Here is a 115,343-nt window from a genome sequence, read left to right as displayed (position 1 = left end):
TTGTTGCTGCTGACGGCTACCCGGGAAGCTACCCTAAAGGTATGGCTATCTCCGGCTTTGCAGAAGCAGAAGCACTCGGTAATGTAAAAGTATTTCAGGGTGGAACGACCATCAAAAATGGTCAGACCGTATCTAATGGCGGACGCGTTCTTTGTGTAACAGCCCTTGGGGTTGACCTTGCTGCGGCACAAAAACGTGCTTACGAAGCCCTTGAATTTGTCAAAATGGATAACGCATACTTCCGTAAAGACATTGGTTTTAAAGGGTTTAAATAAGACATTCAGGAGACAGACATTATGCCTCAAGTTGCTATATTCATGGGCAGTGCTTCAGACGAAGACACTATGCGCCCGTGCACACAGCTATTAGATCAACTTAAGATATCGTACATCTTCACCGTGAGTTCAGCTCACAGAACACCGGAACGCACAGAAAATCTGGTGGACTCTCTCGAAGCAGACGGTTGTCAGGTATTTATTTGCGCTGCTGGCATGGCTGCACACCTTGCCGGTGCTGTAGCTGCACGTACCCTTAAACCTGTTATCGGTGTACCTGTGACTGCATCCAACCTTTCCGGTCTGGACGCAATGCTCGCAACCGTACAGATGCCTCCGGGATACCCTGTTGCAACTGTAGCACTTGATAAAGCAGGCGCTAAAAACGCTGCATGGCTTGCTGCACAGATCATCGCTCTTAAAGACGAAAGCATCGCAGCAAACCTCAAAGCCGCACGTGACGAAGGTAAAAACGCTGTTATCAAAAGCGCGGAAGAACTCGAAGCACGCTACGCCAAGTAGACATATTTCGTAGCAAGGTCTTTATTGCCCCTCACGCAGCTGCAACTACGTGAAGAGAGCAGAAGGCTTCCCCAAGCTGCGTAAAAATTAAAACGCCCGTCAGATCCAGCTGACGGGCGTTTTTTATTTCAAAGCATATAGTAAGCGATTTTTTGTCCGGAACATATATGCTCCATACCTAAAATCGCTCGTCAGCAACTGTCACCAGCGCTGACTCACAGGAAAACCATCTCAGATGTACTGAGAGTTGGCACCTGTCTTGTGTACGTTACAGAACCTCAAGCTCTTCTGTTTCCATCAATGCGATGCCGTACTCAATGGAGATTGCATACGACAAGTCGGTATCAAGAGCTTGCTCGCGTGTGTAGGAAGAAATGGAGCTGCCATCTGCCATAGGGCAGTAACGGCCACAAACAATCCCGATAATGCGATCTTCGTTAACACTGATGAGTGGTCCGCCGACATCGCCGGCATGTACTCGAGTATCAAAAAGAATATGGTTATTACCGAGCGGAGAAGTAAGCTTGGAACTTACAACAGAGCTTACCGCGGTAAGGTGATGCATGTTCTGGAAACCAAACGGGTACCCCAAGCTTACGAGCGGTGAACCAAGGCGCAGAGTCTCGGCATTGCCGAGCAGAAAATCAGGCATAGTAATATCTGCATCCACATCAATCGCCAGCAACGCGATATCGCGCTCCTTATCGACGTTGATGACTTCAACAGGAATGGAGCGAACATGTTCACGACTGATAGTCTGAAATTCTGTGCTCTCAGGAGAGTACGGTACAACACAAAGGTCTTCATGGTTATCCCCGAAGATATGGCTTGTGGTAAGCATGTAACCTTCTTCGTGTACCAAAAAGCAAGACCCTAAGAAGCTGGCGCCGCCTTCATTCTGACGCATAAGCATCATGCAGCCGCCAGTGAATTTTTCTGCAGAAGTAGTATACATAAAATCCTCCTAGCGAATTTTGTGGCGACGACGTTTAGCCGGAAATGCTCTTGGTGTGATACTCATCTTTTTAGGCTTCTTGTCAGTATCAATGTAGAACTGCTGCGGCCCTGAGTAGTCTTTAAGCCCTTTAAACAAACTGTAGACCATAAAGAGCAGGATTACCCCGAAAGGTAAGCCGGACGCAATCGTCGCAGTTTGCAGAGCCATCAACCCACCACCGTACAACAACGCGGCTGCTACAGCACCTTCCATCATTGCCCAGAACACTCGCTGCGGAGTAGGCGGATCAGGGTTACCGTTTGCGGTTATGATATCAATAACCAGCGAACCGGAGTCCGACGAGGTTACAAAGAAGCTGATTACAACAAGAATACCGAGTACGCTTGTTAAAGAAGCAAACGGGAAGTGTTCCAGAAGTACGAACAAGGAAACAGGAACGTTTTCCTGTACGGCCTTAGCAATGCCACCACCACCGAACATGTCGATGTACAATGCGCTGTTACCGAAAACGGTAATCCACACAAAGGTAACAAATGTTGGAACAAGAAGTACGCCGGCGATAAATTCGCGGATAGTACGACCTTTGGAGATTCGGGCAATAAACATACCTACGAATGGTGACCACCCGATCCACCAACCCCAGTAGAACACGGTCCAACCGTTCTGCCATGAGGAGTTTTCGTACGTTTCATTCCAAGTAGAAAGCTGCATGAAGTTTTGCAGGTAAATACCAATGTTTTCAACAAGAGCATTGAGGATAAACAAGGTAGGGCCAAGTATAAGCACAAAAAGCATCAGCGTAAAAGCAAGGCCGATGTTGATTTCACTAAGCTTACGAATACCTGCATCCAGCCCGCGCACTACTGAGTACGTTGCAATAAGCGTAATACCGCAAATGAGCAGGAGCTGAACATTAGTTGTCTGCGGCACGCCAAAGACATGGAATAAACCGGCATTAACCTGCTGAACACCGACACCAAGAGAGGTAGCAACACCAAACAGAGTAGCGACGGTTGCAGAAATATCAATGGCGTACCCGATAGGTCCGTTAACTCTGTCCCCAAGCAGTGGTACAAAAGCAGAACGGATTGTTAACGGATACCCTTTGTTGAACGAGAAAAATGCCAGAGAAAGGCCAACAAGGGCGTAGACACTCCAAGGGTGTAATCCCCAGTGCAGGAAGGTTAAATCCATTGCCCTGCGTGCGGCTTCCGGTGAGCCGGGAGTGTCGGAAAACGGTGAAGATATAAAATGGAACATTGGTTCGGCAACGCCGTAGAAGAGAAGACCAATACCCATGCCTGCACTAAAGAGCATGGCAAACCATGCGGCAGTACTGAATTCCGGAACGGCGTCATCACCGCCAAGCCGAATGTCTCCGAATCTGGAGAACATGAAAAGAAGAACACAAGCTAGAATCACGTTCATGGTGAGAACGAAAAACCACCCTGTGTACGTAGAGATGCCAGTCTGGATTATCCCAAAAAAGTCTTTTATATCCTTACCTAAGTAAATGGTAAGGCCAACAAGTAAGATAATTAATCCAGCAGAAATAAAGAAAATATACGGATGTACATCAAATTTTAATTTCGCCCCATCACTGTTGGTGAGGTTTGAAGTAGAGCTCAAGACTCCTCCTCTCGCTTATGCGTAATGCACTATTTGCAACCACAGCTTATTGTACGCACAAAAAATAATGCAGAATGTTACTTCTACATTACTAGTTACAGTGCATAAATAAATTGCGCATCGTGTCTCGCAGTTATGACTCGCTGTATTGTAAGTAATACATTAAACACACTTATTAGTCAAGTTGCGTACTTATTCGATTTTTTCTCATAACGTTCATAATAGAATGCTTTACAGTATCACTCTATCGTTTTCTTGCAACATAATGATTGCACACACCATCCAACAACGAGCAAAGAAAAGCTCATTGTTCTGTAAAAAGAACTCCTTCCCGAAAAACAAAAGATAAAAAAAAGCGCTTCCGACATAATTGCCTGAAGCGCTTTTTGCGTATTCTAGTAAGCTGCCTAGCGAGGAGGAACCCCGGAAGACTCTCGAATAATGAGATCGTGCTGAACGGGTGGAATTTTTTCTTCCGGATGTTTGCCTGTACGTAAAATATCAAGCAGCACCGCAGCAGCCTGACGTCCCATGCGGTAGCCCGGCTGCAACACTGTAGTAAGCGGCGGCCAGACGTGTTTTGCCATAGGAATGTCATCAAACCCGATAACAGATACATCTTTAGGAATTTCAAAGCCGAGACGGCGCAATGCGCTGATTGTATTAATTGCTACAAGATCGTTTGAAGCAAAAATCGCTGTCGGAGGATTTGAGGAGTTCATTAATTTTTCGACGCCTTCTGAGCAGTCCAGAGTATTAGAAGAAATTTGTACAAAACTCTGGGGATGGGTCGGAATATCATGATCCTGCAAGCAATGAAGGAAACCTTCATAACGCATACGACAACGGTCAGACGCAGTAAACGGCACACCAAGCATAGCGAAACTTCTGTGACCGAGTTTAATCAAGTACTCAGTAGCATCGTAGCTGGCTTTAACGTTATCCACAGAAACACATGGCAGGCAGCCCTGTTTGTTAAACAGGTTCACTGCAGGAATTTTTTCCTGAAACAGTTTCTGTGCAATGTCGCCCATGGAGTCAGACACGGTAAGAATAATACCGTCGACACGACGTTCAAGAAAGTTTTCTACCATCTGCTTTTCACGCTGGCGGTTGTATTCCGCACTGGCGATGAAAACCTGATAGCCATGAAGTTGTGCTTCATCCTGCACGCCGCGGGCGCACTCGCTGTAAATTTGGTTGTTAACAGCCGGAATAATGTATCCGATTGTTTTCGTACGCTGGGTAGCAAGTGCTTTAGCCGCAAAGTTACATCGGTAGTTGTGCTTATCGATGATGCGTTGAATTCGTTCCCCGGTTTCCTTACGTACCTTCTCAGGCATGTTCAGATAACGCGAAACAGTTGCAATGGAAACTTTTGCCTCACGGGCAATATCCCTAATTGTCGGCTGGAAAGATTTGTTCATAGTCATAAGTCATAAACGCGTTATGGTTTTCAAACTGGATGCTTAATCCCCAAAACGCGTGCTTGGACTGAGGGGAGGCATCGTAAGTTATGTCTTCACGACAAAAACGAACCACACTGAAATATCTCGCTTGCAGTGCAGTGTTATGAAAACAGTACAGCAAACAAATCAATCTGTTTTCATTTTTTGCTTTATATGGTGCTTTTGAAACTTTTGCAACTATGGTGTGAATATAAGGGAAAGACTAGGGTAAAACGCTACTTACCCTAAGGTTACCGCGCACTAGCCGAAAAGGCAAAAGCCCTAAAACAGCGTTTCATAAGGATGAAAACGGTTACATTGGCATTAAAAAAAGCGAAGCATCATGTCTTTTTTTATAAAATGCATAAAAAAAGACCGGAAAAGAATAGCTTTTCCGGTCTTAAATATTTCACTCAGTCCTGATCGTGAAAAATGCCCGCCTGGTAAGTAAACAAACCAAGTAAAAGGGGCAGACGAGGAGCAGCGCGCACTCCTCTTTATGTCGAGATACTAGCCGATTGGCAGTACAACTCTGTCGTAAACTTCGTTAAGAACTTCTGCCATTGCAAGGTAAATTGCAGACAGACCACAAACGATACCCTCGTACCCTGCGATAGTTCCGATGAGTGCAGAACCTGTGAAATCACGGATTGCAAGCAAGAAGAACAAAACGGTAAGGGAACCGAAGATAAATTTAATACAGAAGTTACTTTTAAGTGTTCCAAGGAACATGAAGAAAGTAAAAACACCCCACATTGCAAGGTAGCAGCCCATGTAAGCATGAGGGGTTGCTTCAGCCCAGCCAAGCTTAGGCATGACAATAAGTCCTACCAAAGTAAGCCAGAAAAATCCGTAAGAGGTAAACGCGGTTGTACCGAAAGTATTACCTTTTTTAAATTCCATAATGCCAGCGACTACCTGAGCAGCACCGCCGTAAAAAATACCCATTGCAAGGATCATTGCAGAGATTGGAAAAAATCCTGCATTGTGAATGTTCAACAACACTGTGGTCATACCAAAGCCCATAAGACCGAGTGGTGCTGGATTCGCTAAATTATCATGCATCAACCTACTCCTGATACTAAAAAGTCGTACGCCCCATAAAAAGGCTGTTTGAACGAACAGCTAAGCTATATTTCTTGGAACTTCAAGCAAAATGACGCATCTTTTTGCTGATACCCATATGTTTCCAAGAAGAGCTGCACGTTCATTTGCATCACCGTTACCACAAGAAAAGAGAGCTGCGATTCACGCAGCCCTCTTGTAGTACGTATTAACAACTAGGCAATTGTTACAATCGTGTTACAATCACGTTACAGCTTTGTTACCTAAGTGAAGTCTTCTGCCAGTAAGGCTTGAAGTTCTTCACGGATAACTTGTGCTGCGGACTTCGCCGCAGTCTGTTCAATCGCCCCTTTTATCTGGCTTTCAATGCGGGTGCCCATAGATTCAATCAGAGTTTCTGTCCGAACTTCAACAGCGCTCAGGACACGCGCCATTAATGGACCATCCATATTGAAAGCCTCGTCGATTGCTTTCACAAGTACCTTTTTCTCCACAGCCTGTGGCTCTGGAGCAACAAAAGATTCCTGCATAGCAATAACATTCTGTAATGTGCTTTCCAGATAGTAGATACGTTCTGTAAGTTCTGCGAACTCTTCCGGAGTCATAGCCGGAACAGGCGGAACATCGTACGCAGCATCACTCTGGATAGCTGAGCTAACTGCCGGCATAGTATCCAGCATTTCCATTGAAGCATCGGAGAATTCAGGCGTATCCACTGAGGATTCTCTCATGAGATCTTCTATGCTCGCATTAGGCGGCACAGGAGAGGCGTTCTCATTAATGTCATCCATGTTCAGTGCAGCATCAAAACCCTCTTCCGTCATGTCGACAGCATCGAGTAATTCTTCCGGTGCATCAAAAGATTCAGGCTGAACCTCAGTAAGAGATTCAAGCTCTGCCATTGCTTCCTGCTCAAGGTCAACCAATGGAATGTCATCTTCCATGGCATCCATTGCCTCAGAAACGGAGTTCGGTTCTTCAAGAGAATCCTGTGATTCTTCCTGCTGAACAACCTGCTCCGCAGCAAAGTCAACAACAGGCTCTGTCGCGATATCCGCGACATCCTCGAAACCCTCGACATCAGACGCTGCCATCATATCTTCAATAGCAGGCTCTACTGGAAGTTCTGGCTCAACAGCAGTCTCCTGAGCAAACATTTCTTGCTCAAGTTCTGTTGATTCCATGGCTTCTGGCGCGTCGAACATTGGTTCTTCCACTACCGGAGCTTCTTCCATAAATGTCGGTTCTTCAAACGCCGGAGCTTCAGGCTGAACTTCTTCAGCAATCAACTCTTCCGTAAGTACCTCTTCTGGCATCGCTGCCTCGAAGACTGGTTCTTCAACTGCTGGGTCTTCCAGAATTGAATCTTCCGGTATTACATCTTCCGGCGCTTGTACTTCCATTACTGGCTCTTCTGAAATCTCAGAATCAGCCAATAAGGCATCAATATCATCATGCGTGAACGCTGCCGGTTCTACGGCCTGCTCTGAAGCTTGCTGTGAAGCTTCTTCAGCAACATCTTCCATGGAAAGAGGTTCATCGCCTAAAATTCTATCAAGTGTTGAGTCTAAGTCTTCTTCTAATGAAGTCGGCTCTGTCAGCTGCCCAAGTTCCATCTCTAGATCTGGTTCAACGGTTGCTGCTTCTTCAAACACAGGTTCAGCAGCCACTGGCTCTGGTGCTAACTCTGGAGCAGGAGGCTCAACAGGAGCAGCTTCCATTACAGGTTCCGGCACCATCTCAACCATTGGTTCAGGATCAAAATCAAGCTCAGGTTCTGAGTCGAAATCAAACCCTGCATCGTCCTGAAGAACGTCTTCAACCGGTGTAGCAAGCAACTCATCAACAGGATCGACTGGTGCTGCTTCCATAGCTGGCTCAAGTGCTTCCTGCTCATCAAGAAGAGAATCGAGTTCATCAAGAATGGACTCAAATTCATCAGCAGAACCAAGCGGAGAAGCAGCTTTCTGCTCCTCAGATACCTCTTTGGTAACTGCCTGAACTTCAGGAGCAACTGGAACTTCCTGCGGAACCTCGTTAAGCAAAGCATCAATTTCTGCACCGAGATCGTCTTCTGCATCTAATGCAGCGTCCACTTCTGGAGTCGCAAATTCTGGAGCAACTTCACCATTCACCTGATCGTTATCTAGAAATGCATCTAAATCGAGATCATCTTCCGATGCGCCAAGGCTTTCCGGTTCAGCAGACAATGCTGTGTCATCAGAAATTGCATCAAACAGGCTATCATCAGGCTGTGCGAATTGTGGTGCTGCAGGCTCCATTACTGGTTCAGCAACAGACTCCACAATTGGCTCAGTAACAGGTGCCGGTGGCTCCTGCGAAATTGGTGCAGTTGGTTCAACAGATGCCATTTCCAAATCATCAAGAAGCGCATCAATTTCTGCATCAAACATAGAACCATCAACTGGAGCGGCAGGCTCTGCCACTTCAGAAACAACTGGTTCTACGGGTGCATCCGGTTCAAATGCAAACTCCGGAGCAACAGGCGCTTCCGGCTCAAACACCGGTTCCGGCTGTGGCTCTGGCGCTGATGCAGCAGCCTGCGTGCCGCCATTCTCGTCGAACTCACTCAACAAGAAGCCAATGTCGTCCATCTCAACTTCTTCAGAATCAAGAGTGGTGCCATCAGCAGGCGTTAAGTCCGTACGTGGTGCTTGTGCAGGCTCATCATCAACTCTGAGTAATTCATCGAGATCAGCAAGATCAAAATCTCCCGCAGTAGCCGAATCTGCCGAAGTCGGCTGTGGGGTTACATCATCACTGAACTCACTTAAAATATCGTCCACATCAAATGGATCATCTAACGAGGTGCTATCAACAGAAGATGGACTTGCAGCTGCAACTGGGGGCGCTACTGGCTCCGGTGTATTTGCCGGTGCACTGGCTGATACATTGTCTGATACAGATTCACCCGGCATTTCACCAAGCTCAAAGTCCAAGTCTGAAAACAAATCGTCAACATCCGAAGCATTAACATCCGCAATGTTAGATTCTGTCGCAGGTGCAGGAGCCGGTTCCGCCACAGGAGCTTGCGCCTGAGGCATTTTTGCCTGTGAACTTTGAGATTGGGGAGCTGCCGCAGGCTTTGCGTCCAATTCATCCAGATCAAACTCTAAACCCAAATCAGCAAACAGATCATCGTCTGCGCCAGCCTGTGGTTCTTCAGCCGTAAAAGAAGCAGCCTGTGATGCAGGGGCTTCTATCGGCGCAGATTCCATCGGGTCCAGTTCAAAATCAAACCCTGCAAAAAGGTCATCCTCTGCAAAAGCGTCTTGTTCTGCCGGAGCAACAGGTGGAGCCTCTACCGGTGCCGGTTTAGCCTCTGCAACTGGTGCGGCCGGAGCCTCGCCTAATTCAAAGTCCAAATCTGCAAACAAGTCGTCAACATCCGCAGCGTTCACATCTGCAATATTAGATTCTGTTGCGTGCACTGGTTCCGGAGCCACTGCCTGAGGCTGCGGAGCAGGTTCTGCGACAACAGGCTCAGGATCAGCAGAGCTCAAAGACATTGAGGATAAATCTTCTTCAAAATCCGGTTGATATGCAGGAGCCGTTGAAGAAGCCGGAGAATCTGAAAATTCACTCAACAGATCTTCAAAGTCAGCATCAAACCCGACCGAAGAATCCTTCGAATCAGCGGAATCAAGTAAAGCGTCTAAATCAGACTCAAAAGACGGAGCAGCTTCAGCAGCTACATCCTGCACAGGGGGTGAAGCCGCCACCTCCGGCGCTAAGTCTGCCAAAATATCTTCAACTGCTGGCGTAGTTGTCGGTGTGTCTGGAAAAATATCTGCATCCGCGGACGCTGCGGGCTGCGGGCTAGAATCGGTAGAGTCCGTGAACTCTGAAAAATCGGTGCTACTGAAAAGGTCTTCCAGTTCGCTTTCAAAATCAACAGTGCCTGCTGGGCTGGTAGGGATGCTTTGCGCGGGCGCCGGATCAGGCGGAGTCCCCATCTCTACGATTTCTGTTAGATCGATAATTCCATTCTTTGTATTATCGGACATGACACACCTTCATATTCGGTTAGGCAGTTTTGAACACAAATTTATCGTGCATTGATGTATGCAAATGAACATATCAAAACATACAGTATTTTAGGAAATTAACCATACATTACTGCATAAAGCAAGGTACGATGGCGCTACTGACATTATGGAAAGCAGCGAATCACCCTATTTTTACGTTTTCATGCGCTTCGTTATATGCATGATATTTTTTGCTGCATTCTTCTTACGATACTAAACAGTATCTAACACACACAAATGTCATTATCGTGCAGTAAAGTGAACACTACAGCTTTTGTATAGGTATCCCTGAGCAGATTAGTGCAACAACATACATCGTTGCATGGCATACGCACCTCATATCTCATCGGTCTGCACGTGTGTTTCATTAGGTACAGCGCGGAATATCACTGTTTCTGCCTATGCTCCACAAAAAAAGACCGCCGTTAGGCGGTCTTTACGCTCATCATCAAAAAATGTCCTCTAAGAGTGACATTTAGATTTTTTACAACCAGTGAGAGCTTTTTTCTTAGCTTTGTCTTTGCCAGCAACTTTTTTGTGACAAGAAACACAGGTTGCAATACCGGATTTACCAACTTTTTTGTTATGAACAATTTTGTAGTAAGAACCAGCTTTTCTTTTGTCTGCTTTAGCAGCAGAGTGGCAGCCTGCTGTAGCACACTTTTTGTAGTTTTCTTTACCATCTACAGGATGGTGACATTCACCACATTTGTAGTCAGTGTGGGTAGCGTGGTTAAACATAACCGGCTTCTTGGTTGCGTCCATCTTAACTGGTTCAGATGGGGCATCAACAGCATAAGCAACCATGGCAAAAGCAACACAAAGTATTGCGGCCATAGCGAGTACCATTACTCTTTTCATGACAGTACAACCTCCTTCACAAGGCATGTTATGATTTTCACATTAGGCTATATTGTACCTCTATTACACTGTCAAGCAAACGCGACCTACTCAGTAGTAATCACATGATATTCCCTGAAAACAGGGTATATGCAGCAACTTGACGGTATATAATGTGTACTGTTTGCCTGCTCAAACCAAACTGCATTATTTTACAGTATGGCACCCCTTACAAGAAGTTGGTCCTGCAGGCTTGCCCTCTTTCTTAAGGGACTTATGACAGCCGTTACAGCTGGCTTTACTATTCATATGGAATGCGTTTCGGAAATAACGAATTGATTTACGTTCTTTGGATGAAGTCGGGTTGCCAAGATCATGGCAGCCTTTAGATGAACAAGAGTAGACTTCTGGATTTTCCTTCAGCATGTGGTGACACGCTTCGCACTGTAACGCTGCATGCTTAGCATGCTGAAACGCTACCTTCGGCTTCTTGATCTTTGCTCCGGCAGGAACCCCGATTACAACTGGCTCCTGCGGCGCTTCTTGAGCCGCAGCTATACAGATAGCTGCAAAGAAAAGTGAAATAATCAATGGAACGGAAGGAATAAGGTAGCGATGTAACATAGCGTTTTCCAAATTGTTAGTTACGGTACTTTTTCAGGTAACCACGGGGAGTTACGATGTTTTCACCTATCATTCGTGTCGTAGAATTGCCTATTATTATTGTAGAAAGCATATCTACTTGGTCGGTGTCAAAGGAACGTAAAGAAAACACTATAGTTTCCTGTTCCTTACGATAGGCAGACTTCACCAAACCCACCGGAGTATCAGCACTCCGCACGGTTCCTACAATCTCAAGCGCTTTACCAATTTGCCAGTTTCTGCGTTTGGATTTCGGATTATATAAGACTATCACAAAATCTGCCTCAGCGGCAGCTTTCAAGCGTTTCTCAATAAGTTCCCATTCTGTCAGCAAGTCAGAAAGGCTGATCACAGCAAAGTCGTGCATGAGTGGTGCACCAAGCAAGGCAGAGGCCGCAGACAATGCCGGAATCCCCGCCACAACTTCGATCTCAAGCGTATCAAGATGCTCTTCCGCCAATTCGTAAATCAGGCCGGACATTGCATAAATCCCTGGATCACCGGAACAGACTACAACAGTATCCTTGCCACTCAAAGCAATTTCAATCGCTTTTTCACAGCGAGCCATTTCGCCCATCATTCCTGTTGAAACAAGCTCTTTGCCTTCTTTCAACGTATCCGGAACCAGATCAACGTACAAAGTGTATCCGACAATGACGTCAGCATCTTCAATTGCCTTCTGTGCCTGTGGCGTCAGCAAAGCACTATCGCCGGGACCAAGCCCGACTACTTTCAAAGAGGAACCCATTATATCTCCAACGCGACAGCGCAAGTTACGCCGTCACCCTTTTCTTTTTCTACAACCAACCGCGCACCATGCTTCAGCGAAGCGCAATGAAGCGCAGCGGCTTCTGCGACACTCTTAGTACCTACAGCCCGCTTGGGTGCATCGGAAGGATTTGGAACATCCACGCCATCAAGAACATCTGCTGCGAACGACACAAAAGGCACACCAAGCTCTTCAGCAGCTTCAATAATGCCCTCTTCATCCGCCTTGGCATCAACCGAAGCCAAATACGCGATACTCTCAAGCGCCAGATCCCGTTTCTGAAACGTATCCTGAATAAGTCCGAGAACAGCATCCTTGGGAACACCACGCTTAGAACCAATGCCTACGCACAGCACTTTAGGATGCAGCAGCAACGTTTTTTCTTCCGGCTCAAGCAATTCTGCACTACGCCATGAAACAACGACACTTGGAGCGTCTTCTTCCGAAAACGGCACCAGTTCTGCTGCCAAAAAATATTTTTCAAACGCGCCGTGCTTCAAGCCAAGCACATCCGCTGGATCATCAAGAACAACCTTTTCACCCGCAAGCAAAGCGCCGTTAACGTGCTTTACTGCACCAATATTATGAATGGTGCAGCCAGCCTCAACAGCAACCAGATCGAGTGATGGCAGCTTTTCCGTATCAGTAGCCGTGGTGATAACCGCAACACCACCAACAAGCTGCGCCACAACCGTAGCCAGATCATTTGCGCCGCCCAAGTGACCGGAAAGCAAACTCACAATGTGCCGCCCGTTCTGATCCATCACAACAACGGCAGGATCAACGTCCTTACTCACCAGATGTGGTGCAATAGCACGAACAGCAATGCCCGCAGCCGTGATGAAAACATGCGCAGAAAAGTCACTGAAGCCCTCGGCAACACATGTCCGCAGGCTTTCAAAGCCTATCTCTTGCGTATTCGAATCAGCATCGACCATTCGCATCGGTACAAAAACACTGCCACCAAACGCGTCAGCAATGGTGCGAGCAAGCGTCACGCCCTGTGGGGTGACTGCGTATATGGCTAGGTTGTTCATAGCGTTGTTATGCCTTTGCAGTGAATGTTTGTTCGCCTTCGGAGTGAGGAGAACTAACGCCTCTGGCAGGTCTCCGACGGGCAAGGGCTCTGCCCTGCACCCGCAAGGGGGACGCCCCCTTGACCGCGATTTTTATTGCGACCCACGTACGTTGCTTATGCTCTCACGCGGCTTCATCGTCGCTACCTTATCACAACAAAGGGTGGAGCGACGAACACTCCACCCTTCGTAATATACTCGAACGTACTAACAAAGCCCTTTTTGTTCAGACGTAACACGACGCAGCAGCGTCTGTAATTGTTAGTAACCTAATTTTTAGCTTGGAACTGTTGACCATTGTTTACGGTCAATAACTCACCTGAACGTCAACGCAGTCGAGAGGAAGTTCCTCTCGCGGGGATGCAAGGGGCTGGCCCTTTGCCCGCCGGAGGCATCAAAACTCAACAAGCGCCGCAGGCAATATTAAAGCTAAAACTTCACGTTACGAGCAGCTTCGAGAGCTTTCTCGAGCTGTTCGTCAGTATGCGCGAAGGAAACCATTGCAGCCTCAAGACCGAGGGAAGCAAGGTAAATGCCCTGAGCGCGCATCTGCTGGTAGAAAGAAGCGTACATTTTTGCATTACAAGCTTTGGAATGCTCAAAGTGTGTCACTTTTTCGTTCGTGAAGAACATGGTGAACATGGATGCAATGGTGTTGTAAGTTACGTCTACACCTTTGGAAGCGAGGATTGCGTGCAATTCTTTAGCGAACGCTGCAACGCGGGCTTCGAGTGCATCGTAATCTGCATTCTGAAGCACTTTCAGGGTAGCAATACCAGCTGCCATAACAACCGGGTTACCGGAGTTAGTGCCTGCCTGGAAAATGTTACCGGTTGGTGCTACGCGGTCCATGATCTCACGCTTGCCGCCGTATGCGCCTACTGGCATACCGCCGCCGATAATTTTACCGAGAGTGGTGAGGTCAGGAGTAACGCCAAAACGTTTCTGAGCGCCACCGTAAGAGAGACGGAAACCGGTGATTACTTCGTCGAAGATAAGCAATGCGCCATACTGGTCACATACGTCACGAAGACCTTGGAGGAAACCTTCTGCTGGAGGGATAACACCCATGTTACCAGCCGTTGGTTCAACGATGATGCAGGAAATTTCGTCGCCGTTTGCTTCAAACTGCTTACGAACTGCTTCAAGATCGTTGAAAGGAACAAGCAAGGTATCCTGAACGGTACCGGCAGGAACACCCGGTGTACCTGGAATTGCAAGATCAGCAAAACCGGAGCCTGCTGCTGCGAGGAACGGATCACCGTGACCGTGGTAGTTACCAATAAATTTAACGAACTTGTCACGACCTGTGTAACCGCGAGCAAGACGTAAGGCTGTCATGGTAGCTTCAGTACCGGAGCTAACCATACGAACCATGTCTACACCTGGCATCGCGTCAACGATCATCTGAGCAAGTTCAACCTCACCAGCGTAAGGTGCACCGAAACAACAGCCGTTTGCAGCGGATTCCTGAATTGCTTTGGTTACGTCCGGATGAGCGTGACCAAGCAGCATTGGACCCCAACCTTCAACGAAATCGATGTAGGTCTTGCCGTCTTCTGTGGTAAGAGTTGCGCCTTCACCTTTTTTAATGAAAAGCGGCTCACATTCAACGCTAAGACAAGCACGGATCGGGCTGTTTACGCCACCGGGCATAAGGTCTTTTGCGCGTGCGTATAATTCACTGGAGCGTTCCATACGGTTCTCCCTCTTGGGTGGTATAAAATAGAAGCCAAAACCACGCGAATAACGCGGGTTTTATGCTGAAAAATCTAAAAATATGTCATGGATGTTTTTTTGAGCTCTTTCAAAGACGTGAGCACGGCGAATTCGTCCAGCTCAGTCGCATTGCGAAGCTCTTCAACAACTTCCATGTACTCATCTTCGTGACGACCATGAATCATCGTAAAAAGATTGTACTTCCACTCAGGATGAGTGGTCGGACGGTGGTAGCAATGGGAAATAAGTGTATGCTTGGCAGCAATTTTACCGATTCCATCAATGATGTCTTCGTCTACTATCCATGCAACCATTGCATTATGATTAAACCCTGCTTTCTGGTGCTTTAAGCTCGCACCAAAACGGCGGATTGTGCCTTCGTCTTTCATAAGCTGCAGCAGATTAAGAACAGTTTCTTCGTCTGTGCCCACTTCTTTTGCAATATCTGCGTATGGAGTAGCGCTATCTGGAAGATTGGCTTGCACAATATGCAAAATCTTTTTTTCGATTTCCGTAAACTCGGTTTTCGCCATGGTCATCCTCACATTCCTTTTTTATTTCACCAAGTGTTGATACCTGTTAGCACCGCGCGTTGCAACTGCTAATCATTCTTTCGGACAGCACACACAACATGCAGTAAATACAACACTGTTTATTATTTTTACTATTCCCAAAGCACGTCTCATCAGCAATTTTTCCCATAAAACGCCTCGCGGGGAACATACTATATGCCTGCTGCTTTTTCTGTCGCCTCACAGACATCATGGAACCCTTCTGAAAAAGCGGCTACTCATAAAAACTAGCCTTGTGGCTTAGCAAACGATAAGATACATGATGTCTGAAACAAAATGTAACCGTATACATTTTGTCATTAAAACTTTCTCAACATTACATCTAGATTGATTTTCTGGAGTCCTACATGAACGTTACCGTAATCGGTGGTGGCAGCTGGGGAACAGCCCTCGCTCAACTGCTTGCCGACAAGGGATATACAGTACCGTTACTCGTGCGTGACGATAAGCAGGCTGAAGCCATTAACAGCACACGGGAAAACGCTAAATACTTACCGAATGTGCCGCTCCACGAGAATATTACTGCAACAACCAACGCACAGACCGCACTCACAGGTGCGCGCCACATTCTTTTCTCTGTACCGTGTCAGGTATTTCGCAGCACGTTGAAAAAGTTTGAACCGCTCATCGATGATGGCACTACAATAATATGCTCCAATAAGGGGCTGGAATTGGATACCGGCAAAACCGTGTCTGAAGTTGTGACAGAAGAACTCGGACATAAAAATCCGATTTTCGCCATGCTTTCCGGCCCTTCATTCGCAGCAGAAGTTGTGCGCGGTATGCCGACAGCAGTTGTCTTAGGTTGCTGCAATCATCAATGTGGCAAAGAGTTACGCGAAATGTTTTCCAATGAAAATTTCCGTGCATACTCATCAACAGATGTGCTCGGTGTTGAGCTTGGCGGGGCATTCAAAAACGTTATCGCCATCGCCGCAGGCATGTCCGACGGATTACGGTTCGGCGCAAACGCACGCGCTGCGCTCATCACCCGCGGTCTTGCAGAAATGTCACGCCTCGGCGTTGTCATGGGTGCGAAGGCAGAAACATTTATGGGGCTCTCTGGAATGGGAGATCTCGTATTAACCTGCACTGGCGACCTGTCTCGAAACAGACAAGTCGGGCTCAAGCTCGGCCAAGGCAAAACCATGGATCAGATCCTCGACGAAATGCATCAGGTCGCTGAAGGGGTAAAGACAACAACTGCGGTGCACAGGCTTGCCCAGCGCCTTAACGTTGAACTTCCTATCACCGCGACCATGCATGCCATTATCCACGATGGAAAAAATCCGCACGTCGCATGGCGCGAACTTATGAAGCGTGACCTGCGAGAAGAATAGCCGTTTAAATAAACAAAAAGACGATAGCATTTAGCTATCGTCTTTTCGAACTTTTTCCATATATCATATGTCTGTGAGGAGGATAAAGGTTAATCCATGACCTTTCGGCATTCCCTTTTGTAAATATTGTACACCGAGACGAGAGTTGTGTCTAAAAAAATCGTTAGGTTGTGCAAGTTTGTCTCGATGAATGTACTTAAGCCTGTCCTACACGTGCATCATGCAAGTTTGCTTCAATAACACGGTAGAGTTTATTCTCGGTTCCGATTGTTCTGGTAATTGTTGTGAGTGCTTCATCAAAATAACCGGCGGCTTCATTCGTTTTGCCTTGCAAATTCAGAATAATACCAAAATTATTTTTAAGCTTTGCTGTGTAGGTATCTACCCCGAGCTGTTCTGCTCTGCGAATAGCCTGATGCATCATAAATTCTGCATTCATGTAATTACCATCAGCCATAGCTGCCATACCTGCTTTGCTCAACGCACCAATTTCTCTTGCAGCACACATTGTAATTCCCCTTTTATCGTAAAACCTGCTTAAGCGTGGAAACACCGCAGGAATGAGCCATATGAATCGGAATATCTTTAGATTTTGCGTATTGTACAACTTCCCGGCGGGCGGCATGTGAAACTTTATTGGTAAACAGGATAACCATATCAGGGGTTCCCATTTTACCAGCTATGGAGTTCTCCTTTCCAGTAAACACCTTCAATTTCACACCCTGACTTTTTGCTGTGTTGATATAATCACGTCTAAGTCTGTCCATTCCGCCTATTAACGTTGCGCACATAACGCCTCCAAAATGTATTCCGGCCTCTTCGTTACCCCTTGTTTAATTGAAAACGATTTTCAATGTCAACTAGAAAATGCTTTTTTTCAATCCATCTCATTGGTATACGAATGAGAATATGCCTAAATATCGGCTAAGAACCCCATATATTGCCCCGTTACAGCGCAAATCCACATTTTTACAAATGGTCATGATATGAGAACTGCCTTATCCTTGCTTCTAATCCTTTGTCTTTGCAGCATGGTATTTACCCCACGCGTCGCAAAGGCACACCCGCATGTATTTATCGACAGCTCATTGAATTTGCACTTTGAAAACAGCAATCTGAAATCGATTGATGTTGTTTGGACATTCGACGATATGTCCAGCGATCTGTTTTTGATTGATCTAGACACAAACGCTGATGGTGCGTTGACTCAGGCTGAATGGAACAAACAGCGTCCAGATATTGAAAGCTATCTTGCAGAACACAGTTTTTTTGTTCACATAATGCTTAACGGTGAAAGAGTTTCGCTAAAAAAGATCACCAACTTTGTCGCGATCTTTGAAAAAGGAACACTGAAGTACAAAATGAACATTCCGTTTTCCGTTACAAAAAAAGATTCAGCGCAAAAGATGCAAATCGCAATTTTTGACCCGTCTTACTACTCAGATTTTTATACTGCCCTAGAGGCCGTTGCTGTTGATGGAAAAAAAGATCTACAGCTTACTATTGATGAAGCACCTGAACTTGCTTTTTTTCAGGGACAAATCATCCCTACAGCCGTTACGTTTGAGTTTTAGTCATGCAAAAACTTTTTCTCGCAACACTACTATTGCTCCTAATGATAACTGCGGCTCACGCCAGTCCATTTACGGGTAAGCATAGTGCAAGCAAAACAACCGTTGAGCAAACAGAACTGCAACAACACAAGGCAGGATTCTTTGCGCTGCAATATTCAAAAATGCTTCGCAACGTAAACCTTGCCCAGCGCGCCTTGCGCTCAAAAATGACAACTCTGGGTCGTGAAATTAAAAAGAACCCGAACGGGCAAGCCTTCTGGTCTTTTTTATTGTTCTCTTTCCTCTATGGAATAATTCACGCGCTAGGGCCGGGACACGGCAAATCCATTGTCTTTTCCTACTTTCTGGGCAGAAAAGGAACGTTGCTTAAAGGCGTCCTCATGGGACATCTACTCACAGCGGTGCATACACTTTCCGCTGTTGTAGTCGTCCTTGGTGCGTATTTTCTGCTAAATCTCAAGGGGAGCCGTGCGCTTTCATCCGCCAGTGAACCACTGAAGATGACAAGCTACTATCTCATAATCGGACTGGGTATTTTCATACTGCTGCACGCACTGTACGAAGCAGTTTCGCGGTATCGTAAAGATAACAGCATAAAAAAAGAAGCCGACAATAAAGGAATCATCACTGTTTCCATTATTTCCGGCCTTGTACCATGTCCTGGAGTTGCGCTTTTGCTTTCCTTTGCACTAAGCCTAAACTTGCTCACTACTGGCCTTCTTGGCGCTGTGTTCTTTACTATGGGGATGGGAATTACAACGTCACTTTTTGGCATTGCCAGTATTCATTCTCGAAAAATGCTTATGCACGTTGCAGGTAAGAGTTCCACTGCTGTTGCCGTACTCCACACATCATTTTCAATTATTGCCGGTACCGTCATAATTGCTACAGGTTGGCTGCTTATTGCAACATCGCAATTCTAACACATCAATATAGCTAAAAATCATACACGCCGCTTCGAAAGAAGCGGCGTTTTTTTATGTCCATTTTCTTGGTTCCACGACCAGAGAAGTCCACACTTTATGGGTGAAGTGTTAGTCTCAATAACTAATGTATTATTTATTTTTACCTTTAATTTTAAAATCTTATTGACCTTTTAAAAAGATAAGAACAGAAAGACATCAACGGTAATAGTTACAGTTACTATTAGCGATAATGAGATTTGTGCAATTCAGCACGTGACAATAATTTTTTACAGGCCGTTGTAAACGGCGCGTACCATGGAGGGGTTTATGTTACGCAGGTTTACCATTCAGCACAGAATTTTTTCATTACTGCTCATAAATATGTTGTGCATTGTCGGGGCATTTTTCCTTTTCTATATGACGACGCAACACATACGAGACTATTCCGTGTCGACGGCAAAAGAAGAGATGTTTGAAGGACGTCAGGAGTCCATCAAGCTTGCAGTGGACAGTTTAGCATTCTTATTAGCGAAGAAAATTGATGGAATGCCTAAAGCCGAACAGCAAACTGCTTTGCAATATGCAATTAACGACCTTCGGCACGAAGATGACAACTCAGGATATTTCTTCATTCTTCAAGATGGAAAATTTGTAGTATTTCCGCCGAATCCTCAGAGAGTTGGGGAATCCGTAATCAATTTTCAAGATTCCAACGGGGTAATGTTCAACAAGGAACTCGTAGCCAAAGCACAAGAAGGGGGGGGCTTTGTTGAGTACATTTTCGATAAGCCGGGAATGGGAAAACAGCCTAAAATCAGCTACGGCACGCACATCGGCAACACAGACTATGTTATCGCGACAGGCGTTTACATCGACAATATTGCAGTAGAAGGCGAGGAAATCAGCAACACAATCACTTCCATGGTTGATAAAGCATTCCTCGATAGAATTATCCTCTTCTGCGCCATTTTCGCTGTGATCATTCCATTATGCATTATGATTTCACGCAGTATCCTCCGCCCTCTCTCTTTGGCGACAGAGGCAGCACAGGAAGTAGCTTCCGGTAATCTGGATGTTCCTATCTCTGTTGACGGGCAAGACGAAGTGACCAGCCTTCAGCGCTCTTTAACGCAGATGGTGGATACATTTAAGCACGACAAAAAAGAGATGGAAAAGAAAGAGGCTGAAGCACAGAACCAGACCCAAATTGCCCGCCAAGCTGCTCAACAGGCTGAAGACGCTATGGCACAAGCTGAAATCGCCACTAAGGAAGGTATCCTTACGGCTGCATCCACTCTTGAAGGCTTGGTACGAAGCATGAACAGTGAAATGGGGTCACTTTTCGATCAGAACTCAAATATTCAGCAAGGCACAAGTTCCCAGATGACCCGTATCGGTGATGCTGCAACAGCAATGGAAGAAATGAACGCCACCGTTCTGGAAGTTGCCCGTAACGCAAGTGAGGCTGCTTCTGAAACCGAACGTTCCCGCGTTATGGCACAGCAGGGGGCTGATGCAGTAACAGAATCCGTTGCAGCAATCACACAGCTGCATGCACGCAGCGAAGAGCTTAAAGGTAATATGGCGACACTTGATGCCCAGTCTGAATCCATTGGTGACATCATCAATGTCATTAACGACATTGCGGATCAAACCAACCTGCTGGCGCTCAACGCCGCTATTGAAGCAGCACGAGCCGGTGATGCTGGACGAGGTTTTGCGGTTGTTGCGGACGAAGTTCGCAAACTTGCTGAAAAAACCATGAATGCAACTCATGAAGTAAGTAAGAATATCAAAACAATTCAGGATCTCGCCAAGCTCAACGCACACGGCATGGATGAGACTCTTGAAGCGTTTGAAAACGTACAAAGCTTATCCAGCAAATCCGGCGAAGTGCTCAGCGAGATTGTACTTGCTGCGGATTCTGCAGCTGAACAGGTACGCTCAATTGCAACGGCAGCAGAGCAGCAGTCAGCAGCGTCGGAAGAGATTACTCGAAGCGTGGAAGAAATTGATTCAATTGCCCGCGACAACAGCACACTTGTTGATAGTTCTGCCGCCAACACAGAACAGCTTGTTGCACAGGCTGAAAATCTCAACAGTGTAATTGAAAAATTGAAAGCAGACGCATAACACGCACGGGGGAGACCGAGGCGGTGCCTTGCTTGGTTAGTGTCAATTTTCTGAATCACCACCTATAACGAAAGGGGATGAGTAAATTTCTACTCATCCCCTTCTTTTTGTTAAGTTCACACACATCGGTGCTGTTTCAACAAATCCTAAATCCGACATTAGTCTATCTATGCTTCGATTTTGGATTTTTATTTCTACTTTTGAAGCATTCTTTGAGGTCAATCTACATGAAAAAAGATTTATAAACGATCCTGTCTTTATGTTTCTTAACTCGGCGCGTTTTTTGCTTAATATTCTGTAAGCAGAAATTTTTACCGCAGGAGAATACATATGCCACCTATCAATGGTGTCGGACAAGATGCCTTTTCATTCAAGCTTGGCAACCTGATGAGTGCAACCAACCAGAAAGTTCAGGAACAGCAGGCAACCGCAGCTGCACCTGTACAGGCAGCAGCAATGCCGACTCGTACTGAAACCGAAACGGCAAACATTGCCTACGGCAATACCATGTCAGCCCTCGAAAATGGTCAGCAGCCTTCAGGTCAGACAGGCCATGCGCTTGATCCTGCACGTGTTGCAGCTTTGCTGGACTTCTAAGTTCACATAGTTTCAGGGGGTGCTCTCGCACTCCCTGAAGATACAAAAAAAGCGCATTGCAAGTGCAATACGCTTTATAGCTACATAGCTTATGGTTACTAAGAGTAATCGCCCTGCAACTGCGCCTTTAATTTGGCAGCGCCGACTTTATCCCCAGTACCAACAACAGCATCAAGCAGAATTCGTTTTGCCTTCCTGGTATCAGGATCAACGGAAACTGCTTTTTTTAAATATCTTACAGCCATTTTAGGCTGTTTACATGCCAGACACCACTCGCCGATCATGCGAAACATGCTATGTTCATCAACATACAACGCTTTTGCTTCTTCAAACGCCTCTGTTGCATCTTGCAGCTTGCCACCGGAAAGATATCTTCTTCCCCGATTTAACGCCTTATCAAGTGTCATCTTGCGATTAAGCTGCTGTTTATAGGATTCTGATTCCTCAGCTTTCTTTAATTCAAGAAACAGCTTCACGAGACTGTCGTGAACCAATTTCTCATGCCCTTTCGCGTACATGATACCGCGAGGAAATCTTTTTTTAATTTCGGTTACTCTATTCATGTTGTGCAGCACTTCTTTAAGTGCAGAGTCCACCGTGATCCTATCAACTCCGGTAACCTTTCCTGCAAGAACGAGCCTCAGTGACGCAATGACAGAGGCAGTTGCTCGCAGGACATCATGTCGCTGGAAATAAGCTTTAGCTCGGGCAATATGTTCTTTTGCAGCTTTGGAATCATCTTTCATACAGTCACCTTACAACATTTTTTTGAATACAAAGTCACGATAGTAGAATAATACTGAAAGTCAAATATCATTGTTCGAAGACCAAAGCGTGCTATTCACAAAAGTATCCTCAACAAAAAACTCTTAACTGGAGATTGATATGGCTAAAAAGTTACGCATTGATGAAGAAGAATGTATCGGCTGTGAATCCTGTGTAGAGCTTTGTCCTGCTGCCTTTGAAATGAACGCGGATGGTGACAAAGCAATTGTACTAAACGAAGACTGTACAGACGATTGTGTTGATGAATCAATCGACACCTGTCCAGTTAACTGTATCATGTACGAAGAATAGCTCGTTTTTCAAGACACAAAAGCACTGTCTTTACAAAGACAGTGCTTTTTTATTGCGCATTGAATATAAACGACGAGATATGAAACATTATCGGCGTATTAACATCTCTTAATACCTTTTGCTTTACCGCAAACGGCTTCTCCTGTAGAACGGCCTAACGTTGTAACTATCACATTTTTCTACCTTTGGTGGATAGAGCCATCCCACAGACGTTACTGTTACGAATATAATTTTTTTATGTACTTTTTTGAAAAAGAAGAAGTTATCGACACGTAATGAGTCTTTTGTGGCGCCTTCAACTCAAAAAACTCATTTATGTACCGCGGTACTGCCATAGGAGCTGCTATGAATTCTGACGTTACTTTTGCTAAACCTTTTATTAGCGCAACAAACAACGTACTTACCACAATGGCTGGTATCACCCCTGTTCCAAGTGCACCGTTTGTAAAAAAAGACAACATTGCATGCGGCGATGTATCTGCGATTATCGGCATTACTGGAGAAAAACGCGGAAGTATTTCTGTAACCTTCACAAAAAAATGCGCTGTTGCTCTTGTTCGCGCAATGCTCGGTGATGATGTGCAGGATATTATTTCTGACACAAAAGATGCTGTTGGCGAAATTTGCAATATGATCTCAGGGCAGGCACGAGCCGGTCTTGCAGACATGGGCTATAAATTTGATGGGTCAACACCATCTGTCATTATGGGTGACAATCACACAATCAGCCATGTGACTTCCAGCCCGGTTATCGCTGTTCCATTTTCCACTGCTCATGGTGAATTCACCATTGAGTTCTGCTTTGGCTAATTGCGTAAGCATTACAAGCTACTAGCACAAATTTACATGAAAAACGCTCACATTTGTATGTGAGCGTTTTTTATTACACAGCATTAACTCAGCTATTCGCAATGGTTTCACGGCATGATACAATGTTTCACGCTGTTTTTGCACACCATTTCCACAGCCTCTTGTCTGATTTTGACACATCGTTATTACTTTTTTTTTGCAAGCAAACCTGTTGAGATGTCTCACTTCTAATCGATACAATAGCCTGATCGAAAAAAAGTCTATTGCTAAAAAACTGTCAGAATGAGTATTATTTACTTCTTGCGACTGAGTAATCTACAACGCTCACTTAGTCGAATTATTCCTGTTATTTTAATTAGTTAAAAGATATGTGGCAACGCCTTCACATATCATGACACACACATTTGAGGATTAAAGTATGGCTACTGCTTGGTCACGTGTTTTTGGTTTTGAACGGGTCAGTCTTTGCGATTGGCCTGGTATGAATGCAAGCGTTATCTTTTTAGGTGGCTGCAATATGCACTGTCCGACTTGCCACAACTTTAATCTCGCTTGGCATAGCGACACAATGGATGTCATTCCGCAAGACGCAATTGAGTCATACCTGACCAAACGCGCACGCTGGATTGACGGTGTCGTTATCACTGGGGGGGAAGCAACCATTACACCGGGACTTGCTGATCTTATTAAAGATCTTGGCAAGCTTGGCATGCCTGTCAAAATGGACAGTAACGGCATGCGTCCGGACGTATTGAAACAACTGCTTGACGAAGATCTCGTTAGGCTTTTTGCGGTAGATGTTAAAGGCCCTTACCAGAAATATCCTGTGCTTACCGGTGGTACGACATCCCCAGCAGAAGCAGAAGAAAACCTCTCTCAGGTTTTCGAATTAGCAAAACAGTATCCTGACAAGTTCCTGTTCCGCATTACTAAAGTGCCTGTGCTGACAGATGAAGACATTCAGGAAGCTGAGAGCTACCTACCGGAAGGCTTTACGCTTAAGCATCAGGAATACGTTCCCCCAAGGAGAGAGCATGCCGAAACAGATTCTGAAGCGCGACGAGTGTCTGGAGACATGGTCGCTTGAGCGAATTGCATATGCAATCCTCAAGGCACTTAAAGCTAGCGGAATTAAAGATCCGCTTCTTTCAAAGAGACTTGCCCGAAAAGTTGAGCTAAAACTCGGAGCGCAAGAAATCGCGCCACAGGAATTGGTACAGGACACCATTGAGAAAGTTTTAATGGAGTCTCGCCTGTACCACGTTGCAAAACGGTTCATTATCTACCGTGAACAACGCAGACAGTTACGCGAGCATAAAGCCGCGTATCTGGACATCAAAGAGACCATCAATACCTATCTGGATAAAGCAGACTGGCGTGTAAACGAAAACGCAAACATGACCCACTCATTCCAAGGGCTCATGCTGCACCTTTCCGGAACATTGCAAGCCAGATATGCACTGGAGAAATATCCGGAAGAAGTACGGCTTTCACATGAGCACGGTTACTTCCACATACACGATCTTTCTTTCGGCCTTGCAGGGTACTGCGCAGGCTGGAGTCTCAGAGATCTCCTGCTCGAAGGCTTCAACCTTGAAGGTCGTTCAAGCGCTGGACCTGCTCACCATTTTGACGCTGTGCTCGGTCAAATGGTTAACTTCCTCGGTACGCTTCAAAATGAATGGGCTGGTGCTCAGGCGTTTAACAACGTTGACACCTACCTCGCACCGTTCATCAGACACGATGGTCTTACGTACAAGCAAGTACGTCAGGCCATGCAGAAATTTATATTCAACCTGAACACCACGTCACGTTGGGGCGGCCAAAGTCCGTTCACCAACCTCACTCTTGACATTGTGCCTCCAAAACACATTGCGAAAGAAGCTGTAATCATCGGCGGTGTTCTTCAGGATTCAACATACGGCGACTACGTTGAAGAAATGGCTATGATCAACAAAGCATTCCTCGAAGTTATGCTTCAAGGCGATCATCACGGCCGTATCTTCTCGTTCCCGATTCCGACATACAACGTCACTACAGAGTTCCCTTGGGAAACTGAAATCGGTGACTTACTTATGCAGCTTACAGCCAAGTACGGTGTTCCGTACTTCCAGAACTTCATCAACTCTGATCTTGATCCGGAAGATGTTCGTTCTATGTGCTGCCGTCTGCAAATGGATCTGCGTGAGTTACGCAAAAAAACCGGCGGCCTCTTCGGCGCAGGCGACCTCACAGGTTCCATCGGCGTTGTAACACTCAACCTGCCTAAACTGGCATACCTTGCGAACAACGAAGAGGACTTCCTCGATCTTATTACTGAATACGCAGAGCTTGCTAAAGACTCCTTAGAGTTCAAACGCAAATTCATTCAGGAAAACCTTGATCGGGGCATGTTCCCTTGGTCTTCCCGTTACCTCAAGAATGGTTTTAAAGCACACTTCTCCACCATCGGTATCATCGGTGGTCACGAAGCATGCCTCAACCTTCTTGGTAAAGGTATCGAGACAGAGGGCGGAGTTCGCCTCATGCAGCGTGTGCTGAATCATCTTCGTGATCTGACATCAGGTTACCAGGAAGAGACAGGAACCCTTTACAACCTCGAAGCAACCCCTGCAGAGGGTACAAGCTACCGTCTCGCACGCCTCGATAAAAAACTATACGCAGACATCGCAGCATCAGGTAACGGTACTCCGTACTACACCAACTCAACTGCGCTGCCTGTAGGCGCAACAGAAGATGTATTTTCAGCACTTGAGCATCAGGATATGCTGCAACCACTTTTCACCGGCGGTACTGTATTCCACACATATCTCGGCGAAGCTGTGTCAGACCACGCAGCGTTGAAAAAATTCATCGTTAAGGCGTTTACCAAAACAAAGTTACCGTACATCTCCATCACACCGACATTCTCAGTGTGCAAAGATCACGGGTACATCGCCGGTGAACATTTCACCTGCCCTACATGTGACGCGGATACCGAAGTATACACTCGTATCGTCGGCTACTACCGTCCGATCTCACAGTGGAACAAAGGTAAGCAGATGGAATACGACGACCGCGTTTGCTACAACAGCGCGCCAGTTGATACCGGTGCTAATGTTAAACCTGCTGTAGTGGAAGAGGCTGTTTAGAACGGGTAATAGCTTCCGGCGGGTCTTCGACGAGCCTCCGGCGGCTGGGCTGAAACTTTTTGAAAAAGCGGTAGTTGTTCTCGAAGAATGAGAGACTACAAATAGCGACAGTGTAACAGGTTTCCCCCAGACCCCTTTCAAAAACTTTTATTTGCGAGGTCAGCACGTTTTTAATGCGACTTTGCGGCTTATGCCTCACTACCTTTCTGAACTAAAAAGTGGTGGAGTTTAGAACTCCACCACTTTTCTTTTTTATGAGTAAGAAAACAAACAATAGAGAGCTGCGCTTTTCAAGAGAAGAGCGCAGCTCTCTTTTTTTGCAAAAATACCTAAAAAAATCTTATGCACATTTCTAGGAACAAATTACTGACACCCTGTGCAAAACTTTTTAAGCCCGATAGCATCACTACTTTTCACAACAGTCTAATTTTAAGACTGTTTTTTACTCTACCCGAACTAATTACATGGACGACTTATTGACATAGTTAGGAACATTTTACGAACAGGCTGTGCAAAACTCAGATAATTGCCCAAAAATAAACAACTTTAGTTTACTTAAAGTTGTTTTAGTTTACTTAACTTTCTTTTTAGTCACTTTCGTCTCATTTGAGTCACTCTATAACACTTAGGTTCTCTTCTGTGCGATCTCGTTCACTCGCGCTTAACATTATATATGATCGGACTGCTACATGTTGCTACATGCCGGTGCCTGCTGGTGCCTGTTTCAGTATGTCGCAGCCTGTTGGTATCATCATGAATATTGTCACATGTAGAACCTCTGAAAGCTTAGTTGTTCAGTGACGATGGGGACTAGTCACGCCCGTAAGCAGAAGAAAAGGAGAGACAAGTGAAGAAAGGATCGGCTAAGCAAATCCCAAAAAAAATCCCCGCTGCCGAAGCAACGGGGACATAACAAGCTAAGTAAGCTTTCTACTGTTCCTGCGAGAAATCGCTGGAAGCAGGAGTATTAGCGTCGGTTTTAGCAAGATCAAGCGGGTAACCAAGAACCATGGTTTTACGAGCTTCGAAGCCAGTAGCACCCGGGTGGGTGTTAATACCAACAACCAAGTCCATGATACCGTCGTTATCGAGGTCGGCAATCTGGTAAGCCATTACGCCACCTTTAATACGACGAGTTTTCCACTGTAAGCCAAGGCCAACACCGTCCCACTGCAAAGAGTGAATTTCACCCTGAGGGAAGAAACGGTAGCGGTCGAAGAACTGAGCAGCAACAGAAATAGGCTTGTTAACCAGAACTTCGTATTTTCCGTTGTGATCAAGATCTTCTACAACGAACGGCATTGGAATGTAGTATTTGGAAGGAATAAGGAGCTTATCTTTACCAAGGCCAGGCATTGTGTCGTCATTCTCGATGCTGACAGTACTACCGGAGTACGCAACAGGAGAAGAAACAATGCGGTTGAACTTGGAGTTAAAAACAGCAACTTTTTCGCTATCAGGAAGAAGAACAAGCACTTTATCGCCGTCTTCTTCGTCAGGTACCCATGCAAAGTTGTACAGGTTTGCTTTTTTAGGAACAGCTACACGTCGGGTAGAAACAACTTCACCGTTGATGAATGCAAGCTCATGTACGCCCGGTGTAAGCACAGTGCCACCCTTACGAGTTTTCTGGCCAATGAGAGTTGGCAAGTAAGTCGGAGGAAGAGGCAGAACGTTTACAAGCATTTTAATGCTAGGCGCAAACTTTACAAGCTTGCCGTCCTTCAGAGCGTAGAAGAATGTCAGCGAAGACTGATCCTTGTCCATTGCACTTACGATAAGTTCTTTCACGCCATCACGATCTAGATCGCTAGCACGAACTGTTAACAGCTCATAACGTCGGGATGGTGTTACTTCTGCAACAGGAACAAGAGTGTTATTATCGAAGTTGAAAACGCGCACGATGCGTTTGTCAATCAACACAACTTCGTTTTTCTTGTTACCAGTCAAGTCAGCTACAACCATGCCGTGTGCAGCAAAACGCAAAGCGTTTGAGCGCAGACGGTTTTCAGAATTGCTACTACCAGCGTAACGGAACTGAGGGTTCAGATAAACTTCCTGATTTGCAGATGTCTGGTTAACAGTAATCGCAGGGTTCATCTGATTAACACGGTTCTTAGCCTGTTCAACAGCCTGTGCGCGTGCATCAGGACGGTCAAATACTTCTGTATTAATCGCACCTGCAATGTTCTGCAGGGTAGGAATCATGTCATTAAGTGAACTGGAAGCAGAGCGTGGCCAAACAGTTCCGTCTCTATCAGCAACACGAACGTCCAAAGAAGACTGGTCGCCAATAATGTTCACGCTACCATATATAAGGTAGTCAACGCCGGCATCTGCGAGAGCTTTCTGTGCTTCTGCATTGCTCGTAGGAGCAGTAATGCCATCCAAAGCAATAGCATCAACAGGGATAAAGTTATCTTTCCAGAATAAACGGGAGCTGAGCATTTGCGGAATCGCACGCTCTAAATAGGTAAAAGTCTTAGGGCCGTTCACAGAAAATGGAACAATACCAAAAGTTTTTGCCCCCTCTGCAAACGCTACAGAAATGCTTAACATCAGCATAAGCACTGCCAAAATTACAGTGCGCATAACAGATTGCATACGATCTCCTTAAAAAATGATTGCCGGATAAGCGTATTTATCCAGCTTAGTCGCAAGGTTACGCGGAAAAGCATATCTGTATTGCAACGTACAGAAGGTTTGCCAAAGCTTTTCCAAAAGGACATCGCAGCCTGTAAAAACTGCTACAATGCCTATATCTAATCTTTTTTGTATGAAATTTTGTAAATCGTTTAACAAAAAAATCTCATTTCGCCTAGTCAGCTTCCCATCCATAATATCACTTGATCGATGAAGCAACCATAAGGTAGAGCGGCAAGCAGAATTTTAAAATAAATTGGATTGAGCAGGAGACTTTGTGACAGTAACAACCTCATCCCGTTCTTTCAGGCTTGTTTGTACACCTGAAGAGCGACCACTTGTAGAAGAGCTTTTGCGCGCGCAGGGCTACGACTTTGATCCAGAACCGTTTTCTGAATGGTCCCGAAAAATTACCAAAGAACCAAAACCTCTTGGTTCAAGTCTCGCTGCATTTTTCGGACTCATTTACATTCAGGACAGATCTTCAATGCTGCCACCGGTTGTGTTGAACCCTGAAGCTGGAGATGCTGTACTCGATATGTGTGCAAGCCCGGGCAGTAAAACAGGTTTTCTGGCTCAATTAGTAGGCCCGACAGGTTTTGTTATGGGCAACGAACCCAGCAGAAACCGCCTTGCTACACTGCGCCAAAATCTTTTTACAATGAACTTGCTCCATACCGCCACCTGCTCATACCCCGGTGAAAACTTTCCACTGCCTTCCGGCGGATGGAAAAAAATTCAGCTCGATCCACCTTGCAGCGGATGGGGAACCGTAGAACGAAACCCGAATGTCCTCAAGCTCTGGCAGGGCGACAAAGTTAAGCCGCTCATTGGCATTCAGCGCAAATTACTTCAGGAAGCGTTCCGACTTCTTGCTCCCGGCGGAAAAGTTGTCTTCTCAACCTGTACAACTAACGTTCAGGAAAACGAAGAACAAGTTCGCTTTGCAATAGATGAAGTTGGTTTCAAGCTCCAGCCTATTACGCCACCGGCAGGCTTTACTTTCGAAGAACCTTACCTTGGTGGCTGCGAAGGAACACTTCGCGTTGATCCGGAAAAATCCGGCGCTCAAGGTTTCTATATTGCCGCCTTCACAAAACCAGAAGACGCTGAAGCACCACAAGAGTTCGAAGCCGGTCTTAAAGCTGACATCATGCCTCGCAAAGCACTCAGCATGCCGGGCGTTGAAGCAGGACTACTTCCGGAAGGGGAACTCGCGCATGTTCGCGAAGCCGCTCTCTTCCTGCCGCAGTATGCTCTCGATAACTTTCCAGAGGCTTTCCGATGGAGAGGCTTCCCGATTGGCAAAATGGCCCGCGGTGAAGTACGTCCGTCACCAAGGTTACGCGCCCTCATGCCTGAATATGAAGAAGGCAACGGCATCAACCTTGAAGAAACCGAACCAATCGAACGGTTGCTTACCGGTCAGTCCATGCAGGTAAAAGCAAAAGGCAAGGAAACCGGACTCTACTTTAAAGGACTCCGTCTCGGACGCCTTAAAGTTAAGGGCAACCGTGTGCTTTGGAGTGAGAAGTAAAAAGAACGCCTCTGGCGTTTTTGTTTATGTCTTCGACGACTCTCCGAGGGGGAAGGGCTCAGCCCTCCACCCGCAAGGGGCTCGCCCCTTGACCCAATTTATACGCGATCAACTCTACAATTGATTACGTTGGAAGCCGCGAACACACGGACTTTCGAATGCGGGAAGGCTCTCTATATAGAACCAAGTGCGTTCTATGGAATTATTACTGACATATTGTTCTGTTACAGAATTTTTTACAGAACAACTAGTTAAGAAACAGTAAAGGGCTGTCCCATCTTTTGGGGACAGCCCTTTTTCATTCAAATATCTTAAATAAATACGTCACCCCCGAAGGGTAATGTGTTCGCGCCTACCAACATAAGCACTCGCAAATTACCACGCGAATAATCGGGGTTAAGGGGACAAGTCCCCTTGCGGGGTGCTTGCGCCAGTAGCCGTTCACGAGGAACGAGTGCTATGGATGCCAGTCCCTTGTGGAGGGGCAGCGCCCGCCTGCCCGCCGGAGGCAAACGTCGTAAACAAAAAACCGCCTGCCTGCCAGAGGCAAAAAATTTACGATTACTCGAAATCTTTCCAGCCGATCGGCATAACGATCATCGGGTTGTGCTCAGGTGGCAACTCAAGAAGTTCCATGAGATGTTCTTCTTTAAACGCACCGACTGAGGTCACACCGAGTCCGAGCGCTTCAGCTTGCAGATAGCAGTTTTGTGCCATGTGTCCTGCTTCAAAGAAGGTGTACGCCACACCGCGTTCGCCAAATTTTTGAGAAATACGGTCGAAAGCTGCTGTGATCACGAGAATGGCAGGTGCTTTTGCAATCCAATCCTGTTCCATGCAAACTTCAGCAAGCTCTTCACGTAAATCGCCTTCTTCCACTTCTTCGAGAGAGTGGCCGAGAGCTTCATAACGGTATACACCCGGCTCCAGCCCTTCAACATCACCGGCGACAACGTAAAGCTCCATTGGATACATTGCTGCTGGAGACGGAACGGTACGGCGGTTCCATGGTCCCTCTTCGCTCACACCGTAGGTTGCCCACAATACTTGTCCGAGGGAATCCGGCGTCAGCGGTTCGTCTGCAAACTCACGTATGCTGCGACGGTTTGCCAACGCTGTTTCAACGGAAAGAGGTCCTTCCATACTTGGTTCTGGAAACTGCATATATATTCTCCTTACCCACACGCTTTGTCGTTGCGCCTGTGAGCATTTCGTATCTTTATTGTGTTTGAGTGATACAGTTGATCGAATAATCCCGCAAGAGGCACCTCATGCCAAATCATAATTCCCGTCTGCAGAATACTTTTCAAATTCGACATACCCATTTCATACACTAACAGCCACCTTGCAGACCAGTATGTAGTACAACTCATACTTTAGGATGACTCAAACCTTGCTGCAACAAACAGCCTGTCTGTTTAAAACATCATCGACGGCTTCATTGACAAAATGTCTGTATAGAGAAGCAAAAATCTACCTTTTTTAAGCAATGGATAAAGCATCAATGTAACAATATTGTACAAACCAACATGTTAGTAAGTTTTCGCTCCTGTAATAATACTTTTGCATTTTTCTTCATATACGGTAATTTTTGCATTATACATCACTATCTCTCAGTTTTTCTTTGTATTCTTTTAAAAAAAAGAAAAAAAGTATGCGTTTTTTACTGTAATTACGACGAGAGCTTTGTATTTTTCTGCAAAATTATGCAGTGGCGATTCTTTATTTACTGTACGACCTCTACAAATAACAGTGGAACTCAGAGAACATTTTACTTTCATCACAGTGTGATGGCGCAAAATGTATAGAAAAGTTGTTATTTTCCAGTATCTGTTGTACTAAAATCCGCACGGCGAATAGTTTCTCTTTCCTTACCCGCTTGGTTTTCATAACTGTTTACGTAAATGGTAATTATTGAAAACTACATGGTTAAAGTACGTCCTTGTATATACTGAGCTACTATTCCTAAGCATTCCCCAGACAGCACGGACTTTTTTTATTTTCGACGTCAGCCAAGACGATTGCACTTACCTGCTGTTTTTTAAGAAAAAACCGAAATAAGGCTCTATTGCGTGTTTGCTCAAAGAACTACGCCGCAAACCCGCGTCATTAGCCACAATCGGTTCTCCTATCGCAAAAAAGCTTGACTTAAAAAGGTCTGACAGGTTTTTATTTCGAGCTTTATATATTGTTTACGGTGTCGCTGTGTATCAAAATGCGCACTTAAACAATTTTGTGGTCTCTATATGTTTTAGGTTGTTAGAAGTATTTCTAGTTTGGAGGTTTCGGATGAAACGTTTGTTCACGGTGCTTGCTCTCGCCGCTGTTTTAGCATTTGCTGCAGCGCCAGCTTCCGCTAAGACTTTACGCTTAGCTGTTGATGCTGACCCTGTATCACTTGACCCGCATGTGCAGCTTTCCGGCGGCATGCTTCAGTACTCTCACTTAGTATTTGACCCGCTTGTACGTTGGAACCATGAAATGGGCTTTGACCCTCGCCTTGCAACTAAATGGGAACGCATTGACGACAAGACCATGCGTTTTCACCTTCGCAAAGGCGTAAAGTTCCACACCGGTAACGAATTTACTGCTAAAGACGTTGCGTGGACTCTTGATCGTCTCAAGAAATCCATTGACTACAAAGGTCTTTTCGAAGTTTTTGAACCTGCAGTTGTTGTGGATGACTACACTGTAGACCTCAAAACTAAAGTGCCTTACCCGCTCCTTATCAACATGGCTACCTACCTCTTCCCAATGGACTCCAAGTTCTACACTGGTAAAGATGAAAATGGTCAGGATAAAGGCATCATCGGCAAAACCGGTCCTGCATTTGCTAACACCCACGCTTCCGGTACTGGTCCTTTCACCGTTGCTGACCGTGAACAGGGCGTTAAAATGGTTTTCAAAGCCAACCCTAACTACTGGACTTCCCGTGGTAACGTTGACGAAATCGACATGCGTCCTATTAAGAACGAAGCTACTCGCGTTGCTTCCATTCTTTCCGGCGACGTAGATTTCATCATGCCTGTACCTCCACAGGATTACGACCGTCTTGATTCTGCTGATAACGTAGACCTGATTACCATGCCGGGTACCCGCATTATCTTGTTCCAGATGAACCAGAAGCGTAACAAAGCTCTTGCGAATCCTAAAGTTCGTGAAGCTATGGCATACGCTACCAACAATGCTGGTATCGTTAAAAAAATTCTCAAAGGTCGCGGTACTGCAGCTGCCCAGCAGAGCCCTAAAGGCTACCAGGGCTACGTAGCAGATCTTACACCTCGCTACGACCTCAAAAAAGCTAAAGCTCTCATGAAAGAAGCTGGTTACGCTGACGGTTTTGAAGCAACTATGATTGCTCCTAACAACCGTTACGTTAAAGATGAGCAGATCGCTCAGGCTTTCGTTTCTATGATGGCTCGCATCGGTATCAAAGTTAACCTCAAAACTATGCCTAAAGCACAGTACTGGGATCAGTTCGACGCACGCGCTGCTGACATTCAGATGATCGGTTGGCACTCTGACACCGAAGACTCCGCAAACTTCACCGAGTACCTTGCAGTTTGTCCTAACAAAGAGACAGGCGCAGGCCAGTACAACTCCGGTGAATACTGCAACCCTAAAGTTGATGAACTCGTAGCTCTTGCTAACTCCGAAACTGACACAGCTAAACGCCATGATCAGCTTCAGGAAATCGAGCGCATCCTCAATGCAGACGCTGCATTCATTCCACTTCACTGGCAGGATCTTTCCTGGGCCAGCGCTAAAAACCTCGAGAACGCTCGTGTGGTAGTAAACGTAATGAACTACCCATACTTCGGCGACCTCGTAATGAAATAGCATTCTTCGGGGCGGCGCAAGTCGCCCCGATTTTAATGATGGATACAAACAGGCTCCGCCTGTACTGCTCAGTTCTCCGCCACACAGCGGGAACCATATGAACCGACCTTTGTGCCGGTTCTCTTCGGTTTTAAGAGACTGGGTTTTGGATTAACTTATAACCCCCAACACCCCATATGTTTGCTTTTATTGTTCGAAGAGTGACACAGGCGTTGATCGTCATGTTTGTCATATCCATCATCGGGTTCGGTATTAAATATTCGTTCGGTGATCCAATTCGTGAGATGGTCGGCATTAACGTTTCCGCTGCAGAGCGTGAAGCGTATCGCGACCAGCTAGGCTTGAATGACCCTGTAATGGTTCAGTGGGTACGGTTTGTAAAAAAAGCAGTGCACGGCGATCTTGGCCGTTCCTTCTTTTACCGCAAGCCAGCTACTGAGGTAATCTTAAAAAAAGCTCCAGCGACCTTGGAACTTGTTATCGCAAGTGCCTTGATCGTTATTCTTCTCTCTGTGCCTATCGGCATTTATGCAGCAGTTAAACCCCGTTCATGGCTATCCAGACTCTTTATGGGTACCAGTATCGTCGGGGTATCTATTCCTGTATTCCTCACCGCACTGCTGCTCATTTATGTTTTTGCAGTTGAACTGCACTGGCTTCCGTCCTATGGACGCGGCCCTACAGCAGAACTTTTCCCTGGTTGGGAAAGTAACTTCTTAAGCTGGAAGGCGTTTAGACACATCATCCTTCCATCTGTTGCACTATCTTCAATTATGCTTCCACTCTTCATCCGTCTCATCAGAGCTGAAATGGTTGAAGTTCTTCAGACTGAATACGTTAAATTTGCCCATGCAAAAGGTCTTAACCCGACCCGCGTTCTTATGGTGCATGCATTTAAAAACACCCTTCTTCCGGTTATCACCGTGGGTGGCGTACAGCTCGGTATTATGATTGCGTACACAATCCTCACTGAAACAGTATTCCAGTGGCAGGGTATGGGCTTTATGTTCATTGAAGCTGTAGAGCGTTCTGACACAGCTTTACTTGTTGCGTACCTTGTTTTCGTTGGTGTTCTTTTTGTAATCGTAAACACCATCGTGGATGTTATTTACGGACTGGTTAACCCAATGGTCCGTGTTTCGGGGAGGAAGTAATCCATGTGGCAAAAATTTAAGGATTCATACTTTTTGTATAGCTTCCGCCGTGACCCTGTCGCGGTCTGTAGCTTCCTTGTTTTAATGATTCTTCTTGCAATGGCGATCCTTGCACCGCTGCTTGCAACACAGAACCCATACGATGGTGCAGCAATTGACCTTATGGATGCTGAAACCCCGCCAATGTGGACTCCGGACGGAATGAGTGCCTTCTGGCTCGGTACCGATGCACAGGGACGTGATATTTGGTCTACCATTTTATATGGTACACGTATCTCGCTTCTCATTGGTATTGGCGCAGTTGTCTTACAGTCTGTCCTCGGAATTACTATCGGCCTGACCGCAGGTTACAAAGGTGGTCGTATTGACTCCTTCCTCATGCGTGTTGCCGATGTTCAGCTTTCTTTCTCATCCTACATGGTTGCGATCTTCTTTGGAGCAATCTTACAGGCTGCATTAGGCGTGTCCCGCTATGCAGATGTTGCTGTTCCATTTCTGATTTTTGTTATCGGATTCTCTGAATGGCCGCAGTACGCACGTACTGTCCGAGCCTCCGTACTGGCAGAGAAGAAAAAAGAATATGTTGAAGCTGCTCGCGTTATCGGTCTTCGACCAACTCGAATTATGTTCCGTCATATTCTTCCGAATACGCTGACTCCTGTTCTCGTTATTTCTACAGTTCAGGTTGCTAACGCTGTAATGAGTGAAGCTGCGCTTTCTTTCCTCGGGCTCGGTATGCCTGTTAACCAGCCTTCACTCGGCTCTCTCATTAAATCAGGCTTTGCCTACTTCATGAGTGGCAGCTGGTGGATTACCCTGTTCCCGGGACTCGTTCTCGTGCTGCTGGTACTTTCCATCAACCTGCTTGGCGACTGGGTCAGGGACTTCCTGAATCCAAAACTGTACAAGGATTAAGGAACAATGGAACACCTTTTAGATGTAAAAAATATGGTTGTTCAGTTTCGTATGCGTGACATCGCGCTTACGGCTGTAAATAACGTTTCGTTTTCAGTAGATAAAGGCGAACGCCTTGGTCTTGTGGGTGAATCCGGCGCAGGCAAATCTGTTACCGGCTTCTCCATTATCAACCAGATCTCCAAGCCGGGCTTTATCGCCAGTGGTTCTGTAATATTCGAAGGTGAGGACATTGCCCAGATGAACAGCAAGCAATTGCGTTCCATCCGCGGCAATCGAATCTCCATGATTTTTCAGGATCCGATGATGACACTCAACCCTGTTCTGACTGTTGGTCAGCAGATGATTGAAACTGTGCTTGCACACAGTAAGTTATCAAAAAAAGAAGCTGAAAAAATCGCGCTGGAAAAACTGCGTAAAGTGTACATTCCTTCACCGGAAAAACGCTTAAAGCAGTACCCGCACGAATTTTCCGGCGGTATGCGTCAGCGTATTGTTATTGCAATTGCATTGCTGACAGAACCTGCGCTTATTGTTGCTGATGAACCTACTACTGCTCTCGATGTAACCATTCAGGCTGAGATCATGGATCTGCTTCTCGAACTTTGCGAGAAAGATAACATGGGTCTTATCCTCATCACACACGACCTTGGTGTTGTGTCTCAGGTTACAGAAAAGATTGCTGTTATGTATGCCGGACGTATTGTGGAGCTGGGCTCAACAGACACAGTCTGTTCCACCCCTACCCATCCGTACACTCAGGGGCTTATTGCAGCTTTACCGGACGGCGCTGAAGGCGACCGTCTTAACCAGATTCGCGGCTCAATGCCTAGCCTTACCAATATTCCTAAAGGCTGTGCATTCAACAACCGGTGCGACTACTGTAAAGACATCTGTTTTGAAGTGGTACCGGAGCTCGAACTTAAAAAGTCCGGCGTCCTTGCTGCCTGTCATGTAGTGGAGTAGGCGATGAGTAATACACCTCTTCTTAAAATTAAGAATCTAGTAAAACACTTCGATATTTCCGGCGGATTTCTTGATCAGCTCGGATTTGAAAATGGCAAGCTTACACGTAAGAAATCTATTGTTCATGCTGTGAACGATGTGAGTTTTGAAATTCAGAAAGGTGAAACCCTTTCTGTTGTAGGTGAGTCCGGTTGTGGTAAATCAACCCTCGCACGTACCGTTATCGGTCTGTACGAGCCAACTGGTGGTCAGGTATTTTACCGCGGCGAGCGTGTGGACAACAAGTCCGGTGCAGACCGTAAAAAATTCCGTACCGCTGCTCAGATGATCTTTCAGGATCCATACGCATCTTTGAACCCGCGTATGAAGGTTTCACAGATTCTTGAAGAACCTGTACGCTTTCATTTTCCTGAATACACCGATGAGCAAGTAAAACAGCGTGTGGCAGACGTAATGGAACAGGTTGGTATTAACCCTGTTTGGGGCGTACGCTATCCGCACGAATTCTCTGGCGGCCAGCGTCAGCGTATTTCCATTGCACGCGCACTTGTTCTCAAACCTGAGTTTATCGTAGCTGACGAGCCTATTTCTGCGCTCGACGTGTCCATTCAGGCACAGGTTCTTAACCTGATGATGGACTTACAGCGCGACCATAACCTTACGTACTTGTTCATCAGTCATGACTTGTCTGTTGTTGAACATATCTCAAACAGAGTTGCTGTAATGTACCTCGGTTCCCTGTGTGAACTGGCAGACGCAAAAGAGCTGTTTGCTAATCCGCAGCACCCGTACACCAAAGCACTGTTGTCTGCGATTCCGCGTATGGGCAAAAAAGGTTTCTCTCACATTAAGCTTACCGGTGACGTTCCGACCCCGATCAACCTGCCTACAGGCTGTGTTTTCCATGGTCGTTGTCGCCTTGCCAACCAGCGCTGTGTGAACGAAGTTCCACACGCAATGACACTTGATAACGGCACCCTCTGTGCCTGTCATGCTGTTCAGGAAGGCCGCTCAATGCATATTCCTTCATAGTTACAGGAGGAGCTTTGCTCCTCGCTATACTATAGAAATAACAAAGCCCGCTCTAATTAAATTAGAGCGGGCTTTATTCGTTACGCTTAAAAAAAACGAACGCCTTATATGTCGAACCTAACGAGGACGGAAGGTAATACGACCGCGAGTGAGGTCATAAGGTGAAAGTTCTACAGTAACTGTATCTCCTGGCAGTACGCGAATACGAAATTTACGCATTTTACCGGAGATGTGGGCGAGACATTGATGACCATTTTCGAGGCGAACGAGAAACATTGCGTTCGGCAACGCTTCCATAACTTCACCGTTTACTTGAATGGCTTCTTCTTTTGCCATGTGCGATCTCCTTATCGTGAGTTAACGCCGGGAGTACATAACAGAATGACCCCCCTGCATAGCAGGGGGGTCAAATATTGGTAGCGGGGACAGGATTTGAACCTGCGGCCTTCGGGTTATGAGCCCGACGAGCTACCGAACTGCTCCACCCCGCGTCATAGCTTGTTTACGATGCGGTCCTTGCTCTGAAAGCAATTCCCTCTCGAGGTGGACATAACTATACGTGACGCCTGCAACTGTCAACATTTTTTTTTTGAAAAAAATACCTGCACTAAGTAACATGACACATTTATAGCTATTAACATACTATATTCTTAAAACATCCACATGGTACTGGCTGCACTCTATATAAATTTTTTATACACGCGCGCATCATGCCAGGTCGTTACATCATGCAAAGTTCAGCATGAAGTGTAGAATCTTTTACTGTAATCTTTGCATATCCCCCATCAGACAACATACCCGTATTAATCACGGTAGTTTTACCAATGGAATCTACAGAACGTGCTTCATGAATGTGCCCACACAGAACAAGCTGCGGCTGTGCCTTTTCAATAAACGCACGAATTGCTTTACTGCCAACATGCACGCCATTTCCCAGATCATCACAACTTGTATCAAACGGAGCATCGTGTACCACCACCACAGTTGCATCGTACTGCACTGTTTTAGCGTATGTTTCGTCCAGCCATTCACCAAGAGTGTCGTCCGGTGTCTCGGAAACTGTATTAAACGGGGTAATACTGGAAGTTCCTACACCCATGATGGCAACTTCCGGTGTAAGCTCGGCAACAGAACGGTGAATATTACAGCCCTGCTCCTGCAAAAATTCTGTCACTTCCGGCTTATCCATATTCCCGATCTGTGCATAGATAACAGGATTGATGGCAGCTACCGCATCAATAACACGACGAGCAGCAGGAACACCTTTTGCCATGGTCAAATCACCGCTGATGATTACCCCGCGTGCCTGCGCAAGCTCGGGAATATCTTTTAGGCGTGCAATCTCATCATGAATATCACCAATACAAATCCAAAAATCGCTCATAGATAGCTCCGTAACACACAGTATTTTAATAAATTATTTTCTGCACACATAGTTGACGTAAAAGAGATCATTTGCAACCGTTGGAAGCTATTTTTCTCTTTGAGCGTGTCTTGATATATCAAAGCCGTTGAGTATCTGCGGTACAAGTGCTAGGCAGAGTTGAAGAGAATTTCATATTCCTTACCTAATTCTTAATTTTTCTTCAGGAGTGACCGGTGACAAAAGCAAAATTGCGCAAAAACCTCCTTGATCAACGAAAAAATCTTGATGAGCTTTTCGTGCAGGAAGCCTCCATCCGTGCACAGCACCATTTAATGGCTGATGATGTGTGGAAAAAAGCACAGCAAGTCATCATTTATTCTCCTATCCGCAATGAAGTTCGGACAGACTTGCTGTTAAATGACATTTGGAGCTCCGGCAGAACACTCCTTCTGCCTCGATGCGATGAAGAATTAGGCCAGATGTCCCTTGTCCATTGTGAAGGGGAGCATGATCTTGAAGAAGGAACCTATGGAATTCTCGAGCCACGCAGCCACTGCACTGTTATTGAATACAATTCCCCAAGCTTTACACCTTCCCTAGTTATCGTTCCCGGCGTAGGGTTTGATACCGCCGGAAACCGGCTTGGATTCGGAGGCGGATACTACGACAGAATGTTGCATAAACCGGCTTTTAATCATGCAACCTTTGTAGGATTGGCTTATTCTTTTCAGGTAGTCCCGGCATTAGAATCTGACCCTTGGGATCAGGCAATGCATGCTTTATGCACCGAGGAGGCTTTGCGATGGCTTTAAACGGAATTGAATTTGCGTTCCCCGGCATTTCCCATGTGCGCTGTTTCTTTCAAAGCCGCCTAGGCGGCGAAAGCACAGGCGCGTTTATGTCCAGCAATATTTCTTTGGATGTGGGCGATAATCCAAAACACGTTGTATACAATCGTATACGCCTGCAAAAAGAACTGGGAATCCATTCATGGTGCGAATTAAAGCAGGTGCATGACGACACGCTCGTCTTTGATCCACCGGAAACTCCCGCAGGAGAACCTGCAAGACTGGAAGCAGATGGCAGTGCAACAGACAAAATTTCCAAAGCGCTCGTCATCAAAACAGCAGACTGCCAACCTATTCTTCTTGCCCACAAAAGCGGCAAATACATAGCCGCTCTCCATGTCGGATGGCGTGGAAACCGCATTGCGTTCCCCGTTTCCGGAGTACGCAATTTTTGTAAGCAATACGGCATTAAGCCAGCCGATGTTTTGGCAGTCCGTGGCCCGAGCCTTGGCCCTGCCGAGGCACAGTTTGTTAATTTTGAGCATGAATGGGGCGTAGAGTGGGCGGACTGGTTCAGCAAAAAGACAAACACAATGAACTTATGGCAGCTCACCAAGCATCAACTTCACCTTGCCGGAATCCCGGAAGAGCAAATTTTCGGTCTTGACCTTTGTACCAAAACGCTTGAAGACGAATTTTATTCCTACCGTCGGGATAAAGTTACTGGCAGACAAGCTGCCGTTATCTGGATTGAGCAGGAACTGTAGCAGGAATAAATAGTGCGCATTGTATTAGTAGACAACAACGACAGCTTCACCCGAAACCTTGAGCACCTTCTGGTTACGGCAACTTCCTTCGTTCCGGACATTATTTCGTACGGCAAAGACGGAGCTGCATTATCAGCGTGCTCATTAGAACAATACGATCTAATTGTTATTTCTCCCGGGCCCGGTCATCCTGTCGAATACGATGCATACGACTGTGTATTTGAAAGCGGTAAACCCGTGCTCGGTATCTGTATGGGGATGCAGATCATCAATCACTATTACGGCGGTACGACCGATAGACTGCCAAATTGTGTGCACGGCAAAACAGACTTGCTTGAAATAGATGGTGAGTTACGAACAATAGCCCGCTATCATTCACTATATCTTTCTTCCATTGGAGAAGGATTAAGAGTAACGTCCACTTTGTCAGGAACAGAGATTCCTATGATTATTGAACATGAAAACCGCCCTATCATGGGGCTTCAGTTCCATCCTGAATCGTTTTTAACGAAACAGGGTGAGTGGTACATTCACCATGCAACGCGCTTTTTCGGTCTTTCTTGAAGCAGGCAAAGTGCAGCGACAGAAACTTGCTGCACTCTTTAATGGATTCGCAACAATTTTCGACGCGGATATGTTTTTGTCCGGCGTTACTGAAGAAGATGCACCGCTTCGCCGCTCCGCGAATACGTGCATAATCGGCATAGATCCCATCACAGAACTCATTGTTCAACCGGAAACCACCAGAGACCAGATAAAATCCTTCTGTTTTGATTCCGGCAACGAAACCCTCGGATACCTTTCCTACACCTACGGATTAAAAGAACGGGGGATAGCGTCCGAAAAAAAGAACGAACTGCCACTGGGACACTTCCGCCAATACGAAATCCTCATCACCGTCAATCTCTCCACAGGCTTCCTTGAGTGCTCAGCATTAGAAACAGCGGACAAGCGCAGGCTGCAACGCCTTAAAAACTTATGCACCACGCCACCTCTCAGCACAGAACTACTTCCTGAAAGCGCAACATTTTCTACCCCGACGCCTTCCATGAGCAAAACAGAGTACATCGATGGTGTGAAAGCCGTACTCGAACACATTCGTAACGGTGACACCTACCAACTTTGTCTTTCTTCTTCCTTTTCAATGACCGTACCAGAAAACTTCAGCACATCCGTAATCTGCACCAGTGACAACAAAAAGCAGTGTGATGCCATCGGGCTGTTCATGCATCTATGGCAGAACTATCCGGCAGCATATTACGCATGGTTTTCTTCAGAAGATGCAAAGATCATCTCCACCTCTCCTGAATGCTTCCTGCGTGTCGATGATGGCTTAATTACTTCCGAACCGATCAAAGGCACCATTGCCTTCGACGAATTTTCAGAAGAGCTGCTCACAGAATTGCGCGAGTCACCAAAAGAAAGTGCCGAACTTTCCATGATAGTCGATCTGGTTCGCAACGATATTTCCACACACTGTGAGTACGGCTCTGTAACCGTAGAGCGCCACAAAGACATTTTCACCGTAGACAATATGCTGCAAATGTATTCCGTCGTACGCGGCACGCTTAAGGCAGAATCCACATGTCTGGATCTTCTTTTCGATGCATTCCCCGGCGGCTCCATAACTGGATGTCCGAAGTTACGAACAATGACGATTATTGAAAAATTAGAACCGCACAGCCGTGACCTCTACTGCGGCAGTTTTCTCCATATTAAAAACCCAACTACAATGAATTCAAGTATTGCAATTCGTACCGGATGGTTTACACATGACCATAGTGGAATACAAACGTTCCGGTATTTTGCAGGAAGTGGGCTGGTAATTGATTCAGTGCCGGAGCTAGAATTTGAAGAAACTATCGCTAAAGCTGAAAAGTTTCGAAAGGTGCTATCTACATGACCTACTACAGAGCTGGTGAATACCATGACGACGGAGTGACGCAAGATATTGCTGCTCCGTCTTTTCGTTTTGGAGCAGGAATCTTCGAGACCATCCTGTTTAACGGAAAGAGCCTATGTTTTTTCAACCAACATCTAGACCGGATGGAAAGTTCGCTTGAAAAATTGGGATTTATTGTCCCGCAGATAGATTTTGCAGAGCTTACAATGGAAGTTATTAAGCGGAACAACCTTAGTGACCAAATTGCTCGTGTTAATATTTTTGGACTCATTGATGAAAACGATGCAGTAGACCCTGTCATCACTGCCGCGCCCTACACGCCACTTTCGGAAAAACAGTATCGCGTCTGCACCGTCACAGACGGAGTTCAGCATCCGCTGCTCGGGCATAAGACAATGAACTACATGTACAACTGGCTACAGCGCCGTTCCGCAATCAAAAAAGGATACGATGATGCTGTGCTGCTTGCACGCGACAATCTCGTAACCGAAACCACCACAGCTGCGCTTCTTTTCGGAGACGGGGAACGATTCTGCCTGCCGGGCGGTAAAATGAAGCTTCCGTCCATTGCACTTGAAGCAGCACGATCAATCCTGCCTATCTACGACTGCTCTGTGCGCTCGTATTCTTTAGGGAACTTCCGATACGCTTACGTACTCAATTCTCTCATAGGCATGCGACCAGTAACTGCCATCAACGGCACTATGTTCATGCCGGACGAGACCAGTTGCAAAGCCGTTACGGAAATTATCTGCGGTTGCTAGCGGCTTTTTTGTTTTTGTTTTTGTTGCCTCCGGCGGTGCTTCCAGCAGGTTGCCTCCGGCGGCTTAAGAACCCTTTAAAAAGGGCTTCTTAAGAATCTCCTAAATTTTTTATCTGCGAGGCCAGCACGTTTCTTATCTAGCTCGCGGCTTACGCACCACTACCTTTCATAAATAAAAAAGGCTGTTCCAATACAGTGGGGCAGCCTTTTATCTTTTAAGACGACTCGTTCCATTTTCTTACAAGTCTCATTTACTCGGTATACAAAAGGCACGCGGTCACACCTCATCTAGCTTTTGTATTGCTTCCTTTGGGGAGCATTTTCGATTCATAAAGTGCCGAAAACATTTTTTCAGGGCATCAACTTCTTTGTGCTTCTGTCCCTGTCTCTTTTTTCATAGTCCTTTTTTCATAGTCCCTTTTTTCACGGACTAGATGCATTTAAACTGAGTGTAGAATCTTTTCACATCAGTTTTCGTGCTGTTTTTCGTACCGTACGCTGCCTTGGACTCCAGATAGTTGCCCCTGCACGTACCGCTCGGAAACAGATGAGAAAAGATTCTGCACTCAGTCATCACTTCTTTACCACTCCTTCGAGCATCATTTTTTTCAAGTCTTATTATTCAAATTTTGCTATTCAAATTTTGCTATTCATTCCCCGATTTCTTTTTCTCGCTCGAACTCGATAGTTTGACTCAGCACGCTGTTTTTCTACCGCATTTTCACGTTACGTTCAGTCCAAACGAGAGCAATTACTCTCCCAAAGCCCCTGTTAAAAAAAACACAAAAGTTAACGAAACGAGCAGCTACACCCCTATCTATGGGTATTTACTCTCATTTGAGACAGAAAACTTGCTATTTCGTATATATGAAACCGTTATACCATTTGCCGCTCTACATAATTCGCGTTACAGTCAGTTATTGCGCACAACGTCTTCCGCTTGCGGTTTTACCGCTTGTTGTGAGCAACAATACATTTTGACGACATGTCACTATGTTCAGACGCTCCTGCCAGCAATGGCTGAGAGTCTCCTCACGCAAGGATGCAGAAATTCTAGCTAGATTCTGCATCCTTGCTTCGATTCCCCCTACGCCTCATCCAGCCACAACTTTTCCACAATCTTCCATTTGCTGTATTGCCTCAACGAGCGTATGTTCCAATATGACTTCTTGACTTTATACGAAGTCCTATTACACATCTAAGCAAACTAATTTGTCAGAAAATTGATGGAGAAATATATAATATGAGTAACACAGAACACCGCTGCGGTTGGGTCGCCATGATGGGACCTCCTAATGCGGGTAAATCAACTATGCTTAACGCATACTTAGGGCAAAAAGTAGCTATCGTTACCCCTAAGCCACAAACTACCCGAAATCAGGTCAGCGGTATCCTGTCCAGCCCAGATTCCCAGGTTATCTTTATGGATACACCTGGTATTCACCAGCTTCGCGGTAAAATGAACAAAATTTTATTGCAGACTGCATGGCACACCCTTAGTGGTGCGGATGTAGTTATGGTGGTTCTGGATGGTTCCCAGTACGTCGACCGTCCTGGTACATTTGATAGAGATATCGAACCGTTGAAAGAAGCAATTCTCAACGAAAAACGTGCTGTGGTAGTTGCTGTCAACAAAGTGGACAAGTTCCGCGATAAAGCCAAAATGCTTCCGCTTCTCGAAAAGTTGAGCACTCTTTGGCCTAACGCAGAAGTTTTCCCTGTTTCTGCAATGCGCAGAGATGGCCTTGATCCTATGCTCGAGTACCTCAAGAAGCACCTTCCTGTTTCTGAAAAACTCTACCCTGAAGACCAGCTCTCCACTGTACCAGTACGCTTTATGGCTGCTGAAGTTGTACGTGAAAAGCTCTTCATGGAACTGCGTCAGGAACTTCCATACAACTGCGCTGTTGAAATTGAAAAATGGGATGACACCGGCGAACGAGTATTCGTTAACGCTGTTATCTACGTTTCACGCAAGAGCCATAAATCTATGGTAATCGGCGCACAGGGTCAGAACCTTAAAAAGGTCGGCACAGAAGCACGTAAAGAGCTTCAGGAAATGCTGCACCAAAAAGTTCACCTCGAACTGTGGGTAAAAGTACGCGAAGGTTGGACTGAAGACGTAGGCTTTATGCGCCTTCTTGGTCTTTCTTCTTCCTAGCTGCTCCATATCAGCGAACATAGGCGGCTTTTGCCGCCTTTTTTATTAGGGGTGTCAAAACCCCGTACTTACTTTGACCGGCGAGGGGTAATAACCGCCGGAAAAATGGATAGAGAACTATGAATGAATGTCATGTTGACGGTGCTGCAATTATTGCCCGTTACGATACTGTCGTTGAAAAAGTGGCGGATGCTGCCCGTAAAGCGGGACGTAACCCTGAAGATGTAAAGCTCATTGCTGTGTCTAAACGCCACCCTGCCGAATCTATTAAAATTCTCAACAAACACGGCCAGTTAGATTTTGGTGAAAACTATGTTCAAGAGGTTCTTGCTAAGCAGGAAGAACTCGCTGAACTTACCATCAACTGGCACTTTATTGGCCATTTGCAGTCTAAAAAAGCCAAAGATGTTGCTGGGAAATTTGCCCTTATTCACTCCATCGATCGTTTAGCCTTGGCACAAAAACTGCAAAACCGCATGGAGATGCTTCCCGTTTCCGGTTTGGACGGTGAGAGAAAAGTTCAGGACATTTTGCTTCAGGTCAATATTGGCGACGAAGCACAAAAATCCGGCGTCGATAAAGACGGACTTTTTGAACTTGCCGAAAAGGTTGCAGCATTTCCACTCCTGCGTATCCGCGGGTTAATGGGAATGCCACCGGCATCTTGTGTTGCAGAAGAGGCTCGTCCTTTCTTCAGCAATTTGCGCGAACTGCGCGATGAGCTTTCGACCCGCATTGGCGTTCCTATGGAACACCTTTCCATGGGTATGACACAGGACTACGTGCAGGCAATTGAAGAAGGCGCCACATTTGTACGTATAGGAACAGAAATTTTCGGCCCGCGTCCTTATTAACACGCGAAAAAAGAGCATTCTATGGATTTGGCAACGGTTCTCGGGATAGTAATTTCCTTCGGTCTGGTTCTCTCTGCTATCATGATGGGTGGCAGTCTTCTTATCTTTGTTTCCGTACCGTCACTACTTATTGTTATGGGCGGAACCATTGGCGCAACGCTTGTAAACTATCCGCTTAAGCGCGTTATTTCCGTAATGAGTGTTTTCAAAAAGACACTCTTTGCTCAAGACTTGTCCCCGCAGGAAACTATTGATCAGTTCAAAGATTACGCTGACCGCGCTCGTAGAGAAGGTATCCTTTCTCTTGAACCAATCATCAGCGGCATTGAAGACCCGTACCTTAAAAAGGGTTTACAACTGACCGTCGACGGCCTTGAGCCGCAGGCGATTCAGGAAATCTTAGAATCTGAAATTGCCAATACAGAAGCCCGCCATAGCGACGGGCAGGATATTCTTAAATCATTCGGTGAATACGCACCGGCACTGGGCATGATCGGTACAGTTATCGGCCTTGTTCAGATGCTGCAAACCATGAGCGATCCAAGTTCCATTGGCCCTGCTATGGCGGTTGCGCTTATCACCACCTTCTACGGCGCATGCCTTGCTAACCTTGTGTTCATTCCTATGGCTGGCAAGCTGAAGTCCCGTAGTAACTCCGAAATTCGTATTAAAGAAATGCAGCTCGAAGGCGTGCTTGCAATTTCTCGTGGTGAAAACCCGCGTATTATTCAAGAAAAGCTTTCTTGTTTCCAGGCAATTGGCGATCGTCTTGATGCTGCATAGCAGCTCCCATACTTCATCGTAACGGGAGTACGTAATGGCTAAACGTAAAAAGAAACAAGAAGAAGGCGGCGGCGCCTCCTGGCTCATCACTTTCTCAGACATGATGACCCTCATGCTTACATTCTTTGTATTGCTTGTAAGTATGTCGGTTACGGATGAGAGACGAAAGCTGATTGTACTGACGTCTGTAACTGGCGCGTTCGGTGAAGGTAATGGCAACCTCAACCCCGCCACACAGACTAATGCTCAGCGTATTGTTGACCCGGGACCGATGGAACTGAAAACTGATGACCTCTCTCCACTTAAAGACCTTTTGTGGGAAGACGACAAAGAAGACTTGAACTTTCAGGAAAACCAGTATGTTCAAATTTTCTCCATCAGCGAAGATGTTCTATTTAACCCAGGCACCACACAATTAAGCAACAGAGGCGTTGTGCTGTTAAACCGCATAATGCCTTGGATGCTGCGGATCAAACATCCGCTGCTGCTTGCCGGGCACACATCCGCACTACGCGATGAAGCCGGTAAGAAATATGAAGTTTCCTTTACGCGTGATGCAGAGCTTTCCCCAACATGGAACCTCTCTTTCATGCGCGTAATGAGCGTCTACAGTTACCTTAAAGGACGCGGAATCCCTACAGATCAGATGATGGTGGAGGCTTTTGGCAACTATCATCCACGCTGGAGTGATAACAATCCGAAAGGTAGAAAGAAAAACAGACGCGTAGATATTGTGTTGGATAAACGCAATATGCAGTGGATCCAAAAGCTTGAAGACTTAACCCGCGAAGCGCCAAAGAAGAAAAGAGAATTTGATTTCAAAGATTTCAAATTTGATCTTAGCGTAAACGATGGCGGAGACAGGGTTTCCAGTGTATCCGGTTCAATGCAGGACGGAGTATAACGAATGGCTCGTGAAAAAAAACAAGAAGAACCGGAAGGCGTCCCTGCGTGGCTCATCACCTTCTCTGACCTTGTGACCTTGCTGCTCACATTCTTTGTACTCATTCTCAGTATGTCTTCTATGGATAAGACAATGCTTATTGAGATTAACCCGTTCGAGCGCGGCTTGGGAGTTATCAACTACCATGGTTCTGGACGAGTGCCGCAGCGCATTAAACTTATCTTGGAACTTGTAGCTGATCCAAAATCTGCTTTTGAACAGCGAGACAGAATTAAAGACTTGTTATTTCCGGAGGACGTACTGCCGCCGGATATTGACATGAGTACGTTGGATCGTAACTTACGCATCCTTCAAAAGCCGGAAGGCCTTGCAATTGCCCTTACAAATGATCTTGTATTCAAACCGGGTAGTTATGAGTTAACCCCTTCTGCAAAAAAACTACTCTCTCAAGTAGTGCTGATGCTGCAATACACATCCGCAGATACAAACATTTCCGGCCATGCAGATAATACAGGTCGCAGCAATGCAGCCAACTATCCGCTTTCCGGAAAAAGAGCGATGGCTGTACTCGAATACTTTTTGGCAACTGGGCTTCAACCGAGACGCTTTTCAGTAAGCGGATACGGCGCAGACAAGCCACTTGAGTCGAATGCAACAGAGTACGGACGTGCGCAGAATAGACGAGTAGAGATTTTAATTAAAACAACCCAGCGTCTTGGACGCTACTCATAAGAGATTGCTGCAAGAAACTGCAAAGGAGCTGTATCGTGATTGAAGAAGGAAAAGATCAAAATAAAAAAAGCGGAAAGATGAAATGGGTCATCATGCTTTTAGTCCTTCTGCTTCTGGCTGGCGGCGGGTACTTCGCGTACACAATGTACTTCCAGAATTCTACCGAAACGGCGGAACCTCAGGATGTCCAGCTTGAAGATGTTGATCCAGCTGATTCGCAAGTGGTCACCCTGCCAAGTTTCCTTGTAAACCTCTCTGACCCGCTCGGGCGACGCTACATTAAGCTCACTCTTGATGTTGAAGTTGCCAGTTCGGATGCTGCACAAGTACTGGAAACCTCAAGCGCAAAAGTGCGTGATGCAGTTATTCTGCTTCTTTCCAGCAAGTCATACGCAGACCTTGCTTCTCTCGAGAGCAAAATCCTGCTTAAAAATGAACTGGTGACCCGACTCAACCAGATCATTGGCAGCTCTAAAGTTGTACGTGTGTATTTTACAGAACTGGTTATCCAGTAATTTAATTAGCTATTACTCCCTTTCAGATAAGGAAGGTTACTATGTCTGAAGACGTGAATCAGGATTTACTGGCTGAACAGTGGGCGGCAGCTCTTGAAGAGCAGGATGATGAACCTACAGCCGGCGCAACTCAGAATATGAGTCAGAACGAAGCGCTTGCAGAAGAATGGGCAGCAGCACTTGCCTCTGAAGAACAAGAAGTTATTCAGAAGGAAAAAGAGCAGAGCGTACTCTCCAGCAAAGCTCACGAAGCTGAGTTCAAGGATTTGACAGAGGATGCAAAAGCCATCCGTCCTGAAGCTGGAAAGCACGAGCTCGACTTCATTCTGGACATTCCACTTGATGTTTCCGCAGAACTCGGTCGCACCCGTCTGCTCATCAACGAACTGCTCCAGCTTGGTCAGGGTTCTGTTGTTGAACTCAACAAACTTGCAGGTGAACCGCTTGAAATATTTGTTAATGGCAAGCTTGTCGCTCGTGGCGAAGCTGTTGTTATTAACGAAAAATTCGGTGTGCGCCTGACTGATATCATCAGCCCGATCGAAAGGGTTAAGCAGCTTGCATAACATTTTTGTGACAGCAGCCCATGCGGCTATCGATTCTTCCGGTGATATCGTCAACGGAACGTCGCCCGCTGTCCCTGAAGTGGTAGGCTGGGGAAGCTATGTTCAGTCCATCGGCATCCTGCTACTACTTTTAGGTGGGCTCTACGGACTGCTCTGGCTCGTTAGAAAAGTTGGCATGAATAAAGGCTTAAGGGGAAAAAAGGGCGGCAAACGCACCTTGGATGTGGAAGAACGATTCCACCTTGCTCCTAAAAAGCAATTAGTCGTGGTACGCTTCTTGAATAAAAGGCTATTACTGGGGGTTACAGACCACCAGATCAACCTTTTATCTGAAACGGAAGCGGAAGATGACTCTAGCCACTCCTCTGACTCGGAAGAATTTAAAAAATTTATGGGACAGCTCCGCAACGCGGATTCTGACTCTTAGTGCTTTATTACTGCTGGTTCCCGCTGTAGCGTTTGCTGCGCGGGACCTTGCAGTGCCATCCCTATCGCTGGCATTGGGCGCAGGCCAATCAGAACCGGAGAATGTGTCCGTTCTGTTGGAAATCCTGTTCCTGCTCACTATTCTGTCACTGGCACCAGCCATTATGCTGACAGTTACCAGCTTTACCCGCATCATCATCGTTTTTTCCTTTTTGCGTCAGGCATTAGGAACACAGCAGCTGCCACCGTCTCAGGTTCTGGCAAGCCTCGCTATTTTTATGACTTTCGTCATCATGCGCCCTGTGGGCATGGCAATTAACGACAATGCACTGCAACCCTACCTAAGCGAAGAAATTGGCTTTACAGTAGCTCTGGACGAGGCACAAAAGCCTCTTAGAGAGTTTATGTTTAAGCATACACGCGAAAAAGACCTATCTTTGTTTTATTCCATCAGTAAAATGGAACGACCAAAATCAAAGGTTGAAGTTCCTACCATGATGCTGGCAGCAGCCTACGTCATCAGTGAACTTAAAACAGGCTTCACCATCGGCTTCCTCATCTACGTACCGTTCCTCATAATCGATATGGTTGTTTCGAGTATCCTTCTCGCGATGGGTATGATGATGCTGCCGCCTATGATGGTTTCTATGCCGTTTAAACTGCTACTTTTCGTTCTGGTAGACGGCTGGAGCCTGCTCACCGGCTCTCTCGTTAACAGCTTCCTATTGTGAGGATATGAAACATGACACCCGAATTCGTTATCGGCTATGCCCGTAAAGCAATTGAGCTTACGCTCATGATCTCGCTGCCTATGCTGCTCGTAGGTCTAATTGTCGGTCTGATCGTATCCATCATTCAGGCAGCAACACAGGTGCAGGAACAAACCCTGACCTTTGTGCCTAAAATTATCGCGATCTTTGTATCGCTGCTCATAGCGTTTCCGTGGATTATGGAGAAAATGACCTCGTTTACTCGCGAAGTCTTTATGAATATTCCTAATTACATCCGCTAACGGCTATATACAAAAATTGCCTCCGGCGGCTTAAGAACCCTTTTAAAAAAGGGCTTCTTAAGAATCTCCTAAAACTTTTATTAGCGAGGTTAGCCTGTTTTTTACTCAACTTCACGGCTTGTACATCACTACCTTTCAGCTAATAAAAAAGGGCTGTCCTTCATATGAAGGACAGCCCTTTTTCTATTCAATTCAGTAAATTTAAGCCGCGTGAAAAAAGAATCTACGGGACTTCATCGCATAATAAAAAGTTTTGATGGGGGTCTGGGGGAAACTTTTTCAAAAGTTTCCCCCCAGCCGCCGGAGGCAGCTCAACGTAGACTGCTACCGTACAGCAAGCGCGTTGTTTTTGGTAAACCGCACGAGCACCATACCGGAGAACTTTTTACCGCGATATACTTCGACACGATACACACGTCCGCCCTTATCGAGGGAGAAACGTTTCACGAGATCTTTCTTTCGTACGAGCACATCTGATTCTGCACCTTTATTCGGTGCCACGTATCCAATAATATTGAATCGGTAGCCTTTCAGGGAACTAACGCTAAAATGGCTGCCCACGTCGATGATGGTACCCATAGAGACTTTCTGGTCTCTTCCGTCTACGGTCAACTGCAATGAAGAAAGACTGTCATCGAACTCAAAGAACTGAGGCGACAGGTTCGTCAAATTTCTGTTTCCGTAGTAGACCTTGTAGCCGTTCGGGGCATCAACCATGGTTAACAGCGGCTTGGATGCTTCAAACTTGTTCGCTAAGCTCTTGTTCATAGGAACGTAGTTAAGATATTTACGAACATTATCCAGTTCGAGCTGTAGTTTTCCGCCGTACATTGCCAGTTTAACCTGACTGAACATGGCTTGTTTGATCGAACGCGGGTTCAGATCAAAATCGCGGGAAAATTCAACACCAGCCTGCCTCAAGAAAGATTCAAGCACTGAAAGATGATAGTATGTACGAGTCGGTGTCATAAAAGACTTACTGGCTTCGATACCGAAAGCTGGCTTACCATGTTTAATTGCATAGTAGGTAAGCGACTTTTCCATTTCGTGATCACCTTCGCGGGTGCGGGTGTTCTTCAAATGAAGTTTGTCACTCTTTTTAAGCAACTCAGTGTTAGCTTTTTTGACAGCAATCCGTGCCATGCTGCTCAGGTCGCCAAATTTTGGATGCGTAATCGCTTCCTGATCAATAATGACGCACTGCCCCCAATAGCGAGGATTGTGCAACTTATCGATGTACGTTGGACTGTAAAATCCGCTACCGTCGTGCAGGTTAAGAACCATATCGACTTTGTCATTGCGGATAATTTCTTTTATCCGCTGTACGGAAGAATAGTCAGGATCTTTCTTATCAAGCATCGCAAATTTACGGTTCATGTCACCGTATGAGCCACGAGAACTCTTGATGATGCTTAAAAAGTTTAAGTTCGGAACAACCCACACGTTGCCTTTGGTGATGTTGTAATGAGAAACAAGCATACCGGCAGCACTAAATCCACCAGGCTCATCACCCTGAATGCCACCAACAACAAGAATTGTTGGTCCTTCAGCATCGCTGCCAAGCTTATGCAAAGAAAAATCTAGCGGATTCTGCGCAAAGGCAGACACCGTCATCATGAGAACAAATATAAATGATAGTAACAGTCGCATTATAAATTCACCTTAACATGCCAGGGTTCATACCGTACTCCCAGCAAATTTTCTCTGGGGTATCGCAGTGTCAGATAACCAAGCTTGCTTAATTTGCTGAACACAGGAGTTTCAGTGAAACGGGAGGTAAAATTTGATTTTCCGTATTTTCGCTGCCCGACATCAAAGTCACTGATACCGTGGAAGGAGTAGCCCGGAGGAGCTAACGAGCGTGATGCCAAAGACAAATTCCCACCGTTACTGCTCGCTTTCATGAGGAACAGGTGGAATTGTTTCACCACGCCGCGCACGCCGGATGTCAAAATTACATCAGAAGCAAGAGCACTTTTTATTTCTTTCCACACCTCGAATGGGTGTCCCCTAAAAACATAGTGCCCGCTGTTGCGAATTTTAATGACATTCTTGCGTTTTATGGTCTGGGTAAATGCAGTAATAGGTTTATCACCGTAAAAACCTAATACACTAGCATCGTAGTAAAATATTTTTTCAAGAAATGCTTTTTCTTTATCGGAAAACGCGCCAACACGTGAGTACTGTTTCCCAATAGTAAAGGCCTGATCAACACTAACAAGATTAAAATTTCCGTATCCGACTGTGCGCATCACACGAGTGATCCTTGTCGTACACTCTTTAAGCAGCTCTAACTCTTCATCTTTAAGCACAATATCGTCAGGATGTGCAGAATCAAAATGACTCATCTTCGAAATGTAGTCTTTTACATGCAAATCAAACTGGCCATGCTCTTCTTGAAGATCCGTTTCGATCAACTCAGCAGCAAAAGCATTGCATGGTATTGCAATCGCAGATGCAATACAAATATGTCGTAAAAAAGATCGCCTGTTCATACGTCACTCGTGGGAAAAATACATGCACCACAGCATTATTGCCGTTTATTTCAAAAGAGAACTACGTTATTTCACGTAAAAATTAAACCCCGATGATCATCCTTTAACAACTTCAGTTTGCACTGCGCGCGCTACTTCTAATAGTAATATCTTGTAAAAGTACACAACAGAACTTTTGCATTAAAGTAATACCTACACTTACAACAGTGCACTGCCTTGTTTTATCAACTTCTTCGCGAATGCAAAAAATAATGAGTGAAACCGTCTGTACCAAGGGTTCATCTTGCCTTTGCCCTATTTTTTTTTTAGCGTGACTAATTGTAGTTCTTTTTGCGTATTCCTTGTTTTGAATACACAATCCCGGAACACACAAATTCCAAATTTTTGAAATTTGCAGGACCATAATGAGTACAGCAGCATTAACCACAGCCTACAGACCACAGCGCTTTGCCGACGTTGCAGGACAAAAAACAGTAAAAGCTGTTCTTTCCCGCGCAGCCAAAGAAGACAAAGTAGCTCCGGCCTATCTTTTTAGCGGCACCCGCGGTGTCGGCAAAACAACCATTGCCCGTATTTTCGCAAAGGCACTTAACTGCAAAAATGCTCCTACAAACGAGCCTTGCAACGAGTGCGAACATTGCAAAAAGATTACACAGGGCATGCATGTAGATGTGGTGGAAATTGACGGCGCTTCCAACCGAGGCATCGATGACGCACGCAGACTGCGTGAATCTATCGGCTATGCAGCAATGGAAGGTCGCTACAAAGTCTTCATTATCGATGAAGCACACATGCTCACCCGTGACGCGTTTAACGCGCTGCTCAAAACTCTTGAGGAGCCGCCAAAAGGCGTTACGTTTATTCTTGCCACCACAGAGTCGCACAAGTTCCCCATCACTATCATCAGCCGTTGTCAGCACTACACGTTCAAAATGCTCACCGAGCAGGAACTTGTAGATCACCTGACAAAAATTCTTGGGTTGGAAAAAATCGAATACGATCAAGCAGCAGTGCGTCTTATCGCACGCCGTGCAGCAGGATCTGTTCGTGACTCCATGTCCCTACTTGGACAGGTTCTAGCTCTGGGGAATGATCGTCTTGAAGTGGCGGATGTTCGCTCTATTCTTGGTCTTGCAGGACAGGAACTATTCTTCAGCGTTATGGACGCCATGAAGAATCAGGACGTGATCGCCCTTTCTCAGGTGATCCGTGACATCTTGGAACAAGGCGTTGATATCGGCTTCTTCCTTCGCGAGCTTGGTAACACATGGCGCAACTTGTTTATGCTTAAACAGGCTGGCACACAGGCGTTGCCGCTTCTCAATCTACCAGAAGCTGAAGCGCAGCAATGGCTGGAACTGGCACCACAGTTCGCTTTGTCTCACGTGCACGCTTGCTGGCAGTTGACACTTGAAGGTCAGCGCCGCGTACTCACAAGCCTTGAACCGGCAATGGCACTTGAACTGCTGTTGCTGAACCTTGCGTTCCTGCCAAAACTTATTTCAACAGAATCACTTTCTCGTGGAACCGGTGCACCTCAGCAGCCAGCAGGACAACGTTCTGCTCCCCAGCAGAGTGCGCCACAGGCTGCACAACAGGGAAATCATCAGGCTAGTCATCAGATTAATCATCAGGCAACTCCTTCGGCTAATCATTCAGCCACCGATCAGGCTAGCCACCAGATGAACCAGCAAGCACCTCAACAAGCCGCTTCCCACATGCAGCAGACGCAGCAGGAACGCCCACAACAGGCGCAACAACCTCAGGTTGCACCGCAGCAGGCTCAAGCTCCTGCTCAATCAGCGCCACAGTCCCAGCCGCCACACAGGCAGCAAGGACAACAAGCGCAGCGTCAGCAGCAACCGCCTCATAGACAAGAGCCACCGCACAGACAGCAGCAACAGCAACGTCCACCGGTGCAGAGCAACATGCCATCGTCTATGCCTCCAATGGATTCTCCACCTATGGAGCTACCACCGGAGTATGGCGGGGCTAACAATAGCATGAGCGCGCCTCCGGACATTCCATCTTCCGGTGGAGGAGATGCTTCAAGCAATAATCAGCCGTCCGATCTTACCCGTTGGAGCGAATTCTTAGAGTCCTGTCAAAAGCAGGACGAGACGGGCGGCAAAAGCTTACAATACCTCGCTAAAGCCACTGGCAAACGTTTCGACGACACCCTACAGATTACCGCTGCGGGGCGTACACAGTATGACATGTTGAACAGCACAGATGTAATTGTGCTACTCACACAACGTGCTAAAGAATGGTACGGTACAACTGCCGTTACGTTGCAAGAACCTGAATCAGAAGTGCGCAGCTACCACGAATTGAAAGAAGATATTGAATCGAATCCAGCAGCACTCCTTCTTAAAGAAGAATTAGGTGCAGAGCTGCTTACGTTCAAACATAAAGACGATCCAAGCCGGAAATAGTATACTGTTTCCGGAAAACGGGGCTTGCCCCTCCGATTGTGCTAACTATGCAGACCTAGATTTCTGCTTACTTTAAATACTACATTCTCAAGGAGACTACCATGCGTGGAATGAACGATATGCTTCGTCAGGCTCAGGCGCTTCAGAAAAAAATGTCTAAACTTCAGGACGAACTCGCAGACCGCGAAGTATCCGGCACTGCTGGTGGCGGCATGATCACTGTTGTTTGCACTGGCAAACAAGAAATTCGCTCCATTGTTATCGACAAAAACGCTGTAGACCCTGAAGACGTTGAAATGCTGCAGGACCTCGTTCTTGCTGCTGCTAACGACGCACTGCGCAAATCTAAAGAAATGGCTGAGAGTGAAATGGGCGCCCTTACCGGCGGCATGAACATTCCAGGCATGTTCTAAGTCAGGTTTACCAGTGCAACAGCTCCCTGAACCGCTTAAAGTTCTAGTTGGACAACTCTCCAAGCTGCCGGGACTCGGTCCCAAATCTGCACAACGACTTGCTATGACGTTGCTCAAGTGGCCGGAAAAGCAAACTCGCGATCTTGGACAAAATATCCATGACCTGCGGGACAAGCTGTATCTCTGTGATCGATGCGGCGCATTGTCAGACACCGACCCTTGTGCCATCTGCATCAACGAAAACCGTTCGACCGATACCCTGTGTATCGTGCCGGAATGGGATGCGATGCTCGCACTTGAAGAGGGCGGCTTCTACAAAGGGCAGTACTTTATCATCGGCGGACTCATTGCGCCGCTTGAAAACGTTACTCCCGAACAGCTGGAACTGGATAAACTGAAATCACGCCTTCTCGAAGGCTCCATTACCGAGATTATCTTCGCACTCGGCACCACCATTGAAGCGGAAAACACCGTCTCCTACATCAAGGAGCTTGTAAAACGGGAGTTTCCTCACATCAATGTCAGCCGACTCGCGCAAGGTATTCCCCTCGGGTCAGACGTACAGTTTGTGGACAAAGCAACGCTGCGACAATCGCTTAACTACAGGCAAAAACTGTAGCCACTTGCGTGGGTACTTTTGGTGAGTCTGCGGGGCAATATAGGTCTCCGACGGCGCTTGTCAGCGGGACTCTAAGAACCTTTTGCAAAAGGTTCTTAAAAATCTCCAAAAACTTTTATTACGCGAAAGACGCCCGTAGATAATTTTCTCACGCGGCTTGATTTCACTGACTTGAATAGCAAAAAGGGCTGTCCTTCATATGAAGGACAGCCCTTTTTTATTTCACGAAAGGTAGTGAGGCATAAGCCGCGAGGTGACGTAAAAAACGTGCTCAACTCGCAGTTAAAAAATTTAGGAGATTCTTAAGAAGCCCTTTTTAAAGGGTTCTTAAGCCGCCAGAGGCATCCTGCTGATAAGCACCGCCGGAGGCCTAACTCACTACCCATACAATATATATACTAAAAACAACTGCGGAGCTTACTCCACAGGTCGTTCAAAAACTTCAAATGGAATAGTTTGCTGCATTCCTTTGAGGAACGCGCGCATTTCTCGCTCCTGATGCGGCGAGAAGGTAATTTTAAGCACACAGTCGTAGTTATCGACTACGGTTGCGTAGCCGAGATTATCTTGTGCTTCGAGCAGAAAGCGGAACATGCCGATGTATTTCTTTTCAATTTTTGCATACAGCATGCTTGACCAGCTTGGTGCCGGTAAAGGTGGACGTGGTTTTCTATTACGTTTTTTTGCCATGTTTGTTCCTCGGAGGTGGAAAGTGGCTCATTTCAAAACCCTTGTCAATAAAGCGTTCTAGGCGCGTTTTCTAATCATCAGTCGTACTGATAGTTTTTTGCTAACTCAGTAACACTTTGGTATTATGAAACCGTTGGACACTAACGTACTGGAGAGATGAGCATTACAACTTTTTTAGAACTTAAAAATGTTACTCGGAAATTTTCCGTAGAACAGCCTTTGTTTTCAGCGGCTCCCAGAGAACTGACGGCTGTTAACGATGTCAGTTTTACCATCGAAAAAGGCACAACTTTAGGACTGGTGGGGGAAAGCGGCTGCGGTAAATCCACGGTGGCAAAAATTGTTGCCCATTTACTTCCGCCATCTTCCGGTGATGTTCTACTGGAAGGCGAATCCATATGGCACGGAAGCCACAAGACGACCCGTTCTTTACCGCAGCGTATCCAGATGATCTTTCAAGATCCTGTATCATCACTGAACCCGCGAAAAAGCATCGGCAAAAGTATTCAGGAAGCATTGGACGTACATCGTGTCGGTAGCACTGCTGACCGCAAAAAAGTTGTTACAGAGCTACTGGAACGTGTCGGAATGCGTGCTGAACATTATGCTCGTTACCCGCATGAATTTTCCGGCGGCCAGCGACAGCGTGTAGCTATTGCCCGTTCGCTAGTTTTAAATCCAGACTTTATCGTTTGCGATGAAGCTGTTTCTGCGTTGGATGTTTCGGTACAAGCACAAGTACTGAACCTTTTGACGGAGCTACAAAACGATTTCGGGCTAACGTACATGTTCATATCACATGACTTAGCCGTTGTAGGCCATGTGAGCGACGTAATCGCCGTTATGTACCTTGGACGCCTTGTTGAGTTAACAAGCGCTCAGGCGCTGTTTGATAACGCATTACACCCGTACACTCAGATGCTGCTCGAAGCCATTCCGGCACCTATCCCCAAAAGACGCAGTGCTGGCAACGCACCGGATGGAGATATTCCAAGTCCATTAACGTTACCAAAGGGATGTCCATTTCATCCACGTTGCAAGCAGGTCATGCCGATATGTAAAGAAGTCACTCCGCAATGGCTGGAAATTGAGAAAAACCACCATGTATTGTGTCACTTATATTCATAGGTGCTGATTGTGAAAAAAGTCACTTGACGTATGGTCATTCAATGACCATAGTTGTTTGTACCCCGTCATTGGGGAGAAACAGAGAAAGGAGTGCCACATGGCGGTTACAGAATTTTCTAAGGCAGTTAAATCTATCAGCGAAGTTCTTATTTTTGAGAACTGGTTACGTTTCTACTTCATTAGCGAAGAGGAAGACGAAAAGCTCTTCATACGTATCCCTGAAAAAGCAGACATGCGTATCCGCGAGAATTGGCCACACATCCACTCTCTTGCTGATGCGCTTAACAACAAAGAAATCACTCCGGAAACCTCCCGCGAAGCAGTTATTGTGCATATCTCTGGAGAACTTGACGGTAACAGCATGAAAGCAGGCATGGCAGAGCGTGTTTTCAACAGCACTACCTTCCAGTTTGAAATGCATCTGTTCAGCATGTGGGTTGAAGGCCATGAGTCTCAGCTTGATGAAAACTTCCTCGACTTTGGAAACTGGCTTTCCATGTACGCAGAGTGGAAGCAGTCTGACAAAGTAAAAGGCTACATCGAAGAGACCCGCGAAAAGATGAATGCAACTGAAGCTGCAACAGCAACGGAAACTACTGCTAAAAAGCAATAATCGTTTCTCGTTCAGATATTTTCTCAAGCGCAAAAAAGCCGGCAATGGATTTATTCCTTTGCCGGCTTTTTTGCGTTCTGTATTGAATGCAAAAGCCTTTGAACGCTTGGCGTAACGACCTTTTCAGGTATGCAAAGCTTGTCGTTCGTTCTTCGATTTTTCAGCTACAGCCAATCTATTAAAAAGGGTGAAGCAGATGCAGAGGACATAAAAAAAAGGCGTTTCCCGAAGGAAACGCCTTATACTAATATACTAAATAATAGGTATATTACTTGATGAGTTTGAACTCTGCGCGACGGTTCTTAGCCCAAGCAGCTTCGCTTGAACCCTGAACAGCCCCACGCTCTTCACCGTAAGAAACGATTTCGAGCTGAGTTGCTGGTACACCGAGAACGATCAGGTAATCCTGAACTGCGCGTGCGCGGCGTTCACCAAGTGCAAGGTTGTATTCGGAAGTACCACGTGAATCTGTGTGGCCTTCAATAAGAACACGCATCATAGGGTACTTTTTAAGCATCATAGCATTGTGCTTGAGCACTGTGCGGTACTCAGGCTTAATGTCAAATTTATCAAAGTCAAAGAAGATTGGAGCATCAGCCATAACTGCGCATGCTGCTGCCATTTCTCCAGCGAGCTGTCCTTCTTCAACCTGAGAGGTTGTAGTCATGGAACCACTATCATTGTAGTTGTCAGCAGGTGCTTCAACAACAGCAGTGGAGCCAGAGGCGTTTTCAGGGGTAACAGCTACCTGTTTTTTAGCACAACCGAAGCTCATGGCCATAGCCATAATGAGCAGCAGTGCAATACCGAATCGTTTCATCATTGCATCCTCCTAAAGTTTGCAAAAAAGGACTCTGGCGATAGAATCGCTTTTATAACAAGCATTTTAAAACCGAATTGAATAGCGCGAATACACTTATATTATGGCAAGCCGCCACAATATCTATATTCTTATAAATTCAAAAAACTCCGTCCATTTCTTACACGGTTTCAGGCCGTTGGCAAGTCCGATGACGCTTAGAATGTAAATGTCATCGTCCTGACGCAGCCGGAACCATGCCCCATGAAGGCAGAGTTGCTTCTCCTGAGCCGGTCTTTACAATCCTTGGAGTCCCCCCGTGGCGGGTGGTAAGATATATTTTGTATTCGCCAGTGCGATTGGACGAGAAAGCTACAAAAAAGCCATCGGGACCGAAGTCAGGCATTTCGTCATCTCCCGGTCCGAAGGTAATCTGCTTTTCTTTGCCAGTGACGAGGTCAAGGGCAAATATTCTGTGTCCTTCCGATGTCCTGCGCGCGAATACTACCAGTTCTCCGTCAGGTGAAATAGACGGGCTGGTGTTGTATTTGCCATTTCGAGTAATACGGGTCTCTTTGCCTGTCGTCAGGTCTTTCAGGAAGATGTGTGGGTTTCCGCGTCTGCTGGAAACAAACACCATCTTCTTCCCTGAGGCATCGAAGCTTGGAGAAACATCGATGGCCCAGTTCTTTACAAGAGTTTTTTCGCGTTTGAAGAGGTGGTTCAAAAGGTATATGTCGGGATTACCACCGGTGGCAAGGCTTACTGCTACTTTATTATCAGGCAGAAAAGCAGGGCCAATAATGGTGTTGCCCGGGAATTGAACTTTTTGCACTCGCTGGGTCAATCGATCCCAAATGCCCATGGAGTGGTATCTTTTACCAATATGACTGAATAGAATGTACCGACCATCAGGAGACCATGTTGGTGACATGGCAAGGCCGGACATATTCGTCAGTCTGTTCAAATCACGACCGGTAGGTCGGACTGTCCAGATATCTTTCTTTTCAGGGCTCGCTTTTTTTACAAAAGCAAGTGTGGAGAGGAAAAATTCGCCACGCCCTGTTAGTTTCTTCATTAAAGCAGAACAAAATCTGTCTGCAACGTTCGGAAGGTTTTCCGGTGTGAGCTCGGAATACGCCTTACCAAGAATCAGCTTGCCCGTGAAGACTTCAAATGCACGCAGTTCAACTTTTGGTCGACCACCGTTTGGCACGTCCGGCCATACTTCGGTAACAAGTAAGTCAACATTTGCAAGCTGGTACTTTTTAAAATCAATCGCTTTTCCTGTACCACCAGCTACCGTATTGCCACCAAGAATTGTGTTACCTTTCATAAGGTTCATAAACGGCAGGTAGTACAAGTTGGTGTTAATAAGCTTAGAAAGAGTCGCAGCACTTTGTACTGTTTGATCACTTCCCTGTGCTTGTGGCGCAATAACTGGTGTGGACTGGATGAGGTTAATGCTGTTTTGTCCCGGCCCGTAGATATCAATCTCCAGAGTACGGGCATTCGCGGTTGTTGCTAAGGCAAAAGCCAAGCACACCAGTAATGTCAGTATATAAATACGCTTCATTTTATTCATCCAGACGTTATGTCAGTTATTTTTCCTGACTGTTAAAGTTCAGGGTGATTTCCGTAAGGTCAGGGCTTGGAGGGGTGGGCAAAGACTCTGTTTCAGCAATTGCCCGCAGCGTGGAAGAATCGAAATCAGGACGGCCAGACGAATTTATGAGCTTGGCGTCTAAGATTTCCCCTACGTTCGAAATCATTATTCGTACCTGTGCAACAAGAATGGTGCGCGTGGCAAGCTTTGGATAGCGCCAATTTGGTCTAATGGCGTCCATAACTGTTAACGCATATAGGTCTTCAATGCTGCCGATAACACCATCTTGTGGTGTACCTTCAATACCTTGTTCTGCATTTTTAGCATCTTCTTTCTCTACTGCCTTTTGTAAAGCCGCCAGCTCATTTTCGACATTTCGAACTTTATTCTGGTCGTTTTTTTTCACAGTAGCCTTAGTTGATGCCAACGCTTTCCGCAAAAGATCCTCGGGGGTTGGTTTCGGTGGAGTTTTCTTCTTCACCTTTTTCTTTTGCGGTTTTTTCTTTGTGTTAACTTTTTTTACAGCTTTTTTCTTTTGCGGCTTCTTCTTTTTAGTCACCGCTTTTTTGGGCTGATCTTTCTTTTTGTCGCTAACAGGTTTTGCTTTAGGCTTGGCCTTTACCGGTGCCTTCTGCTTTGTCACTTCCTGCTTAGGAGCCTCTTTTTTAGGAACTTCCTTTTTCGGGGCTTCCTTCTTTGGAACTTCTTTTTTAGGAGCTTCTTTAACAGGAGTTTCCTTTTTAGGCTTTGTTTCCTTAACTACAGGCTTTGAATGCTTAGGTAGAGAGGTCTTGGATTTTTTGGCCAGTTGCACAAGTTTAACCTTGTACACAGGCACATCCAGTCGAACCTTAATAGTAGAAACAGGCCAATAAAGGATTGTGACAATAAGCCCTAAATGAAGACATAGGGAGAACAACATACTCAAAGAGCGCATGTTACAAACACCTATTTTTTTGCGGGCGGGGTTTCTGGAGTTTCAGCGAGAACTCCTAAATTATCGATGCCTGCACCTTTAATAATGCCCATCGCATTAACAACTTTTCCATATGCTACATTTGTATCAGCACGCAAGAATAGCTGTTTATTTTGTTTTTTTACAAGACGTTCCAGATGCCCCGGAAGATCCTTTTCTGTTACAGCGTAGTCATCAAGCGTCATCTTACCGTTCTTATCGATGGTAAGTATTAAATGATCTTTATCTGATGGCAAAGCGGAAACAGTTTCTGTTTGTGGCAGTTCTACGTCCAGCCCCTGTGTCATAAGTGGTGCTGTCACCATAAAAATGATGAGCAAAACCAGCATAACGTCTACAAAAGGCGTCACGTTGATTTCAGACACAAAGCCTTTTTTATTTCCGATAGATATAGCCATGCGTGCTACCCTTCGCCGGTAGTACGTTTTGGACGCTGTGTGTGTAATTCACGCTGCACACGGTTCAAAAATACACCGGAAAAAGAATTAAGCTGCACTTCAATGTCCTGCAGTTTGCCAAGGAACATGTTGTAGCCGATGCCAGCAGGAATTGCCACAGCAAGGCCGATAGCTGTTGCTACCAGTGCTTCGGAAATACCCGGTGCTACAGCTGCCAATGCTGCTGATTTCATCTGACCGATGGTCTGGAAGGCGTGCATAATACCCCATACAGTACCAAACAGACCGATAAACGGTGCAGAGTTCGCACATGTCGCAAGAAACGGCAATGCGCCGGAAAGAGATGCAGACTGCATAGACACGCCCTGTTCCAAAGAACGCTGAACGTTGTCTGCAATGACGGTTGAAGAATTTACGTTATCGCGAAGACGTGTGTATTCATCCACGCCTTGCTGTGCTACGAAAAAGAGGGGGGAAGAAGCATCAGTGCCTACGGCCTGAACAGCTTCGCGTAGCGATTTAGCATCTTGAAAAGCATTAATGCCTTTTGAGGCACGTTTCTTAGCAGAAGCAAGTGTGAGCCACTTGTTAAACATAATTGTCCAACTAATGATGGACATAAGTGCAAGCATTCCAAGTACAATTTTTACAACAATTGTCGCTTGCCCGATGAGCATGAAGATGTTGGTATCGCCCATATATTTCTCCGGTTGATGTTACGGATAATTTTATTTTTAACCTGATGCGTTGTACCCTAAATATGTTGCGGTTTAAAGTTCTTCCATATCCATCTAATATTTTTTGAATTAAATTATAATTAATGACTTTTTTTATGCAGGTTCACATAGCATCAGGCAAAAAAGCACCCTGTTTTTCGCTTGTAACCGAAAGTGCCTTGCGGTAGTACGTGATTTTGAGTAGAAACTAGCTTTTCAAACAGTGTTTGAATCCTATAACTACTTAGGAATTATCCTGATCATTCAGTGCTTCTCCTCACACACGGAAGCATACCTGAAACACAACGTTATATTACGTATAGATCAGTGTTTTTATCCCCTTACCCTTGAAACAGCCCTTAAAAGTGTTTATTCTTCGTCGAATATTCTTTTATGGTGCTAGCTGCGAGTCTTTGAGACAAACGCAAGGAGACCCGACCATGAGATGCCCCCGTTGGCAACAGCTGCTTTTACTCATAATGCTGAGTATCATTATAGCAGCGCCTGTTTATGCAGAAGAGATGACCTCACAGGAAGACGTTCCGCAGGATGTTAAGATTGACCGCGAAGCATCCCCGGCTGAACGTTCTGCTGTGGCTGCTGAAATCAAACAGGCCTCAAACGCAATTAAGCCAGAAGACACTGCTGACATCCTGTTCTCAGGAACTTTTACTCTAAAAAAGGCTGTGCTGAAAGCCCTCGCTGATAACCCATCCATTGAAGCTGCCCGTAGAGGCGCAACTAGCGCTGAAGAAACCAGAAAATCCGCCCGCGGTGCTTTTGGACCAGCTTTGAGCACTGAATACACAGCCAACTACTCGGAGAAAAGTGTATTCAACAACCACAACGTATACCAATGGTCTCTGACAGTTTCGCAGCCAATTTTTACTGGTTTTAATATTCTTGCTACCTACAACAGTGCTGCCCTTACTGCACAAAGTCAGGAGCTTGCACTTGGACTGTCAGAATTAAACCTTATTTTTCTTGTTCAACAGAACTTTATTAACCTGCTGGCAGCACGTGAAAATGTTGAGTCTGCTAAAGACTCCGTTGAACGTCTTGCTTCTCAGCTAAAAGTTGCACAGGCATTTTACGATGTTGGCCTCAAACCGCGTATCGATGTTCTGCGTGCTGAAGCACAGCTTTCTGAAGCTGAAGACACCCTCATTTCTGCACAGAATACGGTTGTTATTCAGGAAGCCCGTCTGAACACGCTTCTTAACCTGCCTGTTAATGCACATATTCAATACGAAGGCGAACTTGCATATTTCCCGTTCGAACAGCCACTTGAAGTTAGCCTTGATACCGCTGCTCATTACCGCCCTGACATTCTTATTGCCCGTAAGGCAACTGAGATTTCTCAGGAACAAGTAACTCTCGCAGCAAGCGACTTTTACCCACAAATTTCCGCTTCTGTTGAATATGTGAAAAATGGTGACGGCTTTGATGTTAGCGGATTCGATAACAGCAACAATACGGCTCCTCTCGAAAACACTTCAGTTGGTGCAACACTTGAATGGAGCCTCTTCTCCTGGGGTACCACCTATTTTGCAACAACCAGCGCAAAGCAGAACGTACTTTCTGTTAAAGCTACTGAAGCAAACACATGGCAGGAAGCTGCGTTTGAAGTTAAATCTCGCTACTTGAACATTATCACCGCTGCAAAGCGTATTAAAGTAGCAGAAAAAACCGTTGCCGCAGCAGAAGAAGCATACCGTATGGCTGTAGCACGCTATCAGGCACAGGTTGGTACCAACACTGATGTACTTGATGCACAGTCTGACTTATCTTCTGCAGAAGCTTCTCTGATTACCGCTCGCGGTGACTACATGATCTCTGTAGCATCCTTGTACAACGCAACCGGCCGTAAAGTTCCGGGGCTTACAACAAGCGACATCATCAACGAAACAGGTCATGGCCTGCAAGCTGATATTGCTAGCGATATCAAAGAAGATGTTGCCGCAGAACGCAAAGATGACACTTCTGCTTTAGACCAGCCTCTTGATACTGACACAGATCGTCAGCTCGAGAATACACTCGAAAAAGAAGCTGATCAGTAACAGTAGCTTTGGGGCTGCTATTAGCTGACCAAAGTATCTCTGACCAAAATAAAAAGGCTGTCCTTCATATGAAGGACAGCCTTTTTTTATTCTATTTACTGCATCACGCTACAAATCTTATAACAGATTCAGATCCCAGTTGAACGGGGAAGTACGTTTTGCTTCAGGAACAACAGACGGTGGTTTTTCCATGAGTTTTACAAACATGGTGTAACCAGCCTGAAGAAGCAGCTGCTTGTTCTTTTCGATATCCATAGGCCAGCCCGGGTAAATCCAGGAGTTCTGACCGTAGCGGCGCAGCCAGAAGCATTCGCCTTTTGGAGAATAGAAAGGCTCGTTCGGTTTTACGCCTTCAAGAGGGAATCGGGAGATGCCCATAGGCCAGTAACCGTAAAGAACCACGCCAAGCGGCAGACAGCTCTGTTTAGGCAGTTCCATAATATCTTCCTGAGCAAGCTCTGGAGAAATGATAGCGCCTTTAAAGCCCATCTTTTTCAATGCTGCAATGGCAGCAGGGTTGGACGGGTTACAGAATGGACCTGCAATAAGATCGATGTTGCGTGCGCCTTCAAAGAAAGCAGCCTGCCACGGTGAGCCGAGTACAAAGTGACGAGCACCCTGACGCAGCGCCATTTTGATCATGGAGCGCCATTTGTTTTCTTCGTTTGGCCAGATCACTGGTGGCAACCACCAGGACATACGACCGAAGAGAGTACGTCCAACAGTTTTCAGCGCACGTTCACCAAGCCAGATGCCGTTCGCTGTATCTGTAAATTTACCTGCTTTACCTGCTTTTCCGTGCGGAAGATGATCACGCATGAGAATGGTCACTGCACGTGGGCGTTTGCTTGCTGCAGGATAGGTAAGAGGTGCATCGATAGCTTCACTCTTTTTGCCTTTACAACGGGACAACTTGCCATCCCATTCTTTCAAGAGATTGATCATTTCCTGTTCACGGCGATCAATCAAAAATACAGGAGTGCCGCTTTTCGGGCGTTTACCAGCTGGTGCACGCAATACAAAAGTACCGTTTTTCGGTATCGGATGCGGAACACGGTCGGTAAAGTGCCACTGCTCATCTTCATACCCGATACGCAGGTAGTCAGCTTTCAGCAGCTCGAAACGAGGCTTGAAGAAATATTTAGGGTACGTACGTTCGCCTTTTTTAGCTTTTGCAGGCGGCTCAACGGTAATCTTACCGACAAGGCGACCAGAACTTGTCTGTTCACCCGGATCAACAGGAGAACGACGTTTCTGCGGCAGGAAAGTGCTGTGAGTGGAAGGACGACCAAGCGCCTGTTCCAAAATCTGCTCTGCCTGTTTACGCGCTTTCGGATCATCTGGATTATCACGAAGCAGTTTGTACGCTGTAGTTACGTAGTACACATAGTGAGGGCCCTTTTTACGGCCTTCAATCTTCCATGACTTGAGATTTTCAATAGGAAGAAGTGTTTTTGCCAGAACGTCCAAAGACAAATCCTGACAAGAGAAGAAACGCCCTTTTCGAGCTTTCTGCTGGTACACGCGGCGACAAGGCTGAACACAGCGACCGCGAAGACCGGATTTACCGCCCATGTAGCTGGACCAGTAGCAACGTCCGGATACACAGTAGCAAAGCGCACCGTGTACGAACATTTCAAGAGACATGTCTTCAGGACATGCATCGCTGCACTGACGTACTTCATCAATATCCAGTTCACGTGGAAGAATGATGCGGTCTACGCCCATTTCCTGTGCAACTTTAAATGCAGCAGGGTGGGTAACGTTCGCCAATGTAGAAAGGTGCAATTCGCCCTTAAAACCAACCTGTTTTGCCACTTCAACCATGCCTAAATCCTGCATGATAAGTGCGTCCGGCTGTACATCACGCTGAAGTCTGCCAATGAGGCGTGCAGCGGAATCAGGATCACCCGGCTTAACAAGTGTGTTCATTGCCACGTAGACCTTACGGTCTTCTTTGTGGGCAAGCTCTACCATCTTAGAAAGCTCGGTAGAGGAGAAGTTATCCGCCGCCATACGGGCAGAAAAATGTTTCAAGCCAAGGTATACCGCGTCAGCACCCGCAGCTATTGCTGCGAGAAACGCGTTTTTATCACCGGCAGGTGCCAAAATTTCAGGTTTATTTTGCATATATATATCTCTTATGGTCCGCCGCACCTAGGTGGTTCAACCAATTGCCGTGCAATTAGTTGAAAAAATTTTGCTGGCGGAAAAAATTTTCGTCGTTGTCTGCGTTGTAGCACATAACCATTGAACTCCCCGTTGGCAACTCTAATACACTACCTGAGGAAACTCTTTTTTAACATTACACAACCCAAAAGACGTTTGGATCGGTGTCAAAGCAGCAGTGTGTGCAGGGAATTTCATTTCTACTGTGCTTGTATGCTTAATGAATGTATGAAAAAGTTACAGTAGATATTATTTCTGTGATAGGTTCATGCCGATGGGGCGTTCCGTTAAAAAAAATGGAAACTGTAAACTCGATTTTGCCCCAAAGTATTGATTGCGACTAGAGGAGAAAGAACGTACACGTAAACGGCTCGACGTTCGGGTAATACTTTACTATCAGGATTTGCACGCTTTGGGCAGGTCTAACATGCCTTAAGAAATTGCAATGAGGTTACAGGAATTATGCATCAGGAACAATGCACTACACTTACAGTTCTAGATAATGTTCCCTTTGGAACAGTATCCGGCGAAAGTCTCTTTTTCGCCCTACGCATTGAGCGCCCGGAATGGGCAGATTGGAAGCCAGGCCAATTTGTGATGCTTCGCCCGGAAGGGTGGGCGCTTGATATGATGTGGGCGCGTCCCTTTTCAATTTGTCGCGTAAGTAAACGCGATCTCGTAATTTTCTTTCAGGTTGTAGGACGCGGAACACGCCGTCTTGCAGATCTGAAAGCCGGTGACAAAGTTGTGGTATGGGGACCGTTAGGTACTCCATTCGTTGTAGAGGATAAAACCCCTACACTGCTGCTCGCAGGTGGTATCGGCATTGCGCCGCTTGTTGCCTACGCACAGAAGCATCCACAACCGTGGAACCTGCATATGGAGTTCGGGCACAGAATGCCTTTGAACTGCTACCCGTTTGAATCAATCAATGAACGCATTACAGCAGCAAGCCACCTTGAACGCGGCCCTGATGATTTAGCACATTTTCTTGATTTGGTTGAAACAAGCATCAAAGAATACGCAGAAACTGACGGCCTTGTGCTTGCTTGCGGCCCTACCCCGTTCTTACGTGCGGTGCAGGCATTTGCAGCAAAGCATAACGCACGTTGTCAGCTTTCTCTCGAAAACCGTATGGCATGCGGCGTTGGCGCATGTTTGGGTTGTGTAACTAAAACAACAGATAAAATGACTGCCAAAGGTGTTGCAGCCGGTCGCGCACAAGCATGTGAGCACGGGCCTGTATTCTGGGCAGATCAAATTATCCTCGACGAAGAGTAGGAGGCTACAATGACTATGAACGTAACGCTTCCAGGCTCTACCGGTTTACAGTTTAAGAACCCAATTCTCACCGCCTCCGGTACTTTCGGATACGGTGTAGAGTTTGCCCCGTACGGCGATCTTAAAACACTCGGTGGTATTGTGGTAAAAGGGCTTTCCCTTGAACCGCGTGCGGGTAACCCGATGCCACGTATTGCAGAAACTCCATGCGGTATGCTCAATGCCGTTGGTCTGCAAAACTCCGGTGTAGAAAATTTCATCACTGAAAAATTGCCGAAGCTTCCAACCGCTGAGCTGCCTGTTATTGCTAACATCTACGCATGTGACCCTGCCGAGTTCGGTGAACTCACCGCAGTGCTCGCAGCAGAAGAAGGCATCGCAGCAATCGAAGTGAACATTTCCTGCCCTAACGTACAGGAAGGCGGCATTCTTTTCGGACAAGATTCGAAGCTGGCAGCACGCGTAACAGAATCTGTTAAAAAAGCTGCCGGTGACAAGCCAGTTATTATCAAACTGAGCCCGAATGTTACCGACATCACCACCATCGCTAAAGCCGTAGAAGGTGCCGGTGCAGACATTATTTCCTGCATCAACACACTCTCCGGAATGGGCGTGGATATTCGCACCCGTAAGCCGCTTATCGCAAACGTAATCGGCGGTCTTTCAGGGCCTGCAATCAAACCAGTAGCGCTGCGCTGCACGCATCAGGTATGTAAAGCTGTTTCCATTCCCGTAATCGGTATGGGCGGCATTGCATCAGCAGAAGATGTCCTCGAATTCATCCTCGTAGGCGCGCATGCCGTACAAGTCGGTACCGCAAACTTCCTGCGTCCAGATTTCTCGTTCCGTCTCGTGGATCAGCTCGAACAGCTGATGGCGAAACTGAACATCACCGATCTGGAAGAATTCAGAGGCTCATTGAAGCTTTAGTTTTTGCAGCAGACCGGGATTAGGCTTAGCAGCGGGGTGCCTTCGGCGAACCTGCGGTGCTTGCCTCCGGCGGCCAAAGAACCTTGTTGAAACAAGGTTCTCTGGACTCTCCAAAAACTTTTATCTGCGAGTTCAGCACGTTTTTTACGTAACCTCGCGGCTTATGCTCCATTACCTTTCGTGAAATGAGAAAAGGCTGTCCTTCGTATGAGGGACAGCCTTTTTATTATTCAAGTCAGTACAGCTAAGCCGCGTGAGAAGTCTATTAACGGACGTACTTCGCATAATAAAAGTTTTAGGAAGGGGGTCTGGGGGAGAACCCTTTTTCAAAGCGGTAGCTGTTCTCGAAGAATGAGAGATTACAGATAGCGACAGTGTAACAGGGTTTCACCCAGCCGTCGGAGACAAAAGCCTTACCCCAAAAACGTCGTAGACCCGCCGGAGGCTAAACAAGCAACTTACGGCTTACCAACCTGTTCAACAGCCAGCCTGACCTTTTCAATATACTCATCGACATTAAATTTTCGCTTGGCACCGTTGTAGTTCATGTATCGAATTGTGCCGAACACTGGGCGTTCGCGCCATGCTCTGTCGTGCACTCCACCGATGGACCATGCGATGCCGGTGTATCCGTTGGAATCGACGCCATCGAGTGAATAGGTATCATTGAGGTAAATGGCGTGATGCATTGCTTCCTCGGGCGAAGTTGTCCATTCCAATATTTTTTTTGCCCAATACATGCGCATGTAACCGTGCATTTTTCCTTGATACACGAGTTCCTGCTGCGCAGCATTCCAAAGTGGATCGTGGGTTTCTGCCTGTTCCAACTCTTTGAGTGAATAGATGTAGTCGCGCGGATCGGAACGATGCTTTTCAAGAGTATTTTGTGCCCACTGAGGGAAAGATTTTGTGGAATCATAAAGCGGGTTGTAGAAACAAAAATTGTCTGCAAGCTCACGGCGTACGACTAACTCTTCCAGAAACACCTCTTTTGCTTCGACGGGGACTTGCGGGTGTTCCAGTGTTTCCAATACGGCACGCTGGGCTGAAAGCATTCCGTAGTGCAGGTATGGTGAAAGATTTGAAAGGGCATCTTTTGTCGGATCATTTCTGAGAAGATACTTGTGGATTTTTTTGTTCACAAAATGCTGAAGAACATCTTGAGCCGCTTTTTCACCTGACTTGAAATGGGGAACGGCAACAGAATTGTCCTGCCCTGCTTGTGGCGGCTTGAACGCTTCTGAATGCGTGTCACCTTGCCAGACGACTTTGGGAGCTGTGAGCCTTGGAAACGGCGTGAGGAACTGCTCGAGTAAGCGGTGAATTTTTGGACGAATCGTGCGAGCCGCGTATTCCTGCTTGTCTGACACATGACGAAGAGGGACTATGTTGCGCCCATCGACTTCGGCAATGGCGCATTCTGTATGATTTTGTATAGCATGAAGCCATAACTGCTGAGGCTTTAACGAGGATTGGTCTGTTACGACCATGTAGGGGGCAAAAGTCGTAATGAGCTCTGCAAATTCTTCGGGGTGCTGTGCATTTGAATTTATGAAGGGAATACCTAACTGTTCGAGAGATTTTTTGGTTTCCTGAATTCCGTCATAAAGAAACTGCTTTTGCCTGTATGAGCCATTCGGGGTGGAACCGGACAGGCAAAAAAGAACAAGCAATGGCAGATGTTGGCTCTCCGCTTCCTGTAGCGCGTAGAGTAATCCCCAATTATCTTGTGCTCTATGTTCGCAGCGCATCCAATAGATAACACTTTGTGCGGCTGGCAATTTAGAAATTTTTCGCACAAGATTCATTCGTTCTATCTGCATAGGTCTCTCCTGCCTCATAAAAGATGTATGCGCAGTTTAGCAGAAGATAGGCAGGGTGAAAATGTATGTGGTGTAATTTGCCAAAATGGTACGCATACCGAACGCCCAATACATTATATAAAGAAGAAGTGGAGGCACCCGTACCTCTTCTTTCTTGACCAAAGCGGGTTCTTTGTGGAATACGCAGTCATCAACAGTGTAAGATGAAAATTTTACACTTACAATATCAGCACATACAGCAGCGCGGTAAAACGCGCTGTTTTTTGCGAGATCGCACCGTTTTTGTTAGCAAAACGGATACAGAGGAATAACCATGAGTAAAGCTTTAGAACGCGAAGTTAATAAGCGCCGTACATTCGGCATCATCAGTCACCCGGATGCCGGTAAAACCACCCTTACAGAAAAATTATTGTTGTACGGTGGTGCAATTCAGATGGCGGGTTCAGTAAAATCCCGTAAAGCGGCACGCCACGCGACCTCTGACTGGATGGCCATGGAACAGGAACGTGGTATTTCTGTTACTTCCTCTGTTATGAAGTTTGAATACAAAGGGCATGAAATCAACCTGCTCGACACACCGGGTCACCAGGACTTCTCTGAAGATACCTACCGTGTACTCACTGCGGTTGACTCCGGCTTGCTGGTTATCGACTCCGCAAAAGGTGTAGAAACACAGACTTTGAAACTCATGGACGTTTGTCGCCTGCGTAACACTCCTATTGTTACCTTTGTTAACAAACTTGACCGTGAGGGTCTCGATCCTCTGGATGTTATGGCTGATATTGAAGAGCGCTTGAAAATCGAGTGCGTTCCACTCACATGGCCTATCGGCATGGGTTTGGACTTTAAAGGCACATGGAACATCTACAAGAACGAGTTACACTTGTTCAGTTCAGTGCATGAAGGTAAAGCTCAGGAAGGTCTCGTTTTCAACGATGTGAACGATCCTCGCCTTGAAGAATACCTTGGTGATTTTGCAGACCAGCTTCGTGACGAACTGGAACTGCTTGAAGGCGCTGGTAACCCGTTTGATAAAGAGCGCTACCTTAAAGGTGAGCAGACTCCTGTATTCTTCGGTTCCGCGATCAACAACTTTGGTGTGCAGGAAATGCTGGATGCTTTTGTTGAATTGGCTCCTGCTCCGAAAAGCCGCCCTTCCACAACACGCGAAGTATCACCGTTTGAAGAAGATTTTTCAGGTGTTGTTTTCAAAATTCAGGCAAACATGGATAAAAACCACCGTGACCGCATCGCATTTATGCGTATCTGTTCCGGTAAATTTACCCGTGGCATGAAAGTAAAACATCACCGTGTGGGCAAAGATTTTACCATTGCCAACGCGACCATCTTTATGGCGCAGGACAGAACCGGTATTGATGAAGCCTACGCAGGCGACATTATCGGTATCCACAACCACGGCACTATCAAAATTGGTGATACTTTTACCACCAAAGAAGAGCTGAAATTTGTGGGTATTCCGAACTTTTCACCGGAACATTTCCGCCGTGTACAGCTTAGAGATCCTATGAAGCGCAAGCAGTTGCAGAAAGGTCTTGAGCAGCTGGCAGAAGAAGGGGCAGTACAGCTGTTCCGCCCTATTTCCAACAGTGATTACATTCTTGGCGCCGTTGGTATTCTCCAGTTTGACGTAATCGTTCACCGTTTGAAAGAAGAGTACAGCGTAAACGCACTCTACGAACCGTGTATGATTACAACTGCCCGCTGGATTAGCAGCGATGATGAAAAAGTTCTGGCAGAATTTAAAGACTACTACCGCAGCGACCTCGCTATTGATGCTGAGGGATGCCTTGCGTATCTGGCTCCAAACCCTTGGAAGCTCGAGTCTGCTCAGGAACGTTACCCGAAGGTTGTATTCAGTACGACCCGCGAAATTCGCTAAGTTACAAACAAACACTAAAAACCCGCTTTGGAGTCAATCCAATGCGGGTTTTTTCTTGCCAGATTTATAGCACGGCCTTGTTGTAGATTTACACAACCTACATAGTGGGGCAAAAAGTTGTCTACTCGACTTTCTTCTTACGTTTTTCCCACAGGCGCATGTCTTTCATTTTTTTTCTACGCTCACGCTGCAGTGACTTACAAACAAGCGGAATGCCTTTTTTGTAGCCATATTTTTCGCGGTATTCGTGCATAGACAGTTCATGCGAGAGTAAATGTTTGCGGGTAAGAATTTTAAATGCCTTACCGCATTCAAGGCAGGTAATTGATTTTTCTTTAATGGCTTTCCCAGGCTCCATTATCGGCTCTTGCACCACTTCTTCTTGAGCGCCTTCAGCAATCTGTTTAATACCGAATGCTAATTTATGCATCATTGAGCCGAGTTCATCTTCGGTCATGGTGCGAACACTCGCCTGTGCTTTTACAATATCTAAAGCCTGCTTCAGATATTCTTCCATTACGTCCTCCTTCCGTTACGCCACATAATTCATTGCAACCTATCCCACACGTATTAAGCATCCTTAAACGAACATCGGCACTGTTCAGACATTAATACTAGCTTCTTAAATTCTTAGCTGAGGCTACGTAGTAAAATATAACATTTCCATTATATTATGTTGGAATAGTGTTCTTAAGATAAAAAAGGCACTATTCTATTACTTAAAAAAACTGTTGTAATCTTAGAGAGAGTGTTACTTGCGTTCGCAGCTGAGATAGTTTCTTTAATGCGAGTTTTGTATAGTCATTACCATTACCAGTAATTCATACGCTGCGCACTGAATCGTCATATACCGTCTGTTCCATTCCATATTACTTCGACAAGAATCGCTTGAAATGCAATGAAGGTTGATTAACGAAGAAGTAAAGTTTGTTTTAATGTAGCTACGTATAAATACAGTCTTGAACAAAGATTTCGTATTAGAATGACTTATAATAGCATTATAAATTGCACATTTTTTAATTAGATACAGTTATAATTGCATTATATTGCGTATGTTTCGCACTCAGTTGCCAAACCACCTGTTCAAACGGTAGTCTGGGCGCTCATTCATGTATGGGAGTACGCGCAATGGGAAGTAACAAACGGTACTGTATTGGTATTGATACCGGTGGAACATATACAGATGCAGTTATTGTGGCGTTGGATTCGGGGAGTGTTATTACAACAGCCAAAAGCCCCACAACGCACTATGACATCCAGAAAGGCATTCAGGCGGTTGTTGAGAAGGTGTTGGCAGCATCTCACATTAATCCGGCTGACATTATCAGAACATGCGTTTCCACCACGTTAGCAACTAACGCATTAGTGGAAAACAAAGGCGCAGACGTAGCACTTTTCGTCATTGGCTTTAACCAGCGGCTAGAAGTTCCAGCTGTTGCCGCTCGCTTTGTCCCCGGTGGTCACACCATTAAAGGGGAAGAAGTGAAGCCCCTAGGCATTCAATACATTGTCGACGGGGTAAATGAATTGAAAAACGACGTAGAAGCATGGGCAGTATGCAGTTCTATGGCGTTTATGAATCCTGTACACGAGCTTGTTGCAGCAAAAGCCGTTAAGCTGGTGAGTGATGCCCCTGTATTTTGTTCGCACGAGGCAAGCTCCCGTGCTGGCATGAAGGAGCGTGCATCCACCGCATGTCTTAATGCGCAGCTTCTACCAGTTATGCAAAAATTTCTTTCCGGCATACGTAACGCACTTTCCGCCTGCGGCATTACAGGCGAAGTACTCGTAGTGCGCGGTGACGCAACAGCGATGCATATGCAAGAAGCACTTATGCACGCTGCATCAACAATTGCCAGCGGCCCCGCAGCTACAGCATTATTCGGTGCAAAAACTACCAACACAACCGATGCCCTCATCCTCGACGTAGGCGGCACTACAACAGACATAACGCTCATTAAAGATGGTAAGCCAGTGGTAGATACCGCGGGCATGTCTATTGGCAAATGGGAAACCCACGTAGAAGCTGTGGAGATGTTTACTGTTGGAATCGGTGGTGACAGCCTCGTGCAGCTGACACAAGGTAAACCAATGCAGGTAGGCCCTGCGCGGGTAACGCCAATCTGTATGGCGCGGGAAATCCCCGCTCCGGAATCATGGATAGGCCAAGGCAAGATTTCACGTTGCATCACAATGGCACCGGATCTCACGCCAGAAATCATCAAAAAGTCTGCACTACTCACATGTCTTACAGAACATGGCTCTATGACGCCTCAAGTGCTGTTAAAACACCTAAGCATTGCCGAAATAACCTTCGAACAAGAGCTGACCAAACTGCTTCACAAACAACACATCATAGAAGTAGGCTTTACTCCGACAGACGCACTGCATGTTCTTGAAAAGCTCGACATCGGTGACTCCGCCACTGCTCTCAACGCCGCTCAAGTATTAGCAGACATTGAAGGCTGTACTGCAAAAGAATTCGCACAACGCGTAATCACACAAGCAGAACGCATCATCGAAGAAACAGTACTGCGGCACCTTTCCAAACGTGAAATAGGCGGCAATCTCGCCGGTTATCTCGCAAACAGAGAAGAAAACAAGCTGCTACAAATTTCTGTGTCACTCAACGTACCAATGATCGGAATAGGTGCAGCCGCACCATATTTGCTCACAAACGTTGCAAAACGACTGAATACAACCATAGCTTTCCCCGACCATTTCGCCGTCGGCAACGCTCTTGGTTCCGTATTCATGGCAGAGCGCAACTGCTAAGTCTTTCAACGTCATCTGATAGAAAAAGGAACATGTCATGGAACATAAAGAACAAAGTTTTGAAGCTGTAATTGAAGTTGGAAGCGAATGTGAAGATTGTACAATCGTGCACGGTTGGCTTTACGACGGCACCAAATGGGTACTGCACGCATGGGGTGAAACCAATGACGCAGTGTACGATCTCACAGAATCTCGCGATCCTCAGCATCGCGAGGAGTACTACAAAGCTCACGGCGTGACCGAAGAACGGCTCCGCCGCTATTCACGCATAGAATTCTTCACGCTCCTCGGAGACACCAAGTCTTTCGGCCCTTACGACAAAGAGCTTTTCTTTGCGACTGAATCGGATGTCGATCCGTTAGGAAAATAAGTTTCAATAAGCTGTAATAACTTTTTGGGGCCTCTGGCGGGTCTTCGACGAGCCTCCGGCGGCTTAAGAACCTCTTGCAAGAGGTTCTTAAGAATCTCCAGAAACTTTTATTATGCGATGAACGCCCGTTGATAGATTTCTCACGCGGCTTAATTCGACTGACTTGAATAGCAAAAAGGGCTGTCCTTCATATGAAGGACAGCCCTTTTTTATTTTTTGAAAGGTAGTGGAGTATAAGCCGCGAGGTTGCGTAAAAAACGTGCTCACCTCGCATAATAAAAGTTTTGGAAGGGGGTCTGGGGGAAACTTTTTCCAAAAAGTTTCAGCCCAGCCGCCGGAGGCTCGTCGAAGACCCGCCAGAGGCAAAGCCCACTACACCCAAATAACCTAACTACACTTTACCAGTACCGCGAAGCTGGCGCTTGTCACCGATACGCATGGTTAACCGCACGCGGTCAAAATATTCAAGCAACGGGATTGCGTACTTGCGTGAAAGCCCTGCGATTTCGCGCAGCTGTCCGGGCCCCATGTCGTCATGGTTGGAAAGATATTCGCATACCATTTCTTTTACTTTTTCCAGCGCTGGCGCGTGATAGTAGAGAGTGTCTTTCACTTTCACCATCTCGCCTTTTTCTTCCATAAGCTTGAGTACTGGGACGGCTTCTTTTACTTCCACACCGAGCGGCTCGAGAACCTCTTTGAGGTTCGGGGGAGTAATTCCGCCCTTTTCGTATGCTTCAAGGATGGTTTTACGTAAGCCTTCCTGATCCGCTGCCATGGATACTTTGTGCGCTGGTAAACGCAGAACATCACCGTCTACAATGATGGATTTGGCTTTAATAAGTCGTTCAACAAGAAAGTGTACAAGCTTAGGTGAAAGCTGCTTACCCCAACCGGATGCAAGCATACCGCGGGAAAGACCAGCTTTCATCGGTTCGTTTTTATGAAACGCAGCCATAAATTCAACACAGCTTTCTGAAAGTTCAGTAAGAATTTTTCCTGCTATGTACTGGCGCTCTTCTTTGTCGAAACAAAGCGCTTCTTGCTTTCCACCCAAGAGGTTAAGAATTTTTTCAAGCTTCTTGGTTTCGATATCTGTAAAAATGCAAAGACGAGTGAAGGACAAGCCTTTTTCTGCTGCCATTGCTAGGTGCAGACGGACTCTGTCGTCCGGCTCAGCCTTTGGAAGCTCTTGCAGGCTGTTCCATATAACTTCGTAATGCGGATTCTTTTTGCGAAGGCGTTCAGCTTCTGGATGCAGTAATTTGCCACCACCCACGGTACGCAACGGCGAGAAAGAACGAACAACACAACGGTCGTTTGCTACGCCCACCATTGGCTCTGGGAAACGAACTTCACAAATGGCGGTTTCACCCGGCATAAGTTTGTCCCGATCAGGAAAATAAAGACGCGCTAAAACGTCGCGAGCACCGTGGTGGAAATGTATTTCTGTACGATTTTTAAGCGGTGATGGCGACGACGAGAGGCATGTCAGCTCAATATGCCACGTGTCGGAAGGGAACAACGTATCAGGCCGTGCAAGCACATCGCCCCTATGAACGTCTGACACTTCTATCCCAGCTATATTGATTGCGGTACGCTTGCCTGCCGGAGCCTTTTCAACAGCGCTGCCATGACTTTGAAGCCCGCGAACCTTACCCATAAAATCATGTGGGTAAAAACGTACTTCGTCGCCGATATTGAGAGAGCCGGAAACCATGGTTCCCGTCACAACGGTGCCATGACCACGCATAGTAAACGATCTGTCTACTGGCATGCGGAACAAGTCAGAACGGCGCTGCGGTACTAACTCTTTCTCCATTTTGGCAATATGCGCACGGACGGTATCAAGCCCGTCGCCTGTTTGCGAGGATACTAGGAAAATTGGCGCATCTTCAAGGAATGAGCCCTGCAAAAACGCTTTAACGTCTTCCTGCACCAGCTCAAGCCATTCTTCGTCAACCATGTCTGTTTTGGTAAGCGCAACAAAGCCTGTCGGGATACCAAGGAGAGAACAAATTTCCAGATGCTCACGGGTCTGCGGCATTACGCCTTCATCCGCTGCAATAACCAGCATCACAAAATCGATGCCGGATGCACCTGCAACCATGTTCTTAACAAATTTTTCGTGCCCCGGAACGTCCACAATCCCCATCTTGCCGCCATCCGGCAAATCGAAGAAAGCAAACCCTAATTCAATGGTTATCCCGCGCTTTTTCTCTTCTTCCAGTCTGTCACAATCGATTCCGGTGAGGGTTTTTACAAGCGTGGTCTTACCATGATCAACATGTCCGGCAGTGCCCATTACAACAGGCATAGATACTCCTTGGCATAATTCCTAACTGATGCTGCTACACAGAATGTTTATCCGTTAACAGCAACGCATCGTACAGTGTAGTGCCCTCATCGACGACATCTGCCGCCAAGAGGATTGTATGTTGTATTGGAAAAAACCCAACTCCTCAACTATTCCCCGCTCATAGAAGATCTCGCACAATCGTGTTACATATCATACAACACATTCAACCGCTTACAAACATACGAGGACATCATGGAACTACTTGAAATACGCACATCCACCCGTGAAGAACTCATTGATATTACCTCAAAAGTACAAACGCTTGTCAGCGAAAACAACTGGCAGGATGGCGCGCTGCTACTTTTTTGCCCGCACACAACCGGCGCAGTAACCGTCAACGAAGGTGCAGACCCAGACGTTGCCCGTGACATAACAGTAAACATGCGACATCTGGTGCCACACAAAGGTGACTACCAGCACATGGAAGGCAACAGCGATGCTCACATAAAAGCAAGCATGTTCGGGCCCGATCAAATGCTTATAGTCGAAAATGGTCGAGTTCAACTCGGAACATGGCAAGCTATCTATTTCTGTGAATTTGACGGAGCACGCAATCGCAAGCTTTGGGCTAAATTTATTGGGTAGAAGCTAAGAAGTTTAGAAGACTGGGAGTTGCCTCCGGCGGCTGGGCTGGAAACTGTTTCACTGTCTTTATCCGTAATCCCTCGTACCTCGAGAACGGCTAAAGCTTGCAAGTTTCCCCCCAGCCCCCCCTTCAAACTTTTTATTATACGATAACCGCCCGTTGATAAATTTCTCACGCGGCTTAACTATAGTGACTTAAATAATAAAAAAAGCTGCCCTTTGAACAAAGGGCAGCTTTTTTGGCTACTTAATTTGGCGAAATGACGCTCGATATAAGTTCTCTTGTGCTATTCGGCGAGAATAAATATCGCCGAAACCTCGTGTCTCTACAGTGTCACGCGGTGAATTTTTTGAAATTTGCGATCAACCGTACGTGTGTATCTCACAGAAGACTTTCCGAACATGAGCACATATGCGGCCTGATGATCTTCAGGAATGCCGAGAAGCTCTTTGTAGTCAGGTACAAAATACATAAACGCTTGCAGTGCAAACCCGCACCAGAGGGTACCTAGACCTGCGTTTGTTGCTGCGAGATCAAAGTGCGTGAGCGCTATGGCAATATCAACCATGGGTGATGAACCAGTTGTCGGCGAAGACACAACAAGCATGTGCGGTGCTTTTCTAAAGACGATGTCGCCCCCTCCTGCATGCACTTTATCAAAGGCATTAAAGTGCGCCAGCTCTTTAGGGACTCGATGCGCTCTGACTGCTGTAGCAATATGCCCGTAGGCATGGTCTGAAATTTTCTGCATGACTTTTATATCGTCCACAACGGTGAACTGTAGCGGCATGGCATTCTTAGCTGTCGGGGCATTTGCGGCAAGATCAATGAGCCTGTCGATGAGGGCTTTTTCAACATTTTCTTGCTTAAAACGACGTACTGAACGACGTCCGCGCATAAGCGTTTCAAGCTGTTTTTCGGATGGCAGGTTGCCTTTAATCTGCACACAGTCTTCCGGCTCTACGTTTAACATAGAAATGGCTGCTGTAGGACAGATGGCAAGACAGTGCAGGCATCGTAAGCAACGATCTTCACGGGAAGGAGCGATAGCCGGGTATTCACCTTCAAAACGGATAATTGATGCCGGACAATCTGTTACACATTGATTGCACTGAATGCACTTTTCGGTATCAACCTTAAAATCTAGCATGTCTGCTCCTTACGTCACAGTGGTGAAGGGTGCTGCCTCTATAAAAAAAGTCAAGAAATCTGCATGAATTCATGCGTAGAGGTGTCATGTACAGATACGTGACGTGTAGTTGATGCACAATACTGTAAAAAAGATTGAGGATAAAGAACGATATTTTTGATCGATATTATTCTGACAAAAAGACACCGAATTTTAACGGGATATATGTTGAATTGCATACTGTGGTCACAATGCAGCAAAGCTGTAACAAAGCTGTCACATAAAATGTCTATCTAGAGCACGGCTCGAGGAGCAGGCAAGTGTGTCTGAACAGGTCGGGTCGATCACCTAGATATCCGTTATGGAGCATGTATGCCTGAGATGACTTACTCTCCGGAAACGACGCACGAAGCGTCTTCTGTGACTGACCCAGACAAAATAAACCTGAATAGCATTGGCCGCTGGCTCGCTATCGCTGCCCTTGTTTACTGTATGTTACTTGCAGTAGGCATGATTGGCGCAGGTTTTAAAACTGCTACAGCAGGACAGGCGAAATCATTATTTGCTTTCGCATCCAACCCATTCCTCGGACTCATCATCGGTACCGTTTGTACCGCTCTTATCCAGTCTTCAAGTACTGTGACCTCTATTATTGTTGGCCTTGTTGCCGGTGGCCTTCCGGTATCACTCGCAATTCCAATGATCATGGGCGCAAACATCGGTACAACCATTACCAATACTATTGTCAGCGCTGGACACATGCGATGCAGCACAGAATTTAAACGTGCTTTTTCTGCAGCAACCGTGCATGACTTTTTCAACTTGATGGCGGTAATAATATTCTTACCGTTAGAAATGTTCACCGGATTTCTACAAAAAACAAGCTTGGCGATTGCTTCTATGTTCGTGGGCGGCAGCTCAATGAGCATCAAAGGCATCAACTTTATTAAGCCGATTACCAAACCGATTATTGGCGCTCTTAAAAGCATGCTTGGTAGTTTTTCACCGGAAGTTCAAGGCGTTCTTCTTGCGCTTTTCGGTATCGGATTAATTTTCTGCGCTATCACCATGATGGGCAAACTGCTCAAGAGACTCATGGTTGGCCGCGCTAAAAATATGCTCCACACTGCTATCGGCCGCGGGCCATTTGCAGGCATCACTTCCGGAATGCTCATCACTATCCTTGTACAATCTTCTTCTACAACAACAAGCCTTATGATCCCGCTTGTTGGCTCCGGCATCTTCAGTATGCGTCAAGTGTACCCGTTCACTCTGGGAAGCAACATCGGCACCTGCGTAACTGCCCTGCTTGCAGCAACCGCAGTTATCGGCGGCAATAGTCTGTTTGCTCTTCAGATTGCCTTTGTACATTTGCTCTTCAATATTGCCGGCGTACTGTTTATTTACGGAATTCCATTTTTACGCGAAATTCCTCCACGCTGTGCTGAATGGCTTGCAGATTACGCAGGCCGCAAAAAGCGTTATGCAGCGTGTTATGTGCTTGGCGTATTCTTCTTACTTCCGGCTACATGCATTATTCTCGCTCAGTAAAACTGGGTGGTTTATTAGAGCTAATTAGAAACAAATATTAGCCTCAAACTATGTAGCAATTTCAGAATAAATATTGCCTTTTCAGAATGTTAGTAAAAATACCGCAGGAAGATGTTCTTCAAAACATCCTGCGGTATTTTTTTCACTATTTGTACTTCCAAAATAAAAAGGATCGCTTTACAGTCTCACTGAAACCGTTTACAGAATTGGTTCAGATAATTTCTACTAATTTACTCAAGATGAGTGGAGGTAGAGTACTCACTGCATTTAAACAGTGTAACCGCTTCCGGAAAATGACTGATAGATGATGGTACCCCCGTATCAACTTCTATCGCAGTTTGCCGGATGAATCTGACATAAACATCATCTGGTAAAGGTCGTTTGTTAACGACTTAGCGCTGCGTGTTGCAAATTCTTCGGTAGCATTCAATGGGCGAAATGCTGCCGGAGCTTCTCAAAAGAGTCCGGGGTTCAGCCGATGGTTACTTGTTCTGAACTCCGGACTCTTTTGCGTTCAACATTTGAAATCCACGACATTGAATAATAAAAAAAAGGTCGATTTTGTTTACTGACAAACCACCATTATGGTGTTGCCAGTAAACAAAATCGACCTTTTCGTATGTATAGAAAGAAAAAACGCTATGGCTTTTTATGTACCACAAGCACATTACACGGAGACTGCTTAAGCACACGGGTTGTAACGCTACCGAGCAGAATGGATGCAAGCGGGTTTGTTCCGCGTGGAGCCATAATAATCAGGTCCACTTTCTCTTTTTTCGCCATTTTTGCAATCTCTTCGCTCGGCGAGTTATCAATAACACGCTCGATATACGCAACCTCAGACTTATCAAGCAATTCGCGTACAGGCGTGAGCACCTGATTCGCGTATTCAAGTGATTCTACAGAAAAATCTTTGAACTGCTTCAGGTTTTGAAATGTTTCGCTGCAATAAAGCAATATGATTTCTGCGCTAAATTTTTTTGCCAGATCAATAGCTTCTGCAGCGGCATTGAGAGAATATTCCGATCCATCTACCGGCAACAATATTTTTTTTACTTCCATATACTACTCCCATGTAACAGCAGAGTTTATGCGAATAATCATCAATGCCAAAGCTCTTTATATTCGCTACCAAAGAGCACGTTAGGGTCTGTATTTTAAGTAAAAACAAACCTCTTATATTGTATATACCAATTTAGAATGGTTTTTTGCAACATTTTTCTAAGCATAGCTTGCTAAACAAGGTGTAGCAATTGGATAAAAAAGATATAATGAACAGATATACGAAAAGACTAATCCCCATAGTTAAATGAGAATTAGTCTTTTGAAACAGGAAAACCAATGGATTCCTGAGTAGGGATGTACTGTATATCCCCATGCACTCTTTGGCGTAATTGAGTAAACATGGATGATGCGTTTATACAGTGCATTGTTCATGTAATTTTTTTTGATAAAATAAGTAGTATGTATAGGAATAGACAAATTCTATTTCCAAGTAAACAAAATGAAAAATATCACAAGAAAACATCTATAATTTCATATTTTCAACAATATCACGCTTTCAATTATGCTGTTTAATGTTCATAATACTGAATAGTTGCATACAAAAAAGCCTGTCTCAAAACATACGTTTTGAGACAGGCTTTTTATAGGTTCTTTTTGCTGCCGAGTTTTCCGAACACAGTCACGGAACAGTCGTGTCCGGAAAACACAGCATCAACGCGTAAAGATCACGCGTTATGCGAGGAAGCTGCATAATACCCAAGCGGTACGAGTATGCAACTTAATAAATTTTATATAATCCATAAGTTTTTTTTGACTGACTTCACTATAACGCGACAGAACAGAACGATAACCAGCTGAACTATCAAGAAATACACAAAAAATTAAAGATAATCCATTAAGTGAGCAGTGTGTAAAACTACAGCCCCTTCAGGCACGCTTTTTCCTAACGGCAACAGAACAACGTGTTCCGGCTGAACATTTTTATAGGTGATCCTGGAATCATTCCGGAAACCAAGCTTCGTAAAAAATTTTGGGTCACCGTGAGAAATTAATCCATTTGCCTTCTGTGTATACATAGCGCGCACAGCCTGACGTATAAGTGAAGTGCCGATGCCTTTTCTCTGATGTTCAGGGAGCACCCCCACAGGCCCTACATAAAACCAGCCTTCATCGTGACCATTAATTAAAACTGGGGATACAGTCAGTTGCCCAATAATGCCTGTGCCATACTCTTCTGCAACAAGAGAGAGTGTTAAAGCATCACTTTTCCTGAGTGCATCAACTATTTTGTATTCATCTTTGTATGCATACGGATGATCGTTAAACGCATTATACTGCACATTACGAATCGCGGCAGCATCATGTTCTCTTTCGGGGCGAACACGCACAATGGCCTCCTTATAGCTGAAGAATAGTAGATCAACATTCTATCTGTAGCACAATTCCACTACAAAGTGACACACGCCCCATAGAATATACCATTGGGACACGGCACATCGCGACGCAAAATAAAGTGTCTGAATATGAACGAGCTTCAGGCTCTTTTATTACCATTCTAAAACATGTAGTATGCCCGTCGATCACAAAAATTACCGCGAGGAACATATGACTGCATCAAAACGAAACGTATATTTAAAGACAATCCCGCTGACTGAAGCCGTAGCGAAAATGCAAGCTGCACTCGACCGAGAAGTTCTTTTGAGAAGCGAAGTTGTGCCGACACACGAGGCTGGCGGACGCGTATTGGCTGAAGCAGTGTTTGCTGAATATTCCTCGCCAACGTTTCATAGCGCAGCAATGGACGGTATTGCTGTAACAGCAAAGGAAACCTTTACAGCCCGTGAAGGCGCACCATTGCAGCTGAAAAAAGGAATCTCCTACGTTCCTGTGAACACAGGTAACCCGCTTCCGGAAGGACGCGATGCTGTCATTATGATCGAAAACGTTATCTCTGTTGATGACGACACCGTCGAAATTGAAACACCGTCTTTTCCTTGGCAACACGTGCGCCGCATCGGCGAAGACATTGTTGCTACGGAGCTGCTCTTCCCGCAGAATCAGCAAGTTTCCCCATATGACATCGGAGCCTTGCTTAGCGCGGGTATCTGGGAAGTACGTGTGTGGGAAAAAGTACGCATATGCATTATCCCGACCGGTGATGAAGTGCTCGATTTTGAAGAACGTCCAGAGCCTAAACCTGGACAGGTAATTGAAAGCAACTCACAGGTGCTCAGCGCAATGGCGCGAAACCTTGATTGCATAGTCGATCGTGTTCCGCCTGTTCCGGACGTTCCTGCACTGCTGGAAAAAACTGTTGCCGCAAAACTCGACGAGCCATATCACCTCGTCATCATTTGCGCCGGTTCTTCCGCAGGTTCCAAAGATTTCACCCGTGCAACTATTGCCAAGCTTGGCGAAGTAGTTGTTCACGGTGTTGCCGCCATGCCGGGAAAACCCTCCCTGCTTGGCGTCTGCAAAGATAAGCTTGTTGCCGGAGCCCCGGGGTACCCTGTAAGCGCCGTAGTGTGCTTCGAGGAGCTCTTAACTCCACTTATCTCATGGATCAGCCGCAAACCTGTTCCTTCGCGTCCTAAAGTGGATGCAGAGATCACCCGCAAGGTTCCATCTAAGCTTGGTATTGAAGAATTCCTGCGTCTTTCCATCGGTAAAGTCGGCGAAAAATACGTAGCAACTCCGCTTGCCCGTGGCGCAGGGTGCATTACCACCATGTCCCGCGCTCAAGGTGTTGGTCGTATTCCGGCACAGGCTGAAGGCATCGACCAGAACGCCATTGTTCACACCGAACTGCTTGTGGAAGAAAAACGCCTCGATGAAATTCTCGTTACCATCGGCAGCCACGACAACACTCTCGATATTTTATCTGATGAACTCATGGGACTCGACACACCAATGCGTCTTGCTTCCAGCCACGTCGGTTCTATGGGCGGCATCCTCGCCATCAAAAACGGTTCATGCCACATGGCTGGCGCGCATCTATTTGATCCGGAAACCAGCGACTACAACTTCCCGTTCATTAAAAAATACCTGCCGGATACCGATGTCACTCTCGTGAACCTCGCCATCCGTCATCAGGGATTCATTGTTCCTAAAGGGAACCCGCAAAATATTCAATCCATCGAAGACCTTGCAAGCGGAACCATTCGTTTTCTCAACAGACAACGCGGAGCCGGAACACGCATTCTCTTTGATTATCATCTGAAAGAAGCTGATATTTCTCCTGCGTCCGTGACAGGGTATGATAAAGAAGAGTTTACGCACATGGCAGTTGCCGTAAACGTGCTTACTGGAGCTGCCGATACCGGACTCGGTATCTACGCAGCAGCAAAAGCGCTTGATCTTGATTTCGTGCCGCTAGCACGCGAACGATATGACCTTATTATTCCGACAGCCTACATAGAAACACCGCAGGTGCAGGCAGTACTTGAGCTACTTCAGTCTCCTACATTTAAAGCACGAATTGAAGCGCTCGGCGGGTATGAGACCTCTTTGACAGGAACCATTATGGAGCCGGGAATCGGCCTTGGAGAATAGTGTGAAATTTTACAGTCCGGCATTCGCCGCTACAGAAGAAATTCCGGTAAAATACACCTGCGACGGTGAAGATATTTCGCCACCGCTTAAATGGTCAGATCTTCCTGAAGGCACAAAAAGCCTCACCATAATCTGTGATAATCCAGATGCGCCTTCCGGCGTATGGGATCACTGGCTGATCTTCAACATCAGTCCAGAGATCACAGGGCTTGAGGAAGACACCCCAAAAGTTTTTGATCCATTCAGAGGTATCGGGCACGGTATCAACAGTTGGAACAACTCATATTACGGTGGCCCTTGTCCGCCATCCGGTCAGCACCGCTATTACTTCAAGCTCTATGCGCTTGATGCAAAGCTGCGGATCAAGCCGGGATCAGGCAAAGGTGCCATACTTCGCGCCATGGAAGGACATATTCTTGAAAAGGCACACTTCTTTGGTGTCTATTCGCAGAAGAAATAAAGAAAATGAAAAAGCCTCTGACGATACTTCGTCAGAGGCTTTTTTTTATGATTAGGTCGGGCTTGGTAGTCGGGTAGGCCTTCGGCGAGTCTCCGACGGGGACGGGCTCTGCCCTCCACCCGCAAGGGGGAATCCCCCTTGACCCCGTTTAGGGTATTAAGGGCGGAGAAACTTCAAGCTCAGTCCTCTCGTAATGTTTGATGAAACATACCGATCGTACTCTAATATACGTTTTATCAGCTACCCAAATCTTTTTGTTGTTAGCTATTACTGTCCGAGAACGTCAGTAATGATGTTAAGATTCACATCATCAATAGTTTCACAGCCAGTAAGAACCATTGCTGATTTAATTTGTCCTGTAAGCTGCTGGATGTACTTGGACGCACCATCTTCAAGGCCGCCCATGGTTGCGATGGAGAACGGACGTCCGATCATCACAGCATCTGCGCCAAGAGCTACCATTTTGAGAACATCAACACCGGTGCGAACACCGCCATCTACCAGTACTGCAATCTCACCGTTAACGGCTTCTGCAATTTCAGCAATAACATGCGCTGTACCTGGTGTATGATCTAAAACGCGGCCGCCATGGTTGGACACAACAATACCTGCTGCACCAGCTTCCACTGCCGCCTGAGCATCTTCAGGAGTCATAATACCTTTCAGAAGAACTTTACCCGGAATGCGCTCAATAAGAGCCTTCAAACGCTCAACACCACGTGGAGCAACAGGGCGTCCCATCTTTGCAAGGGTGATCAGGCCAATAGCATCAATATCGATGCCGAAGGTTGTACAGCCAGTTGCAGCTGCTTTTTCGATTTTTTCGAAAAACTCTTCGCCTTCCCACGGTTTAATAAACGGAATCCCGTTGCCATTTACAGCCTTGATGGCGTCAAAACCAGCTTCGGAAATAAATGGCGGCACGCCGTCGCCAGTACAGCCGACAATACCGTTTGCGTCACACGCTTTAAGTTTGGACATGATGTAGTCTTCTTCAGAGACTTTTCCGCCCATATTGAAAGATACGCCGCCAATCGGTGCTGCAAATACAGGAATGGAAAGATCATACCCAAGAACAGAAGTACTAGGGTCAGCCTCGGAGCAATCGTGGATAGTACGCATACGCAGTTTATAGTCTGCCAATGCCTCTACGTTACCTTTAAATGATGCAGCAGTGCCAAGACCGCCCATTCCTGGAACTTCGCCTGCACAGGCGCGTCCATCACATTCTTTACAGACTCGGCAATAGCCTTTCATGAGCTCACGGGCTTCTTTACGAACATCTTGCATGACATTTCCTTACGTGGGTTGTTGTGGTTAATTTTTACACCGCAGGTATCAGCCAAGAAAACTTCAAGTTCTAAAAACGAATTGAAGGGAACATATTACTACGCTGAGTCGTTTCGGGCTGCCTGCGGTTGTCTTATTTTTAAGTAAAAAGCATTCCATGCACTTGTTCCAAATGCTTCTGCATACATTTTGTTGCCAATGCTTCATCACCGGCAACAATGGCGCTAAAAATTTCTTTATGCATAGAACAAGACTGCGCTCTACGCTCTGGAGTCTGCAACGGTGCTTCCCGTGTTTCTTCCAAGGCAGTGCTTGCATTAAACAATGCCTGTTCAAAAAGCGGATTTCCGGAAGCCTTGGCAATAGCGCAATGAAAGCGAATGTCCTTTTCCCAAGGATTCCCTTCCGGCGGCTCCGGTGCTTTTTCTTTCATAATTGCAGCAATGTCTTCGAGCTGCTCAGGCGTTGCATTCCGTGCTGCCAATCCAGCCATCACCGGCTCAATAGCCTGACGAAACTCCATGATTTGCAGCAAATAAAGCCGCTGTTCTGTTAACGCTTCTGCCAGTGGTTCCACAATGTCCCCTGTATCGATAACAAAGGTACCATTGCCGCGCCTGCTTTCAACTATACCCTTTTCTTGCAAAGAGCGGATAGCTTCTCGGATGGAACTACGCGAAACTTGAAATGTTCTGGCTAAATCGCGTTCCGCCGGAAGTTTATCACCAACGGAAAGTGTGCCAGCTTGCAGCATCTCTTGAATACGCAGCACTACCTGTTCGTATATTTTCAGCTGCTCACTGGGGTTTGCGGAAGATATATTGTTCATGTAATCCTTTAGGTGGTCTGACCAATTCCTTTGGTCTGACCAATAGCACAACAAAAGTCGGTTTTGAAGAATTTTATTATTGAGGAATTTGCCACATAAGAAGAGTTTCCTTGATAAAAAAAAGCCCCTGAGTTGTTCAGGGGCTTGGGATTGCTAATTGCGCTGTTTTTAAACAGGTTGAGACAAACTTGTATAGTGCAAGGCGCAAGAATAAGTCAGGAGCGAAGCATAGTTAGACCTATGTGAGCGTCTGACTTATTCGAAGTAACGCAGCAATGTGCGAGTTTGTCAGCAAGCTGGGGCTTTCGGATTCTATCGTTTTTCACAACAACGCCGCTTTGTGCGGACTGCCATTGCTGGCTAGCGTTCGTTTTCGTGAATAGTATACAAGTGGTTTTTGTACGCTCTAAAAACATCAGCTCTGTTAATCAAGCCGAGAATTTCGTGCGGGTTACTTTCCTGCACAACAGGGATCTGGCCGAGATCGGAATCTACAAACTTAACGAGCGCGGTGTACAGATCATCGTCTTCCTGCAAGGTAACGCCTTTACGGGCAAGATCACCTACAACAACGAGGTCAAACAAACTTTCTTCATACAGAATGTTACGCACATCGTTGATGGATAAAATACCTGTAATTTCTCCCGCGATGTTTTTGACTGGGAAAAAGAACTCGTTGGTATTGGTAATAATGTTCGTAAGTGCTTTAAGCGTAATGGATTCTTCCAAAATAGTTACGCGTCCACGCTGGAAGAACTCTCTTACCTGCAAATTTTCAAGAATGTTGACGGTAGAATCAACAATATGTGCAGGAGATTCAAATTTGTTCTCAACCTGATTCTCGTAAAGAGAAACTTTGCGGCTGATAACAACACATACAGCACCGGCAAGCATAAGCGGAGCAAGAAGTCCGTAGCCCTGCGACAGCTCACAAACCATGATCAGTGGACCAATTGGAGCATTCGCCACACCAGCAAAGAACGTTGCCATACCAACAAGAACGTAGCCGCCCGGCTGGGTGACAATATTCGGGTAGAAGCTGTTTGCAGTGAACCCGACAACGCCGCCTGTCATACCGCCTACAAAGAGTGCAGGAGCAAACATACCACCACTGAGGCCGGAGCCGAGAGTGAGTGAAGTTGCCAATGTTTTACCAAAAAGCAACACAAGCATTGTAAGTACTGGCAAATTGCCGTTAATTGCTTGTTCTAAGCCATGATGACCACTTGAAAGCACTTCTGGGTAGAACATGCCGTATACACCCATGAGAAGGCCACCTGCGACCATAGCCCACATGATGCCAACACGCTGACGAAGTTTGTCAAATACGGAGTACTTAAGAAAGTGGAAAGTGCGGACATAAATCCAACCAGCCAGCGCACATGCTGCGGAAAGAATCGCGTAAAAGAAGAGTTCACGCACATCATTGAAGTGGAATTCTGGAATATCAAACATTGGTTTTGAACCAAATGCCATAAAGAACAGAGAGTAAGCCACAACTGAAGATGTAACCGCAGAAACAATAGCTTCTGATTCAAAATCTTCTTTGTAGATAACTTCAATAGCAGTCATCGCGCCGCCAAGCGGGGCAAGGAAGATAGCACCGAGACCACCGGCTGCACCGGTAAGCATCAGGATGCGGCGTTCTTTGGTGGAAAGACCAAATTTGTGGGCAAACCAGCAGCCAAGTCCAGCACCAAGCTGGGAAACTGGCCCCTCCTGACCTGCGGAACCACCCGCGGCAATAGTCAGGATAGAGGTAATACCTTTGATAATTGGAGCCTTAGGCTTAATTTCACCTTTATTTTGGTGAAATGCCTTGATCATGGCATCCGTACCGTCAGTAACGCCATCAATGGAATCCGGCAGAAATTTGTTTACGAGAAAGCCGGTAATAAAGGCGACGGTAACAAGTGCTACAGGGATTACCCACGGACGATACTCACCATTGCTTCCATGTGCAGAAAGTCCGGCGAGATCATTCTGGATAAACTCTTGAGAATAATCGAGCCCAAGGCGAAATAAAATTGCAACTAAACCGGCAAAAATACCAACAAGTATGCCGAGTACCAGCATACGGACGTATGTAACGCTGTTGTACACACGCAGGTATTCTTGCCAAACTCTCTTAAAGGGACCGAGCATCGGGCGCTCCAAATTGTATATTATGCTACAGGCGTGCTTCTGGTGCGTCGAGCAACTGTCGTGCTAAAGAAACGTCACTGGTAATCTGTTCAATGAGTTCATCCAGTCCGTTGAACTTTCTCTCATCACGCATACGCGCAACAAAGTTCAAACGCAGTTCCCATCCGTAGATGTCTGCATCAAAATCAAGAATAAACGTTTCAACGCTGATCTCATCGTTACCGAAGGTAGGGTTATAACCAATGTTGGTTACAGCCTGATATACCTTGCCGTCTAATTCTGCCCATGTGGCGTATACACCCGATTTCGGATGTAATTCGTCACGTACGCGCATGTTTGCGGTCGGGAACCCTAATAATTTTCCGCCGCGATCCATACCATGGATAACTATACCACGAATAACGTAAAAGCGATCCATAAGAGGTCTTACGTCCCAAACCTTACCGGCCTTAATTAGGTCGCGGATACGGGTGGAACTAACAATGGCATCGTTAATCATGACGGGCTGAAGGCGTTCAATGCCATATCCTAAGTCTTCTCCCAGTGCGGAGAGAAGCTCAAAATTGCCTTTACGACCTTTACCGAAGGCGTAATCGTATCCAACAACAAGCTCTTTCATGTTAAGCTCATCAACAAGGATAGTTTTTACAAACTCTTCAGGTTCAAGTGCAGCCAGATCTCGTGTAAATTCGAGCAGAACCACAAGGTCTACGTCTATTTTTTCTAACAGATCTAGTTTTTTTTCATAGTCTGTAATGAGAGCAGGGGCATGCGAACCGGCAAGCACCTTAAGTGGATGCGGACAAAAGGTAACAACAACACTTGGCACGCCCATAGACGCCGCCTTTTCTTTAGTGCGGTTAATTAACTTTCTATGACCGTTGTGCACTCCATCGAAGTTTCCGATAGTAACGCAACAACCTTGGGAAAGATCTACTGAAATTTCCTGTATACTTCGTGCTATTTGCATGGGTACCACCAGAAGCATGTGATTTTCTAAAAATACTTTCACGCACAGGCAGCCTGTTGCGCGAAGGCGAATATTGTTACAGCAAAAGGGGTGGTGCTTCAAGTGGCAGTTGGTGTCCAATCCCGTTTTGTATCTATGCTTTTGTTAACACTGTCTTTCGTGTAAATCTAATGCGTTACTAACGCACGCTCGCGACTCAGCCACTTTTGAGCATGAAATAAAAGCCATTTTTTTTATTTTTTTCTACAAAAATGCTTGCAAGATTTCTATATTATCGCTAAACACCACTCCTCGAAGCACTACAAAAGCTTCGACGAAACGTGCCGAGGTGGTGGAATTGGTAGACACGCTAGGTTCAGGGTCTAGTGGATGTATTTCCGTGAGAGTTCGAGTCTCTCCCCCGGCACCATCGATATCAAAAAGCTCTTAATTCGAAAGAATTAAGAGCTTTTTTTTGTGCAAAAAATATTACGCACAACAATACAAAAATTAAACAAAAAAAGGGTGGAGTTAAAAACTCCACCCTTTTTTTATTTCACGAAAGGTAGTGATGCATGGGCTGCGAAGCCACATCAAAGATGCAGAAACTTCAGACGCATGCCCAGCTCTAAAAGCTACGCAGCGTTTTCGACGACCAGCTTAGGAGTCTGAGCTGTTTTGCTTGGATTCAGTAATTTAGCTTTTTCTTTCAGAATAACAATTTGAGCTTTGGTAGCTTTTGGCGCACGCGGGTTGGTTGCTCTTGTCGGGTTAATGTACTTGCCGTTCTTTCTCATACGGAAATCAAGATGTGGCCCGGTAGAAAGCCCCGTTGAACCAACATAAGCGATAGTCTGTCCCTGTTTAACCTTTTTACCGACTCTCATGCCTTTGGCGAAGCGGTTCAGGTGTAAGTAAGCAGACTCGTATCCGTTGCTGTGACGAATTTTTACATACTTACCAGCCCCTCTGCTGCGAGCAACTTTGATAACTTTGCCGTTACCAATAGCGGACACAGGCGTGCCGCGTGGAGCAGCGTAATCAACTCCGTGGTGCGGTCGGTATGTCTTGAGGATCGGGTGCAGACGCCTGTTGGTATACTTGGAAGAAATACGGGTAAACTTGAGTGGTGCTTTTAAGAACGCACGACGCAAATTTTTGCCTTCAGCAGTGTAGTACTGCGTAAAGCCATCCTTATCCTTCATGTAGTAACCTTCATGCTCGTTACCCTGATTCACAAATCGTGCAGCAAGAATGTCGCCATAGCCTTGGAACTTTCCATCACGGAATCGTTTTTCCACAACAACTGTAAAGTTATCGTTTTTGCGAATATCGCGGATAAAGTCGATTTCCCAACCAAAGATGTCACCAATACGAACAGCAAGTGATGCTTTTTCACCGGTGGCAGTTAATGCCTCGTACAAGCTGGACGTAATTACGCCGTTAACTCGTTCAGTGATGACGTCGTATTTAATGTCTTTGCGTTCAGCCGCAAAGCCATCTTCAGTTTTTGCTACAGAAAGGTATTGATCGTTATCGATCTCGTATTCAAATCTTGTGAATTCTCCGTCGGTGGTGACGACTCTATAAGGACGTCCTCGACGAAGCTTTGTGAGACGGAAAGCTTTATCAGTTGCAGATGCAAGCTGATACACTTCCGCTTTGGAGAGCCATTTGTTCAGAATGGTAGAGGCAGTTGCGCCTTTTCCAATTTTCCCGCTGAACACATCCACTACAGGTTGTGGAATTGGCGCAGGTTCAACCTGTGTCGCTGAAGCCACTAGTGCTTCCGGTGTTACTTCAGAAGTTGCGACAGGAGTGGTGCTTTCGATTTCGTTATGAGCGGTCTGTTCAATTTGCGATGGTGTTAATGATAGATAGGCTGTTGCAACGACTAAAACGACTGCAACAACAAGCAAGCATACTTTTTTTACATTTATTTTCTGCTGAATAGACATATAACCCTTACAAACGTTCTCAAATAGTTAGCACATTCCATATTATACACGGACTAATAAAGATCATCTGAAAAGGGTTTTAGTCAACCCCTTAGAAGGAACGAGTCCTGATAATGTATAAGATTTTCAGAATTAATAATGAGTTCGCCAAACTAGATACTGTAAAAATTTTAAACAAATTACGGTTTAAGGAGCATGTAGTCCACAGGATTGTCCGGACACCGCCAACCGCACTCTAAAAAAGTGACTGCAACAAGTGGTAAGGTGATCAAGATCATAAACCCGAAACCAATATGAACGATTTTGTCGTTGTACGGCGGAGTATCAAGCGGTGACCATGCATCTTCTATGAGTAACAATAGGGCAGTAACCACAAGCGCAATAAAGAAGATGAGGGATGACCATGTATACAGATGCATACCAAGAACAGGGGCTCCATAGTTTCCTGAACCGGGAATGATATGCAAAAGAACCTGCCGTACGCTTACAGCAATGCCGAACAAGGCAAACATAAGAGTAACGGATAGATGACGTGGCCTGATTCCGAACCGTAAATTAAGCAGCGGCCCCATTGCCAATCCAATCATTGCATAGCGCTGAAGAATACACAGTGGACATGGTAGATCGCCAACAATGAACTGAACGGAAAGGGAGCCGCATATGACAACGGCGACCATCATTAGCAGGGCTAAATTGATCTTGCGCGCGAGTTCTGGATGCATACGCCCGCCTACAGGTTAATGTTTAACGAATCTGTAGCGTGAGTCATAAACCAAATGATCGCGAGAATGATTGAAGAAATAGTAACGTAGATCGCGCCCATCCGATGCCCATACCACCCAATGCACATTGCCAATATTAGTAATAAAAATAATATAGTACTCATACCGGCAGTGTATTGAAGGCTGGGCTGTAGTGCTAAGATAATTTTTTAAAAAAGCACTATTTTTTTCGGATGATGCGTTCTTTTTTAGGTGAGTTAGGCGTCTGTACTCTTTGGTGCGGTGTTGTACATAGCTGAATCCTTCTGCGCAGAAAGGCTGGCAAAGGAACACACAACGCCGATTGCGCTGATAACTGTAAAGATAACAAAGCCTGTCTGCATGGATGAAATAAACGCTTCTGGAGCGGCAAAAACAGATTTACTACCCATAAACATGCTTAGGATAAATGAAATGGAAGACATTGCTGTAAGCATACCGAGGGTACGCATTGTAGCGGAAAGACTTGCGGCAACGCCGTAGTGCCTTGGTTCTACGCAATTCATAATTACTGTAAGGTTCGGTGATGAGAAGAATGAGAAACCAAGCCCGAGTAATACCAAAATAACCATCAGAGTTCCGATGCTTGTAGCCGCCGTAACTGTGGCGCAAATGCCAAGGGCAACAGTACAAAGCGAGAGTCCGATAATCACTAATTTACCAGGATTAATCTTATCTGAAAGAGCTCCGGCAAAAGGTGACAATACAGCCATGATCACAGGCTGGATCACAAGAATCATACCCGCATACTGTGGGGAAACACCTTTAATCTGCTGCAAATACAAACTGAAAAAGAACGTTACGCCAAATGAAGCTGCATAGTTCATAAGCAACACAATGCTGCTTAAAGAAAAAGTACGATTCTGCTTCAAGAGCGGAACATTGAGGATAGGATGCTTTGCTTTTGATTCCCAAAAAATGAATCCGCAAAGTCCGATGATTCCGGCTACGAACAGAACAGGGAATATTCCTCCCGCTCGCATATGAGTCACGCCTGTCATCGCCATGCAAATTGCAGCCGCATACATGATGCTGCCCGCCCAGTCGAACGGAGCACCTTTTGCGCCGAACCATTCCCCGTGCAAACGAGTAAAAGTAAGCCACAAAGCAACAAGCTGAAGCGGCAGAGCGCCCCAGAAAATCCAGCGCCAGTCAGCATATTGGATAATAAAACCCGTAATTGTAGGACTCGCAGAAAGTCCCATATACACTGATGCTGCCACAATCCCCATCGCCTTTCCCCGCACTTCAGGCGGAACAACAGACGAAATAATGGCAATACTGGTTGTTGCAACAAGCGCAGAGCCTGCACCCTGTACGAAACGCAAAAGAATTAGCGATTCCATAGTCGGTGCCAGCGCAATGAAAAATGTTGCGCAAATGAATACTGAAAGTCCGGTCAGAAAAACTTTTTTACGACCATGAATGTCTGCAAAGCGTCCTGCAGGCAGCATTAAAATACCACCTGCCAGAATGTACGCCATCTCAACTAGGCCAAGCTGAAATGCGCCAGCTGAAAATTCTTTGCCTATTGCAGGCAAAGCTACACCCACAGCCGACATCATAAATGGTGTCAAAAACTGTACGGCAGCAACGATAAACGTTGCTGCCGCTGGTGATACTGTTTTAGTTTTGGTCATGGAATCCTCCCCAATCAGAATAGTGTGTCTAGCAAGTAAATTATTCAGTAAGGCCGTGTTCACAGATCTTTGCTAAAAGATCTGCAAGTATCTTCTGCTCTTCCGTGGTCAACGGCGCGAGCACTTCGTGCGTTGCTTCTCGTAACGATGATCTAAGCTCGCCTTTAATCCAGTTCGCTTTATCTGTAGCGGAAACGAGCTTCTGTCTTCGGTTTTTAGGGTTAACTTTTCGCTTAACAAACCCTTTAAGTTCCAATTGTTCTACAGCGCGAGCAGTCGCTGCAGGGTCAATGAAAAGAGCTTTAGATAATGCATCCTGCGTCATCGGCTCTTTGTTGTGCAGAATTTCCATTAAAAATGGTACCTGCCCATAGGTAATGCCGTACTGAGAAATTTTCTCTTTGGCCTTTGCAGCCTGCATGCGATTCGTCATCGCCACTGCATATCCCAATGGAAACTGTTCATCTTGAAAGCGGTTCATTGCTCCCCCTGTCTCTTTGAGAATAGGATCGAATTGTCGTATCAACTGTTGATCTGTCAATAAAGGAAAAGAATTCGTGCGTCAATGGACCTCACCCTCATTTATAATGCAGCTAACGTACAATCAATTGAATCCTTGACGCATGGCGCCCCTATCCCTACTTTCAACCCGTTATGTTGCTATACTTACATGTCCCTTTCTGCCGCAGTAAATGCGGCTACTGTGCGTTTCATTCCCAAGTGCCGGATGAGAACGCTGTACAGGTGTATCTGGATGCATTAATGCGCGAAATCGCCCTCTGGGGTGACAGGCTCGGCAATGTTCCGGTGGAAACCATCTTTTTTGGTGGCGGCACGCCTTCCATACTCCCTTCCAAAGCCATAGGCACAATCCTCAACAGACTTGCCAAGACCTTTGCCATCGATAACGGGGCGGAGATCAGCATGGAAGCGAATCCCGAATCAGCGGTACGGGGCACATTCCTGCACGATGTTCGCAGCTCGGGCATTAACAGGCTCAGCCTCGGCATTCAGAGTCTGAACCGTGACTTGCTGCACACCTTAGGCAGACCGCACTCCGCAAAACAGGCAATTCAAGCCGTTGAACTTGCTCGCCAAAGCGGATTCGGCAACATAAACGTAGATTTCATCTGGGGATTACCGGGACAGCGCATAAAACACTGGCTCGAAGAACTGAAAGAAATTGCCAAGCTGGGACCGGATCATCTCTCCTGTTACAGCCTCACAATCGAAGAAAACACCCCATTCGAAATTGCCCACGATGACGGAAATCTCGAACTGCCAACTGACGACGACCAGAGTAAAATGTTTCTGTACGGATCAGATTTCTTAGAGCTTCAAGGCTATACACACTACGAAATTTCCAACTTTGCGCGCATGGGCTTTCAGTGCCGCCACAACCTTGGATACTGGGAAGGCGCAGACTATCTGGGACTCGGCCCTTCAGCCGTCTCAACAATAAATAGTCAGCGATGGGGAAACACAAAAGACCTCGCAGCCTACGCAGAACAAGCCACAAGCGGCCAACTCGGCGACAACTCAGAGACTCTGACGCCGCATGAACGTATGCAGGAACTCATCATGCTGCGCCTGCGAACAGCACGCGGACTACGACTTGCTGCTTACAAAGAGCTCACCGGCAGAAGTTTTATGGAAGATTTTCGGCCTATGATTACAGCGTTGCACCAGCACCGCTTAGTTAAAATTCGTAATGGTTATTTGAACCTTACGAAACGCGGCATGTTGGTCTCCAACACCATCATTGAGAACCTGTTCGAAGCTATGGACCGCATCTAGTATTTGAAGCATTGACTTTCTAGATGGTAGTATTACTCTAAGTCCTCAGCCCGAAGCCTCGGGCGCTTTATGAGGGGTGGAGTTCTATGATAAAATGTTTGGTACTGGCGGCAATCGCTGCCTTTGCTTTTGTTTTGCTTCCTGAACCTGCGTACGCGTGGGGGCCGGGAGTTCATATTTCTATAGCTGAATGGCTTCTTTCCAACCTTACTCTTCTTCCTGCATCAGTCGCACACACCATCGCATCACACAAAGACGCATTTAAATACGGCGCACTTTCCGCTGACATATTCATCGGAAAAGGCAGCACAGTCGTTCCCGGTCACAGTCACAACTGGGAAACAGGCTTTACGCTTCTGGAAAATGTTCAAAGTCCCAAACTGCGTTCATACGCCTTCGGGTACCTTTCACATCTTGCAGCAGACGTCGTAGCACACAATAACTACGTTCCAAGCCTTATGTCAGGAGCACCGACTTCCGGCAAACTCGGACACGTATACATCGAAGCACAAGCAGACCGCATGGTTCGCTGGAACAGTAACAGTGTACGTGGCTTATTCAAAATTTCCTGCACCGATCATGATTGTGAGCTGCTCGCAGCCACAAACAAAACCAAAGGTGGTTTTGCTTTCCGTAAACAAGTGTTCCGCAGCAGCGTAGCCTTATGCGGCGCGTACCCGTGGAAGAGTTCGCTCAAGCTTATTCACCACACAATGCCCGGAGCAGCAGACCGCAAATACTTACAGTCCATGATCGATGCCAGTGCCCGGTCAGTAATCAACATCCTTTCGCTGCACGACAAGTCAGCCGTTATAGGTGTAGATCCAATCGGAGCAGTCGCGCTAGCGAACTCAAAAGGACTTTGTGCAGGGGCACCAATCATCCCCAAACGCAACCCTTTTCCGCTCGTTTTCCCGTTAGACAAACGGGTATCAACGTTGCCTAAGTTACAAGTTTCGCATCGTATTTTGCTTTAACACGCGGCTTCGATAATACGGGAATTTTGCCTCCGGCGGCTGGGCTGAAACTTTTTGGAAAAAGCTTCCCCCAGACCCCCCTTCAAAAACTTTTATTATCGATAGCAGCACGTTTCTTACGCTGCATTGCGGCGTATACATTATTACCGTTAATACAATAAAAAAAGGGCTGTCCTTCATATGAAGGACAGCCCTTTTTGCTATTCTAATCAATAAATTTATTTGCGACGAGTCACTACATTCAACAACAAGCGAGCAATAAACCATGCACTCCCGAAAAGTATCGCAAGCGCAAGAAAATAGAGCGGGGTGCTCGCGGCAATTTCAGAATTACGCAGCAACGTTATGCCACTAAAGATAATGGCAGCACTAATTACGAGCTGAAACAGATGATTCGAATCACGGATCACCTTACGTCGTTTGCTCATAAAAAAGCTCATGATCCAAACGATCACGAAAAAAAGTACCGCTATTTTAAACATCTTCTTTCTGAGATTCCTCAGGGAGCGTTGCTACGCTCTGGATGCGTTCTAAGCCTGCTGTTTGCTCTTCTGGAGGGAGAATCTGGAACGGAACAATTACGCCCTCTGCGCCGCATGCAAGCCCTTCTTCGACGGACTTACAATAGCTATCGAAGTTCGTAGCACCGTGTGTTCCCATAAGAAGCACTGGTGCTGAAGATTCACCAACAGCTTGAGCAAAGCTTTCTTCATGTCCAGAGTAAGGCACAGCAATAATATCAGCGCCGAGTTCGCTGCCTAGACTTATCGAATCTGCAATAAGTGCACGATCGTATTCTTGAACAATACGCTCGCCCTTTGCGAAAATTGAAAGAATGACTGGCAATCCATAAGAATGGGCTTCTTCGCTAACAGCGCCAAAGTCCTGAAGCATCTTCTCTTCGTACTCATTGCCGATAGCAAGTTGCAACGCAACAGCATCAGCTCCGGCACGTAAGGCTTCAAGCACAGAACAAACAACAGTGCGGTTCCAAGACGGCACGGCATGTTTGCTGGCTGTAGAAAGCTGGACAACTAGCGGAAGCGTTGCAGGAAAAGTTAAGCCGAATGTTCGGGCAAAGCCGCTGGAAACAAGAAGCGAATTGAGAGGATGCTTGCTGATAGCCTCCACGCAGGCAGACGCAGAGACAGATGAAGTGAAGCCGCCGTCCATTCGGGACTGTTCAAAAGAAACAATAACAGGTTTTGATTTGTTTTCTGTTGAAAGCAGACGCTCTCTTCTACGATACATACCAATCATAAACTCTCCTGAGGGCTATCGCCCGCGTGCATTACATTCCAGATACGGACAATACGCCAAAGCCCCGTCCGTAAGGGCTGTGTTGTCACCTGTGCCGCTGTACATAACAAGCGGAGCTTCAACGGCAACACCGCAATTACAATTTTTTCGGGCTTCAAGCAATACCAGCGTACTATTTTGATCTGCCTTGCTGTGAACAAATTTAAGGCGCTTAGGTGTCAGCTTATTCTGTGAACAAGCACGCATAAGTTCTTCGAGACGCTCCGAAGGAAAAATACAACAAAACGATCCCTTATTCTTTACCAGAAAAGACGCTGTTTGCACAAATGCAGCAAGCGCGCCCTCTGTTTCGAACAAAGCGCACGTCCGCTCCTGAGTTGCAGCATGACGTCCCTGATTCTGTCTACGGTACGGTGGATTAGAAACTACAACATCTGCACTTTCAGCACCAAGCCCGCTCTGACGAATCGCGCCCACGTCCGTCAAAACACCACGAAACCGGTCCGCCACGCCCAAATACTCCGCATTCTGATTCGCAGCATCAAGCAACAACGGTTGTAATTCTACTCCCGTCACAGCAAGTCGCTCGTTCTCAAGCAGCATTGTCAGGCCAATAACGCCACAGCCCGTGCCAAGGTCAACAGCTGTGCGATACTTCGCCGCACCAGCAAACCTCGCCAGCAGCAAAGCGTCCATCGAGAACCGAAACGTTCCCTCCGGCTGGAAAAGGCCACGCGGAAAATATTCACGCGCCTTTTCTATGTCGTGCTCTTTATTCATTGTAATCCTTAATGTGTCTCCGATGGCGCTTGTCAGCGGGATGTCTTTGGGGCTTGTTTGTCTTCGACGACGCTTATCAGCGGGATGTCTCCGACGGCTGGGGGAAACCCTGTTACACTGTCGCTATCTGTAATCTCTCATTCTTCGAGAACAGCTACCGCTTTGGAAAAGGGTTCTCCCCCAGACCCCCTTCCTAAAACTTTTATTACGCGAAAAAAGCCCGTTATTAAACATCTCACGCGGCTTAATAACCACTACCTTTCATTAGCATAAAGAAAGGGTGGAGATATATTCCCCACCCTTTTCTAATAATCATCAATAAGCCGTAATCACTTTTTATGAACAAGAATCCTTCGCGAATCGGGTCAAGGGAGAGTCTCCCTTGCGGATGCAAGGCAGAGCCTGCTCGCCGAAGGCAAAGAAACTCAAAAATAAAAAGCGCCGAAGACTCCAAAACAGTTATTCGCCGCACTTCTCTTTAAGAGCTTTAGCGAGTTCAACACCCATTTCGTAGCATTTTTTGTAAGAGTCGTGTGTTGGTACAAACTGGTTTTTCACGCCATCAACAGGCATTTCGAAGCCCATATCAACGAGGCTTTCGGTGAGTGACTTTACACACTCGCCAGACCAGCCAAAGGAGCCGAATGCGCCACCGATGCGGTTTTGCGGACGAAGACCTTTCATGTAGGTTATCATTTTAGCGACTTCTGGAAGAATACCGTTGTTGTGAGTCGGAGACCCGAACACAACAGCGCTTGCACGACCAAGCTCAGTCATTACTGCGCTATGGTGGTCAGTTTTAAGATGCATGATGCGCACTGGTACGCCTTCGCTCTCAAAACCTTCTGCAACGGAATACGCCATTTTTTCTGTAGAATGCCACATGGTATCGAAGATAATGACAGCACGTTTCTGCCATGCCTGCTCTGCAAATTCACGATATTTGTCTAAGCACCACTGCACATCTTCTTTACCGCGGAAGATAAGACCGTGGTCTGGTGCGAGCATGTCGATTTCGATACCCATTTCTGCAATAGCATCAAGTGTTTTGAGTACTAACGGAGAGAATGGAAGAACGATGTTCTGGTAGTATTCTACCATGTCGTGCTCAACAACAGCGCGATCAACTTCGTCTACAAAACGTTCTGTGCTGGAAATGTTCTGTCCGAAAATGTCGTTGCAGATAAGAAGCTTATCCTGCGGGATGTAGGACACCATAGAATCAGGCCAGTGGAGCATACGAGTTTCGATGAACTGAATGTCACGGGAACCGATGTTAACGGTGTCGCCAGTTTTCACTACTTCGATAGGCCACCCTTCGGTATTGTAATGCGCCTGCATGGAGCGTTTACCGAGTGGTGAACAAAATATTTTTTCTGGTTTGCAAAGTTCTACGAGTCTTGGAAGACAACCGGAGTGGTCTGGCTCGAGGTGGTTACAAACGATGTAGTCAACTTTCTCTAACTCAGTAACGTTAGACATACGGCACAACATTGTGTCGAGGAAATTGCTTTTTACTGTGTCAAAAAGAACGGTTTTTTCGTCTTTAATGAGATAGCTGTTGTAAGTGGTGCCCTGTGGAGAAAGAGAATAACCGTGGAAGTCACGGCTTGTGTAATCAACAGCACCGACCCAAAATACGTCTTTTTTAATTTCAACAGGATGCATCATATTTTCCTTATTACTAGCCCTTGCTCACGCGAAAGGGTCTTAGAGAGAAATTTGTAGCTGTTCAAACAATCGACAGCGTGTTTCCTACTTTCAAGAGCATAGCGCAACACTCTGAAATACATGTGTTTCAGTACCAAAAACACAACGAACACGTGAATAAATTTCACCATGGTACGTAATGCACCACGGCAATACAGCCAAGCACAGCGATAGCATGTACATCTGCATCCTGTACAGAGTATGCTATACGCCAATTTACAAAAAAAAGCCCCCCTCCAGCAGAGGGGGGCTTATAGTATTTAAGCTGGTTCGAATTCGCTCTTAGGAGCCCCGCAGACCGGACAGAGCCAATCTTCTGGGATATCTTCGAACTTTGTGCCAGGCTCTACACCATTGCTTGGGTCGCCCTCGGCTGGATCATACTCATAACCACAAATCACGCATACGTACTTTTCCATTGTTCTCTTCCCTTTTTATTATGCTTCTGCTTTCCAGTGGCCGTGGAGGTTACAGTACTCACGTGCTGTAACTTTTTCTGCTTCAATACAGAACTCAGCCTCTGGTGCGTCGCCAGGGTTAAGGAATTTGGTGTAACTTACGCCGTCTGCAACGAGTTCGATCCACTGAATCCAATGCTTGTCAACCATAGGGTGAGCAACTTCACCGACTTTAACGAGGTAGCCATTCGCAGTTTTTTCAATAACTGGAATGTGTTTTTCGCGTGCTGCGTCAACAGTACCTTCAACCTGAAGAACCATATCTTCACCACAGCAAACCAAAGACGGGCCGCCACCTATGAGAATTTCAGCCATGTTTCCGCAGTGCTCACATTTGTAAACTTCGAGACGATTTGGCATCGGGAGCCTCCTGATCGACATTGTATTATTTTATTCGGGTAAAATCACTTTCCAGTAATCGGAAATTTTATTGCTGCGTCACTATACACGTAAAGTAGTATCAGTTCAACGCGTTAAGCAGGCATTTACTTGTTCCTGCCCGCCGTTGAAAAAAGATATACGCAGTTGAAAAAGAATAATCAAGCTAATAATAACTGTTCTTAATAAGAAACTTTCTTCTTATTCTTTAACATGTTGATTTTAAAAAACTCTAACCCAGCTAACTTTTTATCATAAGCATAAAAAAAGACAGAGAGTTATACACTCCCTGCCTTTTTTGCACCAAAAATATCATCAGTAGCAACAGTATATTGCACTGCGTTTGGCATGAGCAGATACACTTCGCCGTGAGCAGTTACGTTGCTATCTTACTTCTTTCTGCGCAGCTGATACTTACGAACAGCGTTGTTATGTTCTTTCAGCGTCTTACTGAATTTATGAGATCCATCGCCCTTTGACACAAAGAAAAGGTATTTGTGTTGCTCTGGATTCATAGCAGCTTTAATAGCTTCCAGACCGGGGGAACAAATTGGCCCCGGAGGTAAGCCTCTGTGCTGATACGTGTTATATTTATTCTTTTTATTGCGGATGTCAGCGCGGCGAATATCACCGTCAAAGCTCTTTCCCAGTCCATAGATAATGGTCGGGTCTGCCTGCATACGCATTCCCATCTCCAGACGATTTTCATATACGCCTGCAACACGTTCACGCTCTTCAGGAACGCCGGTTTCCTTTTCCACAAGCGAGGCCAGAATGAGAGTTTTTTTCAAAACTTCAGGGCTCGGCTTTTTGTCTCCCCATAAAGAAGCAGTCTTCTGCCAGAACATGTGAACCAGCATTGACGCCACGTCTTCCGCAGAGGCTTCATTCATTACTCGAGGCTTACTTAACTTGTATGTTTCAGGGAACAGAAAGCCTTCCGCATCGGGAAAAGGAATATTGTGTTTCTTCAGAAACTCCGGATCGTGAATGACTCTGGAGAAATCTTCTACTTTGGCAAACCCTTGTTGCTCAATTTTTTTAGCAATAACCCACCAAGGCAGTCCTTCCTGAAAAGTCAGAGTATAAAGGATGCCCTTGCCGGTTACGAGCTCTTTAAGCAGGCGTTCAGGAGTCCAGCCGGTATTAAGAAGATATTCACCGGCTTTTAAATTTTGCTGTTGTTTACGGAGTCGGACGAGCAGACGAAATGCATACGGATGCGTAAGAGCGCCTTGGCGCGCCATATCATCAATAATTTGATTAAACGACGCTCCGGCCGGAACTACCAGAGGAATTTGACGCAACTCTTTTTGCATAGGAGATCTGGTATACGTTTCAAACGTAAACCATACACCCGCTGCAACGAGTACTGTAAGCACTAATAAAGCGCTTAGTATTTTTGAAAATGTGCCCATATCAATCTGCTAATCGTAAAGTTGTCTGTGCTCTTCGTTCAAATGCAGGAACGACTCTAGAATACGCACTGCTGCCTGCTGGTCAACTACCTTATCGATCTCGTGGCCCTTCAAACCAGCGTCTCGCAGCTCTAATTCTGCTTCGAAAGAACTGAGTGCTTCTGTAATGACAAAGATTGGTAGATCGCAGCGACGACGCAATCGTGCAAGAAAATTGCGCACCTGACGGGACATAAGCGTTTCTTCACCAGACAGTGACATGGGCAGGCCAACAACGATGGCAACTGGCTCTTCCTTCTCGATGAACGCTAAAAGCTCCGTGAAAAACTTATCACGTGTTTTCATCATCAGCGTCATACGCGGAAATGCCATATTGCCGCCAGTATCACTGGCTGCAAGTCCTGTCCGCTTTGTTCCGTAGTCTATAGCAATATATTTCATGTAGTTTTTCTTTTGCCTTTAGCAAACAAAGCTCCCCTTCCGAATATAAGTAAGTTCAGAAGGGGAGCCAATGCTCTTAAAGACTCTTTGTATCTACGATTCGCTTCGAATCTTTCTGAGTAGATTCTGTCGCGAGGCGTTTCATTTGTTTTTTCCAGTCAGCGCCGTATAGCGCTTCTGCAATGTATTCTACCGTATGCAGCACAGGGCGTTTTTCTTGTAAATTAAGGAAAATTCGCGAGATACCAACTTTACATGAAGGACACCCTACAAGAACAGGGGCATCTTCTTTCATTGTCGGCAACACGTGTGTTAACCCTGCTTCTTTCTTAGCGCGCAACTTGTTGTAAATATCAGGACTAGTGAGAGCACCCATGCCGGATTCACCACAACAACCAGGGTTCAATGTAATTTCTGCACCACATAATTCACTCAAAGCTTTAACGTATACGCCAGCGGCTTTGGTTTTATGCACACCTGTCCATTCTGCGTGGCAGGATGGATGGTATAATACAGACTTACCCTTTGCGGCATCTTTCAACGCATCTTTGCCCATACGTTCGATAAGGAACTGTACGGCATCTTTATGCTCAAGCTTAATGTTTAAAGCCTCGGCAAGTTCGTATGACTCAAGCCCTTCACGGCAGGAACCACACGCAGTGATGGAATGCGTAATATTAAGTCCCGCACGTACTGCATCGGCAAGAAACGCTTTCATTTCTTCAATGTTAGTAGCACGGTTTTTTCTGTATTCTTCATCTTTACCGGCTGCCAGCAGCGGGTACCCGCAGCACATATGGCGTGGTGGCATAATCACAGCCACACCGGATTTAAGCATCAGCATCAGTGATGCCAGACCGATATTTCTGTAGAACAGGGAACCGCCACAACCCGGGAAGTAAAAGACTGCTTCCAGCGCTTTGCCTTCCGGTGCGTTCTCAGGAACAAAGATTGAACCTTTATCCAAACGCAGAGCTTCATTCAAGCCACGGTATCCAACTTCCGGCCCAAGACCGGAGAACAGCGGGCTGTTAATGCCTGAACGCCATGAACTTGGAACCAGACGCAGCATTTTATTCTGCACACGCTGTCCCATTGAAGCCATTTTAGCAGCACGCGGCACACGGTTCGCAACATCGGACACAAGGTAATCAAGCACCTTGGATTTGATAGGATGTCCGCCTGCGCCTTCATCTTGAACGAATGCGCGTAATTCCAACGCAACCTTCGAAGAATCAATTTTCACAGGACACACAGACGTACACTTACCACAGCCTGTGCAATGCTCCATGAGCTTACGCAGCTGCGCCATAAGGTTGTCGTCCGGCTTACCTTTGTTCACCTGAGAGTAGTAAACCGCTTCAAGCAGCGCACCGAGGCTCAAGTTCTTGTTTCGCGGATGATACAGCAAGTCACCCTGCGGGTAGAACATCGGACAAACCTGCTTACACTTACCACAACGGGTACAAACCTGAATGTTGGTGAGCAAGCTGATAAGGCGTTCTTTTTCCGGCAGACCGGAGGCCTGAATATCGCGGATAAGACGGTTAAACGAGAACGTAAACGGCTGAACCGGAGTATCTCGCTGTGTCAGCTTTGCAGGGTTCATAATAGAAAGCGGATCGACTCTGCGCTTAAACAGAGTGAGCTCTTCCATTTTTTTAACTGAAAGGAATTTAATTTTAGTAATGCCGATGCCGTGCTCGCCGGTAACCTCACCATTCATTTCCTGTGCCTTCGCCATAACTTCTTCTGCCACTTCTTCTGCGTGATGCAGCATGACAGGGTTATTCGAATCAACAGGAATGTTCACATGGCAGTTGCCGTCACCAGCATGCATGTGGTTTGCGACAATGATGCGGGTAGCGAGCATGTCTTCAACAATCTTACCGAGCTTGCGACGCTGGTTCGGATAGCGATCCTGCGCGTGCTCAAAGTACGCAAGCGCCTGATCAAGAGTTTCCTGATCAGAAAGCTCTGCAATCGGCACATCGCCTTTGGCAACTTTAGATGCAAAGGTGAACGCGCGGTTCAGCTCTTTATCTTCAAGCGGCATACCGCTCAGACGTCCACTTTCACCAAGTGCAGTACGGAATGCTCTACCCGTACAACGCTGGTTCAAATGCTCGATAAAGTCAGAAAACTCAGGAATAACATCGATTGGAATAACGATGTCTTCGTTAATTTTAAAGCCGGAGGTACGACGCGCAATGGCAGATAACTTATGTCTGTCTTCCCAGAAGACTTCTGCCTCTGCTGCATCTTTCGCAACAAAAACATCCACGCCTTCGTATGGAGTACAAATATTCACGATATCCTTCACACTGGCGTCCAGTGCGGACGTATCGTTTGAGTTCAGTTCAACAATAAGAACTGAAATCGGGCGCTCGTCATACTTATCTGATTTTGTCTGGTATTCAATTGCTTCAACATATTTGACACCAAACTCTTCCAGCGCTGAGATTTTAACAAGGTCGCCCTGCTCGCGAATAGTATCACGCAGTCCGACAATGTCTTTAATCACAAGCATTGCATTACGCATGGAGCGTCCAAAGAACTCCAGCACAAGCACACGGTCATATTTCTGCTTAGGGTAGCAAATGAAGGTTGCCTCAGTGATGATGCCATCAGTGCCTTCTTTCTGCACACCCGGCAGACCGCCGAGAAACTTGTTGGTAACGTCTTTACCAAGACCTGCTTTGCGGATTTGATCACCGCGCAAAGAAATAACAGTACGGACACCACCGGACACGTCTTTAACTTCAAACACGGCAGTTTCATCTTCCATAATCTTATGACGAGGATGATTAACGCGTTCTACATTGATGATTTCGCCTGTAGCGGTAACCATTGTGTAGTGAAGGATGTTGTCGAGTGTTGTTCCGTATTCAAAGGCAAAAGGACCGCCGGAGTTTTCCGACACGTTCCCGCCGATGGTGGAAGCAGTCTTGGATGCTGGGTCAACAGTAAAGAGCATCCCACCGATGTCTGCGGCTTTAATGGCGTCAAACGTGATAACGCCAGCCTCAGCGGTGAGAGTCATTTCTTTTTTGTCGATGGATTTGATAGCGCTCAGTTTCTGCAGGCTCATCACGACAGTGCGTTTGCGTGCCGGAATAGCACCACCGGTACAACCGGAAGCACCGCCACGCGGGATGAGTGCAAACTTCATTTCGTTCGCAAGGCGAACAATGGCGCTTACTTGATCTGTTGCAGAAGGCGCAACAACAAGCAATGGGAGTTCCATACGCAAGTCAGTTGCGTCTGTGGAACATTCCACTAACGATGCAGGGCGCAGATCAATATTGTTTTTTGGAATGATCTGTCCAAGTCGGCGCACCAACTCACTCCGGAATGCCATATCTGCCTCATAGGCACTCCAGAACATGGTGACACCTTCGCTCAGTGTATTGGCGTAATGATGTGCCAGAGCAGGTTCCGCTCTATCAAAACGCTTAGTTACACTTGTACGAACGGTATCCGCATCGATAAACGGATTGTAGCGGACGAGGAATAGTTCTTCGGCAAGCGCAATGGCGAGCTCCCGAACCGATTCCGGCCAATCTTCAAATTCATCAAGATCAATCCGCAACACCCTATGGACAAGAAACTCGGAACCTATAGAAATATGTGGGCCTTTGTGCGGCATGACCAATTCTCCCAGTATTTAAGAACGAAGCCAATGAGTCTACTTTTTGTTCTCTAAGAATGCAAGAAGAGCATTGCCGCACAATATTTGGGTAGAACTTTCACTCGAAAATCGTTACTCGCCCATTTTTTCGATATCTTCTTCAGCAGGCTTTGCGCACTTTATAGAACGGCTTCGGGTAGGAGATACAAGGCGTTTAAACACGAACATTTCAACATCCTTACCAACCAGATTTTCAATAGGAATCTCCGCACGGGCTAGCGCCTTATGGCCTCCGGCAGAACCTACATCGTTAAACTGGCAGTAGGCAAAATGCCCTAAATCGCGGTTAACACCATCACCACGGAAGATAATGACAGCCTTGTCCTGATACACACCACACACAGCAACCCAACGCATTTCGTGCACACGCATGAAGAAATCTGCAATCACAACAAGTGCGTCAGGATTATCTACTATGCCCACAAACGCATACCGGCCGGAACCTACTTTATGTATCCCGGTGATTGCACGGGAGAAATACTCCAGCCAATCAGAGTGCATTTCACTTCGCGCAATACGGGAAAGCAGCGGGTGGTTTGCAAATTTGCTCAAGACTTTAAACGCGCGGATATCAACCTCGTTGAAACTGCGCTCAAAATCGTTTGTATCAGTCTTGATGCCGTACATAAGTGCTGTTGCCAGCATTTTACCCGGACGAATGGTCATCTGATACAAATATTCTGTAAGAATGGTGCTATTGGAACCATAATTCGGAAGGATTTCTTTGAATTCTGCTTCCACTGGAAAATCATCATTCAACGGGTGATGGTCGATGACGATTGAATAATCCAATTCAGCGAACAAAGGATGGTGATGCGGCTGAGAATCTACAATCGCAAACCTGTCGTATTGAGCGGAAACCTGAGGCGTTAACTTTACCATAGGAATACGGAGCAAACGAGCCATCGCAAGGTTATCCGGACGCGTAATTTCGTTTACACGGGCAATATCTACATCTGCAACTCTGTGGCTCATAATGCGTTTGAGCGCGAGAGCAGAGCCCATCGCATCAGGGTCGGCATTAATAGTGATAAGCCAACGTTCATTGCGAGAGAACATTCCCAGCAGTTTATCAATCTGTGGTTTTACATTACGAAAATACGACATGTTACGCCTTTTTTACATAGAGCGGGATACCCGCGATCATGAGACAGACTTCATCACTTACAGCTGCAACAGCCTGATTAAGTGCACCTAATCTGCGAATGAATTGTCGAACCTGAGAACTTGCCGCAATGGGCCCCAGTCCTGCCTCACATGAAACTATTGTAACCTGAGTCTCGTCAGGAACCAATGAGAGGCTGTGCAAAAAAGCATCTTGTGCCTGCTGCCATTGGTCACCACATGCAAAGACCCAAAAATCCAGACTGTCGATTAGAATAGACTCATAATTCAGTATGGACTTTTCTAACAGTTGGGGCAATTCAATTCCGGTTTCCTTTACTGGAATTTCCGGAATTCTGGCTAACCGGTGATCCAAAATTTGCTGACCGAACGAAAAGTCCTGCGACTGCCCCGTTGCAAGCAAAACAGATGAACCCGTTCCTTCATACAACCGCTGCAAGCCAAAATCTGACTTGCCGGACTTGTCTCCCCCAAGAATAAGTCGGATCATTCTATTGTCCTTCCATCAAAAGCAATTCCTCAATAACCGGAATCGTTGTTTCAATATGCTTCCAGTTAAACAGCTCGTAAACCAGTGTGCAATCTTCTCCGCAAGCCTGAAGCACCTTACGTGCTACCCCTCTTCCGGCTTCATCCAAATGCACTAAACTGACATGCTTACTTCGCCCCTTAGCAGTTCCAACATCCGCAGGTGCATTTATGTGAACCATGCGAAGTCGATCAAAAATATCAGTACGATCAAGGAGTGCATCATGCCCGTATGCAATGATATGCCCTATGTCAATGCACACACCCAACCCCAAATCTTCTATCACTGGAGCAAGGTCGATCAAATCTGCGCCTTCAATATTCTCAATTAGTAAATCATTACAGTCAAATCCATGACTGTGCCAAGCGCGAGTAACCACTGTTAACAACTGCTGAGCCGCTTCTACAGAAAATGCATTTTTTCCCGTAGTCACTGGAGGATGCAACACCGCCTGACGGACTCCAAGAAAACGAACCTTGTCCATCAAGCCCAACACAATTCGAGCCGCTTGGTCAGCATCATCCCAAGGCAAATCCAGTGGCAAATGCACATGGTACGTTAAATCAAGCTCCGCCAGCCCGCTCGGCAAATCTGATTCATCATACGCAAGGCAAGATTCTGATTCAAAAAAGAGCAGCGCAACCTCGTTGACTTTGCCTTCAAGGAAAACACAGTTCTCATACACGCTACCTGCCATCACCCACGACGGCGCAGCCGTTTTCAGTGCAGGCCTCCGGCGGTTTTTCGGAGAGTTTGTTGCCTCCGGCGGGCAGGCTCTGCCTTGCATCCGCAAAGGGACACTGTCCCCTTGACCCCGTTTAGGCGAGTTTTTGTTGTCCATGAAATTTTGTTTCCGGCTTACGTGTTGTTTTGACTGTTGATGAACATATTGCAGAGAACTTGCCTCCGGCGGGCAAGGGTGCTGCCCCCACAAGGGACTGGCATCCGTAGCACTCGTTCCTCGTGAACGGCTACTGGCGCAAGCACCCGAAAGGGGGGAATCCCCCTTGACCCCGTTTAGGCGAGTTTTCTTATCTATAAAATTTAGTTTGCGGCTTGAGAATAGTATCTACCGTTGATGATCATCCGACAAGTATGACTAGAAACTTGGTTTGGAGCTTGAAGATTAATTCTGCCACAACACACGCTAGATCTCTCACAAATACTTCCTCTATTCCTTCCGCAAACGATTCGTTATCTCCTAACAAACTCACTTGGAAAAACGTTCCATCGTTTACGGCTAACACCTACTCGGCACGTCATGCCGGTCAAGGGGGGCTCCCCCTTGCGGGGTGGAGGGGCAGAGCCCTTCCCCGTCGGAGACAAAAAAACTCTAGCGCCGCAGGCACACAAACTCAAAAAAAGCGCCGCAGGCAAAAAAACCTTACAACAAGGTAAGCTGAGTTTCTTTGTGTTTCTTTTTGGCTTTGAGTGCAGAATGCATAAGCCGATCCTCCGGCAAATCTGCAAGGAATCGCGACGGCGCTAGATGCACGGTACGCCCGTAGATCATACGTGTTGTTGAATGACTCAGGAAAAGGAGTTGCTCTGCTCGAGTTATTGCCACGTAAAGCAGCCGCCGTTCTTCGTCGACATCAAAATGATCAGGCG

104 protein-coding genes and 2 tRNA genes (2 of these 106 only partly in view) are annotated in these 115,343 nt (G+C 46.2%); 50 read left to right on the top strand and 56 right to left on the bottom strand.

Annotated features, from left to right (window positions below):
• Together purD and purE are read left to right on the top strand one after the other, a co-directional pair.
• A protein-coding gene (gene purD / locus ACZ5V1_RS15480; RefSeq protein ID WP_464389604.1) for a phosphoribosylamine--glycine ligase crosses the window boundary here: on the top strand, positions 1–275 show its 3' end. Its footprint begins 994 nt before the window's first position; 275 of the gene's 1,269 nt are visible here — the last part of the coding sequence; its start codon lies beyond the left edge, outside the window; it ends in the stop codon at positions 273–275.
• 21 nt (positions 276–296) lie between these two features.
• A complete protein-coding gene (gene purE / locus ACZ5V1_RS15475) occupies positions 297–797 on the top strand; it encodes a 5-(carboxyamino)imidazole ribonucleotide mutase (protein ID WP_464389603.1) in 501 nt (166 codons plus the stop codon).
• Between the two features lie 268 nt (positions 798–1,065).
• On the opposite strand, the gene ACZ5V1_RS15470 is transcribed toward purE, so the two are convergent.
• The 11 genes from ACZ5V1_RS15470 to ahbB form a co-directional block, all read right to left on the bottom strand.
• The gene (locus ACZ5V1_RS15470; RefSeq protein ID WP_464389602.1) at positions 1,066–1,752 is read right to left on the bottom strand and encodes a S1 family peptidase; all 687 of its coding nucleotides are present in this window, start codon (positions 1,750–1,752) and stop codon (positions 1,066–1,068) included.
• Between the two features lie 9 nt (positions 1,753–1,761).
• Positions 1,762–3,384, bottom strand: coding sequence for a BCCT family transporter (locus ACZ5V1_RS15465; RefSeq protein WP_464389601.1), 1,623 nt, complete (start codon positions 3,382–3,384; stop codon positions 1,762–1,764).
• Positions 3,385–3,791: 407 nt separating this feature from the next.
• Positions 3,792–4,811 (bottom strand): LacI family DNA-binding transcriptional regulator, encoded by a 1,020-nt coding sequence (locus ACZ5V1_RS15460; RefSeq protein WP_464389600.1) that lies wholly within the window; start codon positions 4,809–4,811, stop codon positions 3,792–3,794.
• A gap of 531 nt (positions 4,812–5,342) precedes the next feature.
• On the bottom strand, positions 5,343–5,897 hold the full coding sequence (locus ACZ5V1_RS15455; RefSeq protein ID WP_464389599.1) for an acetate uptake transporter: 555 nt from the start codon (positions 5,895–5,897) through the stop codon (positions 5,343–5,345).
• Between the two features lie 263 nt (positions 5,898–6,160).
• Positions 6,161–9,925: a hypothetical protein gene (locus ACZ5V1_RS15450; RefSeq protein ID WP_464389598.1), complete on the bottom strand. Its 3,765-nt coding sequence runs from the start codon at positions 9,923–9,925 to the stop codon at positions 6,161–6,163.
• Positions 9,926–10,408: 483 nt separating this feature from the next.
• A complete protein-coding gene (locus ACZ5V1_RS15445; protein ID WP_160712979.1) occupies positions 10,409–10,807 on the bottom strand; it encodes a cytochrome c3 family protein in 399 nt (132 codons plus the stop codon).
• A 186-nt stretch (positions 10,808–10,993) separates the two neighbouring features.
• Positions 10,994–11,410, bottom strand: a complete 417-nt coding sequence (locus tag ACZ5V1_RS15440) for a cytochrome c3 family protein (protein WP_464389597.1) — start codon at positions 11,408–11,410, stop codon at positions 10,994–10,996.
• Positions 11,411–11,426: 16 nt separating this feature from the next.
• Positions 11,427–12,176: a precorrin-3B C(17)-methyltransferase gene (gene cobJ, locus ACZ5V1_RS15435; RefSeq protein WP_464389596.1), complete on the bottom strand. Its 750-nt coding sequence runs from the start codon at positions 12,174–12,176 to the stop codon at positions 11,427–11,429.
• On the bottom strand, positions 12,176–13,318 hold the full coding sequence (locus tag ACZ5V1_RS15430; RefSeq protein ID WP_464389595.1) for a cobalt-precorrin 5A hydrolase: 1,143 nt from the start codon (positions 13,316–13,318) through the stop codon (positions 12,176–12,178). Before ACZ5V1_RS15430 ends, cobJ begins: the two co-directional genes overlap by 1 nt.
• Positions 13,319–13,702: 384 nt before the next feature.
• A complete protein-coding gene (hemL, locus tag ACZ5V1_RS15425) occupies positions 13,703–14,971 on the bottom strand; it encodes a glutamate-1-semialdehyde 2,1-aminomutase (RefSeq protein WP_464389594.1) in 1,269 nt (422 codons plus the stop codon).
• A gap of 74 nt (positions 14,972–15,045) precedes the next feature.
• On the bottom strand, positions 15,046–15,525 hold the full coding sequence (gene ahbB, locus ACZ5V1_RS15420; protein WP_464389593.1) for a siroheme decarboxylase subunit beta: 480 nt from the start codon (positions 15,523–15,525) through the stop codon (positions 15,046–15,048).
• Positions 15,526–15,911: 386 nt separating this feature from the next.
• Here ahbB and ACZ5V1_RS15415 point away from each other — a divergent pair, with 386 nt between their 5' ends.
• Positions 15,912–16,904, top strand: coding sequence for an NAD(P)H-dependent glycerol-3-phosphate dehydrogenase (locus ACZ5V1_RS15415; RefSeq protein ID WP_464389592.1), 993 nt, complete (start codon positions 15,912–15,914; stop codon positions 16,902–16,904).
• 196 nt (positions 16,905–17,100) lie between these two features.
• On the opposite strand, the gene ACZ5V1_RS15410 is transcribed toward ACZ5V1_RS15415, so the two are convergent.
• Together ACZ5V1_RS15410 and ACZ5V1_RS15405 are read right to left on the bottom strand one after the other, a co-directional pair.
• The gene (locus ACZ5V1_RS15410) at positions 17,101–17,412 is read right to left on the bottom strand and encodes a tetratricopeptide repeat protein (RefSeq protein ID WP_464389591.1); all 312 of its coding nucleotides are present in this window, start codon (positions 17,410–17,412) and stop codon (positions 17,101–17,103) included.
• 13 nt (positions 17,413–17,425) lie between these two features.
• Positions 17,426–17,695 carry a DUF2325 domain-containing protein gene (locus tag ACZ5V1_RS15405; protein ID WP_464389590.1) on the bottom strand — a complete coding sequence of 90 codons (270 nt, stop codon included), beginning with the start codon at positions 17,693–17,695 and terminating at the stop codon, positions 17,426–17,428.
• A 195-nt stretch (positions 17,696–17,890) separates the two neighbouring features.
• Here ACZ5V1_RS15405 and ACZ5V1_RS15400 point away from each other — a divergent pair, with 195 nt between their 5' ends.
• From ACZ5V1_RS15400 to ACZ5V1_RS15385, 4 genes are all read left to right on the top strand, one after another.
• The gene (locus tag ACZ5V1_RS15400; protein ID WP_464389589.1) at positions 17,891–18,478 is read left to right on the top strand and encodes a DUF1007 family protein; all 588 of its coding nucleotides are present in this window, start codon (positions 17,891–17,893) and stop codon (positions 18,476–18,478) included.
• 2 nt (positions 18,479–18,480) lie between these two features.
• Complete coding sequence (locus ACZ5V1_RS15395) at positions 18,481–19,401, top strand: nickel/cobalt transporter (protein ID WP_464389588.1); 921 nt, start codon at positions 18,481–18,483, stop codon at positions 19,399–19,401.
• A gap of 309 nt (positions 19,402–19,710) precedes the next feature.
• Entirely contained in the window at positions 19,711–21,516 is a 1,806-nt protein-coding gene (locus ACZ5V1_RS15390) for a methyl-accepting chemotaxis protein (protein WP_464389587.1), read from the top strand.
• 330 nt (positions 21,517–21,846) lie between these two features.
• The gene (locus tag ACZ5V1_RS15385) at positions 21,847–22,113 is read left to right on the top strand and encodes a hypothetical protein (RefSeq protein WP_464389586.1); all 267 of its coding nucleotides are present in this window, start codon (positions 21,847–21,849) and stop codon (positions 22,111–22,113) included.
• Positions 22,114–22,211: 98 nt separating this feature from the next.
• On the opposite strand, the gene ACZ5V1_RS15380 is transcribed toward ACZ5V1_RS15385, so the two are convergent.
• A complete protein-coding gene (locus ACZ5V1_RS15380) occupies positions 22,212–22,859 on the bottom strand; it encodes a tetratricopeptide repeat protein (RefSeq protein ID WP_464389585.1) in 648 nt (215 codons plus the stop codon).
• A 139-nt stretch (positions 22,860–22,998) separates the two neighbouring features.
• On the opposite strand from ACZ5V1_RS15380, the gene ACZ5V1_RS15375 reads away from it, so the two are divergent.
• The 4 genes from ACZ5V1_RS15375 (at position 22,999) to ACZ5V1_RS15360 (ending at position 27,131) form a co-directional block, all read left to right on the top strand.
• Positions 22,999–23,190 carry a ferredoxin gene (locus tag ACZ5V1_RS15375; RefSeq protein ID WP_464389584.1) on the top strand — a complete coding sequence of 64 codons (192 nt, stop codon included), beginning with the start codon at positions 22,999–23,001 and terminating at the stop codon, positions 23,188–23,190.
• Between the two features lie 345 nt (positions 23,191–23,535).
• A complete protein-coding gene (locus tag ACZ5V1_RS15370) occupies positions 23,536–24,000 on the top strand; it encodes a chemotaxis protein CheX (RefSeq protein WP_464389583.1) in 465 nt (154 codons plus the stop codon).
• Positions 24,001–24,418: 418 nt separating this feature from the next.
• Positions 24,419–25,087, top strand: coding sequence for an anaerobic ribonucleoside-triphosphate reductase activating protein (locus tag ACZ5V1_RS15365; protein ID WP_464389582.1), 669 nt, complete (start codon positions 24,419–24,421; stop codon positions 25,085–25,087).
• Positions 25,035–27,131 carry a ribonucleoside triphosphate reductase gene (locus ACZ5V1_RS15360; protein ID WP_464389581.1) on the top strand — a complete coding sequence of 699 codons (2,097 nt, stop codon included), beginning with the start codon at positions 25,035–25,037 and terminating at the stop codon, positions 27,129–27,131. Before ACZ5V1_RS15365 ends, ACZ5V1_RS15360 begins: the two co-directional genes overlap by 53 nt.
• 930 nt (positions 27,132–28,061) lie before the next feature.
• On the opposite strand, the gene ACZ5V1_RS15355 is transcribed toward ACZ5V1_RS15360, so the two are convergent.
• The gene (locus tag ACZ5V1_RS15355) at positions 28,062–29,735 is read right to left on the bottom strand and encodes an FG-GAP repeat domain-containing protein (RefSeq protein ID WP_464389580.1); all 1,674 of its coding nucleotides are present in this window, start codon (positions 29,733–29,735) and stop codon (positions 28,062–28,064) included.
• Between the two features lie 316 nt (positions 29,736–30,051).
• Here ACZ5V1_RS15355 and ACZ5V1_RS15350 point away from each other — a divergent pair, with 316 nt between their 5' ends.
• Positions 30,052–31,311 (top strand): NOL1/NOP2/SUN domain family protein, encoded by a 1,260-nt coding sequence (locus tag ACZ5V1_RS15350; protein ID WP_464389579.1) that lies wholly within the window; start codon positions 30,052–30,054, stop codon positions 31,309–31,311.
• A gap of 561 nt (positions 31,312–31,872) precedes the next feature.
• Here the strand turns inward: ACZ5V1_RS15350 and ACZ5V1_RS15345 are convergent.
• Positions 31,873–32,475, bottom strand: a complete 603-nt coding sequence (locus ACZ5V1_RS15345; RefSeq protein WP_464389578.1) for a SagB/ThcOx family dehydrogenase — start codon at positions 32,473–32,475, stop codon at positions 31,873–31,875.
• Between the two features lie 1,125 nt (positions 32,476–33,600).
• Here ACZ5V1_RS15345 and ACZ5V1_RS15340 point away from each other — a divergent pair.
• From ACZ5V1_RS15340 to ACZ5V1_RS15320, 5 genes are all read left to right on the top strand, one after another.
• Positions 33,601–35,151 (top strand): ABC transporter substrate-binding protein, encoded by a 1,551-nt coding sequence (locus ACZ5V1_RS15340; protein ID WP_464389577.1) that lies wholly within the window; start codon positions 33,601–33,603, stop codon positions 35,149–35,151.
• A gap of 176 nt (positions 35,152–35,327) precedes the next feature.
• A complete protein-coding gene (locus ACZ5V1_RS15335; RefSeq protein WP_464389576.1) occupies positions 35,328–36,305 on the top strand; it encodes an ABC transporter permease in 978 nt (325 codons plus the stop codon).
• A 3-nt stretch (positions 36,306–36,308) separates the two neighbouring features.
• On the top strand, positions 36,309–37,220 hold the full coding sequence (locus ACZ5V1_RS15330) for an ABC transporter permease (protein ID WP_464389575.1): 912 nt from the start codon (positions 36,309–36,311) through the stop codon (positions 37,218–37,220).
• 6 nt (positions 37,221–37,226) lie between these two features.
• The gene (locus tag ACZ5V1_RS15325) at positions 37,227–38,186 is read left to right on the top strand and encodes an ABC transporter ATP-binding protein (protein WP_464389574.1); all 960 of its coding nucleotides are present in this window, start codon (positions 37,227–37,229) and stop codon (positions 38,184–38,186) included.
• Positions 38,187–38,189: 3 nt separating this feature from the next.
• On the top strand, positions 38,190–39,218 hold the full coding sequence (locus ACZ5V1_RS15320) for an ABC transporter ATP-binding protein (RefSeq protein WP_464389573.1): 1,029 nt from the start codon (positions 38,190–38,192) through the stop codon (positions 39,216–39,218).
• A 117-nt stretch (positions 39,219–39,335) separates the two neighbouring features.
• Here ACZ5V1_RS15320 and infA read toward each other — a convergent pair whose 3' ends face one another.
• The 3 genes from infA to ACZ5V1_RS15305 all read right to left on the bottom strand — a co-directional run bounded on the left by infA (position 39,336) and on the right by ACZ5V1_RS15305 (position 40,602).
• The gene (infA, locus tag ACZ5V1_RS15315) at positions 39,336–39,554 is read right to left on the bottom strand and encodes a translation initiation factor IF-1 (protein ID WP_160712929.1); all 219 of its coding nucleotides are present in this window, start codon (positions 39,552–39,554) and stop codon (positions 39,336–39,338) included.
• 78 nt (positions 39,555–39,632) lie between these two features.
• A tRNA-Met gene (locus ACZ5V1_RS15310) sits at positions 39,633–39,709 on the bottom strand.
• Between the two features lie 230 nt (positions 39,710–39,939).
• Positions 39,940–40,602, bottom strand: coding sequence for a metallophosphoesterase family protein (locus ACZ5V1_RS15305; RefSeq protein WP_464389572.1), 663 nt, complete (start codon positions 40,600–40,602; stop codon positions 39,940–39,942).
• A 215-nt stretch (positions 40,603–40,817) separates the two neighbouring features.
• Between ACZ5V1_RS15305 and ACZ5V1_RS15300 the strand changes: the two genes are divergently transcribed.
• The 15 genes from ACZ5V1_RS15300 (at position 40,818) to fliQ (ending at position 52,758) form a co-directional block, all read left to right on the top strand.
• On the top strand, positions 40,818–41,396 hold the full coding sequence (locus ACZ5V1_RS15300; protein ID WP_464389571.1) for a 5-formyltetrahydrofolate cyclo-ligase: 579 nt from the start codon (positions 40,818–40,820) through the stop codon (positions 41,394–41,396).
• A complete protein-coding gene (locus tag ACZ5V1_RS15295) occupies positions 41,387–42,139 on the top strand; it encodes a purine nucleoside phosphorylase YfiH/LACC1 family protein (protein ID WP_464389570.1) in 753 nt (250 codons plus the stop codon). Before ACZ5V1_RS15300 ends, ACZ5V1_RS15295 begins: the two co-directional genes overlap by 10 nt.
• Positions 42,140–42,151: 12 nt before the next feature.
• Positions 42,152–42,703 (top strand): aminodeoxychorismate/anthranilate synthase component II, encoded by a 552-nt coding sequence (locus ACZ5V1_RS15290; RefSeq protein WP_464389569.1) that lies wholly within the window; start codon positions 42,152–42,154, stop codon positions 42,701–42,703.
• The gene (locus tag ACZ5V1_RS15285) at positions 42,675–44,042 is read left to right on the top strand and encodes a chorismate-binding protein (RefSeq protein WP_464389568.1); all 1,368 of its coding nucleotides are present in this window, start codon (positions 42,675–42,677) and stop codon (positions 44,040–44,042) included. The genes ACZ5V1_RS15290 and ACZ5V1_RS15285 overlap by 29 nt, the downstream gene beginning before the upstream one ends.
• Entirely contained in the window at positions 44,039–44,806 is a 768-nt protein-coding gene (locus ACZ5V1_RS15280) for an aminotransferase class IV (protein WP_464389567.1), read from the top strand. The genes ACZ5V1_RS15285 and ACZ5V1_RS15280 overlap by 4 nt, the downstream gene beginning before the upstream one ends.
• 1,242 nt (positions 44,807–46,048) lie before the next feature.
• Positions 46,049–46,966 (top strand): GTPase Era, encoded by a 918-nt coding sequence (gene era / locus ACZ5V1_RS15275; RefSeq protein WP_464389566.1) that lies wholly within the window; start codon positions 46,049–46,051, stop codon positions 46,964–46,966.
• 119 nt (positions 46,967–47,085) lie between these two features.
• Positions 47,086–47,820: a YggS family pyridoxal phosphate-dependent enzyme gene (locus ACZ5V1_RS15270; protein ID WP_464389565.1), complete on the top strand. Its 735-nt coding sequence runs from the start codon at positions 47,086–47,088 to the stop codon at positions 47,818–47,820.
• A gap of 21 nt (positions 47,821–47,841) precedes the next feature.
• The gene (locus tag ACZ5V1_RS15265; protein WP_464389564.1) at positions 47,842–48,603 is read left to right on the top strand and encodes a flagellar motor protein; all 762 of its coding nucleotides are present in this window, start codon (positions 47,842–47,844) and stop codon (positions 48,601–48,603) included.
• Positions 48,604–48,637: 34 nt separating this feature from the next.
• Positions 48,638–49,507: an OmpA/MotB family protein gene (locus ACZ5V1_RS15260; protein WP_464389563.1), complete on the top strand. Its 870-nt coding sequence runs from the start codon at positions 48,638–48,640 to the stop codon at positions 49,505–49,507.
• A gap of 3 nt (positions 49,508–49,510) precedes the next feature.
• Positions 49,511–50,239 carry an OmpA/MotB family protein gene (locus ACZ5V1_RS15255; RefSeq protein WP_160712907.1) on the top strand — a complete coding sequence of 243 codons (729 nt, stop codon included), beginning with the start codon at positions 49,511–49,513 and terminating at the stop codon, positions 50,237–50,239.
• 35 nt (positions 50,240–50,274) lie between these two features.
• Entirely contained in the window at positions 50,275–50,754 is a 480-nt protein-coding gene (locus ACZ5V1_RS15250; protein ID WP_464389562.1) for a flagellar basal body-associated FliL family protein, read from the top strand.
• 41 nt (positions 50,755–50,795) lie between these two features.
• A complete protein-coding gene (fliN, locus tag ACZ5V1_RS15245; RefSeq protein WP_160712903.1) occupies positions 50,796–51,320 on the top strand; it encodes a flagellar motor switch protein FliN in 525 nt (174 codons plus the stop codon).
• A complete protein-coding gene (gene fliO / locus ACZ5V1_RS15240; protein WP_464389561.1) occupies positions 51,313–51,747 on the top strand; it encodes a flagellar biosynthetic protein FliO in 435 nt (144 codons plus the stop codon). Before fliN ends, fliO begins: the two co-directional genes overlap by 8 nt.
• On the top strand, positions 51,668–52,477 hold the full coding sequence (gene fliP / locus ACZ5V1_RS15235; RefSeq protein WP_464389560.1) for a flagellar type III secretion system pore protein FliP: 810 nt from the start codon (positions 51,668–51,670) through the stop codon (positions 52,475–52,477). Before fliO ends, fliP begins: the two co-directional genes overlap by 80 nt.
• Before the next feature lie 11 nt (positions 52,478–52,488).
• A complete protein-coding gene (fliQ, locus tag ACZ5V1_RS15230; protein WP_160712899.1) occupies positions 52,489–52,758 on the top strand; it encodes a flagellar biosynthesis protein FliQ in 270 nt (89 codons plus the stop codon).
• A 324-nt stretch (positions 52,759–53,082) separates the two neighbouring features.
• Here the strand turns inward: fliQ and ACZ5V1_RS15225 are convergent, their stop codons facing one another.
• Positions 53,083–54,408, bottom strand: a complete 1,326-nt coding sequence (locus tag ACZ5V1_RS15225; RefSeq protein ID WP_464389559.1) for a M99 family carboxypeptidase catalytic domain-containing protein — start codon at positions 54,406–54,408, stop codon at positions 53,083–53,085.
• Positions 54,408–55,253: a M15 family metallopeptidase gene (locus ACZ5V1_RS15220; RefSeq protein WP_464389558.1), complete on the bottom strand. Its 846-nt coding sequence runs from the start codon at positions 55,251–55,253 to the stop codon at positions 54,408–54,410. Before ACZ5V1_RS15220 ends, ACZ5V1_RS15225 begins: the two co-directional genes overlap by 1 nt.
• 404 nt (positions 55,254–55,657) lie before the next feature.
• Between ACZ5V1_RS15220 and dnaX the strand changes: the two genes are divergently transcribed.
• The 3 genes from dnaX (at position 55,658) to recR (ending at position 58,720) form a co-directional block, all read left to right on the top strand.
• Positions 55,658–57,688: a DNA polymerase III subunit gamma/tau gene (gene dnaX, locus ACZ5V1_RS15215; RefSeq protein ID WP_464389557.1), complete on the top strand. Its 2,031-nt coding sequence runs from the start codon at positions 55,658–55,660 to the stop codon at positions 57,686–57,688.
• A gap of 101 nt (positions 57,689–57,789) precedes the next feature.
• On the top strand, positions 57,790–58,101 hold the full coding sequence (locus tag ACZ5V1_RS15210) for a YbaB/EbfC family nucleoid-associated protein (protein WP_464384753.1): 312 nt from the start codon (positions 57,790–57,792) through the stop codon (positions 58,099–58,101).
• 13 nt (positions 58,102–58,114) lie between these two features.
• Positions 58,115–58,720 (top strand): recombination mediator RecR, encoded by a 606-nt coding sequence (gene recR / locus ACZ5V1_RS15205; RefSeq protein WP_464389556.1) that lies wholly within the window; start codon positions 58,115–58,117, stop codon positions 58,718–58,720.
• A gap of 417 nt (positions 58,721–59,137) precedes the next feature.
• Here recR and ACZ5V1_RS15200 read toward each other — a convergent pair whose 3' ends face one another.
• A complete protein-coding gene (locus ACZ5V1_RS15200) occupies positions 59,138–59,410 on the bottom strand; it encodes a DUF4911 domain-containing protein (RefSeq protein WP_160712887.1) in 273 nt (90 codons plus the stop codon).
• 156 nt (positions 59,411–59,566) lie between these two features.
• On the opposite strand from ACZ5V1_RS15200, the gene ACZ5V1_RS15195 reads away from it, so the two are divergent.
• Together ACZ5V1_RS15195 and ACZ5V1_RS15190 are read left to right on the top strand one after the other, a co-directional pair.
• Positions 59,567–60,538 carry an ABC transporter ATP-binding protein gene (locus ACZ5V1_RS15195; RefSeq protein ID WP_464389555.1) on the top strand — a complete coding sequence of 324 codons (972 nt, stop codon included), beginning with the start codon at positions 59,567–59,569 and terminating at the stop codon, positions 60,536–60,538.
• A gap of 97 nt (positions 60,539–60,635) precedes the next feature.
• Positions 60,636–61,151 (top strand): hypothetical protein, encoded by a 516-nt coding sequence (locus ACZ5V1_RS15190; RefSeq protein WP_464389554.1) that lies wholly within the window; start codon positions 60,636–60,638, stop codon positions 61,149–61,151.
• A 268-nt stretch (positions 61,152–61,419) separates the two neighbouring features.
• Here the strand turns inward: ACZ5V1_RS15190 and pal are convergent, their stop codons facing one another.
• The 5 genes from pal to tolQ all read right to left on the bottom strand — a co-directional run bounded on the left by pal (position 61,420) and on the right by tolQ (position 65,628).
• Positions 61,420–61,974 (bottom strand): peptidoglycan-associated lipoprotein Pal, encoded by a 555-nt coding sequence (gene pal, locus ACZ5V1_RS15185; protein ID WP_464389553.1) that lies wholly within the window; start codon positions 61,972–61,974, stop codon positions 61,420–61,422.
• Between the two features lie 208 nt (positions 61,975–62,182).
• Entirely contained in the window at positions 62,183–63,526 is a 1,344-nt protein-coding gene (locus ACZ5V1_RS15180; protein ID WP_464389552.1) for a translocation protein TolB, read from the bottom strand.
• Positions 63,527–63,551: 25 nt separating this feature from the next.
• A complete protein-coding gene (tolA, locus tag ACZ5V1_RS15175; RefSeq protein WP_464389551.1) occupies positions 63,552–64,493 on the bottom strand; it encodes a cell envelope integrity protein TolA in 942 nt (313 codons plus the stop codon).
• 11 nt (positions 64,494–64,504) lie between these two features.
• Positions 64,505–64,930 carry an ExbD/TolR family protein gene (locus ACZ5V1_RS15170; protein WP_464389550.1) on the bottom strand — a complete coding sequence of 142 codons (426 nt, stop codon included), beginning with the start codon at positions 64,928–64,930 and terminating at the stop codon, positions 64,505–64,507.
• A gap of 5 nt (positions 64,931–64,935) precedes the next feature.
• A complete protein-coding gene (gene tolQ / locus ACZ5V1_RS15165; RefSeq protein WP_464389549.1) occupies positions 64,936–65,628 on the bottom strand; it encodes a protein TolQ in 693 nt (230 codons plus the stop codon).
• Positions 65,629–66,086: 458 nt separating this feature from the next.
• Between tolQ and ACZ5V1_RS15160 the strand changes: the two genes are divergently transcribed.
• Entirely contained in the window at positions 66,087–67,706 is a 1,620-nt protein-coding gene (locus ACZ5V1_RS15160; RefSeq protein ID WP_464389548.1) for a TolC family protein, read from the top strand.
• A gap of 117 nt (positions 67,707–67,823) precedes the next feature.
• On the opposite strand, the gene ACZ5V1_RS15155 is transcribed toward ACZ5V1_RS15160, so the two are convergent.
• Positions 67,824–69,836, bottom strand: a complete 2,013-nt coding sequence (locus tag ACZ5V1_RS15155; protein ID WP_464389547.1) for a peptidase U32 family protein — start codon at positions 69,834–69,836, stop codon at positions 67,824–67,826.
• A gap of 501 nt (positions 69,837–70,337) precedes the next feature.
• On the opposite strand from ACZ5V1_RS15155, the gene ACZ5V1_RS15150 reads away from it, so the two are divergent.
• Entirely contained in the window at positions 70,338–71,156 is an 819-nt protein-coding gene (locus ACZ5V1_RS15150) for a dihydroorotate dehydrogenase electron transfer subunit (RefSeq protein WP_464389546.1), read from the top strand.
• Positions 71,157–71,165: 9 nt separating this feature from the next.
• Complete coding sequence (locus ACZ5V1_RS15145) at positions 71,166–72,086, top strand: dihydroorotate dehydrogenase (RefSeq protein WP_373792800.1); 921 nt, start codon at positions 71,166–71,168, stop codon at positions 72,084–72,086.
• 458 nt (positions 72,087–72,544) lie between these two features.
• On the opposite strand, the gene ACZ5V1_RS15140 is transcribed toward ACZ5V1_RS15145, so the two are convergent.
• Positions 72,545–73,909, bottom strand: coding sequence for a deoxyribodipyrimidine photo-lyase (locus ACZ5V1_RS15140; RefSeq protein WP_464389545.1), 1,365 nt, complete (start codon positions 73,907–73,909; stop codon positions 72,545–72,547).
• A 313-nt stretch (positions 73,910–74,222) separates the two neighbouring features.
• On the opposite strand from ACZ5V1_RS15140, the gene ACZ5V1_RS15135 reads away from it, so the two are divergent.
• Positions 74,223–75,809, top strand: a complete 1,587-nt coding sequence (locus ACZ5V1_RS15135; RefSeq protein ID WP_464389544.1) for a peptide chain release factor 3 — start codon at positions 74,223–74,225, stop codon at positions 75,807–75,809.
• A 121-nt stretch (positions 75,810–75,930) separates the two neighbouring features.
• Here ACZ5V1_RS15135 and ACZ5V1_RS15130 read toward each other — a convergent pair whose 3' ends face one another.
• Positions 75,931–76,326, bottom strand: coding sequence for a Ros/MucR family transcriptional regulator (locus tag ACZ5V1_RS15130; RefSeq protein ID WP_160712863.1), 396 nt, complete (start codon positions 76,324–76,326; stop codon positions 75,931–75,933).
• Positions 76,327–76,937: 611 nt separating this feature from the next.
• Here ACZ5V1_RS15130 and ACZ5V1_RS15125 point away from each other — a divergent pair.
• Complete coding sequence (locus ACZ5V1_RS15125; protein ID WP_464389543.1) at positions 76,938–78,584, top strand: hydantoinase/oxoprolinase family protein; 1,647 nt, start codon at positions 76,938–76,940, stop codon at positions 78,582–78,584.
• Between the two features lie 37 nt (positions 78,585–78,621).
• Positions 78,622–78,954, top strand: a complete 333-nt coding sequence (locus tag ACZ5V1_RS15120) for a hypothetical protein (protein ID WP_464389542.1) — start codon at positions 78,622–78,624, stop codon at positions 78,952–78,954.
• A 391-nt stretch (positions 78,955–79,345) separates the two neighbouring features.
• Here ACZ5V1_RS15120 and selB read toward each other — a convergent pair whose 3' ends face one another.
• On the bottom strand, positions 79,346–81,271 hold the full coding sequence (gene selB, locus ACZ5V1_RS15115) for a selenocysteine-specific translation elongation factor (protein ID WP_464389541.1): 1,926 nt from the start codon (positions 81,269–81,271) through the stop codon (positions 79,346–79,348).
• 234 nt (positions 81,272–81,505) lie between these two features.
• Between selB and ACZ5V1_RS15110 the strand changes: the two genes are divergently transcribed.
• Positions 81,506–81,898 (top strand): secondary thiamine-phosphate synthase enzyme YjbQ, encoded by a 393-nt coding sequence (locus ACZ5V1_RS15110; RefSeq protein ID WP_464389540.1) that lies wholly within the window; start codon positions 81,506–81,508, stop codon positions 81,896–81,898.
• A 326-nt stretch (positions 81,899–82,224) separates the two neighbouring features.
• Here the strand turns inward: ACZ5V1_RS15110 and ACZ5V1_RS15105 are convergent, their stop codons facing one another.
• Complete coding sequence (locus ACZ5V1_RS15105) at positions 82,225–83,049, bottom strand: nitroreductase family protein (protein WP_464389539.1); 825 nt, start codon at positions 83,047–83,049, stop codon at positions 82,225–82,227.
• 351 nt (positions 83,050–83,400) lie between these two features.
• On the opposite strand from ACZ5V1_RS15105, the gene ACZ5V1_RS15100 reads away from it, so the two are divergent.
• Complete coding sequence (locus ACZ5V1_RS15100) at positions 83,401–84,579, top strand: Na/Pi symporter (RefSeq protein WP_464389538.1); 1,179 nt, start codon at positions 83,401–83,403, stop codon at positions 84,577–84,579.
• Between the two features lie 639 nt (positions 84,580–85,218).
• Here ACZ5V1_RS15100 and ACZ5V1_RS15095 read toward each other — a convergent pair.
• A complete protein-coding gene (locus ACZ5V1_RS15095; protein WP_464389537.1) occupies positions 85,219–85,641 on the bottom strand; it encodes a universal stress protein in 423 nt (140 codons plus the stop codon).
• A gap of 824 nt (positions 85,642–86,465) precedes the next feature.
• Positions 86,466–86,972, bottom strand: a complete 507-nt coding sequence (locus ACZ5V1_RS15090) for a GNAT family N-acetyltransferase (protein WP_464389536.1) — start codon at positions 86,970–86,972, stop codon at positions 86,466–86,468.
• Between the two features lie 217 nt (positions 86,973–87,189).
• Here ACZ5V1_RS15090 and ACZ5V1_RS15085 point away from each other — a divergent pair, with 217 nt between their 5' ends.
• Entirely contained in the window at positions 87,190–89,136 is a 1,947-nt protein-coding gene (locus ACZ5V1_RS15085) for a molybdopterin biosynthesis protein (protein WP_464389535.1), read from the top strand.
• A 1-nt stretch (position 89,137) separates the two neighbouring features.
• Complete coding sequence (locus ACZ5V1_RS15080) at positions 89,138–89,596, top strand: YbhB/YbcL family Raf kinase inhibitor-like protein (RefSeq protein ID WP_464389534.1); 459 nt, start codon at positions 89,138–89,140, stop codon at positions 89,594–89,596.
• Positions 89,597–89,863: 267 nt separating this feature from the next.
• Here ACZ5V1_RS15080 and ACZ5V1_RS15075 read toward each other — a convergent pair whose 3' ends face one another.
• The 4 genes from ACZ5V1_RS15075 to ACZ5V1_RS15060 form a co-directional block, all read right to left on the bottom strand.
• Positions 89,864–90,886, bottom strand: coding sequence for an alpha-hydroxy-acid oxidizing protein (locus tag ACZ5V1_RS15075; protein ID WP_464389533.1), 1,023 nt, complete (start codon positions 90,884–90,886; stop codon positions 89,864–89,866).
• Between the two features lie 139 nt (positions 90,887–91,025).
• Positions 91,026–91,715, bottom strand: a complete 690-nt coding sequence (locus ACZ5V1_RS15070) for a FadR/GntR family transcriptional regulator (RefSeq protein WP_464389532.1) — start codon at positions 91,713–91,715, stop codon at positions 91,026–91,028.
• 360 nt (positions 91,716–92,075) lie between these two features.
• A complete protein-coding gene (locus ACZ5V1_RS15065; protein ID WP_464389531.1) occupies positions 92,076–93,860 on the bottom strand; it encodes a chloride channel protein in 1,785 nt (594 codons plus the stop codon).
• Positions 93,861–93,885: 25 nt separating this feature from the next.
• Entirely contained in the window at positions 93,886–94,830 is a 945-nt protein-coding gene (locus ACZ5V1_RS15060; RefSeq protein WP_464389530.1) for a bifunctional riboflavin kinase/FAD synthetase, read from the bottom strand.
• Between the two features lie 322 nt (positions 94,831–95,152).
• Here ACZ5V1_RS15060 and ACZ5V1_RS15055 point away from each other — a divergent pair.
• Positions 95,153–95,239, top strand: a tRNA-Leu gene (locus tag ACZ5V1_RS15055).
• Between the two features lie 205 nt (positions 95,240–95,444).
• On the opposite strand, the gene ACZ5V1_RS15050 is transcribed toward ACZ5V1_RS15055, so the two are convergent.
• The 5 genes from ACZ5V1_RS15050 to ACZ5V1_RS15030 form a co-directional block, all read right to left on the bottom strand.
• The gene (locus tag ACZ5V1_RS15050; RefSeq protein ID WP_464389529.1) at positions 95,445–96,767 is read right to left on the bottom strand and encodes a peptidoglycan DD-metalloendopeptidase family protein; all 1,323 of its coding nucleotides are present in this window, start codon (positions 96,765–96,767) and stop codon (positions 95,445–95,447) included.
• 179 nt (positions 96,768–96,946) lie between these two features.
• Positions 96,947–97,489 (bottom strand): disulfide bond formation protein B, encoded by a 543-nt coding sequence (locus tag ACZ5V1_RS15045; RefSeq protein ID WP_464389528.1) that lies wholly within the window; start codon positions 97,487–97,489, stop codon positions 96,947–96,949.
• A gap of 8 nt (positions 97,490–97,497) precedes the next feature.
• The gene (locus ACZ5V1_RS15040; RefSeq protein WP_464389527.1) at positions 97,498–97,590 is read right to left on the bottom strand and encodes a hypothetical protein; all 93 of its coding nucleotides are present in this window, start codon (positions 97,588–97,590) and stop codon (positions 97,498–97,500) included.
• Between the two features lie 156 nt (positions 97,591–97,746).
• On the bottom strand, positions 97,747–99,168 hold the full coding sequence (locus tag ACZ5V1_RS15035; RefSeq protein ID WP_464389526.1) for an MFS transporter: 1,422 nt from the start codon (positions 99,166–99,168) through the stop codon (positions 97,747–97,749).
• A gap of 40 nt (positions 99,169–99,208) precedes the next feature.
• A complete protein-coding gene (locus tag ACZ5V1_RS15030) occupies positions 99,209–99,649 on the bottom strand; it encodes a MarR family winged helix-turn-helix transcriptional regulator (RefSeq protein ID WP_464389525.1) in 441 nt (146 codons plus the stop codon).
• A 173-nt stretch (positions 99,650–99,822) separates the two neighbouring features.
• Here ACZ5V1_RS15030 and hemW point away from each other — a divergent pair, with 173 nt between their 5' ends.
• Both hemW and ACZ5V1_RS15020 read left to right on the top strand, forming a co-directional pair.
• Positions 99,823–100,965, top strand: coding sequence for a radical SAM family heme chaperone HemW (gene hemW / locus ACZ5V1_RS15025; RefSeq protein ID WP_464389524.1), 1,143 nt, complete (start codon positions 99,823–99,825; stop codon positions 100,963–100,965).
• Positions 100,966–101,051: 86 nt separating this feature from the next.
• Positions 101,052–101,942: a zinc dependent phospholipase C family protein gene (locus ACZ5V1_RS15020; RefSeq protein ID WP_464389523.1), complete on the top strand. Its 891-nt coding sequence runs from the start codon at positions 101,052–101,054 to the stop codon at positions 101,940–101,942.
• Positions 101,943–102,160: 218 nt separating this feature from the next.
• On the opposite strand, the gene ACZ5V1_RS15015 is transcribed toward ACZ5V1_RS15020, so the two are convergent.
• The 13 genes from ACZ5V1_RS15015 to ACZ5V1_RS14955 form a co-directional block, all read right to left on the bottom strand.
• Positions 102,161–102,370: a hypothetical protein gene (locus ACZ5V1_RS15015; protein WP_160716170.1), complete on the bottom strand. Its 210-nt coding sequence runs from the start codon at positions 102,368–102,370 to the stop codon at positions 102,161–102,163.
• Positions 102,371–102,416: 46 nt separating this feature from the next.
• Positions 102,417–103,202, bottom strand: coding sequence for a class I fructose-bisphosphate aldolase (locus ACZ5V1_RS15010; RefSeq protein ID WP_464389522.1), 786 nt, complete (start codon positions 103,200–103,202; stop codon positions 102,417–102,419).
• Between the two features lie 15 nt (positions 103,203–103,217).
• Positions 103,218–103,982 (bottom strand): tRNA1(Val) (adenine(37)-N6)-methyltransferase, encoded by a 765-nt coding sequence (locus ACZ5V1_RS15005; RefSeq protein ID WP_464389521.1) that lies wholly within the window; start codon positions 103,980–103,982, stop codon positions 103,218–103,220.
• 459 nt (positions 103,983–104,441) lie between these two features.
• Positions 104,442–105,650: an FprA family A-type flavoprotein gene (locus tag ACZ5V1_RS15000; RefSeq protein WP_464391629.1), complete on the bottom strand. Its 1,209-nt coding sequence runs from the start codon at positions 105,648–105,650 to the stop codon at positions 104,442–104,444.
• A 302-nt stretch (positions 105,651–105,952) separates the two neighbouring features.
• Positions 105,953–106,111 carry a rubredoxin gene (gene rd, locus ACZ5V1_RS14995; RefSeq protein WP_464389520.1) on the bottom strand — a complete coding sequence of 53 codons (159 nt, stop codon included), beginning with the start codon at positions 106,109–106,111 and terminating at the stop codon, positions 105,953–105,955.
• An 18-nt stretch (positions 106,112–106,129) separates the two neighbouring features.
• Positions 106,130–106,510, bottom strand: a complete 381-nt coding sequence (locus ACZ5V1_RS14990; RefSeq protein WP_464389519.1) for a desulfoferrodoxin — start codon at positions 106,508–106,510, stop codon at positions 106,130–106,132.
• A gap of 407 nt (positions 106,511–106,917) precedes the next feature.
• Positions 106,918–107,946 carry an endolytic transglycosylase MltG gene (gene mltG, locus ACZ5V1_RS14985; RefSeq protein WP_464389518.1) on the bottom strand — a complete coding sequence of 343 codons (1,029 nt, stop codon included), beginning with the start codon at positions 107,944–107,946 and terminating at the stop codon, positions 106,918–106,920.
• A 9-nt stretch (positions 107,947–107,955) separates the two neighbouring features.
• Positions 107,956–108,387: a Holliday junction resolvase RuvX gene (gene ruvX, locus ACZ5V1_RS14980; RefSeq protein WP_160716182.1), complete on the bottom strand. Its 432-nt coding sequence runs from the start codon at positions 108,385–108,387 to the stop codon at positions 107,956–107,958.
• 76 nt (positions 108,388–108,463) lie between these two features.
• A complete protein-coding gene (locus tag ACZ5V1_RS14975) occupies positions 108,464–112,036 on the bottom strand; it encodes an FAD-binding and (Fe-S)-binding domain-containing protein (RefSeq protein ID WP_464389517.1) in 3,573 nt (1,190 codons plus the stop codon).
• 114 nt (positions 112,037–112,150) lie between these two features.
• Positions 112,151–113,185 (bottom strand): DHH family phosphoesterase, encoded by a 1,035-nt coding sequence (locus ACZ5V1_RS14970; RefSeq protein ID WP_464389516.1) that lies wholly within the window; start codon positions 113,183–113,185, stop codon positions 112,151–112,153.
• Position 113,186: 1 nt separating this feature from the next.
• Positions 113,187–113,693, bottom strand: coding sequence for a bifunctional adenosylcobinamide kinase/adenosylcobinamide-phosphate guanylyltransferase (locus ACZ5V1_RS14965; protein WP_464389515.1), 507 nt, complete (start codon positions 113,691–113,693; stop codon positions 113,187–113,189).
• A 1-nt stretch (position 113,694) separates the two neighbouring features.
• A complete protein-coding gene (gene cbiR, locus ACZ5V1_RS14960) occupies positions 113,695–114,417 on the bottom strand; it encodes a cobamide remodeling phosphodiesterase CbiR (RefSeq protein WP_464389514.1) in 723 nt (240 codons plus the stop codon).
• A gap of 699 nt (positions 114,418–115,116) precedes the next feature.
• Positions 115,117–115,343, bottom strand: the end of a protein-coding gene (locus tag ACZ5V1_RS14955; RefSeq protein ID WP_464389513.1) for a UvrD-helicase domain-containing protein. Its footprint extends 2,917 nt past the window's final position; the window shows 227 of its 3,144 coding nt (coding positions 2,918–3,144); its start codon lies beyond the right edge, outside the window; its stop codon occupies positions 115,117–115,119.

This window comes from Halodesulfovibrio oceani subsp. galateae (genome assembly GCF_055397225.1).
This window is presented reverse-complemented; position numbering and strand designations above follow the sequence as displayed.

Coding starts and splice junctions, on each gene's coding strand:
- mltG (WP_464389518.1), bottom strand. CDS start 107,946: ATGGGCACATTTTCAAAAATACTAAGCGCTTTATTAGTGCTTACAGTA.
- ACZ5V1_RS15210 (WP_464384753.1), top strand. CDS start 57,790: ATGCGTGGAATGAACGATATGCTTCGTCAGGCTCAGGCGCTTCAGAAA.
- ACZ5V1_RS15440 (WP_464389597.1), bottom strand. CDS start 11,410: ATGTTACATCGCTACCTTATTCCTTCCGTTCCATTGATTATTTCACTT.
- purE (WP_464389603.1), top strand. CDS start 297: ATGCCTCAAGTTGCTATATTCATGGGCAGTGCTTCAGACGAAGACACT.
- ACZ5V1_RS15415 (WP_464389592.1), top strand. CDS start 15,912: ATGAACGTTACCGTAATCGGTGGTGGCAGCTGGGGAACAGCCCTCGCT.
- ACZ5V1_RS15320 (WP_464389573.1), top strand. CDS start 38,190: ATGAGTAATACACCTCTTCTTAAAATTAAGAATCTAGTAAAACACTTC.
- ACZ5V1_RS15135 (WP_464389544.1), top strand. CDS start 74,223: ATGAGTAAAGCTTTAGAACGCGAAGTTAATAAGCGCCGTACATTCGGC.
- ACZ5V1_RS15445 (WP_160712979.1), bottom strand. CDS start 10,807: ATGAAAAGAGTAATGGTACTCGCTATGGCCGCAATACTTTGTGTTGCT.
- ACZ5V1_RS15345 (WP_464389578.1), bottom strand. CDS start 32,475: ATGCAGTTTCCAGAACCAAGTATGGAAGGACCTCTTTCCGTTGAAACA.
- ACZ5V1_RS15380 (WP_464389585.1), bottom strand. CDS start 22,859: ATGAAAGATGATTCCAAAGCTGCAAAAGAACATATTGCCCGAGCTAAA.
- ACZ5V1_RS14970 (WP_464389516.1), bottom strand. CDS start 113,185: ATGTCGTATTTTCGTAATGTAAAACCACAGATTGATAAACTGCTGGGA.
- ACZ5V1_RS15095 (WP_464389537.1), bottom strand. CDS start 85,641: ATGGAAGTAAAAAAAATATTGTTGCCGGTAGATGGATCGGAATATTCT.
- ahbB (WP_464389593.1), bottom strand. CDS start 15,525: ATGGCGAAAACCGAGTTTACGGAAATCGAAAAAAAGATTTTGCATATT.
- ACZ5V1_RS15225 (WP_464389559.1), bottom strand. CDS start 54,408: ATGCGACTGTTACTATCATTTATATTTGTTCTCATGATGACGGTGTCT.
- ACZ5V1_RS14965 (WP_464389515.1), bottom strand. CDS start 113,693: ATGATCCGACTTATTCTTGGGGGAGACAAGTCCGGCAAGTCAGATTTT.
- ACZ5V1_RS15340 (WP_464389577.1), top strand. CDS start 33,601: ATGAAACGTTTGTTCACGGTGCTTGCTCTCGCCGCTGTTTTAGCATTT.
- ACZ5V1_RS15050 (WP_464389529.1), bottom strand. CDS start 96,767: ATGTCTATTCAGCAGAAAATAAATGTAAAAAAAGTATGCTTGCTTGTT.
- ACZ5V1_RS15325 (WP_464389574.1), top strand. CDS start 37,227: ATGGAACACCTTTTAGATGTAAAAAATATGGTTGTTCAGTTTCGTATG.
- ACZ5V1_RS15160 (WP_464389548.1), top strand. CDS start 66,087: ATGAGATGCCCCCGTTGGCAACAGCTGCTTTTACTCATAATGCTGAGT.
- ACZ5V1_RS15100 (WP_464389538.1), top strand. CDS start 83,401: ATGCCTGAGATGACTTACTCTCCGGAAACGACGCACGAAGCGTCTTCT.
- ACZ5V1_RS15305 (WP_464389572.1), bottom strand. CDS start 40,602: ATGAGCGATTTTTGGATTTGTATTGGTGATATTCATGATGAGATTGCA.
- ACZ5V1_RS15280 (WP_464389567.1), top strand. CDS start 44,039: ATGACCTACTACAGAGCTGGTGAATACCATGACGACGGAGTGACGCAA.
- fliN (WP_160712903.1), top strand. CDS start 50,796: ATGTCTGAAGACGTGAATCAGGATTTACTGGCTGAACAGTGGGCGGCA.
- ACZ5V1_RS15200 (WP_160712887.1), bottom strand. CDS start 59,410: ATGGCAAAAAAACGTAATAGAAAACCACGTCCACCTTTACCGGCACCA.
- ACZ5V1_RS15005 (WP_464389521.1), bottom strand. CDS start 103,982: ATGAATAAAGAGCACGACATAGAAAAGGCGCGTGAATATTTTCCGCGT.
- ACZ5V1_RS15470 (WP_464389602.1), bottom strand. CDS start 1,752: ATGTATACTACTTCTGCAGAAAAATTCACTGGCGGCTGCATGATGCTT.
- ACZ5V1_RS15255 (WP_160712907.1), top strand. CDS start 49,511: ATGGCTCGTGAAAAAAAACAAGAAGAACCGGAAGGCGTCCCTGCGTGG.
- ACZ5V1_RS15010 (WP_464389522.1), bottom strand. CDS start 103,202: ATGATTGGTATGTATCGTAGAAGAGAGCGTCTGCTTTCAACAGAAAAC.
- rd (WP_464389520.1), bottom strand. CDS start 106,111: ATGGAAAAGTACGTATGCGTGATTTGTGGTTATGAGTATGATCCAGCC.
- ACZ5V1_RS15180 (WP_464389552.1), bottom strand. CDS start 63,526: ATGAAGCGTATTTATATACTGACATTACTGGTGTGCTTGGCTTTTGCC.
- ACZ5V1_RS15000 (WP_464391629.1), bottom strand. CDS start 105,650: ATGCATCCTGTTGAAATTAAAAAAGACGTATTTTGGGTCGGTGCTGTT.
- ACZ5V1_RS14990 (WP_464389519.1), bottom strand. CDS start 106,510: ATGCCAAATCGTCTCGAAGTTTACAAATGTGAGCACTGCGGAAACATG.
- ACZ5V1_RS15285 (WP_464389568.1), top strand. CDS start 42,675: ATGCAACGCGCTTTTTCGGTCTTTCTTGAAGCAGGCAAAGTGCAGCGA.
- fliQ (WP_160712899.1), top strand. CDS start 52,489: ATGACACCCGAATTCGTTATCGGCTATGCCCGTAAAGCAATTGAGCTT.
- ACZ5V1_RS15110 (WP_464389540.1), top strand. CDS start 81,506: ATGGAACTACTTGAAATACGCACATCCACCCGTGAAGAACTCATTGAT.
- ACZ5V1_RS15460 (WP_464389600.1), bottom strand. CDS start 4,811: ATGAACAAATCTTTCCAGCCGACAATTAGGGATATTGCCCGTGAGGCA.
- ACZ5V1_RS15400 (WP_464389589.1), top strand. CDS start 17,891: ATGAGAACTGCCTTATCCTTGCTTCTAATCCTTTGTCTTTGCAGCATG.
- ACZ5V1_RS15375 (WP_464389584.1), top strand. CDS start 22,999: ATGGCTAAAAAGTTACGCATTGATGAAGAAGAATGTATCGGCTGTGAA.
- ACZ5V1_RS15145 (WP_373792800.1), top strand. CDS start 71,166: ATGACTATGAACGTAACGCTTCCAGGCTCTACCGGTTTACAGTTTAAG.
- dnaX (WP_464389557.1), top strand. CDS start 55,658: ATGAGTACAGCAGCATTAACCACAGCCTACAGACCACAGCGCTTTGCC.
- pal (WP_464389553.1), bottom strand. CDS start 61,974: ATGATGAAACGATTCGGTATTGCACTGCTGCTCATTATGGCTATGGCC.
- ACZ5V1_RS15455 (WP_464389599.1), bottom strand. CDS start 5,897: ATGCATGATAATTTAGCGAATCCAGCACCACTCGGTCTTATGGGCTTT.
- ACZ5V1_RS15070 (WP_464389532.1), bottom strand. CDS start 91,715: ATGAACAATATATCTTCCGCAAACCCCAGTGAGCAGCTGAAAATATAC.
- hemW (WP_464389524.1), top strand. CDS start 99,823: ATGTTGCTATACTTACATGTCCCTTTCTGCCGCAGTAAATGCGGCTAC.
- ACZ5V1_RS14975 (WP_464389517.1), bottom strand. CDS start 112,036: ATGCCGCACAAAGGCCCACATATTTCTATAGGTTCCGAGTTTCTTGTC.
- ACZ5V1_RS15195 (WP_464389555.1), top strand. CDS start 59,567: ATGAGCATTACAACTTTTTTAGAACTTAAAAATGTTACTCGGAAATTT.
- ACZ5V1_RS15120 (WP_464389542.1), top strand. CDS start 78,622: ATGGAACATAAAGAACAAAGTTTTGAAGCTGTAATTGAAGTTGGAAGC.
- ACZ5V1_RS15405 (WP_464389590.1), bottom strand. CDS start 17,695: ATGTGCGCAACGTTAATAGGCGGAATGGACAGACTTAGACGTGATTAT.
- ACZ5V1_RS15335 (WP_464389576.1), top strand. CDS start 35,328: ATGTTTGCTTTTATTGTTCGAAGAGTGACACAGGCGTTGATCGTCATG.
- tolQ (WP_464389549.1), bottom strand. CDS start 65,628: ATGGGCGATACCAACATCTTCATGCTCATCGGGCAAGCGACAATTGTT.
- cobJ (WP_464389596.1), bottom strand. CDS start 12,176: ATGGGTTCCTCTTTGAAAGTAGTCGGGCTTGGTCCCGGCGATAGTGCT.
- ACZ5V1_RS15370 (WP_464389583.1), top strand. CDS start 23,536: ATGAATTCTGACGTTACTTTTGCTAAACCTTTTATTAGCGCAACAAAC.
- ACZ5V1_RS15085 (WP_464389535.1), top strand. CDS start 87,190: ATGACTGCATCAAAACGAAACGTATATTTAAAGACAATCCCGCTGACT.
- ACZ5V1_RS15020 (WP_464389523.1), top strand. CDS start 101,052: ATGATAAAATGTTTGGTACTGGCGGCAATCGCTGCCTTTGCTTTTGTT.
- ACZ5V1_RS15365 (WP_464389582.1), top strand. CDS start 24,419: ATGGCTACTGCTTGGTCACGTGTTTTTGGTTTTGAACGGGTCAGTCTT.
- ACZ5V1_RS15035 (WP_464389526.1), bottom strand. CDS start 99,168: ATGACCAAAACTAAAACAGTATCACCAGCGGCAGCAACGTTTATCGTT.
- ACZ5V1_RS15105 (WP_464389539.1), bottom strand. CDS start 83,049: ATGCTAGATTTTAAGGTTGATACCGAAAAGTGCATTCAGTGCAATCAA.
- ACZ5V1_RS15220 (WP_464389558.1), bottom strand. CDS start 55,253: ATGAACAGGCGATCTTTTTTACGACATATTTGTATTGCATCTGCGATT.
- ACZ5V1_RS15390 (WP_464389587.1), top strand. CDS start 19,711: ATGTTACGCAGGTTTACCATTCAGCACAGAATTTTTTCATTACTGCTC.
- ACZ5V1_RS15045 (WP_464389528.1), bottom strand. CDS start 97,489: ATGCATCCAGAACTCGCGCGCAAGATCAATTTAGCCCTGCTAATGATG.
- ACZ5V1_RS15265 (WP_464389564.1), top strand. CDS start 47,842: ATGGATTTGGCAACGGTTCTCGGGATAGTAATTTCCTTCGGTCTGGTT.
- ACZ5V1_RS15140 (WP_464389545.1), bottom strand. CDS start 73,909: ATGCAGATAGAACGAATGAATCTTGTGCGAAAAATTTCTAAATTGCCA.
- ACZ5V1_RS15075 (WP_464389533.1), bottom strand. CDS start 90,886: ATGCAAGATGTTCGTAAAGAAGCCCGTGAGCTCATGAAAGGCTATTGC.
- ACZ5V1_RS15395 (WP_464389588.1), top strand. CDS start 18,481: ATGCAAAAACTTTTTCTCGCAACACTACTATTGCTCCTAATGATAACT.
- ACZ5V1_RS15155 (WP_464389547.1), bottom strand. CDS start 69,836: ATGCAAAATAAACCTGAAATTTTGGCACCTGCCGGTGATAAAAACGCG.
- ACZ5V1_RS15065 (WP_464389531.1), bottom strand. CDS start 93,860: ATGCTCGGTCCCTTTAAGAGAGTTTGGCAAGAATACCTGCGTGTGTAC.
- ACZ5V1_RS15190 (WP_464389554.1), top strand. CDS start 60,636: ATGGCGGTTACAGAATTTTCTAAGGCAGTTAAATCTATCAGCGAAGTT.
- ACZ5V1_RS15060 (WP_464389530.1), bottom strand. CDS start 94,830: ATGCAAATAGCACGAAGTATACAGGAAATTTCAGTAGATCTTTCCCAA.
- ACZ5V1_RS15130 (WP_160712863.1), bottom strand. CDS start 76,326: ATGGAAGAATATCTGAAGCAGGCTTTAGATATTGTAAAAGCACAGGCG.
- ACZ5V1_RS15260 (WP_464389563.1), top strand. CDS start 48,638: ATGGCTAAACGTAAAAAGAAACAAGAAGAAGGCGGCGGCGCCTCCTGG.
- ruvX (WP_160716182.1), bottom strand. CDS start 108,387: ATGAAATATATTGCTATAGACTACGGAACAAAGCGGACAGGACTTGCA.
- hemL (WP_464389594.1), bottom strand. CDS start 14,971: ATGGAACGCTCCAGTGAATTATACGCACGCGCAAAAGACCTTATGCCC.
- ACZ5V1_RS15385 (WP_464389586.1), top strand. CDS start 21,847: ATGCCACCTATCAATGGTGTCGGACAAGATGCCTTTTCATTCAAGCTT.
- ACZ5V1_RS15360 (WP_464389581.1), top strand. CDS start 25,035: ATGCCGAAACAGATTCTGAAGCGCGACGAGTGTCTGGAGACATGGTCG.
- ACZ5V1_RS15170 (WP_464389550.1), bottom strand. CDS start 64,930: ATGGCTATATCTATCGGAAATAAAAAAGGCTTTGTGTCTGAAATCAAC.
- ACZ5V1_RS15125 (WP_464389543.1), top strand. CDS start 76,938: ATGGGAAGTAACAAACGGTACTGTATTGGTATTGATACCGGTGGAACA.
- ACZ5V1_RS15015 (WP_160716170.1), bottom strand. CDS start 102,370: ATGAGCAAACGACGTAAGGTGATCCGTGATTCGAATCATCTGTTTCAG.
- ACZ5V1_RS15330 (WP_464389575.1), top strand. CDS start 36,309: ATGTGGCAAAAATTTAAGGATTCATACTTTTTGTATAGCTTCCGCCGT.
- ACZ5V1_RS15150 (WP_464389546.1), top strand. CDS start 70,338: ATGCATCAGGAACAATGCACTACACTTACAGTTCTAGATAATGTTCCC.
- ACZ5V1_RS15450 (WP_464389598.1), bottom strand. CDS start 9,925: ATGTCCGATAATACAAAGAATGGAATTATCGATCTAACAGAAATCGTA.
- era (WP_464389566.1), top strand. CDS start 46,049: ATGAGTAACACAGAACACCGCTGCGGTTGGGTCGCCATGATGGGACCT.
- fliP (WP_464389560.1), top strand. CDS start 51,668: ATGACTCTAGCCACTCCTCTGACTCGGAAGAATTTAAAAAATTTATGG.
- ACZ5V1_RS15040 (WP_464389527.1), bottom strand. CDS start 97,590: ATGGGCGCGATCTACGTTACTATTTCTTCAATCATTCTCGCGATCATT.
- ACZ5V1_RS15295 (WP_464389570.1), top strand. CDS start 41,387: ATGGCTTTAAACGGAATTGAATTTGCGTTCCCCGGCATTTCCCATGTG.
- infA (WP_160712929.1), bottom strand. CDS start 39,554: ATGGCAAAAGAAGAAGCCATTCAAGTAAACGGTGAAGTTATGGAAGCG.
- selB (WP_464389541.1), bottom strand. CDS start 81,271: ATGCCTGTTGTAATGGGCACTGCCGGACATGTTGATCATGGTAAGACC.
- ACZ5V1_RS15030 (WP_464389525.1), bottom strand. CDS start 99,649: ATGAACCGCTTTCAAGATGAACAGTTTCCATTGGGATATGCAGTGGCG.
- tolA (WP_464389551.1), bottom strand. CDS start 64,493: ATGCGCTCTTTGAGTATGTTGTTCTCCCTATGTCTTCATTTAGGGCTT.
- ACZ5V1_RS15410 (WP_464389591.1), bottom strand. CDS start 17,412: ATGTGTGCTGCAAGAGAAATTGGTGCGTTGAGCAAAGCAGGTATGGCA.
- ACZ5V1_RS15355 (WP_464389580.1), bottom strand. CDS start 29,735: ATGCAATCTGTTATGCGCACTGTAATTTTGGCAGTGCTTATGCTGATG.
- ACZ5V1_RS15270 (WP_464389565.1), top strand. CDS start 47,086: ATGAATGAATGTCATGTTGACGGTGCTGCAATTATTGCCCGTTACGAT.